Origin of the sequence: Rhodococcoides corynebacterioides (assembly GCF_019834675.1) — a bacterium.
Classification (GTDB): domain Bacteria; phylum Actinomycetota; class Actinomycetes; order Mycobacteriales; family Mycobacteriaceae; genus Rhodococcoides; species Rhodococcoides corynebacterioides_A.
Window position 1 is genome coordinate 1 of record NZ_JABUBU010000007.1, and the last position, 111,094, is coordinate 111,094.

General features: G+C 71.0%; 115 protein-coding genes (1 of these 115 cut by a window edge). 31 read left to right on the forward strand and 84 right to left on the reverse strand.

Annotated features, from left to right (window positions below; all coding sequences use genetic code 11):
- Window positions 1-162: 162 nt before the first annotated feature.
- On the reverse strand, window positions 163-492 hold the full coding sequence (locus HQ603_RS10070) for a DUF4229 domain-containing protein (RefSeq protein ID WP_222684417.1): 330 nt from the start codon (window positions 490-492) through the stop codon (window positions 163-165).
- A gap of 169 nt (window positions 493-661) precedes the next feature.
- Here HQ603_RS10070 and HQ603_RS10075 point away from each other — a divergent pair, with 169 nt between their 5' ends.
- Both HQ603_RS10075 and HQ603_RS10080 read left to right on the forward strand, forming a co-directional pair.
- A complete protein-coding gene (locus HQ603_RS10075) occupies window positions 662-871 on the forward strand; it encodes a BldC family transcriptional regulator (protein ID WP_068099475.1) in 210 nt (69 codons plus the stop codon).
- Window positions 872-976: 105 nt separating this feature from the next.
- On the forward strand, window positions 977-1,198 hold the full coding sequence (locus tag HQ603_RS10080) for a hypothetical protein (RefSeq protein ID WP_222684418.1): 222 nt from the start codon (window positions 977-979) through the stop codon (window positions 1,196-1,198).
- 13 nt (window positions 1,199-1,211) lie between these two features.
- Here the strand turns inward: HQ603_RS10080 and HQ603_RS10085 are convergent, their stop codons facing one another.
- The 8 genes from HQ603_RS10085 to HQ603_RS10120 all read right to left on the reverse strand — a co-directional run bounded on the left by HQ603_RS10085 (window position 1,212) and on the right by HQ603_RS10120 (window position 8,901).
- The gene (locus tag HQ603_RS10085; protein ID WP_308126451.1) at window positions 1,212-2,156 is read right to left on the reverse strand and encodes a MinD/ParA family ATP-binding protein; all 945 of its coding nucleotides are present in this window, start codon (window positions 2,154-2,156) and stop codon (window positions 1,212-1,214) included.
- Between the two features lie 65 nt (window positions 2,157-2,221).
- Complete coding sequence (gene ccsB, locus HQ603_RS10090; protein ID WP_222684419.1) at window positions 2,222-3,208, reverse strand: c-type cytochrome biogenesis protein CcsB; 987 nt, start codon at window positions 3,206-3,208, stop codon at window positions 2,222-2,224.
- Between the two features lie 2 nt (window positions 3,209-3,210).
- Window positions 3,211-4,863, reverse strand: a complete 1,653-nt coding sequence (resB, locus tag HQ603_RS10095) for a cytochrome c biogenesis protein ResB (RefSeq protein WP_222684420.1) — start codon at window positions 4,861-4,863, stop codon at window positions 3,211-3,213.
- A gap of 41 nt (window positions 4,864-4,904) precedes the next feature.
- On the reverse strand, window positions 4,905-5,699 hold the full coding sequence (locus HQ603_RS10100; protein ID WP_222684421.1) for a cytochrome c biogenesis CcdA family protein: 795 nt from the start codon (window positions 5,697-5,699) through the stop codon (window positions 4,905-4,907).
- Window positions 5,699-6,313: a TlpA disulfide reductase family protein gene (locus HQ603_RS10105; protein ID WP_222684422.1), complete on the reverse strand. Its 615-nt coding sequence runs from the start codon at window positions 6,311-6,313 to the stop codon at window positions 5,699-5,701. Before HQ603_RS10105 ends, HQ603_RS10100 begins: the two co-directional genes overlap by 1 nt.
- The gene (locus HQ603_RS10110; RefSeq protein ID WP_308126457.1) at window positions 6,310-6,927 is read right to left on the reverse strand and encodes a histidine phosphatase family protein; all 618 of its coding nucleotides are present in this window, start codon (window positions 6,925-6,927) and stop codon (window positions 6,310-6,312) included. Before HQ603_RS10110 ends, HQ603_RS10105 begins: the two co-directional genes overlap by 4 nt.
- A gap of 92 nt (window positions 6,928-7,019) precedes the next feature.
- Entirely contained in the window at window positions 7,020-8,357 is a 1,338-nt protein-coding gene (gene hemL, locus HQ603_RS10115) for a glutamate-1-semialdehyde 2,1-aminomutase (RefSeq protein ID WP_371831037.1), read from the reverse strand.
- Between the two features lie 52 nt (window positions 8,358-8,409).
- Complete coding sequence (locus HQ603_RS10120; protein ID WP_222684425.1) at window positions 8,410-8,901, reverse strand: GNAT family N-acetyltransferase; 492 nt, start codon at window positions 8,899-8,901, stop codon at window positions 8,410-8,412.
- 61 nt (window positions 8,902-8,962) lie between these two features.
- Here HQ603_RS10120 and HQ603_RS10125 point away from each other — a divergent pair, with 61 nt between their 5' ends.
- Entirely contained in the window at window positions 8,963-10,936 is a 1,974-nt protein-coding gene (locus HQ603_RS10125) for an acyl-CoA dehydrogenase family protein (RefSeq protein WP_222684426.1), read from the forward strand.
- A gap of 31 nt (window positions 10,937-10,967) precedes the next feature.
- Here HQ603_RS10125 and HQ603_RS10130 read toward each other — a convergent pair whose 3' ends face one another.
- From HQ603_RS10130 to HQ603_RS10185, 12 genes are all read right to left on the reverse strand, one after another.
- Window positions 10,968-11,243, reverse strand: a complete 276-nt coding sequence (locus tag HQ603_RS10130; protein ID WP_068099465.1) for a metal-sensitive transcriptional regulator — start codon at window positions 11,241-11,243, stop codon at window positions 10,968-10,970.
- A gap of 38 nt (window positions 11,244-11,281) precedes the next feature.
- The gene (locus HQ603_RS10135) at window positions 11,282-11,617 is read right to left on the reverse strand and encodes a hypothetical protein (RefSeq protein WP_222684427.1); all 336 of its coding nucleotides are present in this window, start codon (window positions 11,615-11,617) and stop codon (window positions 11,282-11,284) included.
- The gene (locus tag HQ603_RS10140; protein ID WP_222684428.1) at window positions 11,614-12,084 is read right to left on the reverse strand and encodes a hypothetical protein; all 471 of its coding nucleotides are present in this window, start codon (window positions 12,082-12,084) and stop codon (window positions 11,614-11,616) included. Before HQ603_RS10140 ends, HQ603_RS10135 begins: the two co-directional genes overlap by 4 nt.
- A complete protein-coding gene (locus HQ603_RS10145; RefSeq protein ID WP_222684429.1) occupies window positions 12,081-12,563 on the reverse strand; it encodes a hypothetical protein in 483 nt (160 codons plus the stop codon). Before HQ603_RS10145 ends, HQ603_RS10140 begins: the two co-directional genes overlap by 4 nt.
- A gap of 346 nt (window positions 12,564-12,909) precedes the next feature.
- Window positions 12,910-13,059 (reverse strand): hypothetical protein, encoded by a 150-nt coding sequence (locus HQ603_RS10150; RefSeq protein WP_222684430.1) that lies wholly within the window; start codon window positions 13,057-13,059, stop codon window positions 12,910-12,912.
- Between the two features lie 86 nt (window positions 13,060-13,145).
- A complete protein-coding gene (locus HQ603_RS10155; RefSeq protein ID WP_222684431.1) occupies window positions 13,146-13,775 on the reverse strand; it encodes a DUF5336 domain-containing protein in 630 nt (209 codons plus the stop codon).
- Window positions 13,772-14,752, reverse strand: coding sequence for a porphobilinogen synthase (hemB, locus tag HQ603_RS10160; RefSeq protein ID WP_222684432.1), 981 nt, complete (start codon window positions 14,750-14,752; stop codon window positions 13,772-13,774). The genes HQ603_RS10155 and hemB overlap by 4 nt, the downstream gene beginning before the upstream one ends.
- A gap of 4 nt (window positions 14,753-14,756) precedes the next feature.
- Window positions 14,757-16,322: a uroporphyrinogen-III synthase gene (locus HQ603_RS10165; protein ID WP_222684433.1), complete on the reverse strand. Its 1,566-nt coding sequence runs from the start codon at window positions 16,320-16,322 to the stop codon at window positions 14,757-14,759.
- A gap of 36 nt (window positions 16,323-16,358) precedes the next feature.
- Window positions 16,359-17,369, reverse strand: a complete 1,011-nt coding sequence (gene hemC, locus HQ603_RS10170) for a hydroxymethylbilane synthase (protein ID WP_222684434.1) — start codon at window positions 17,367-17,369, stop codon at window positions 16,359-16,361.
- Window positions 17,366-18,754, reverse strand: coding sequence for a glutamyl-tRNA reductase (locus tag HQ603_RS10175; RefSeq protein WP_222684435.1), 1,389 nt, complete (start codon window positions 18,752-18,754; stop codon window positions 17,366-17,368). Before HQ603_RS10175 ends, hemC begins: the two co-directional genes overlap by 4 nt.
- Before the next feature lie 7 nt (window positions 18,755-18,761).
- Window positions 18,762-19,643 (reverse strand): redox-sensing transcriptional repressor Rex, encoded by an 882-nt coding sequence (locus HQ603_RS10180; protein WP_371831038.1) that lies wholly within the window; start codon window positions 19,641-19,643, stop codon window positions 18,762-18,764.
- A 236-nt stretch (window positions 19,644-19,879) separates the two neighbouring features.
- Window positions 19,880-20,152, reverse strand: coding sequence for a glutaredoxin family protein (locus HQ603_RS10185; RefSeq protein WP_222684436.1), 273 nt, complete (start codon window positions 20,150-20,152; stop codon window positions 19,880-19,882).
- A gap of 95 nt (window positions 20,153-20,247) precedes the next feature.
- Here HQ603_RS10185 and HQ603_RS10190 point away from each other — a divergent pair, with 95 nt between their 5' ends.
- Both HQ603_RS10190 and HQ603_RS10195 read left to right on the forward strand, forming a co-directional pair.
- Entirely contained in the window at window positions 20,248-21,261 is a 1,014-nt protein-coding gene (locus HQ603_RS10190) for an HAD family hydrolase (RefSeq protein WP_222684437.1), read from the forward strand.
- Entirely contained in the window at window positions 21,258-22,748 is a 1,491-nt protein-coding gene (locus tag HQ603_RS10195; protein WP_222684438.1) for a phytoene desaturase family protein, read from the forward strand. The genes HQ603_RS10190 and HQ603_RS10195 overlap by 4 nt, the downstream gene beginning before the upstream one ends.
- Here HQ603_RS10195 and HQ603_RS10200 read toward each other — a convergent pair.
- The 10 genes from HQ603_RS10200 to HQ603_RS10245 all read right to left on the reverse strand — a co-directional run bounded on the left by HQ603_RS10200 (window position 22,745) and on the right by HQ603_RS10245 (window position 30,896).
- A complete protein-coding gene (locus HQ603_RS10200) occupies window positions 22,745-23,269 on the reverse strand; it encodes a phenolic acid decarboxylase (RefSeq protein ID WP_222684439.1) in 525 nt (174 codons plus the stop codon). The two genes, HQ603_RS10195 and HQ603_RS10200, sit on opposite strands and share 4 nt — an antisense overlap.
- A complete protein-coding gene (locus HQ603_RS10205; protein ID WP_222684440.1) occupies window positions 23,266-24,333 on the reverse strand; it encodes a lysophospholipid acyltransferase family protein in 1,068 nt (355 codons plus the stop codon). Before HQ603_RS10205 ends, HQ603_RS10200 begins: the two co-directional genes overlap by 4 nt.
- Window positions 24,330-25,430, reverse strand: a complete 1,101-nt coding sequence (locus HQ603_RS10210) for an NAD-dependent epimerase/dehydratase family protein (RefSeq protein WP_222684441.1) — start codon at window positions 25,428-25,430, stop codon at window positions 24,330-24,332. Before HQ603_RS10210 ends, HQ603_RS10205 begins: the two co-directional genes overlap by 4 nt.
- A 217-nt stretch (window positions 25,431-25,647) precedes the next feature.
- Window positions 25,648-25,749, reverse strand: coding sequence for a 30S ribosomal protein bS22 (locus HQ603_RS10215; RefSeq protein WP_003402602.1), 102 nt, complete (start codon window positions 25,747-25,749; stop codon window positions 25,648-25,650).
- Between the two features lie 177 nt (window positions 25,750-25,926).
- Window positions 25,927-26,175, reverse strand: a complete 249-nt coding sequence (locus HQ603_RS10220; RefSeq protein WP_068099453.1) for a helix-turn-helix domain-containing protein — start codon at window positions 26,173-26,175, stop codon at window positions 25,927-25,929.
- Window positions 26,176-26,327: 152 nt separating this feature from the next.
- The gene (gene proC, locus HQ603_RS10225) at window positions 26,328-27,161 is read right to left on the reverse strand and encodes a pyrroline-5-carboxylate reductase (RefSeq protein WP_222684442.1); all 834 of its coding nucleotides are present in this window, start codon (window positions 27,159-27,161) and stop codon (window positions 26,328-26,330) included.
- Window positions 27,162-27,186: 25 nt separating this feature from the next.
- A complete protein-coding gene (locus HQ603_RS10230; RefSeq protein WP_222684443.1) occupies window positions 27,187-28,041 on the reverse strand; it encodes a thioesterase family protein in 855 nt (284 codons plus the stop codon).
- A gap of 26 nt (window positions 28,042-28,067) precedes the next feature.
- The gene (locus HQ603_RS10235) at window positions 28,068-28,961 is read right to left on the reverse strand and encodes a sugar phosphate isomerase/epimerase family protein (RefSeq protein ID WP_222684444.1); all 894 of its coding nucleotides are present in this window, start codon (window positions 28,959-28,961) and stop codon (window positions 28,068-28,070) included.
- Window positions 28,958-29,869: a Yip1 family protein gene (locus HQ603_RS10240; RefSeq protein WP_222684445.1), complete on the reverse strand. Its 912-nt coding sequence runs from the start codon at window positions 29,867-29,869 to the stop codon at window positions 28,958-28,960. The genes HQ603_RS10235 and HQ603_RS10240 overlap by 4 nt, the downstream gene beginning before the upstream one ends.
- Window positions 29,870-29,939: 70 nt before the next feature.
- The gene (locus HQ603_RS10245; protein ID WP_222684446.1) at window positions 29,940-30,896 is read right to left on the reverse strand and encodes a Ppx/GppA phosphatase family protein; all 957 of its coding nucleotides are present in this window, start codon (window positions 30,894-30,896) and stop codon (window positions 29,940-29,942) included.
- A 67-nt stretch (window positions 30,897-30,963) separates the two neighbouring features.
- Between HQ603_RS10245 and HQ603_RS10250 the strand changes: the two genes are divergently transcribed.
- Window positions 30,964-31,755 (forward strand): hypothetical protein, encoded by a 792-nt coding sequence (locus HQ603_RS10250; protein WP_222684529.1) that lies wholly within the window; start codon window positions 30,964-30,966, stop codon window positions 31,753-31,755.
- A 13-nt stretch (window positions 31,756-31,768) separates the two neighbouring features.
- Here the strand turns inward: HQ603_RS10250 and HQ603_RS10255 are convergent, their stop codons facing one another.
- From HQ603_RS10255 to HQ603_RS10290, 8 genes are all read right to left on the reverse strand, one after another.
- The gene (locus HQ603_RS10255; protein WP_222684447.1) at window positions 31,769-32,452 is read right to left on the reverse strand and encodes a response regulator transcription factor; all 684 of its coding nucleotides are present in this window, start codon (window positions 32,450-32,452) and stop codon (window positions 31,769-31,771) included.
- Window positions 32,453-32,468: 16 nt separating this feature from the next.
- Window positions 32,469-33,629 carry a sensor histidine kinase gene (locus tag HQ603_RS10260; protein WP_308126452.1) on the reverse strand — a complete coding sequence of 387 codons (1,161 nt, stop codon included), beginning with the start codon at window positions 33,627-33,629 and terminating at the stop codon, window positions 32,469-32,471.
- A 105-nt stretch (window positions 33,630-33,734) separates the two neighbouring features.
- Window positions 33,735-34,490 (reverse strand): phosphoglyceromutase, encoded by a 756-nt coding sequence (locus HQ603_RS10265; protein ID WP_222684448.1) that lies wholly within the window; start codon window positions 34,488-34,490, stop codon window positions 33,735-33,737.
- A 52-nt stretch (window positions 34,491-34,542) separates the two neighbouring features.
- Window positions 34,543-36,003, reverse strand: coding sequence for a carboxylesterase/lipase family protein (locus HQ603_RS10270; protein WP_222684449.1), 1,461 nt, complete (start codon window positions 36,001-36,003; stop codon window positions 34,543-34,545).
- Between the two features lie 42 nt (window positions 36,004-36,045).
- Entirely contained in the window at window positions 36,046-37,641 is a 1,596-nt protein-coding gene (locus HQ603_RS10275) for an AMP-binding protein (protein ID WP_222684450.1), read from the reverse strand.
- 151 nt (window positions 37,642-37,792) lie between these two features.
- Window positions 37,793-38,341: a YbjN domain-containing protein gene (locus tag HQ603_RS10280; protein ID WP_222684451.1), complete on the reverse strand. Its 549-nt coding sequence runs from the start codon at window positions 38,339-38,341 to the stop codon at window positions 37,793-37,795.
- A complete protein-coding gene (mshA, locus tag HQ603_RS10285) occupies window positions 38,338-39,684 on the reverse strand; it encodes a D-inositol-3-phosphate glycosyltransferase (protein ID WP_222684452.1) in 1,347 nt (448 codons plus the stop codon). The genes HQ603_RS10280 and mshA overlap by 4 nt, the downstream gene beginning before the upstream one ends.
- Before the next feature lie 80 nt (window positions 39,685-39,764).
- Window positions 39,765-40,595: an alpha/beta fold hydrolase gene (locus tag HQ603_RS10290; RefSeq protein WP_222684453.1), complete on the reverse strand. Its 831-nt coding sequence runs from the start codon at window positions 40,593-40,595 to the stop codon at window positions 39,765-39,767.
- Window positions 40,596-40,735: 140 nt separating this feature from the next.
- Here HQ603_RS10290 and HQ603_RS10295 point away from each other — a divergent pair, with 140 nt between their 5' ends.
- The gene (locus HQ603_RS10295) at window positions 40,736-41,956 is read left to right on the forward strand and encodes an alkane 1-monooxygenase (protein WP_222684454.1); all 1,221 of its coding nucleotides are present in this window, start codon (window positions 40,736-40,738) and stop codon (window positions 41,954-41,956) included.
- Window position 41,957: 1 nt separating this feature from the next.
- Here the strand turns inward: HQ603_RS10295 and HQ603_RS10300 are convergent, their stop codons facing one another.
- The gene (locus HQ603_RS10300) at window positions 41,958-43,268 is read right to left on the reverse strand and encodes an ROK family transcriptional regulator (RefSeq protein WP_222684455.1); all 1,311 of its coding nucleotides are present in this window, start codon (window positions 43,266-43,268) and stop codon (window positions 41,958-41,960) included.
- Between the two features lie 305 nt (window positions 43,269-43,573).
- On the opposite strand from HQ603_RS10300, the gene HQ603_RS10305 reads away from it, so the two are divergent.
- Together HQ603_RS10305 and HQ603_RS10310 are read left to right on the forward strand one after the other, a co-directional pair.
- Window positions 43,574-44,479, forward strand: a complete 906-nt coding sequence (locus tag HQ603_RS10305) for a TauD/TfdA dioxygenase family protein (protein WP_222684531.1) — start codon at window positions 43,574-43,576, stop codon at window positions 44,477-44,479.
- 20 nt (window positions 44,480-44,499) lie between these two features.
- Window positions 44,500-45,267 (forward strand): SDR family NAD(P)-dependent oxidoreductase, encoded by a 768-nt coding sequence (locus HQ603_RS10310; protein WP_222684456.1) that lies wholly within the window; start codon window positions 44,500-44,502, stop codon window positions 45,265-45,267.
- A gap of 6 nt (window positions 45,268-45,273) precedes the next feature.
- Here the strand turns inward: HQ603_RS10310 and HQ603_RS10315 are convergent, their stop codons facing one another.
- Window positions 45,274-46,467 carry a L,D-transpeptidase gene (locus HQ603_RS10315; protein ID WP_261773677.1) on the reverse strand — a complete coding sequence of 398 codons (1,194 nt, stop codon included), beginning with the start codon at window positions 46,465-46,467 and terminating at the stop codon, window positions 45,274-45,276.
- A 22-nt stretch (window positions 46,468-46,489) separates the two neighbouring features.
- Window positions 46,490-47,551: a UDP-N-acetylmuramate dehydrogenase gene (locus HQ603_RS10320; RefSeq protein ID WP_308126453.1), complete on the reverse strand. Its 1,062-nt coding sequence runs from the start codon at window positions 47,549-47,551 to the stop codon at window positions 46,490-46,492.
- Between the two features lie 88 nt (window positions 47,552-47,639).
- Between HQ603_RS10320 and HQ603_RS10325 the strand changes: the two genes are divergently transcribed.
- The gene (locus HQ603_RS10325; protein WP_222684457.1) at window positions 47,640-49,214 is read left to right on the forward strand and encodes a Rieske 2Fe-2S domain-containing protein; all 1,575 of its coding nucleotides are present in this window, start codon (window positions 47,640-47,642) and stop codon (window positions 49,212-49,214) included.
- On the opposite strand, the gene HQ603_RS10330 is transcribed toward HQ603_RS10325, so the two are convergent.
- The 4 genes from HQ603_RS10330 to HQ603_RS10345 are packed head-to-tail and all read right to left on the reverse strand — an operon-like array spanning window position 49,211 to window position 55,834.
- Window positions 49,211-50,851, reverse strand: a complete 1,641-nt coding sequence (locus HQ603_RS10330) for an ArnT family glycosyltransferase (RefSeq protein WP_222684534.1) — start codon at window positions 50,849-50,851, stop codon at window positions 49,211-49,213. The genes HQ603_RS10325 and HQ603_RS10330 overlap by 4 nt on opposite strands.
- Window positions 50,852-50,853: 2 nt before the next feature.
- Window positions 50,854-52,335, reverse strand: a complete 1,482-nt coding sequence (locus tag HQ603_RS10335; protein WP_222684458.1) for a glycosyltransferase — start codon at window positions 52,333-52,335, stop codon at window positions 50,854-50,856.
- The gene (locus HQ603_RS10340) at window positions 52,332-53,789 is read right to left on the reverse strand and encodes a hypothetical protein (RefSeq protein WP_222684459.1); all 1,458 of its coding nucleotides are present in this window, start codon (window positions 53,787-53,789) and stop codon (window positions 52,332-52,334) included. The genes HQ603_RS10335 and HQ603_RS10340 overlap by 4 nt, the downstream gene beginning before the upstream one ends.
- A complete protein-coding gene (locus HQ603_RS10345) occupies window positions 53,786-55,834 on the reverse strand; it encodes a hypothetical protein (RefSeq protein ID WP_222684460.1) in 2,049 nt (682 codons plus the stop codon). Before HQ603_RS10345 ends, HQ603_RS10340 begins: the two co-directional genes overlap by 4 nt.
- A gap of 431 nt (window positions 55,835-56,265) precedes the next feature.
- Here HQ603_RS10345 and HQ603_RS10350 point away from each other — a divergent pair, with 431 nt between their 5' ends.
- From HQ603_RS10350 to HQ603_RS10370, 5 genes are all read left to right on the forward strand, one after another.
- On the forward strand, window positions 56,266-57,309 hold the full coding sequence (locus HQ603_RS10350) for a beta-mannosidase (RefSeq protein ID WP_261773679.1): 1,044 nt from the start codon (window positions 56,266-56,268) through the stop codon (window positions 57,307-57,309).
- Between the two features lie 39 nt (window positions 57,310-57,348).
- A complete protein-coding gene (locus tag HQ603_RS10355; RefSeq protein WP_222684461.1) occupies window positions 57,349-57,867 on the forward strand; it encodes a DUF2505 domain-containing protein in 519 nt (172 codons plus the stop codon).
- A gap of 80 nt (window positions 57,868-57,947) precedes the next feature.
- Window positions 57,948-59,294: an HNH endonuclease gene (locus HQ603_RS10360; RefSeq protein ID WP_222684462.1), complete on the forward strand. Its 1,347-nt coding sequence runs from the start codon at window positions 57,948-57,950 to the stop codon at window positions 59,292-59,294.
- A 48-nt stretch (window positions 59,295-59,342) separates the two neighbouring features.
- Window positions 59,343-59,846 carry a DUF2505 domain-containing protein gene (locus HQ603_RS10365; protein WP_222684463.1) on the forward strand — a complete coding sequence of 168 codons (504 nt, stop codon included), beginning with the start codon at window positions 59,343-59,345 and terminating at the stop codon, window positions 59,844-59,846.
- A 3-nt stretch (window positions 59,847-59,849) separates the two neighbouring features.
- Window positions 59,850-60,632, forward strand: coding sequence for a class I SAM-dependent methyltransferase (locus tag HQ603_RS10370; protein ID WP_222684464.1), 783 nt, complete (start codon window positions 59,850-59,852; stop codon window positions 60,630-60,632).
- 27 nt (window positions 60,633-60,659) lie between these two features.
- Here the strand turns inward: HQ603_RS10370 and HQ603_RS10375 are convergent, their stop codons facing one another.
- A complete protein-coding gene (locus HQ603_RS10375; RefSeq protein WP_222684465.1) occupies window positions 60,660-61,238 on the reverse strand; it encodes a type IV toxin-antitoxin system AbiEi family antitoxin domain-containing protein in 579 nt (192 codons plus the stop codon).
- A gap of 122 nt (window positions 61,239-61,360) precedes the next feature.
- Between HQ603_RS10375 and HQ603_RS10380 the strand changes: the two genes are divergently transcribed.
- Window positions 61,361-62,110 (forward strand): LmeA family phospholipid-binding protein, encoded by a 750-nt coding sequence (locus HQ603_RS10380; protein ID WP_222684466.1) that lies wholly within the window; start codon window positions 61,361-61,363, stop codon window positions 62,108-62,110.
- On the opposite strand, the gene deoC is transcribed toward HQ603_RS10380, so the two are convergent.
- Window positions 62,100-62,780, reverse strand: a complete 681-nt coding sequence (deoC, locus tag HQ603_RS10385) for a deoxyribose-phosphate aldolase (protein ID WP_371831040.1) — start codon at window positions 62,778-62,780, stop codon at window positions 62,100-62,102. The genes HQ603_RS10380 and deoC overlap by 11 nt on opposite strands.
- 64 nt (window positions 62,781-62,844) lie before the next feature.
- Here deoC and purU point away from each other — a divergent pair, with 64 nt between their 5' ends.
- The gene (gene purU / locus HQ603_RS10390) at window positions 62,845-63,717 is read left to right on the forward strand and encodes a formyltetrahydrofolate deformylase (RefSeq protein WP_222684468.1); all 873 of its coding nucleotides are present in this window, start codon (window positions 62,845-62,847) and stop codon (window positions 63,715-63,717) included.
- Here the strand turns inward: purU and HQ603_RS10395 are convergent.
- Window positions 63,714-64,736 carry an alpha/beta fold hydrolase gene (locus HQ603_RS10395; RefSeq protein ID WP_222684469.1) on the reverse strand — a complete coding sequence of 341 codons (1,023 nt, stop codon included), beginning with the start codon at window positions 64,734-64,736 and terminating at the stop codon, window positions 63,714-63,716. The two genes, purU and HQ603_RS10395, sit on opposite strands and share 4 nt — an antisense overlap.
- Window positions 64,737-64,751: 15 nt before the next feature.
- Window positions 64,752-65,738, reverse strand: a complete 987-nt coding sequence (locus HQ603_RS10400) for a HAMP domain-containing protein (RefSeq protein WP_222684470.1) — start codon at window positions 65,736-65,738, stop codon at window positions 64,752-64,754.
- Between the two features lie 93 nt (window positions 65,739-65,831).
- On the opposite strand from HQ603_RS10400, the gene HQ603_RS10405 reads away from it, so the two are divergent.
- The gene (locus HQ603_RS10405; protein ID WP_222684471.1) at window positions 65,832-67,076 is read left to right on the forward strand and encodes an Nramp family divalent metal transporter; all 1,245 of its coding nucleotides are present in this window, start codon (window positions 65,832-65,834) and stop codon (window positions 67,074-67,076) included.
- A gap of 1 nt (window position 67,077) precedes the next feature.
- On the opposite strand, the gene HQ603_RS10410 is transcribed toward HQ603_RS10405, so the two are convergent.
- From HQ603_RS10410 to HQ603_RS10425, 4 genes are all read right to left on the reverse strand, one after another.
- The gene (locus HQ603_RS10410) at window positions 67,078-67,371 is read right to left on the reverse strand and encodes a DUF2516 family protein (RefSeq protein ID WP_222684472.1); all 294 of its coding nucleotides are present in this window, start codon (window positions 67,369-67,371) and stop codon (window positions 67,078-67,080) included.
- 75 nt (window positions 67,372-67,446) lie between these two features.
- Window positions 67,447-68,265 carry a heparin-binding hemagglutinin gene (locus HQ603_RS10415; protein ID WP_222684473.1) on the reverse strand — a complete coding sequence of 273 codons (819 nt, stop codon included), beginning with the start codon at window positions 68,263-68,265 and terminating at the stop codon, window positions 67,447-67,449.
- A 1-nt stretch (window position 68,266) separates the two neighbouring features.
- Complete coding sequence (locus tag HQ603_RS10420; RefSeq protein ID WP_222684474.1) at window positions 68,267-68,752, reverse strand: helix-turn-helix domain-containing protein; 486 nt, start codon at window positions 68,750-68,752, stop codon at window positions 68,267-68,269.
- Between the two features lie 129 nt (window positions 68,753-68,881).
- Window positions 68,882-70,138, reverse strand: a complete 1,257-nt coding sequence (locus HQ603_RS10425; protein WP_222684536.1) for a DUF445 domain-containing protein — start codon at window positions 70,136-70,138, stop codon at window positions 68,882-68,884.
- Between the two features lie 139 nt (window positions 70,139-70,277).
- Here HQ603_RS10425 and HQ603_RS10430 point away from each other — a divergent pair, with 139 nt between their 5' ends.
- Window positions 70,278-71,018, forward strand: a complete 741-nt coding sequence (locus tag HQ603_RS10430; RefSeq protein ID WP_222684475.1) for a TetR/AcrR family transcriptional regulator — start codon at window positions 70,278-70,280, stop codon at window positions 71,016-71,018.
- Window positions 71,019-71,024: 6 nt separating this feature from the next.
- Here the strand turns inward: HQ603_RS10430 and HQ603_RS10435 are convergent, their stop codons facing one another.
- Window positions 71,025-71,249, reverse strand: coding sequence for a hypothetical protein (locus tag HQ603_RS10435; protein WP_222684476.1), 225 nt, complete (start codon window positions 71,247-71,249; stop codon window positions 71,025-71,027).
- Window positions 71,246-71,512 (reverse strand): hypothetical protein, encoded by a 267-nt coding sequence (locus HQ603_RS10440; RefSeq protein WP_222684477.1) that lies wholly within the window; start codon window positions 71,510-71,512, stop codon window positions 71,246-71,248. The genes HQ603_RS10435 and HQ603_RS10440 overlap by 4 nt, the downstream gene beginning before the upstream one ends.
- 152 nt (window positions 71,513-71,664) lie before the next feature.
- Here HQ603_RS10440 and HQ603_RS10445 point away from each other — a divergent pair, with 152 nt between their 5' ends.
- Entirely contained in the window at window positions 71,665-72,237 is a 573-nt protein-coding gene (locus HQ603_RS10445) for a type 1 glutamine amidotransferase domain-containing protein (RefSeq protein ID WP_222684478.1), read from the forward strand.
- Window position 72,238: 1 nt separating this feature from the next.
- Here the strand turns inward: HQ603_RS10445 and HQ603_RS10450 are convergent, their stop codons facing one another.
- From HQ603_RS10450 to HQ603_RS10465, 4 genes are all read right to left on the reverse strand, one after another.
- Window positions 72,239-72,706, reverse strand: coding sequence for a PPOX class F420-dependent oxidoreductase (locus HQ603_RS10450; RefSeq protein ID WP_222684479.1), 468 nt, complete (start codon window positions 72,704-72,706; stop codon window positions 72,239-72,241).
- The gene (locus HQ603_RS10455; RefSeq protein ID WP_222684480.1) at window positions 72,696-74,921 is read right to left on the reverse strand and encodes a putative bifunctional diguanylate cyclase/phosphodiesterase; all 2,226 of its coding nucleotides are present in this window, start codon (window positions 74,919-74,921) and stop codon (window positions 72,696-72,698) included. The genes HQ603_RS10450 and HQ603_RS10455 overlap by 11 nt, the downstream gene beginning before the upstream one ends.
- Before the next feature lie 90 nt (window positions 74,922-75,011).
- Window positions 75,012-76,073: a PHP domain-containing protein gene (locus tag HQ603_RS10460; protein WP_222684481.1), complete on the reverse strand. Its 1,062-nt coding sequence runs from the start codon at window positions 76,071-76,073 to the stop codon at window positions 75,012-75,014.
- A gap of 88 nt (window positions 76,074-76,161) precedes the next feature.
- On the reverse strand, window positions 76,162-76,536 hold the full coding sequence (locus HQ603_RS10465) for an STAS domain-containing protein (protein WP_222684482.1): 375 nt from the start codon (window positions 76,534-76,536) through the stop codon (window positions 76,162-76,164).
- Between the two features lie 453 nt (window positions 76,537-76,989).
- Between HQ603_RS10465 and HQ603_RS10470 the strand changes: the two genes are divergently transcribed.
- From HQ603_RS10470 to HQ603_RS10480, 3 genes are read left to right on the forward strand one after another with little or no spacing between them, the layout of a single operon-like run.
- Window positions 76,990-77,418, forward strand: coding sequence for an ATP-binding protein (locus tag HQ603_RS10470; protein WP_222684483.1), 429 nt, complete (start codon window positions 76,990-76,992; stop codon window positions 77,416-77,418).
- On the forward strand, window positions 77,415-78,206 hold the full coding sequence (locus tag HQ603_RS10475; protein ID WP_222684484.1) for a SigB/SigF/SigG family RNA polymerase sigma factor: 792 nt from the start codon (window positions 77,415-77,417) through the stop codon (window positions 78,204-78,206). The genes HQ603_RS10470 and HQ603_RS10475 overlap by 4 nt, the downstream gene beginning before the upstream one ends.
- 29 nt (window positions 78,207-78,235) lie before the next feature.
- Window positions 78,236-79,090, forward strand: coding sequence for a PPK2 family polyphosphate kinase (locus HQ603_RS10480; RefSeq protein WP_222684485.1), 855 nt, complete (start codon window positions 78,236-78,238; stop codon window positions 79,088-79,090).
- A gap of 50 nt (window positions 79,091-79,140) precedes the next feature.
- On the opposite strand, the gene HQ603_RS10485 is transcribed toward HQ603_RS10480, so the two are convergent.
- Entirely contained in the window at window positions 79,141-80,181 is a 1,041-nt protein-coding gene (locus HQ603_RS10485; RefSeq protein WP_222684486.1) for an NAD(P)-dependent alcohol dehydrogenase, read from the reverse strand.
- 136 nt (window positions 80,182-80,317) lie between these two features.
- Window positions 80,318-80,575: a hypothetical protein gene (locus HQ603_RS10490; protein ID WP_222684487.1), complete on the reverse strand. Its 258-nt coding sequence runs from the start codon at window positions 80,573-80,575 to the stop codon at window positions 80,318-80,320.
- 34 nt (window positions 80,576-80,609) lie between these two features.
- Between HQ603_RS10490 and HQ603_RS10495 the strand changes: the two genes are divergently transcribed.
- A complete protein-coding gene (locus HQ603_RS10495) occupies window positions 80,610-81,386 on the forward strand; it encodes a class I SAM-dependent methyltransferase (protein WP_261773666.1) in 777 nt (258 codons plus the stop codon).
- A gap of 10 nt (window positions 81,387-81,396) precedes the next feature.
- On the opposite strand, the gene HQ603_RS10500 is transcribed toward HQ603_RS10495, so the two are convergent.
- The 11 genes from HQ603_RS10500 to aceA form a co-directional block, all read right to left on the reverse strand.
- Entirely contained in the window at window positions 81,397-82,080 is a 684-nt protein-coding gene (locus tag HQ603_RS10500) for a hypothetical protein (RefSeq protein WP_222684488.1), read from the reverse strand.
- 55 nt (window positions 82,081-82,135) lie between these two features.
- The gene (locus tag HQ603_RS10505; protein ID WP_222684489.1) at window positions 82,136-83,083 is read right to left on the reverse strand and encodes an MlaD family protein; all 948 of its coding nucleotides are present in this window, start codon (window positions 83,081-83,083) and stop codon (window positions 82,136-82,138) included.
- Window positions 83,080-84,135 carry an MlaD family protein gene (locus HQ603_RS10510; protein ID WP_222684490.1) on the reverse strand — a complete coding sequence of 352 codons (1,056 nt, stop codon included), beginning with the start codon at window positions 84,133-84,135 and terminating at the stop codon, window positions 83,080-83,082. Before HQ603_RS10510 ends, HQ603_RS10505 begins: the two co-directional genes overlap by 4 nt.
- Window positions 84,132-85,190, reverse strand: coding sequence for an MCE family protein (locus HQ603_RS10515; RefSeq protein ID WP_222684491.1), 1,059 nt, complete (start codon window positions 85,188-85,190; stop codon window positions 84,132-84,134). The genes HQ603_RS10510 and HQ603_RS10515 overlap by 4 nt, the downstream gene beginning before the upstream one ends.
- Window position 85,191: 1 nt before the next feature.
- Window positions 85,192-86,172 carry an MCE family protein gene (locus HQ603_RS10520; RefSeq protein ID WP_222684492.1) on the reverse strand — a complete coding sequence of 327 codons (981 nt, stop codon included), beginning with the start codon at window positions 86,170-86,172 and terminating at the stop codon, window positions 85,192-85,194.
- On the reverse strand, window positions 86,169-87,218 hold the full coding sequence (locus HQ603_RS10525) for an MlaD family protein (protein ID WP_308126455.1): 1,050 nt from the start codon (window positions 87,216-87,218) through the stop codon (window positions 86,169-86,171). Before HQ603_RS10525 ends, HQ603_RS10520 begins: the two co-directional genes overlap by 4 nt.
- The gene (locus HQ603_RS10530; RefSeq protein WP_222684493.1) at window positions 87,215-88,261 is read right to left on the reverse strand and encodes an MlaD family protein; all 1,047 of its coding nucleotides are present in this window, start codon (window positions 88,259-88,261) and stop codon (window positions 87,215-87,217) included. Before HQ603_RS10530 ends, HQ603_RS10525 begins: the two co-directional genes overlap by 4 nt.
- Window positions 88,262-88,265: 4 nt before the next feature.
- Entirely contained in the window at window positions 88,266-89,135 is an 870-nt protein-coding gene (locus HQ603_RS10535; protein WP_371831039.1) for an MlaE family ABC transporter permease, read from the reverse strand.
- Window positions 89,136-89,139: 4 nt separating this feature from the next.
- Window positions 89,140-89,901 (reverse strand): MlaE family ABC transporter permease, encoded by a 762-nt coding sequence (locus HQ603_RS10540; protein WP_222684495.1) that lies wholly within the window; start codon window positions 89,899-89,901, stop codon window positions 89,140-89,142.
- 251 nt (window positions 89,902-90,152) lie between these two features.
- Window positions 90,153-91,037 (reverse strand): 3-hydroxybutyryl-CoA dehydrogenase, encoded by an 885-nt coding sequence (locus HQ603_RS10545; RefSeq protein ID WP_222684496.1) that lies wholly within the window; start codon window positions 91,035-91,037, stop codon window positions 90,153-90,155.
- A 159-nt stretch (window positions 91,038-91,196) separates the two neighbouring features.
- Window positions 91,197-92,486 (reverse strand): isocitrate lyase, encoded by a 1,290-nt coding sequence (gene aceA, locus HQ603_RS10550; RefSeq protein ID WP_222684497.1) that lies wholly within the window; start codon window positions 92,484-92,486, stop codon window positions 91,197-91,199.
- Window positions 92,487-92,872: 386 nt separating this feature from the next.
- Here aceA and ramB point away from each other — a divergent pair, with 386 nt between their 5' ends.
- Complete coding sequence (ramB, locus tag HQ603_RS10555) at window positions 92,873-94,291, forward strand: acetate metabolism transcriptional regulator RamB (RefSeq protein WP_222684498.1); 1,419 nt, start codon at window positions 92,873-92,875, stop codon at window positions 94,289-94,291.
- Window positions 94,292-94,317: 26 nt separating this feature from the next.
- Window positions 94,318-94,857, forward strand: coding sequence for a carboxymuconolactone decarboxylase family protein (locus HQ603_RS10560; protein ID WP_222684499.1), 540 nt, complete (start codon window positions 94,318-94,320; stop codon window positions 94,855-94,857).
- Between the two features lie 56 nt (window positions 94,858-94,913).
- On the opposite strand, the gene lpdA is transcribed toward HQ603_RS10560, so the two are convergent.
- Together lpdA and HQ603_RS10570 are read right to left on the reverse strand one after the other, a co-directional pair.
- The gene (gene lpdA, locus HQ603_RS10565; protein ID WP_222684500.1) at window positions 94,914-96,317 is read right to left on the reverse strand and encodes a dihydrolipoyl dehydrogenase; all 1,404 of its coding nucleotides are present in this window, start codon (window positions 96,315-96,317) and stop codon (window positions 94,914-94,916) included.
- Window positions 96,318-96,424: 107 nt separating this feature from the next.
- Window positions 96,425-97,273 carry an aldo/keto reductase gene (locus tag HQ603_RS10570; protein ID WP_222684501.1) on the reverse strand — a complete coding sequence of 283 codons (849 nt, stop codon included), beginning with the start codon at window positions 97,271-97,273 and terminating at the stop codon, window positions 96,425-96,427.
- Window positions 97,274-97,373: 100 nt separating this feature from the next.
- Here HQ603_RS10570 and HQ603_RS10575 point away from each other — a divergent pair, with 100 nt between their 5' ends.
- Window positions 97,374-97,811 (forward strand): nitroreductase/quinone reductase family protein, encoded by a 438-nt coding sequence (locus tag HQ603_RS10575; protein ID WP_222678031.1) that lies wholly within the window; start codon window positions 97,374-97,376, stop codon window positions 97,809-97,811.
- Between the two features lie 3 nt (window positions 97,812-97,814).
- On the opposite strand, the gene HQ603_RS10580 is transcribed toward HQ603_RS10575, so the two are convergent.
- Entirely contained in the window at window positions 97,815-98,771 is a 957-nt protein-coding gene (locus tag HQ603_RS10580; RefSeq protein WP_222684502.1) for a dipeptidase, read from the reverse strand.
- Between the two features lie 92 nt (window positions 98,772-98,863).
- A complete protein-coding gene (locus HQ603_RS10585) occupies window positions 98,864-99,499 on the reverse strand; it encodes a hypothetical protein (RefSeq protein WP_222684503.1) in 636 nt (211 codons plus the stop codon).
- A 148-nt stretch (window positions 99,500-99,647) separates the two neighbouring features.
- Here HQ603_RS10585 and HQ603_RS10590 point away from each other — a divergent pair, with 148 nt between their 5' ends.
- Complete coding sequence (locus tag HQ603_RS10590) at window positions 99,648-101,720, forward strand: prolyl oligopeptidase family serine peptidase (protein ID WP_222684504.1); 2,073 nt, start codon at window positions 99,648-99,650, stop codon at window positions 101,718-101,720.
- A 31-nt stretch (window positions 101,721-101,751) separates the two neighbouring features.
- On the opposite strand, the gene ppk2 is transcribed toward HQ603_RS10590, so the two are convergent.
- The 3 genes from ppk2 to HQ603_RS10605 form a co-directional block, all read right to left on the reverse strand.
- The gene (gene ppk2 / locus HQ603_RS10595) at window positions 101,752-102,558 is read right to left on the reverse strand and encodes a polyphosphate kinase 2 (RefSeq protein ID WP_371828488.1); all 807 of its coding nucleotides are present in this window, start codon (window positions 102,556-102,558) and stop codon (window positions 101,752-101,754) included.
- Window positions 102,559-102,764: 206 nt separating this feature from the next.
- The gene (locus tag HQ603_RS10600) at window positions 102,765-102,914 is read right to left on the reverse strand and encodes a hypothetical protein (RefSeq protein WP_222684506.1); all 150 of its coding nucleotides are present in this window, start codon (window positions 102,912-102,914) and stop codon (window positions 102,765-102,767) included.
- 183 nt (window positions 102,915-103,097) lie between these two features.
- Window positions 103,098-104,525 (reverse strand): glucose-6-phosphate dehydrogenase, encoded by a 1,428-nt coding sequence (locus HQ603_RS10605; RefSeq protein ID WP_222684507.1) that lies wholly within the window; start codon window positions 104,523-104,525, stop codon window positions 103,098-103,100.
- Between the two features lie 62 nt (window positions 104,526-104,587).
- Between HQ603_RS10605 and HQ603_RS10610 the strand changes: the two genes are divergently transcribed.
- Complete coding sequence (locus HQ603_RS10610) at window positions 104,588-105,190, forward strand: hypothetical protein (protein ID WP_222684508.1); 603 nt, start codon at window positions 104,588-104,590, stop codon at window positions 105,188-105,190.
- Between the two features lie 183 nt (window positions 105,191-105,373).
- Entirely contained in the window at window positions 105,374-107,284 is a 1,911-nt protein-coding gene (htpG, locus tag HQ603_RS10615) for a molecular chaperone HtpG (RefSeq protein ID WP_222684509.1), read from the forward strand.
- A 19-nt stretch (window positions 107,285-107,303) separates the two neighbouring features.
- Here the strand turns inward: htpG and HQ603_RS10620 are convergent, their stop codons facing one another.
- From HQ603_RS10620 to HQ603_RS10635, 4 genes are all read right to left on the reverse strand, one after another.
- Window positions 107,304-108,551, reverse strand: coding sequence for a hypothetical protein (locus HQ603_RS10620; protein WP_222684510.1), 1,248 nt, complete (start codon window positions 108,549-108,551; stop codon window positions 107,304-107,306).
- Window positions 108,548-109,228 (reverse strand): ABC transporter ATP-binding protein, encoded by a 681-nt coding sequence (locus tag HQ603_RS10625; protein ID WP_222684511.1) that lies wholly within the window; start codon window positions 109,226-109,228, stop codon window positions 108,548-108,550. Before HQ603_RS10625 ends, HQ603_RS10620 begins: the two co-directional genes overlap by 4 nt.
- On the reverse strand, window positions 109,225-109,566 hold the full coding sequence (locus HQ603_RS10630) for a hypothetical protein (RefSeq protein ID WP_222684512.1): 342 nt from the start codon (window positions 109,564-109,566) through the stop codon (window positions 109,225-109,227). Before HQ603_RS10630 ends, HQ603_RS10625 begins: the two co-directional genes overlap by 4 nt.
- 100 nt (window positions 109,567-109,666) lie before the next feature.
- The gene (locus tag HQ603_RS10635; protein ID WP_222684513.1) at window positions 109,667-110,038 is read right to left on the reverse strand and encodes a hypothetical protein; all 372 of its coding nucleotides are present in this window, start codon (window positions 110,036-110,038) and stop codon (window positions 109,667-109,669) included.
- A gap of 154 nt (window positions 110,039-110,192) precedes the next feature.
- Here HQ603_RS10635 and HQ603_RS10640 point away from each other — a divergent pair, with 154 nt between their 5' ends.
- On the forward strand, window positions 110,193-111,094 hold the 5' portion of the coding sequence (locus HQ603_RS10640) for a flavin monoamine oxidase family protein (RefSeq protein WP_222684514.1). It continues 397 nt past the right edge of the window; 902 of the gene's 1,299 nt are visible here — the first part of the coding sequence; its start codon is at window positions 110,193-110,195; its stop codon lies beyond the right edge, outside the window.

Sequence of the window (111,094 nt, forward strand, 5' to 3'; positions counted from 1 at the left end):
CACCCGCCCCGCCCCCCGCACCGAGCAGAAACACGCCCGCCGACGGCAGGAACGCAACCGCAACCGACTCCGCAACGCCGTGAACGGCGTCGCCCCACCCAAGGCGGAGGACACTCCACCGCCGTTCTGACAGGCGCCGGACGCCGCGGCGAGCGGGGGCGATCAGCCCTGCTCGCCCCGGAGCCGAGCGTGGAGGTCGGCGCGGGCGCGACGACGGTCGTCGTCGACGGCCGCGATGTCCAGGTTGACCTTGCGCCGCAGGTTCTTGAACAGGACGAGCGAGAGCGGGAACGCCACGACGAGCGCGAACACCAGCGCCACGATGAGCGGGAAGTCGACACCGACCAGGGCGGCCACCCCGAGGATCACGGCCGTGACCACCGCGACGAGTCCGAGCCGGGCGACGGTGTACAGCGCCAGGTCACGGGCCAGGCGGCTCTTCGGCGATCCCGCGGCGGGGGGAGTCGAATCGGGCTGTTCGGGCGCGGTCATGGTGCCCAGATTACCGGTCCGGGCGGGTGCCCGAGTGATCCGATTTGTCCATTACCTCCCCTTTACCAACACGAGAACAGTCGAGTACCCGGGGGTTCCGGTGTCACCATGGCGTCGACACCGCGGGCACGGACGCCCGCGGCACGCGACGCACGAAGGAGCGACCACGATGAGCGCACCGGCTTACTTCCCCACCCAGGAGAACCTGCTGACCCCGGGTCAGGTGGCGGCGCTCTTCCACGTCGACCCCAAGACCGTCACGCGCTGGGCGCACGCCGGCCGACTGGGCTCGCTCCGCACGCCGGGCGGCCACCGTCGCTTCCGCGAGTCCGAGGTCATGAACCTCCTCACCTCGCTCACCACCGAGGCCCACGCCTGACCGGAGCGTCGTTCCCTCGCCCCGCGTGAATTCTCAGCATCTCGAGAGGTTCACGCGGGTGCCACCTGTCGGTCACGCGACTACTCTCGGTCGTGGAGGTGCGTGATGATCTACGTGTTGGCTCTGATCGGACTCGTGGTCGTGGCCGTGCTTCTCTGGAAATCGTTCGGCCCCGAGACCGGGGCACCCAGAGGACGCGTGACCGGACCCGACGACGACCCGGAATTCCTGTGGCGCATGGGCCGCGACGCCGCTCGCGACCGTCGCCGGGGCACCGATCGCCCGGAGGCAGGGACCACCGGGACCGACCGTCCCGAGACCGACTGAGCCCCGAGACCGACTAGCGCGTGACCGCCGGGAAGCCGGCGGCCACCGCGGCAGCCGTTTCGAGCAGAGCCACGCGGGTGGCCGGCGCCAGCACGTCGAGGTTCACCACCGACCCTTCGGCGAGGTGCGTGTCGTAGGGCAGTACGCGCACCGCGCGGCACCGTTGCCCGAAGTGATCGACGATGCTCGACACGTCCACCGTCTTGCTCTCCGGCCGCGCCAGGTCCACGACGGTGACGGCTTGTTCCACCAGGGGCCCGTAGCCGTGGGCGTCCAACCAGTCGAGGGTTGCCGAGGCGCTGCGCGCACCGTCCACCGACCCCGACGCCACCAGCACGATCGAATCCGCGTGATGCAGTACTCCGCGCATCGCGCTGTGCAGCAATCCCGTTCCGCAGTCGGTGACCACGATGTTGTAGAAGCGCTCCAGCACACTGAGCACGCTCTCGTAGTCCCGCGCGTCGAACGCCTCGGACAGCGTCGGATCCGTGGAGGACGCCAGCACCTCGAGCCGGTGCGCGTTCTGGGACGTGAACGCCCGCACACCGCTGTAGGACTCGATGGAATGCGTGTACTGCAGCAGATCCCGCACGGTGCGGTCGGTCTCCACCGGCACCCGCGTGGACAGCGTTCCGCTGTCGGGGTTCGCGTCCACCGCGATCACCCGGTCGCCCCGCACCGACGCGAACGTCGACCCCAGGGCGGCCGAGACCGTCGTCTTCCCGACGCCACCCTTCAGCGAGAGCACCGCCACCCGGTGACAGCCCCGCAGCGTGCTGTCGACCTGCCGTTCGAGGGCCAGCCGGCGCTGTTCGCGCGCACTGTTGCCGACGTTGACGCGACCCCCCGTCGCGTCGAACAGCGTGCGACGCCACCCGCCGGTGGGCGGCGGCGCGACCGGGCGCAACAACCGTGACGTCGTCAGCTCGTGGGCCTGGCCCGTCGGTCCGTCGGTCACGCGGCTCCTCCCCCAGCCGATCCCGACCGTCCCGGCGTCACGCCGAGCGGTCGGGTCCGGTCACCTCAGGTCAGGCCCGCGTACGAGTGCAGGCCGGACACCACCATGTTGATGATGAACAGATTGAACAGCATGGCCACGAACCCGGCGACGTTGATCCACGCGGCACGGGTGTTGCGCCACCCCGACGTGGCCCGTGCGTGCAGGTACGCGGCGTAGACGACCCAGGCGATGAAGGACACTGTCTCCTTGGGGTCCCACCCCCAGAAGCGTCCCCACGCCGCCTCGGCCCAGATGGCGCCGAGGATCACGCCGGCGCCGAACAGCGGGAAGCCGATGATGGTGGTCTTGTAGGCCAGGCGGTCGAGCGTCTGCGCTGCGGGGAGACGACGCGCGAACCGTGCCAGCGCGCCGGAATTCCCGGCGGACTCGGTCCCGGTGAACCGCATCTTCAGCAGGAACAGCAACGACGCCACACCGGCGACCAGGAAGATGCCGCTGCCGACGGAAACGATGGTGACGTGGATCGGCAGCCAGTAGGACCGCAGCGCCGGGACCACGGGCGCGGCGTCCGCGTAGAGCACCGTCGCCGCGAGGAACATCAGGACCATCACCGGAACGACGACGAACACCTGGGTGTGGCGCTGCCCGCGCAGGGCGATCAGGCCCGTCGCGACCGCGGCGGCGCACGCCATGGTGACGAACTCGTACATGTTGCCCAGCGGGAATCGGTCGGTCGCCAGCCCGCGCAACACGATCGAGGTGACCGTGAGGATCAGACCGAGGACGACGAGGGCGTGGCCCATGCCGCCGTACTTCTCCGACTTCGGACGCGACGGGGTCGGAGCGATGCGGCCGGGCACGTTCGCCGCGATGGGCGCGGCGGAACGGGCGGTGTCACCGGCCGCGACCAGCTCGCGCTTGCGGTCGTCGGCGGCGACGGTCCGAGTCGCGAACTGCGCCATCAGGAACACCGAGGCGAGAACGAACACTCCGAACGCGGACCGGAACGACCAGTCGCTGAACTGCGCCAGCGTGTCGTCGATCGGCATGACTACTCCTTCTTCGCGGTGGGTGAGGGCGAATCGGCATCGAGCAGGCGCTCGGCGAGACGGTCGAACTCGTCACCCCATCCGGCCTGATCGGTACGCGCCAGGCCACCCAGTTCTACTACGGTACGTCGTGGATCGTCCGCCGGGTAGACACGCACCCAGATGCGGCGACGCTTGATCACCAGCGAGACCACCAGACCGGCCATCATGGTCAGCGCCGTCACCAGCACCCAGGTCTGCGCCGGGTCGTGGCTGACCTGCAGGTTGACGAACTCCTCGGCCCCGTCGAACCGCACCTGCGTGCCGTCCGCGAGGGTGGTCGACTCGCCCGGCGTGAGGTTCACCCGGTCCTGCTTGACCAGCCGTCCCTGCTCGACCAGCACCTGGCTGAGCGAGAACAACGACTGCGGGTTGCCGGTGTCGAGACCGGTGTCGCCCTGGTAGATGTCGACGGCCACGGCCGGGTCGTTCGGCGCCGGGAAGCTCGAGGACAGCAACGTGCCGTGGAACGACGCCGTGGGGGCGAACAGCCCCTCGATGGCGATCTGGTTCTTCCGCCGCTCGGTGCTGTCGGGGTAGAGCCCGCCGGGCGGATCGAAGCGGTGCACACCCGACGACAGGAACGTGGTGGCGTCGGTCGGCTCCCACTGCACGGTCTCGGTGCGCGTCTCGCCGTTGGGGAACGTCACGGTGAACGTCGGGGCGTAGCCGTGGCCCTGCAGGTAGACCCGGTCGCCCGCGACGCGCAGCGGATGGTTGACCTGCAGCACGTCGTCACGCCAGGTGTCGGTGACCAGGTCCGCGCCGGACTGGTACTCGATGTTGGACGTGAACTGCTCGGCCTGGCCGTTCTCGAGGTAGTCGGCGCGGAAGTCCTTCACTCGCACGCATAGCGGGGTCAGTCCGGTGCCGTCGATGAGGTTGCCGGCCCGGAACGAGTCGAACTGTGCGGGCGAGGTGGTGCAGATGCCGGGCCCGTCGTTGGCGATGACGACGACGTTGCCCTCGTAGCTGAACAACTTGCCCGCCGCGATCGCCACCAGCAGACCGACCAGCGACAGGTGGAAGACCAGGTTGCCCGCTTCCCGCAGGTACCCCTTCTCCGTCGACAGCGTCAGCGCCCCCGTCGGCCGCGTCGGTCCCGCTGCCTCCTCGCGCCGCGCCGTGCGCCAGCCGCGCATGCGCTCGGCGACGCGGTCGAGCACCTCGGCCGGGGTGCCGTCGACCTCGACGGTGCGGTGGTGCGGCAGACGCGCCAGGTTGCGCGGCGTGGCGACGGGCGGGGTGCGCAGCGCGCGGGCGTGCTCGACGCAGCGCGGCAGGATGCAGCCCACCAGCGAGACGAACAGCAGGACGTAGACCGCGGTGAACCAGAAGCTGCCGAACACGTCGAACAGCTCGACCCGGTCCATGAGCGGCCCGAGGGTCGGGCGATCGGCGATGTACTGATCGACCTTCCCGGCGTTGAGGCTGCGCTGCGGCAGGAGGGCGCCGGGGATCGCGGCCAGCGCCAGGAGGAACAGCAACACCAGCGCGGTGCGCATGGACGTCAATCCGCGCCAGGTGTTGCGGACCGCGGCCACCGCACGGCCGCCGACGGACTGCCGCGGCGGGCGCGGCTCGGCGGCGGGACGGGACTCGGTGTCTGTACTCATCTCGACTTCTCGACTGTGGTGGGTGGATCGGGTGGGTGGGCTCAGATGGGCAGGGTGGTGCCGGTGACGACGCCGTCGCGAACCCAGCTGACGAAGACGTCCCACGCCCCCGTCACCAGGGCGACGCCGACGGCGACCAGCGTGACGCCGCCGATGACCTGGACCGTGCGGGCGTTCCGACGCAGCCAGCCGACGCCGCGCAGGGCGCTGACCGACCCGAACGCGAGGATCACGAACGGCAGACCCAGGCCCAGGCAGTACGCGACGATCAACACGACGCCGCGCGCAGCGGTGGACCCCTCGGTGCCCGCGGTGAGGGAGATGACGCCGGCGAGCGTCGGGCCGAGGCACGGCGTCCACCCGAGCGCGAAGACCCCACCGAGCAGCGGCGCTCCGGCGATGCTGCCGATGCGGCGCGGCTCGAGGCGAGTGTCGCGCTGCAGGGCCGGGACGAGCCCGAGGAAGACCAGACCCATCGCGATCGTGACGACACCGCCGATGCGTTGCAGCAGTTCACGATTGACCGCGAGGGCCGAGATCAACCCGAACACCGACGCGGTGGCGAGGACGAACACCACGGTGAACCCGAGGACGAACAGGCCCGCCGCACCGGCGACGCGTGCCCGGCTGCGGACCGCCGTCGTCGTCGACCGTGCCTCCGACGCGGTGACGGCCGGGGCGTCCGCGCCGACGATGCCGGCGAGGTAGGAGAGGTAGCCGGGCACGAGCGGGACGACACAGGGCGACGCGAAGGACACCAGCCCGGCGAGCACGCAGGCTCCCAGCGCGAGCAGCAGCGGCCCGGAGGCCGCGGCGGACTGGAACGCCTCACCCATCACTCGCTCCCGTCGGCCGGTTCCGCGGCGATGCGCTCGACGACGGGCTGCAGGTCACCCGCGAGCAGTTCGGTGAGGAAGATGGCGGCGACGCGGTGCTCCCGGTCGAGCACGATCGTGGTGGGGACGACGGTGGTGGGGTAGTTCGCGCCGAGCGCAAGGAGGCTGCGGAAGCTGGGGTCGTAGATCGACGGGTACCCGACGCCGTTGTCGACGACGAAGTCCTGCGCCTTGTCCTTCTGCAGGTCACGGACGTTGATGCCGAGGAACTGCACGCCCTGATCGCGGGTGGCCTCGTAGACCTGTTCGAGGTCGTCGGCCTCGCCGCGGCACGGACCGCACCACTGCCCCCAGATGTTGATCACCACCACCTGGTCGGTGAAGTCGGAGAGGGCGGTGGTCTTCCCCTCCTCCATGAGGTCCGGGCCCTGCAGGTCCCCGACGGTGCCGCGGTCGGCCGGAGGGTCGTAGAAGATCGAGGTCTGCCCGCCCGGCGAGACGAACTCGAACGTGCCGCCCTGTGCCACGGCGTCGCTGCCCGTGGCGCAGCCGGTGGCGACCACCGCGAGCGACCCGGCCGTCAGCACCGACGCCAGAACACGGGCCGCTCTCATGCGCCGGTCTGCCGAGGATCGGACCCGCCCGCCGGCTCCGAGTAGACGATGTCGACGAGGGTGTCGCCCTCGTAGACGAGCGAGGTGAGCGAGGCCAGGCCGCACTGACGGTGGCGCGGGTCGTGCCAGAGCCGGTCGCCCTGCAGGAAACGGCGCAGCGTCCACACGGGCAACTGGTGGCTCACGCACACCGCCTCGTGCCCGACGGCGGCGACGCGGGCCGCGTTGACGGCGGCCAGCATGCGATGCGCGATCTGCAGGTACGGCTCGCCCCACGACGGCGTGAACGGATCGCGCAGCTTCCACCAGTGCCGCGGGCGGCGCAGCGCGCCGTCGCCGACCGCCACCTTCAGTCCCTCGAACTCGTTCCCGGCCTCGATGAGGTTCTCGTCGGTCTCGATGGTGAGCCCGAACGCCGACGCGAGGGGCGCGGCCGTCTCCTGCGCGCGCTGCAGCGGCGACGCGACCACGTGGGTGACGTCGTGACCGGCGAGCGCGTCGGCGACCTTCCGGGCCTGGGCCTGCCCGTTCTGCGACAGCCGGAAGTTCGGCAGGCGGCCGTAGAGGATGCCGCCGGGGTTGTGGACCTCGCCGTGCCGCAGCACGTGGACGATGGTCCGCGTGTCGGCGTGCGGGTGGACTCCGGCGGTGTCGGGGACCGGGTTGCTCGAGACGGGGTTGCTCGAGGCAGGAGTGGTGGGGTCGGTCACGATGTCGGCTCCGTTGCGTGGGCCGCCGCTCGCGCGGCGTGCGGGGCGGCGTCGGCGATGATGTCGAACGCGCGGTCGTCGAGGGCGGCCGAGACGAACCACGCCTCGAACGCGCTGGGCGGCGGGTACACCCCGCGCGCGAGCAGCGCGTGGAAGAACGCCGGGAACCGCCAGGTCTGCGCGGCCTTGGCGCCCGCGTAGTCGATCACCTCGTCCTCGGTGAAGAAGACGCTGACCATGTTGGCGGCGTACTGCACGCGGTGCGGGACGCCCTCCGCGGTGAGCGCGTCGCCGAGGATGGTGCCGAGTCGCGTGGCGTTGGCGTCGAGGGCGGCGTAGACACCCGCGTCGGCGTGCCGCAGCGTCGTCAGGCCCGCCGCGACGGCGACCGGATTTCCGGACAGGGTGCCGGCCTGGTAGACCGGGCCCGCCGGCGCGAGGTAGCGCATGACGTCGGCGCGCCCACCGAACGCGGCGGCGGGCAGCCCGCCGCTCATGACCTTCCCGAACGTGTAGAGATCGCCGGCGACGCCGTCGACGCCGAACCAGCCCGACGCGCTGACGCGGAAGCCCGTCATGACCTCGTCGACGATCAGCAGCGCGCCGCCGTCCGTCGTCACTCGCTTCAGGCCCTCGTTGAACCCGGGCCGCGGCGCGATCGCGCCCATGTTGCCCGCGGCGGCCTCGGTGATGACGCAGGCGATCTCGCCGGGGTACTCGGCGAAGACGCGCTCGACGGCGGAGAGGTCGTTGTAGGGGACGACGATCGTGTCGGCCGCCTGCGCGCCGGTCACCCCGGGCGTCGTCGGCAGACCGAGCGTCGCGACGCCCGACCCGGCGTCGGCGAGGAGCGCGTCGACGTGCCCGTGGTAGCACCCGGCGAACTTCACGATCTTGGTGCGGCCGGTGAACCCGCGCGCCAGACGCACGGCGCTCATGGTGGCCTCTGTGCCCGAATTCACCAGGCGGACCTCGTCCACAGGGTCGACTCGGCGCACGATCTCCTCGGCCAGCTCGATCTCACCGAGGGTCGGCGCACCGAACGACAGGCCCGTCGCCGCCGCCTTCTGCACGGCCTCGACGACGGCCGGATGTGCGTGCCCCAGAATCATCGGACCCCAGGAGGAGATGAGGTCGACGTACTCGGTGCCGTCGGCGTCGCGGAGGGTGTATCCGCTGGCCTCGGCCATGAAGCGGGGGGTTCCGCCGACCGAGTGGAAGGCCCGGACGGGCGAGTTCACCCCACCCGGAATCACGGCGGACGCGCGCGCGAAGAGTGCGGCGGAGCGGGCGGTGGACGGGTCGGTGTCGGATCCGCTCGAAGTGCTCACCACTCCAGTGTTTCACAGCAGACGGAGTGCTCCCCCGCCCGAACGAGCGGTCTACTCACTCCAGTAGTAGTTGCATCCACGTCAGATCGAGCCAGCGGCCGAACTTGACCCCCACCTGCGGCATCACCCCCACGACAGCGAAGCCGAACTTCTTGTGCAGCGCGATCGACGTGGAGTTGGTCGACTCGATTCCCGCGACCATCGCGTGCAGCCCGTCGGTACGGGCGCGCGCGATCAATTCGGCCATCAACGCGGTCGCGACGCCCCGGCGCAGGAAGCCGTCCGCGACGTACACCGAGTTCTCCACGGTGAGCCGGTAGCCGGACTTGGGTCGGTACTGCCCGTAGGAGGCGTAGCCGGCGACCCGGCCGTCGATCTCGGCGGTGAGCACCGCCATCCCCGCGTCGCGACGCCCGGCGAGCCACGCCTCCCGCTCGGCGAGGTCGACGAGCTCCTCGTCCCAGATGGCCGTCGTGTCCGCGATGGCGGCGTTGTGAACGAAGAGGATCTCGGGAAGGTCGGCCCGGACGGTGTCACGAATCAGCACCCGGCGAAGGCTAGTGCGCGGACTCACTCGCAGGGCGCCGAGGTTTTGGTTACCGTCGAGTATGACCACCACCGAATCCGCCGACACACTGGCGAAGCACCTGCGTAGGACGCTCGACGGCCGCTGGCGCGATGTGCGCGAGCAGACGCGTGAGCAGCTCTCCCGGCACGAGTTCGCGCCGCACTACACGCCCAACACCGCGATCGCCCGCACCAAGGCGACCGAGCAGCTGCGCATCCTCGCGGCGGCGGGTGCGGCGGAGTCCGGGTTCGCGAAATCCGTCGGCGGCACCGGCGACATCGGCGCCGCGGTCACCATGATCGAGATGCTCGCGATGTCGGACCTCTCGCTGATGGTCAAGGCGGGCGTGCAGTGGGGCCTGTTCGGCGGCGCCATCGAGAACCTCGGGACGCAGCGCCATCACGACGAGTTCATCAAGCCGCTGATCGACCTCGAGACGTTCGGCTGCTTCGCCATGACCGAGACCGGGCACGGCAGCGACGTCCAGTCCATCGGCACCACCGCGACGTACGACCGGGACACGAAGGAATTCGTGATCAACACCCCGGACAAGTCCTGTCGCAAGGACTACATCGGCGGCGCGGCCGAGGCGGCCAAGTACGCCACCGTGTTCGCTCAGCTGATCACCGCCGGCCCCGGCGAGGAGCCGGAGAGCAAGGGCGTGCACTGCTTCGTGGTGCAGATCCGCGACGAGAACTTCGGCGAGGACATGCCCGGCGTCACCACGTACGACATCGGCTACAAGGGCGGCCTGCCCGGCGTGGACAACGGACGCATCGCGTTCGACCACGTCCGCATCCCCCGGACGGCCATGCTGAACAAGATCGCCGACGTCGCCGAGGACGGCAGCTACTCCTCGGACATCGACAACCCCAACCGGCGGTTCTTCACCATGCTCGGCACCCTCATCCGCGGGCGCATCACGGTCGGCGGTTCGGCGGGTGCCGCCGCTCGTGTCGCGCTCACCATCGCCACGCAGTACGCGTTGCAGCGCAAGCAGTTCAGCGCGCCGGGCACCGACGAGGAAGTCACGATCATGGACTACCTGGTGCACCAGCGGCGTCTGCTGCCGCTGATCGCCAAGTCCTACGCCCTGCAGTTCGCGCAGAACGAGCTGGTGTCGAAGATGCACGACATCCAGAGCGCCGAGGATCCCGACGCCGACGAGCAGCGCGAACTCGAGGGCCGCGCCGCCGGCCTCAAGGCCGCCAACACCTGGCACGCCACCCGCGCCATCCAGGAGTCGCGCGAGGCCTGCGGCGGCGCCGGCTACCTCGCCGAGAACCGCCTCATCGCGCTCAAGGCCGACTCGGACGTGTTCACCACCTTCGAGGGCGACAACGTAGTGCTGACCCAGCTCGTCGCCAAGGAGCTGCTCACCGCCTACGCCCACGAGGTGCGGTCCTTCGGGGCGGCCGACTGGGTGCGGTTCGCCGCCGAGACCGTCGGCGACGTGGTGAAGAAGCGCACCGCGGCCGCGCCGATCATCCAGACCCTCGTCGACAGCCGGCAGGACAACGAGGAGGAGGGCTCGCTGTTCAACCGCGGCACCCAGATCGCGATGTTCGAGGACCGCGAGGAGTACCTCATCTCCACCGCGGCCCGCCGCCTGAACGGCCTGTCCAAGAAGATGAGTCAGTTCGACGCGTTCAACACGGTGCAGGACCACATCCTCCACGCGGCCACGGCGCACGTCGATCGCGTGATCCTCGAGGCGTTCGTCGCCGGAATCGACAACTGCGAGGACGACGACGCCAAGGAGCTGCTCGGCCAGGTGTGCGACCTCTACGCGCTGTCGGTGCTCGACGCCGACAAGGCGTGGTTCATCGAGCACCGGTACATCTCCACCGAGCGGTCGAAGGCCATCACCCGCGGCATCAACGAGCGCTGCCGCACCCTGCGTCCGCACGCGCAGACGTTGATCGACGGGTTCGGCATCCCGGAGAACCTGCTCGGCGCCGCCATGCTCGCCGACGACGAGCCGGGTGAGGTGAAGGAGTCCGTGAAGGCCTGATCTTCCCGGCCTGATCCTCCCGGCCTGATCGTCAGGAGCGAACGAGCCGCGCAATGGCATCGGACGCTTCCTTGACCTTGGCCTCCGCCTCGGGCCCACCCTCGCGGGCTGCGTCGACCACGCAGCCCGCGAGGTGGGCGTCGAGCAGTTTCAGCGAGACCGACTGCAGCGCCTTGGTCACCGCGGAGACCTGGGTGAGCACGTCGATGCAGTAGCGGTCGTCCGCCACCATCCGCGAGATGCCCGCCACCTGACCCTCGATGCGGCGCAGTCGCTTGAGAAGATCGTCCTGGTCGAAGCTGCTCATGCGACGAGGGTACCCCCTGGGGGTATTTCCGCGTCGGGCTACGCGCGGCGTCGCAGTCGCAGCAGCAGGTGGACCCCCACGGCCGCGGCGATCACCGCACCGGCCACCCACGGGCCGGAGAACTGCGTCAGCGTCCACGTGAACGTCGTCGACCCGCCCGCCTCGGCGGGAAGCGTGACGACCTCCGAGGTGGGAGTCGACGTCACGCCCCGCTGCCACAGCAGGAGAGCCGCGACGAACGCGACCAGAGCCAGTGCCGCGTGCACGGCCGCACTGCCGCCACGGCGCGTCACGGCCGCACTGCCTCCACGGCGCGTCACGGCCGCACTGCCGCCACGGCGCGTCACGGCCGCACTGCCGCCACGGCGCGTCACGGCCGCACCACGCGCAGCAGGTGCTCCCGCAACGCCTCGTCGTCCTTCGCCCACGCCTGCACCACTCCCTGACCGCGCAGGCGCAGCCCCACCGCCGTGCGACCCCGCGGCACCCCGCTGAGCTCGCCCAGGACGCGTGCGCTCTGCCACTTCTCGAGGGTGTTGCCGTTGGCGGCGTAGTTCGGCTCCGGGTACACCTCGGCGATGTCCGCCACGGCGACGTTCTCGGTGCCCTGCGTCAGTTCGTCGGCGGTGAGGATCACCGTCACGTGGCGACGGGCGGCGACGATCTGCACGGCCGTGAACCCCATGAGGACGACGGCGATCACCGCGAGGGCGACCCAGTGCACCACCGGGCCCGTGGTCAGCTCCACGATCAGGGCGACCACGCAGAAGATCGGCCCCCAGGCCAGGGCCCGCCAGCGTGCGCCCCACTCCACGAACAGCACGTCCTCGGGGGCGGTCACGGCGCGTCGTCCTCTCCCGCGGCAGGGGTGAACCAGGGCGCCACGGACGGCCGGTAGACCAGCAGGGAGCCGACCACGAACGTCAGGGCACCGACGGTGGCGAGCAGCGGCACGACGGCGAACCCGATGAGCACCGAGCCGAGCAGGAAGAGCGCCGCGAGCGCCGACAGCACCATCAGGGCGCGGCGGAAGCGGGCGTCGCCGCGGCGGCAGGTGGGACCGGCGAGGAACCCGACGCCGGCGCCGACCGCCACGAACAACGCACCCACCGTGCGGAGGATCGTGATCACGCCGTCGGCGTCGGACGCGTCACCGCCGCCGTCGAGGATCTGCGTGCGCAGGGTCGAGACGGGGAACGTCAGGGAGAGCAGGCCCAGCAGGACGACGGCGACCGCGCCGACGACCCAGGCGACGAGCGCCACGGTCACGAGAGTGGGGCGGCCGGTCGGAGCGGCGGGGAGTTCGGCAGGCGTGCTCACGCCCACCATCCTGCCGAACGGCGACTCACCCCAGGACGGCAGGCAGGAACACGGAGGCGGCCATGAGGATGCCGGTCACCACCACCACGAGGAGCAACCACAGTTCACGGCGCCCGCTGCGGCAGGGGACGGTGTGCATGCGGTGTGGGTGCGAGTGGTGTGGGTGCGAGTGCCCGGAGCTCACGCTGCGGCGGTTCTCGATGTTCGCGGTCAACGTGCGTCCTCCCCCGGCTCGACCGTGCGTGTGACACCTGTCACGGTACACCCGGGTCCGCGCGTCGCACAATCGGCGTCGGCGCAGGTCGGGGGCGGGTTCCGGGGGTCGAGACGACGCGAACGGCGTGCGTCAGGCCGCGGCGAATCCGCTGGCCACCACCAGGATCACCACCACCACGGCGGACGAGAGCAGCAGCAGCGCGAAGATCTCCGCCGCCCAGCGCCGTCGCTCGCCGGACCCCCGGCCGAGCTCCCCGCGCCCGTACTCGAGTTGTGCCATGACTACCTCCGCCGATGCCGGATCCGACCCGAGCTCAGCGTAACGCCACAGGTGTAACTCGAGTCACATCCGTTGCAGGCGTGTCGTCAGGCGCGTCGACGCAGGAAGTACTCCGTCGACTCGCGCCGGTGCATCAGGTACACCGCACCCGCGGCGGCGACGGCCTGGAGGATGCCCAGGATCGTCGTCACGACGGCCGTGGCGCCGGAGACGCCGCCGAGGCCGAACAGGGACGGCAGCGTGGTCACCACGACCACCACGCCGATCGCCGTCAACACCGCTCGCGCCCACAGCTTTCCGGCGCGCATCTTGCGCACGACCAGCCAGACCAGCGCGGTGATCGCCGCCGCGAACAGCAGCGCGAATCCCATCGCCACGGTGAGCACGGTGTCCGCGGTCTCCGGCGGCAGGGCCAGCGACGGGTCCTGCGCGGTGACGTCGGCCATCAGGGCGTCGACGAACACGTCGCGGTCGGACCAGATGGACCACAGTCCGACGAGCATCGACGCCACCCCGAGACCGATGACCACGATCCACAGGTGGCGGGAGGTCTCGATGTCGACGGGAGCGGGGTCGTGCTGCGGGGGCGGTGCGGGCTGCATCGCACTCGGCGGCAGGCCCTCCGGGTGCCAGTTCCCCTGCGGCTGCGGGTTCCCGCCCGGCGGCCGACCTTCCGGATGCCAGGGCGGCGGGCCGAACGGCGGATCGTCGGTCATCGCGCCAGCCGTTCCGCGACCTCGGTGGCCCAGTAGGTGAGCACGATGTCGGCACCCGCGCGGCGGATGCCCAGGATCGACTCGTCGATGGCGGCCTCCCGGTCGATCCAGCCGCGCTCGGCGGCGGCGGTGATCATCGCGTACTCCCCCGAGATCTGATACGCCGCCACGGGAACCGGCGAGGCGTCCGCGACCTCGCGCAGCACGTCGAGGTAGCTCATGGCGGGTTTGACCATCACCATGTCGGCGCCCTCGGCGACGTCGAGGTCCAACTCGCGCAACGACTCCCGGCGGTTGGCCGCGTCCTGCTGGTAGGTGCGGCGATCGCCGCGCAGCGTGGAGCCGACGGCCTCGCGGAACGGGCCGTAGAAGGCGGAGGCGTACTTGGCGGTGTAGGCCAGCTGGCTCACGTCGGCGAACCCGGCGGTGTCGAGCCCTTGCCGGATCGCGCCGATCTGGCCGTCCATCATCCCGCTCGGTCCCAGCACGTGCGCGCCCGACTCCGCCTGTGCCACCGCCATGTCCACGTACCGCACCAGGGTCGCGTCGTTGTCGACGCTGCCGTCGGCGGCGAGGACGCCGCAGTGTCCGTGGTCGGTGAACTCGTCGAGGCACGTGTCCGCCATGATCACGGTGCCGTCCCCGAATTCGTCACGCAGGCGCCGCAATCCGCGGTTGAGGATGCCGTCGGGATCGGAGGCCTGCGTGCCCTCGCCGTCCTTGTCCTCGGGCTTCGGCACGCCGAAGAGCATCAGGCCGCCGACGCCCGCCCGCACCGCGCGCTCGCCGGCCTCGGCCAGCGAGTCCAGCGTGTGCTGGTGGACGCCGGGCATCGACGAGATCTCCCGCGGGGCGTCGATACCGTCGGCGACGAACATCGGCAGCACCAGATGCCGTGGCTCGAGCGAGGTCTCGGCCACCAGCCGCCGCACCGCGGGAGTGCGGCGGAGGCGACGGGGACGATCGATGGGGAACATCGGCTCAGCGCCGCCGCGACTTCTTGCGCGGCGGAGGCAGCGCACCCTCGGCGCGCAGCCGCGCCGCGTGCTCGGCCAGCGCCTCGACCAGCGGACCGATCTGCGCCGTCTCCGGCTGCACGTCGACGCGCAGACCGAACTCGACGGCCGTCTCGGCGGTCTTCGGTCCGATGCAGGCGACCAGCGTGCGGGCGTGCGGCTTGCCGGCGATGCCGACGAGGTTGCGCACCGTCGAGCTCGACGTGAAGCAGACCGCGTCGAACCCGCCGGTCTTGATCATCTCGCGGGTCTCCGCGGCGGGCGGTGCCGCGCGGACGGTGCGGTAGGCGGTGACGTCGTCGATCTCCCAGCCGCGCTCGCGCAGCCCCTCCGCCAGCGTCTCCGTCGCGATGTCCGCACGCGGCAACAGGACTCGGTTGACCGGGTCGAACACCTCGTCGTACGGCGGGAAGTCCTCGAGCAGCCCCAGCGAGCTCTGCTCACCGGAGGGCACCAGCTCGGGATTGATGCCGAACGAGCGGACCTTGTCCGCCGTGGCCTCGCCGACGCAGGCGATCTTCACGCCGGAGAACGCGCGGGCGTCCAGACCGAACTCGGCGAACTTCTCCCACACGGCACGCACCGCGTTGGTGGAGGTGAACACCACCCACTGGTAGCGACCGTCGACCAGGCCCTTGACCGAGCGCTCCATCTGCGCCGGGCTGCGGGGCGGCTCGACGGCGATGGTCGGCACCTCGATGGGGATGGCGCCGTGGGTGACCAGTCGATCGCTCATCTCCGCGGCCTGGTCCTTGGTGCGCGGCACCAGCACGGTCCAGCCGTACAGGGCGCGAGACTCCCACCAGGACATCTTGTTCCGCTGCGAGACCACCTTGCCGACCGTGACCACCAGCGAGCCGACCAGCTCGGAACCGGCGTCGTTGAGGGTGGCCAGGGTCGCCTCGACGGTGCGTTGCTGACGGGTCGTGCCGCGCACGGTGATCGCCACCGGAGTCTGCGGCGCGAGGCCGTGTTCGACCAGGGCACTGGCGGTCTCGGCGAGGTGACCGGCGGTGGCGTGGAGCACCAGCGGACCCGGCGCGGCCGCGAGCGACGCCCAGTTGACGTCGCCGCGCACGTCGGCCTCGGTGTGTTCGGAGCCCAGCGCCATACCCGCGTAGCTCGGCACGGCGGAGCCGGCGGGCAGGCCGGGGACCACCTCGAACTGCACCGAGGTACGCGCCACGGCGGTGACCTCCGCGATGACCGAGTCGGTCGTCAGCGGATCACCGGAGACCAACCGCACCACGTCGTGGCCGTTCTTCGCCTCGGCCACCAGGGTTTTCGCGACCTCGGCCGGTTCGCCCAGCGCCGGACGCACGTCCACGCCGGTGTCGCCGTTCTCGTCGGCCGGTCGACGCACGGCCGACCCCACCATCGCGACGACGCCCTTGTCGACGTCGGGGTCGGTGAACGCCAGCTCGGCCACGGCGAGCGCCTCGCGGGCTCGCACGGTCAGCAGTGCCGGGTCGCCGGGCCCGGATCCCACGAACAGGATCCGACCCGGGGTGTTCTTGCGGACTCGGCTCATCGTTGGTTCTCCAGTGCGTTGTTGCGGTAGCGGGGATCAGGCATTGCCGCTCCCGGTGGTCGTGCTCGCCGCGGTCGGCGACGATGCGGGTTCGGTGACCTCGACGAGGTCGCGGGCGCCGAGGTCCAACAACTCTCGGGCGACGGACCGCCCGAGGGCCTCGGCGTCCGCCACGGCGCCGACGGCCGACGCGCGGACGACGTCCGACCCGTCGACGGCCGCGGCGCAGCCACGGACCGACAGTTCCTCGATCACCCGGCCGTCGTCGTCGAGCGAGTCGACCACCTCGGCGATCGCCCCGACCGGCGCGGTGCATCCGGCCTCGAGCTCGGCGAGCAGCGCGCGTTCGGCCGTCACGGCGGCGCGGGCCGTCGCGTCGTCGAGTTCGGCGAGGACGGCGGCGAGATCGGCGTCGTCGCTGCGACATTCGACCGCCAGCGCACCCTGCGCGGGTGCCGGCAGGAACTGCACGGGCTCGAGTGCCTCGGTGACCACGTCCAGGCGGTCGATCCGGGCCAGTCCCGCGCGGGCGACGACGACGGCGTCGAGCTCGCCCGAAGCGACCTTGCCGATGCGGGTGTCGAGGTTGCCGCGCAACGGCTGGACGTCGAGACCCAGTCCGAGAGCACGCAACTGGGCGATCCGGCGCGGGGCGGACGTACCGACGGTGGCGCCGGGCGGCAGGGCGCCGAGCACCAGGCCGTCGCGGGCGACGAGCGCATCGCGCGGATCCTCGCGTGCGGGGATGGCGGCCACGGTGAACCGCGGGTCCTGCGCCGTCGGCAGATCCTTGTACGAATGGACGGCGACGTCGATGGTGTTGTCGGCCAGCGCTTCTCGGAGCGCCGCGGTGAACACGCCGACGCCGATCTGCTGGACCGGTGCGGCCGACTTGTCGCCCGCGGTGGCCACCACGACCAGCTCGGTCTCGACGCCGGCCGCGGTGATCGCGGCGCGCACGGTCTCCGCCTGCGTGGTGGCGAGCAGACTGCCTCGCGTCCCGACGCGGATCACGCGCTTGTCCAGCGCGGCTGCGGTGGCGGTCATTCGGTCACCTCACGGGAGACGGTGAAGTCGTCGGCCAGGGCGGCACCGGGGTTGTCGGTGTCGACGGCGGCGACCTCCATCGGCGACGCCACGGCCTGGACGGTGGACGGCGAGAGCTCGAACAGCTCCCGCAGCGCCTCGGCGTAGGAGTCCCCGCCGGGCGTGGTCGCGAGCTGCTTGACCCGCACCGTGGGCGCGTGGAGCAGCTTGTCGACGACCCGGCGGACGGTGCGCGCCACCTCGTCACGCTGCGGGTCGGCCAGACCGGGCAGCCGCGAATCGAGGCGCAGGAGTTCGGCTTCGACCACCTCGGCCGCACGCTGCCGCAGCGCGGTCACCGTGGGGGTGACCTCGGCGAGACGCTGGCCGGAGAGGTAGGCGGCGAGTTCGCGCGCCACGATGTCGCGGGCGGCGCGCTCGTCGGACGCCGCGGCGCCGGCGGCGGGATCGTGCTGCAGCGTCGCCATGTCCAGCACGGTCACACCGGGCAGTCCGGCGACGGCGGGCTCGACGTCGCGCGGCAGGCCGAGGTCGCAGACGACCAGCGGGCGGGCGGCGGTGTCGCGGCGGGCGAGCGCATGGTGCACGTCGGCGATGGTGACGACGGCGCCCACCGCGCCGGTACAGGTGACCAGCACGTCGGCGTCGGCGACGGCCTCGGCGAGGTCGTCGAGCGTGACCGCCGACGCCTCGACCCCGGCCTCGGCGGCCGTGGCGGCCAGCCGGGCGCCGCGATCCGCGGTGCGGTTGGCCACGGTGACGGCGCCGATACCGCTGCGGACCAGGTGCGCGACGGACAACCCGCCCATGGCCCCGGCCCCGAGCACCACGGCGCGGCGGCCGGCGAGGGACCCGAAGACGTCGGCGGCGCGGTCGAGCGCGACCGACACCACCGACGCGCCGGCCTTGTCGATGCCCGTCTCCGAGTGGACCTTCTTGCCCACGCGCAGGGCCTGCTGGGCGAGTTCGTGGAGCGTGCGACCCGACGCCTGCTGCGCGTCCGACGCGGCGTAGGCCGCGCGGATCTGACCGAGGATCTGCTGCTCGCCGACCACCATGGAATCCAGCCCGCCGGCGACGGCGAACAGGTGCTCGGCGGCGGCCTCGCTGTAGCGGACGTAGGCGTGCTTGGTGAGCTCGGCGAGATCGAGGCCGGAGTGCTCCGACAGGAGGGCGCCGAGGTCGGTCAGCGCGCCGTGGAAGGCGTCGACCACCGCGTAGACCTCCACGCGGTTGCAGGTCGAGACGATCATGACCTCGGAGACGTGCGACGAGGCCATGATCCGATCGGTGAGCTTCGGGCGGTCGGTGTCGCCCACGGCGACACGTTCGAGCACCGACACGGGAGCGCTGCGATGCGAGATCCCGAGAAGGAGAACACTCACGGAAAGATCACCGATCCGTTCTGCTGTGCGCCCCGACCGGAACTCGGTCGGGATCGACTGGGGTGGCTGTGAGGATCGAGGCGTCCCGGCAGGTGGCGCGGACGGGTCGAGCGCGCTGCGCCTTGTGGGCGTTGGCGAACGAGAGGATCTGCAGTTCGACGGCGAGGTCCACGCGGCGCAGGTCGACGTGCGGCGGGGTCACCGGGTCGATCGAGGCGAAGGACAGGATGCACTCGATGCCGGCGTCGACGAGCGCGTCGACGGCCGACTGAGCGGCCGCGTCGGGCGTGGCGACGACGCCGACCGTCGCGCCGAGGTCGATGGCGGCGGACACGAGCTCGTCGACGTGGCGCACGGTGAGGTCGGTGTACCCGTCCGCGGCGGTACCGACGGCGACGGTCCGGCCGACGAGGTCCGGAGCGACGTCGAACAGTCCGACCACCGTGAAGCCGCGGCGCGCGAACCCGTCGTACCCGACGAGGGCGGATCCCAGATTGCCCAGGCCGACGAGCACGACGCGGTGGCCGCGGTCGAGGCCCAGCGCGAGTTCGATGCGGGCCCGCAGCCGCGCGACGTCGTACCCGACACCGCGCACGCCCATCGGGCCGAGGAAGGAGAGGTCCTTGCGGAGCGTGGCCGATCCGACGCCGGAGGCGACGGCGAGATCCTCGCTCGAGACCACCAGGATGCGGCGTTCGGCGACCGACGCGAGCACCCGGAGGTAGTCGGCCAGACGGGTGACCGTAGCCTTGGGAATCATCGGGGCCTCGGTCACGACGGCAGCCTCGAGAACCGGGCCGGCAGCGGGAGCGTCGTGCTGCTGACGGCGGACACCGGTCGCGGTGACCCGCGCGGTCTCGGCGCCGGGCTTCCGGCGGTCAGCGGTCACGTCGATGACTCCTCGTCCGATCGCGCGCGCTCGTGAGCGCACCGATCCACACGCACGGTGTTGGAGCAGGCCGGTGGGCACGAGCGATCCCCGTGGTCACCGCTCGCGCCGAGAGGTCACCGACCCCTTGACTCGTGATCCACGGTAACCGCTCGTGAAGGTATGAACAAAGTCGCGGACGCGTGTGCTAGGGTGCCGCCCCCCCTCGGGCGGCCGTTCGGGGGCTCCGACCCGCGTCAGGCGCCCGGATCGGCGGCCAGATCGCGCCGCAGGCGCGGGACGTCGACCTCCCAGTAACTGTGTTCGCGCCCGTCGAGAAGCACCACCGGCAGCCGGTCTCCGTACTCCGCCCGCAGGTCAGGGTCCTGCGCGGCCACCTCGTCGACGTCCACCGAGTCCAGCGCTACCGCGAACTCGGCGCAGAGCGGCCGCAGCACCGCCATCGCGCCGTCGCACGCGCCGCATCCCGCACGTGTCAGCAATGTCACCGTCCGTCGACCGTTCGTCATGGGCCCATTCTCTCGCGCGCGGGTCCACCGCGACTACGCTGGTCACGTCCCGGCAGTGGTCGGCCGCGGACGGGGTCCACGAGGGGGAGGTGAGCATGGCCGATCAGGACGAGCCCGAGATTCTCGACGGGTCCCGCGACCGTCGCCGGGTCGACCCGGCGAGCGCCCGCGCTCAGGTGGCCCGCCGCATCCGCAATCCCTTCGGCCCGACGGCCGCGCAGATCCGCGCCACCCTCGCCGGCGAGGCCAGTGCCGACGCCGCCATCGCCCTGCAGGCCGAGGCGAAGGACGCCGCCGCCCGCGACGGGGACACGGGCGGTGACGATCCGAGCCCGGTCCCGCGCGACCTCACCGCCGCGGCCTTCTTCGACGTCGACAACACGATGGTGCAGGGCGCGTCGATCATCCACTTCGCCCGCGGCCTCGCGGCCCGCAAGTACATCACCACCAAGGACATCACCCAGTTCGCCTGGCAGCAGGTGAAGTTCCGGGTGAGCGGCAAGGAGAACCTGGGCGACGTCGACACCGGCCGCGCCAAGGCCCTGTCCTTCGTCGAGGGCCGCTCGACCGCGGAGATCGTGCGACTCGGCGAGGAGATCTACGACGAGATCATCGCCGACCGCATCTGGGCCGGAACCCGTGCGCTCGCGCAGATGCATCTCGACGCCGGCCAGCAGGTGTGGCTGGTGACGGCCACCCCGGTGGAGCTGGCGTCGATCATCGCCTCCCGCCTCGGCTTCACCGGCGCCCTGGGCACCGTCGCCGAGAGCGAGAACGGCGTGTTCACCGGCCGCCTCGTCGGCGACATCCTGCACGGCCGCGGCAAGGCCCACGCCGTGCGCACCCTCGCCGTCCGCGAGGGCCTGGACCTGCGCCGCTGCACCGCGTACTCCGATTCCCACAACGACGTGCCGATGCTCTCGTTGGTCGGCACGGCCGTTGCCGTCAATCCCGACGCCGACCTGCGCGAGCTGGCGAAGAACCGCGGCTGGGAGGTGCGGGACTTCCGCACCGGACGCAAGGCCGCCAAGATCGGCGTGCCGACGGCCCTCGCGCTGGGCGCGGTGGGCGGGGGCGTCGCGGCGGTCCTGGGGCGCAAACAGTCGTGACGCGCGCCGTCGTCGTCGGCGCGGGCGTGGGCGGTCTCGCCGCCGCGGCGCGCCTGTCCCACGGTGGATACGACGTCACCGTGCTGGAACAGTCCGAAGACCTCGGCGGCAAGCTCGGCATCGTCGCCCGCGACGGATACGTTTTCGACACCGGTCCGTCGCTGGTCACCATGCCGCACGTGCTGCGCGCGGTGTTCGACGACACCGGCGGCCCCGCCGACCTCCCCCTCGACCGTCTCTCCGTCGCGTGCCGGTATCGGTTTCCCGACGGCGTGGTGCTGGACATGCCGGGCCACGCCGAGCGGATCCCGGCCGCGCTGGACGACGCGCTCGGCGCGGGGGCGGGCGCGCAGTGGAGCGCGTTCTCCGCACGGGCGGAACGCATCTGGGACGCGACGCACGCGGCGTTCCTCGAGTCCTCGATCGGCCCGCGGGAGCTCCTGACGTTGAGCCGACGGGTCGGTGACCTGCGCACCATCGCCCCGTGGTCGAGTCTGCGCGGACTCGGCGCCCGGTACCTGAGCGACCCGCGGCTCGCCATGATGCTGGACCGCTACGCCACCTACACCGGCTCGGATCCGCGGCGCGCCCCCGCGGCGCTGGCCACCGTGCCGCACGTCGAGCAGCGGTGGGGGTCCTGGCACGTGCCCGGCGGACTGCACCGGATCGCCGACGCGCTCGCCGACCGAGCGCGTCTGTGCGGCACCGACATTCGGACCGGCGTCACCGTCACCGGCATCGCCACCGAGCACGGTCGGGTGCGCGGGGTCCACACCACCGACGGCACCGTGGACGCGGACGTCGTGGTGGCCAACGCGGACGCCGAGCAGGTCTACCGCGATCTGCTCCCGGCCTCCCGGCGCACCGCGGTCACGCGCCGCCGGCTCGCCGCCACCACCCCGAGCCTGTCCGGCTTCGTGCTGCTGCTCGCGCTGCGCGGCCGCGACGCCGACACTCCGCACCACCGCATCCTCTTCCCGGACCGCTACGACGACGAGTTCGACGCGGTGTTCGGAACCCGTTCGCGCGCAGCGCATCCCGCTGCCGACCCCACCGTCTACGTCAGCGCGCCGAACGATCCGGCGCTGCGCCCGAACGACGACTCCGACGCCTGGTTCGTCCTGGTCAACGCGGCCCGCCACGGCCGCGGATCCCGGTCGCTGGTCGACTGGGACGAGCCCGGTCTCGCGGACCGCTACGCCGACCGGATCCTGGCGATCATGGCGGCGCGCGGGGTCGACGTGCGCGACCGCGTGGTGTGGCGGGAGATCGTCTCCCCCGCGGACCTCCAGCGACGCACCATGACCCCCGGCGGCTCCATCTACGGCACGTCGTCCAACGGCGCACTCGCCGCATTCCTGCGGCCCGCCAACCGCTCTCCCGTGGCGGGCCTGTTCCTGGTGGGCGGCTCGTCCCACCCGGGCGGCGGACTGCCGTTGGTGACGCTGTCGGCCGAGATCGTCGACCGGATGGTGCGGTCGGGCTAGTTCGTGCGGTCGGCGAAGCCGGCGGGCAGATCGCCGGGGGCCGTGTCGATCACGGTCTCGTCGTTCTCGCCGACGTGCTCGAACAGCGTGATGTGCGCGAACTCGGGCACCACGTAGATCGGGTAGGTGGGGCCGGCGTCCCGGTAGCGGCGCATCTCGTCGAGGTGGTCGTTCTGGTACAGGACTGTCTTGTCCCCGTCGAGTTCGATCCAGTGCGGGAAGAAGATCGTGCCGTGCAGCACTCGCTGCTCGGGCATCACGGTGACGACGACGCTGGTTCCCGTGGGCTCCGTCCACGACACCTTGTAGACGCCGGGCGCCAGGGCGACCAGGTCGACCTCCTGGTCCCGCACCCAGCGACCTCCGACGTGACCGGAGTGGATGCGGTAGTCGATGGTGGTCGCGTTCTTGACGTACATCTCGTACTGCCAGCCGTTGGCGTACGTGTAGATCATCCGGTGGCCGACCAGACCCGAGAGGTCCTGCGGCGGAACGGGATCGGAGACCGACGTCGGCCTCATCCGAGGAACACCCCACGCCGGCGGGTCAGCAGCCGGTACAGCGTCTGCTGGATGGTCTCGCGCACGTGGTCGGTCACCTCGAACAGCTCCATCGGGTCGTCCGCCGCGGCCGGCGAGAACCGGTCGGTGCGGATGGGTTCGCCGAACTCGATGTGCCACTTGGACGGCAGCGGGATCAACCCGAGCGGACCGAAGTGCGGGAACAGCGGAGTCACCGGGAAGTACGGCAGCCCGAGCACCCGCGCGAGCGTCGTGAGATCGCCGATCTTGGGATAGATCTCCTCCGACCCCACGATCGAACACGGGATGATCGGCGTCTGCGTCCGCAGGGCCGCCGAGACGAACCCCCCACGGCCGAAGCGCTGCAACTTGTACCGCTCGCTGAACGGCTTGCCGATCCCCTTGAACCCCTCCGGGAACACCGCGACCACCTCGCCGCCGCGCAGCAGACGCTCGGCGTCGGGCTGGCAGGCCAGGGTGTGCCCGGCACGCCGCGCGACGGTGCCCACCAGCGGCGTCTCGAACGCGAGATCCGCCGCCAACATGCGCAGCGCACGCTTCTGCGGATGGTGGTCGCGCATGGCCACCGACGCCATGAGGCCGTCGATCGGGATGACGCCGGCGTGGTTGGACACCACCAACGCACCGCCCGTCGCGGGCACGTTCTCGATCCCCCGGACCTCGACCCGGAACCACTTGTCGAACAGCGGGCGCAGCGCGGGCAGCCACACGTTGTCCGCGAAGTGCGGGTCGTAGCCGAACTCGTCCACCTCGTAGTCGCCGGACAGCCGGGTGCGCAGGAAGTCGGCACCGCCGGACACGCGCTCGGCCACCGCGCGGCGCAGCGCGTCGAGGGCGGACGACGTCCGGTCCACCGCCGCGTCCGGCACCCGGTCGGCGGGCACCAACGGAGTCGGCACGTCCACCCGCGGCCCGACGACGGGCGTGTCGGTGTAGGCCGACGGGTGCCGGCCACGGACGTCCTCCGGCGTGCTTCCCGACGCGGTGCGCCGGGGGCGCGTCGCGGACCCGTGCAGCGGAATCACCTTCGCCACCCCGCTCACCGCCCCGCCGCCACGGACCGCATCGGCTCCCGCCGCGCGGCGTCGGCGCCGAGGAACGCGAGCACTCGCGCCTCGGCCGCGTCGATCCATTCCCGTCGCACCACCGGGGTCAGCGCGACCCCGCGCACGAAGTCGTCGAACGCCTGCATCGTCGTCCATCTCGGGGTGAAGCCCAGCACGGTCTTCATGCGCGTCGTGTCCACCCCGCATCCGAAGTTGAAGTAGTCCAGTTGTTCCTCCGAGAAGCCGCGCATCAGCGACCCCATCACCGCCTTGCCCGTGGTGCGGAACAGGGCGGGCGGAACGGGCAGCTCGATGCGCCCGGCGCGCCGGATGGCCTGCGACAGCATGACGATGCCGTCGGCCGCCACGTTGACCGTGCCCGCCGGCCCGCAGATCGTGGCCCGCTCGAGCGCCGCGAGTGCGTCCTCCTCGTGGAGGAGTTGCATCCGCGCGTCCCGCCCCAACACGGACGGGGTGAGCGGTGAGGTCAGGTACCGCGAGACGGCGCCGTTGAGTCGCGGGCCGATCATCGGTGCGTTGCGCAGAATGGTCACATCGACGTCGGGCCGACGGCGACCGAGGCCGCGGGCGTAGCCCTCCGTCTCCACCGCGTCGCGGGCGAAGCCGCCGCGCAACCGCGTCTTCGACCCCATCTCCTCGGTGAACTGGGCGGGATCCTTGGCGCTGCAGCCGTACACGGCGGTGGACGAGCGCAGCACCACGTGCCGCACCGACGGCGACTTCTGGCACACGGCGAACAGCTGCATCGCACCGAGGACGTTGAGGTCCTTCATCACCGTGCGGCCACCGCCGCCGGGCGGGCGGGAGATGAGCGAGGCGTGCACGACGGTGTCGACCTCGCTGTTGCGGATCACCTTGCCGATGAGCGGGTTCCGGATGTCGGCGCGCACGAACTCGGCGCGGCCCATCCGGCGGATCATGTCCTTGGTCGGCGCGACCGCGTCCACCGCGATGACCCGCTCGACCGACGGATTCTGGGCGAGCCGGGCCGTCAGATAACCGCCCAGGAAACGGCTGGCTCCGGTGACGAGAACGACCCGCGGCGCCTCGGATGCGCGGACGTCATCGCTCACCGCACCTCACCCCGACTCCCTGGTTCCACCGCATCGACCGTCGCGACCCATCGTGTCACGGGTCGCCGATCCGCGCTGTGGACTCGGCCACAGACCTGCCCCGGACCGGCCCCGGACCGGCCCGAGACCCGGCCCTGCACTCCGCCGCAGAGACAACACTGCCCGTGCACCGGTGAGGTGCACGGGCAGCAGCAGCGCGGCGATCAGCGCGGCAGAATCACTTACCGAGTTTCCTGCGCTGAACGCGCGTGCGGCGCAGGAGCTTGCGGTGCTTCTTCTTCGACATGCGCTTGCGGCGCTTCTTGATCACTGAACCCATGCGGGTGTCCTCGCGTTCTTCTGGTCGTTTCGGTCGGCAGCGTGTGCTGCTGCGCACGGCGGGGCGGCGCACCGCAAGGGTGCGCACAACGGCGCAGGGGCTATCCGCACGCGCGTGTGCTGCCCCATCATAAACCGGCCGGCGACGACAGACCGCATCGGGTCCGCCGACGCCGTGCTAGCCGGCGTCGAAGTAGGAGGTCTCCAAGTAGTCGTGCACCGCCTTCGCGTGCACTCGGAACGAGCGGCCCACCCGAACGGCCGGCAACTCGCCACCGTGCACCAACCGGTACACGGTCATCTTGGAGACCCTCATCAGCGATGCCACTTCGGCCACCGTGAGGAACTGCGTGCCGGCCACGGCCGGTCCTCCGTCGTGCGACGAGTTCTTCGAACCCGACCCGGACGGCTTGTCCACTGATTCCATGAAATTCACATACCTCCGGCACGTCCGCGCCGCCGGCTTCCCCTCCGGCGGAACAGACACGCACGTGCTGCGACCGAGCTTAGCGGGACACCTGTGACTTCTGCGACGGGTGGGGGTGGATTTCGTCCGAACATGCGACCGGTGTCACTCGATCACCCGATCAGCGGCGTCCCGTCCGCCGGGATTCCGAGCGCGACGCTGCGTGCCTTCGCCGCCTCCACGGCGTCGAGAACCGCCGCGCGGAACCCGCGTCGTTCCAGTTCGGCGAGGGCGGCCGCCGTCGTCCCGCCCGGCGAGGTGACGCCGGCCCGCAGCTCGGTCGCCGACTCGTCGGACCGATCGAGCATCGCGGCCGACCCCACCATCGTCTGCGTCACCAACGTCGTGGCGGTCTCGCGTGTCAGGCCCAGCCCGACCGCCGCGTCCACCATGGCCTCGGCCATGAGGAAGAAGTAGGCGGGTCCGGAGCCGGACACCGCGGTGACCGCGTCGATCTTGTCCTCGGCGACCACGGCGGTGCGGCCGACGGTGCCGAGCAGCTTGCGGACGGTCTCGATGTGCTCGGAGCGCGCGTGCCGTCCCGGGGCCAGCACGCTCATGGCCTCGCCGACGAGCATGGGGGTGTTGGGCATGACCCGCACGATAGGGATGCCCGCGGGCAGCTTGGGTTCGAACCGCGACGCCGGGACTCCCGCGGCCATCGACACGACGATCTGCTCGCGCTCGCCGTTCAGCTCGGCCTTGGACATCTGCGTGACGACGGAGTCCACGTCGTCCGGCTTCACGGCCACGACGATGACGTCGGCACCCTCCACCGCGTCGACGACGCTGGTGGCGCGAATGCCGAACTGCGCGGCGACCGCCTCCGCGCGGGCCGGATGCTTCTCGGCCAGCACGACCGATCCCGTCGGCAAGCCTCCCTCGATCAGCCCGGCGATCAACGCCTCACCGATTCGGCCGCCACCGATCACCGCGATTCTCGTCATGGGTGACAGGTTCTCACGGGGCCGATCACCCCTGCGGCAGCGGCACCATCGCCAGCTGGCGGCTCTGGACGACCACGGCGCCGGTCTCGTCGACGACGGTGTGGTCCTCCTCGAACCATGTCCCGCCCAACACGGTCGACGTGGACTTCACGCGCAGCCAGCCCGGCACCGGGGTGCGGCGCAGATACGTCGTCAACTGCACGGTGGGCGCCCAGCCGAAGAAACCGCGGTTCATCGTCACCGGCGGGCAGATGTCCCCGGTCATGATCGCGAAGAGGGCGGCGGTGGCGGGATCGTTCTCGTCGCCGGGCCGCGGCCGCACCCACATCCGGATCTCCGCGGACCCCTGCGCGCCCGTGAGGAAGTGGGCGGCCGACGGGTCGAGGCGCATGTCGCACCCGGTGGCGACGTGCACCACGTCGGCCATGGGGTGGCCGGGCACGATCCGCGCGGCACCGCCCGGCGGCAGCGGAGCCATGTCGAGGACCGTCGCGAGGGCGCCGTCGTGTTCCTGGTGCACGGGCGCGCCCGTGTCCGGCGTGCCGAGGGTGACGACGCTCCGCACCGCGGGCCGGTCCCCCTGGCTCAGGACGGCGTCGACGTGCACGACGCGCCGCCCGCGTTTGCGGATCGTCGTCGTCACCGACACCGGGCCGGGATCGGGCGCGGCGAGGTAGCTCGCGCTCACCGCGAGCGGCGCGAGCACGGCCGGATCGTCGTCGCCGGCGAGGCGCTGGGCCGCCGCGGCGCCGCACATCGCCATCATCGCGCCGCCGTGCACCTTGGGGCCGATGGTCCACGTCGGGTCGATCGACCCCGTGAACACGTCGGTGTCGACGCGGTCGAGCGTGGTGAGGTCGCGGAAGGGTGCGTCGGTCACGGGGTGGGAGGTCACGGGGTGGTAGGTCACGGGGTCCTCGGCTGGGCGGGCCGCTCGGGGCGGGCGAGGTGGGTGCGGGCGAACTCGAGCGAGCGCCGGAGCGCCGTGGCGCGCTCGGCGGCGGTGCGGGCGCTTTGGGTGTTGATCTCCACCACCGCCTGGCCGTCGAAGCCGCGCTCGGCGACGCGGCGCAGCACCTGGGCGACGGGCTGGGTGCCGTCGCCGGGCACCAGGTGCTCGTCGACGGACGCACCGCGGCCGTCGGCGAGGTGGAAGTGGGTGAGCCCGCGACCCATGCGGTCGGCGAGGTCGACGGCGTCGAGTCCCGACGTCGCGGTGTGCGAGAAGTCCAGCGTGTAGTGCGCGAAGCCGACATCCGTCGGGTCGTACGACGGCGCGAAGGCGGACAGCCCGAGCCCCGGCCGACCGCCGCGGCGTTCGAGCCGCCGCGCCGAACCGGTCACCGCGCCGAAGAGCCGGTCGGCGCGCAGGGGGAACATGTTCTCCACGGCCACCACCACCCCGTCGGACGCCGCTTCGAGTTCCGCCGTCTGATCGGCGAACCCCTCGACGTAGGCCCGCTGCCACCGGAACGGCGGGTGGACCACCACGGTGCGAGCGCCCAGCGCCTCGGCGGCGTGCACGGTCTTCGCGAGCTTCGCCACCGGATCCGAGCCCCACACCCGCTGGGTGATGAGCAGGCACGGCGCATGCACGGCCAGCACCGGCACGCCGTAGGTGCGCGAGAGCCGGCGGATCGCCGCCGGGTCCTGACTGATCGGCTCCGCCCACACCATCAACTCGACGCCGTCGTACCCCAGTTCGGCGGCGAACCGGAACGCGGACTCCGTGTTCTGCGGATAGACCGACGCCGTGGAGAGGCCGACCGGCACCGCCGGCGAACCCGTCGGCACCGTCATGTGGACAACATGAAGGCCAGCGGCCCCAGCGTCACGAACACACCCACCACCACCGCCAGCAGGATCGAGACGATGTCGTCGGTGCGGCGCAGCACGCGGACCACGGCCACCAGGCCGACGATCACGAAGAACGCCAGCACCAGGGCGACCCACGGCAACATCTCCCACAGCCGCTCGAAGCCCTTGAACAGCAGCGCGCCCAGCACGATCGCGACGACGCCCTGCCCCAGCAGCGACAGCCACTGACGCACCGGGCCGCGGGAACTCGCCGGGGCCGGGGTCTCGTCGGACGGCGAGGACTCGGGTCGGGCGGCCTCGAGGGTGTCGGTCTCGGCCTCGGTGTCGGTATCGGTATCGGTGTCGGTCTCGGTATCGGTGCGGCCGTCGACCTCCACGCGATCGAGCACCGTCGTCTCGGGCTCGGCAGCCGCGTCGGGCTCGGGTGCCTTCTCCGGCTCGGTCGTCTCGGGCTCGGGTGCAGTCTCGGGTGCCGTGTCGGGCTCGGCCGTCTCGGGCCGCTCGACCGACTCACGCAGTCGGTCCTGCGCGGCGCTGGGGGCACCGGAGAACAGCGCCGGCTCCTCGCGGGGGACGAAGGCGGGGGTGGGACGTCGCCGGGTTCGGGTCTCGGGCTCGGGCTCGGCGGCAGCCGGAGTCTCCTCGGCAACCACGGCCTCGTCGGCGGCCACGGCCTCGTCGGCCACCGGCGTCTCGTCGGGAGCCCCGTCCTCGTCGGCCGGAGTCTCGTCGCGGATGACCGGGATCTCGCCGGTCAGTTCGGCGACCGAGATGCCGCCGGCCATGCCGCGTCGGCGTCGACCGCCGGTGCCGACGGTCGCGCCGTTGCGGGCGAGCAGTTCCGCCACCGACACCTGGCCGGTGGTGCCGCCTGTGTTGTCGTCGGTCATCTCGCGCCCTGTCTCACTCGTGTTCTCTCGTCCATTCTGTCGAGTCGCCGGGTCGGCATCACGTCCGCCGTCACGTCGCGATGGTCGGCACGACGTCGCCGAACGACTCGGTGTCGAGCTTGCGCAGGATCAATCCCTCACGCAGCGCCCACGGGCAGATCTCGAGGGTGTCGAGGGACAGGGCGCGCATGGCCGCCTCGGCCACCAGCGCACCCGCCACCATCTGCCGCGACCGGTCGGCACTGACCCCTTCGAGCTCCGCGCGGTCTGAGGCCGTCATGCGCGAGATGAAGGAGATCACCTGACGCAACCCGTCCGCGGTGAGCGTGCGCTTGACCCGCGGACCGGCCGCCGAGGGCGCCGCTCCGGTCAGCCTGGCCAACGAACGGAAGGTCTTCGACGTTCCCACGGCGCGGTCCGGTCGCCCCGGCGCGAGGACGGTGCGGGCCGGTTCGACCAGTTCGGCGTCGAGCCAGTCGCGCAGCACGGCCACCCGCCGCTTGCCCGGCGGGTCCTCGTCCAGCCAGTCGCGGGTGAGGCGGCCGGCTCCGAGTTGGAGGGACAGCGCGACGTCGGGGTTCTCGTCGATCCCCGAGCTGAGTTCGAGGGAGCCGCCGCCGATGTCGAGGTCGAGGATGCGGCCGGCCGACCACCCGAACCAGCGGCGCACCGCGAGGAAGGTGAGCCGGGACTCGTCCTCCCCGGCGAGAACCTGCAGGTCCACGCCGGTCTCGTCGCGCACGCGACCGAGGACGTCGTCGGAGTTGCGGGCGTCGCGCACCGCGGACGTCGCGAAGGCCATGAGTTCGCCGCAGCCGGACGAGCGGGCGATTCCGGCGAAGTCCGCGACGGTGCGCACGAGCCGGTCGGCGCCCTCGTCGGTGATGTCCCCGGCGTCGTCGGTGTTCTCCGCCAGGCGCAGCGCAGCCTTGGTGGAGCTCATCGGTGTCGGGTGACCACCGCGGTGGGCGTCGACCACGAGGAGATGAACGGTGTTGCTTCCGACGTCGAGCACCCCTAGCCGCACATCGAACACCGTACTGGGTCTAGCGTCGTGGCCTGTGACACGTGCTCCGAAGGACGTTCTGGAACCGGTGGCGACGGCCAAACTCGACCCGGCACCCGAGGTCCCGCTGGACTTCCCGCGCGAGTGGGTGGAGTTCACCGATCCGACCGACCCCGCCCACCTGGTGCGCGTCGACATGACGTGGCTGCTCTCGCGCTGGACCTGCGTGTTCGGCACTCCGGCCTGCCAGGGCACGGTGGCCGGTCGGCCGGACGACGGCTGCTGCTCGCACGGCGCGTTCCTCTCCGACGACGACGACCGGGCCAAGCTGGATCGGTCCGTCGAGATGCTGACGCCGGACGACTGGCAGTTCTTCGACAAAGGGCACGGCAAGAAGGGCTACACCGAGGTCGACGACCTCGAGGGCGAGCAGGCGGTGCGCACCCGGAAGTACAAGGACGCGTGCATCTTCCTCAACCGGCCGGGGTTCGCCGGCGGCATCGGCTGCGCCCTGCACCGCATGGCCCTGCGGACCGGCGTCGAGCCGCTCACCGTCAAGCCCGACGTGTGCTGGCAGCTGCCTGTGCGGCGCACCCAGGACTGGGTGACCCGGCCCGACGGCGTCGAGATCCTGCAGACCGTGGTCGGGGAGTACGACCGGCGCGGCTGGGGCGAGGGCGGGGCCGACCTGTCCTGGTACTGCTCCGGATCGCCCGACGCGCACGTCGGCGAGCGGCCCGTGTGGGAGTCCTACGCGCCGGAACTCACCGAGCTGCTCGGCATCGACGTCTACACCGAGCTCGCGGCGCTGTGCCGTCGGCGGGCGGGGCTGGGGCTGATCGCCGTGCACCCCGCGACCCGCGAGGCCTCGCGCACCTGACGCTGCGGGCGCCTCACTCCTCGAGCTTGTACCCCAGCCCGCGCACGGTGACCAGGTGCACCGGCTTGGCCGGATCGGCCTCGATCTTCGACCGCAGCCGCTTGACGTGCACGTCGAGCGTCTTGGTGTCGCCGACGTAGTCCGCGCCCCACACCCGGTCGATCAACTGTCCGCGGGTGAGCACGCGGCCCGAGTTGCGCAGCAGGTACTCGAGCAGGTCGAATTCCTTGAGCGGCAGGGTGACGGTCTCGCCGTTCACCATCACCACGTGCCGCTCGACGTCCATCCGGACCGGGCCGGCGGAGAGCACCGACGTGTCGTCGACGTCCTCGGTGTCGGCGCCGCGGCGCAGCACCGCCCGGATCCGCGCGATCAGCTCGCGGGACGAGTACGGCTTGGTGACGTAGTCGTCGGCGCCGAGCTCGAGGCCGACCACCTTGTCGATCTCGCTGTCGCGGGCGGTGACCATGATGACCGGCACGCCGGAGCGGCTGCGCAGGTGCTTGCAGACGTCGGTGCCGCTCATTCCCGGCAGCATGAGGTCCAGCAGGACGATGTCCGCCCCGGAGCGGTCGAACTCGGCCAGCGCGGACGGCCCGTCGCCGACCACCGTCGCCTCGAAACCCTCCTTGCGCAGCAGGAAGGCCAACGGGTCGGCCAACGATTCCTCGTCCTCGACGATCAGCACACTCGTCACGGGATGTCCTTTGCGGTCATGACGGTTCTCCGTCGTCTTCGATGTGAGCGGGAATCAGCAGGGTGAAGGTGGACCCGGTGCCGGGCTTGCTCCACAGCTCGATGCGGCCGTTGTGGTTGGCGGTGACGTGCTTGACGATCGCGAGCCCCAACCCGGTGCCACCGGTCGCGCGCGAGCGGGCCTTGTCGACGCGGAAGAAGCGCTCGAACACGCGCTCCTGGTGCTCCTTCGCGATGCCGATGCCGCGGTCGGTCACGGCGAGCGCCACCATGCGCTGCCCGTCGACGTCGCGTTGCGATCGGGTGACGGTGACCGGCGCGCCCTGCGGGGAGTAGGCGATGGCGTTCTCCACCAGGTTCGACAGCGCCGTCACCAGCAGCGTCTGGTCGCCGAGGACCTCGAGTCCGCTGGGGTGGTCGGTGCTGACCGTGATGCCGGCGGCCTGCGCCTTCAGCTCGGACCGGGCGAGGGCGTTGCGCACGACGGTGTCGACGTCGACGACGTCGAGGTCGGGCAGTTTCTCCGCGCCCTGCAGTCGGGACAGCGAGATGAGTTCGCTGACCATGTTGCCCAGGCGCGTGGACTCGTCGAGCATCCGTTCGCCGAAGTGGTGCACCGACGCCGGATCGTCCGCCGATTCGAGCAGCGCCTCGGCCAGCAGACCGATGGCGCCGACGGGGGTCTTGAGCTCGTGACTGACGTTGGCGACGAAATCGCGGCGCGTCGCCTCCATGCGGACCTGCTCGGAATCGTCGTCGGCGAACAGGACGACGAACCGGCGGTCCTCCCGGCTGAGCAGCTGAGCGGTGCCGCGCACCGCGATGCCCGGCCGTCCCCGCTGGTCGAGGACCGTGAGGTCGACCTCGACGTCCTCCCCCGTCTCGAGAACGCGGGTCGCGGCCTTCCACGCACGCTCGTCCAGCGCGCGGGCGCGCACCAGACCCAACTCCTCGGCGCGCGGGTTGAACAGGACGACGTCGTGGAACTGGTCGACCACGGCGATGCCGCTCTGGGCGGCGAGCACGATCAGGTCCAGCACCTGCGACATCGTGAGCCCGTTGTCGCGCTTCTGCCGCTGCGCCCGCAGGGAGGCGAGATACGGCAGCAGCACCCCACCGACCAGGTAGCCACCGAACGCCGCCGCGGCGACGAGGACGACGACGGTCGGGGTGTTCACGGACGAATCGTACGGCGGCCGGAACGGGCGTCGTCGCACGGTGGGCCGGGTTTTCCCGACGTCACACGGCGTCCGACACCCGTTCGCGCCCCGTTCACGTCCGCGCTACTTTCCGCCCTGGTTCGCCACCGCGGCCGCACCGGCGGCGGCCGCCTCCGGGTCGAGATAGACGCCACCGGGCGTCGTCGGGACGAGCTTGTCACCGGACTCGGTGAGGTCGTATCGCAGCGGGATACCGGTGGGGATGTTGAGCGCGGCGATGTCGGCGTCGGAGATCCCGTCGAGGTACTTCACCAACGCGCGCAGCGAGTTGCCGTGCGCCGCAACCATGACCGTGCGACCCGCGCGCAGCTCGGGGACGATGGTCTCCTCGTAGTACGGCACGAACCGGTCGACGACGTCCTTCAGGCACTCCGTGAGCGGCACCGTCTCGAGGTCGGCGTAGCGGGGATCGGCGTCCTGGCTGTACTCGCTGCCGGCCTCGATGGGCGGGGGCGGGGTGTCGTAGCTGCGGCGCCACAGCATGAACTGCTCGTCGCCGAACTTCTCTTTGGTCTCCGCCTTGTTCAGCCCCTGCAGCGCGCCGTAGTGGCGCTCGTTGAGACGCCAGTCCCGGATCACGGGAATCCAGTGCCGATCCGCCGCGTCGAGCGCGAGGTTCGCGGTGCTGATCGCACGGCGCAGCAGCGAGGTGTACAGCACGTCGGGCAGCACCCCGGCGTCCTTCAGCAGCTCGCCGGCTCGCCGCCCCTCGGCCTCGCCCTTCTCGGTCAGGCGCACGTCCTGCCACCCGGTGAACTGGTTGGACGCGTTCCATTCGCTCTCGCCGTGGCGCAGAAGGATCAGAGTTCCGATGCTCATGGGGTCAGTTTCTCACGACCGCCGCGCCGCCACGTCGTACGCACGGGAGCGGTCACCGGACGCCGTCCCACACCTCCCGCGTCGCCGCGCGGGGATCGTCGACCGTCGTGCCGGGGAACATCCGCACCGTCCGCTGCGCGCCGTAGCGCCCCCAGCCGGGGTTGCCGGTACGGACGAAGTCGACCCACGCGCGATGCATCTCGTCGGCCAGCGCCTGCGGCGGCGTGGGCCCGGTGATGCGGGCGGTCTCCGGCTTGTCCAGCACGTCGAACACGAAAGGCAGCTCCAGCGCGTGGCAGGCCCCGAGATTCCCGTCGAACAGCGGTGAGCGCCAGGTGAACTCGTACACGTGCGCCGGGTGGGCCTCCGCGATCCGCACGGCCGGCATCCGAAAGAACCAGTCCGTCATGATCGCGATCATCAGCTCACCCGGCGACGCGTCGGGCAGCTGCGCGCGGTAGACGTCCAGGGCCGCGGGATCGAGCCGGTACCCCGCGAGGATCGCCGCCAGGTAGTCCTCGGTGATGTGCGGGACGATGCCCGCCGGCACCAGGAAGAACGCGTGCTCCTCGCTGGTGGTGCCGATCAGGATCTCCACGTCCGCACCGGCGCCGTCCGCGATGCGCGAGTACGGCTCCGCCGGCACCACGTCGCCGTCGACGTAGGGCTGGAACGCCATCATCTTCAGCGCCAGCTCGCCCCACGCACCCGACGCCGCCTCCGCCGCCACTCGGTCCGACAGCGACCGTTGCGCGTCCAGCAGCGCGTCCACGGGGACGGACCCGAACCCGTCGACCGTGGGATCCACCGACAGCGACGACGCGAGCGCCGCCGCCACCCGGGTCGCGGTCTCCTCGGCGATCACGTTGTGTCCGCCGCCGCTCTGCAGGATCGCCCGGCGGAACAGGCCGTCGGCGCGGGGCATCGCGAGCAGCGTGGCGACGCTCATCGCCCCCGCCGACTCGCCCGCCACCGTCACCTGAGCCGGGTCGCCGCCGTACGCCGCGATGTGGTCGCGCACCCACTCGAGCGCCGCCACCTGATCGAGCAGACCACGGTTGGCCGGTGCACCCTCGATCCGCGCGAACCCGTCGACACCGAGGCGGTAGTTGATCACCACCGCCACCACCCCGTCGCGGGCGAACGCCGACCCGTCGTAGGCCGGCACGGCGTTGCTGCCGTTGACGAAGGCCCCGCCGTGGATCCACACGTACACCGGCGCCGACCCGGCGACGTCCGGGGTGTACACGGCGACGTTCAGACAGTCGTCACCCTCGACCACCGGCTCGCTGAGGATCTCGCTGGTCGGCGGCCGATACCCCACCTTGGGCACCGTGGCGCCGTGGTCGAGCGCGTCGCGCACCCCGTCCCACGACGGCGGCGCCGTGGGAGCCCGGAACCTGTTCGGCCCGAACGGCGCCGCCGCGTAGGGCACCCCGAGAAACGCGGTGACACCGTTCTCGGTGCGTCCGCGCACCTGGCCCTGGGGTGTGTCGATCGTGGTCGTGTCCATGGCTCATTACTACCGTGCCGCCGGCGACCTCGGGGGCGAACGTCAGACGGTCTCGGCGGCCCGCAGGTCCTTGCGCAGAATCTTGCCGGAGGCCGACTTGGGCACCGTGTCGATGAACTGCACGCGGCGAACCTTCTTGTGCGGCGCGACCTTCTCGGCGACGAAGGAGATGACGTCGTCCTCGGTGAGCGACGCGCCCTGCTGCAGCACGACGAACGCCTTGGGCACCTCCTCACCCTCCTCGTCGAGCACGCCGATGACGGCGGCGTCGGCGATGTCGGGGTGGGTGAGCAGCAGCGACTCGAGCTCGGCCGGGGGGACCTGGTAGCCCTTGTACTTGATGAGCTCCTTGAGGCGGTCGACGATGCTGACGTTGCCGTTGCCGTCCACGACGGCGATGTCGCCCGTGTGCAGGTAGCCGTCGGAGTCGAGGGTGTCGGCGGTGGCCTGCTCGTTGCGCAGGTAGCCGACCATGACGTTGGGTCCCTTGATCCACAGCTCGCCCGGCGCGCTCACCTCGGAGGATCCGGCCGCCGGGTAGGCGACCTCCTCTCCGGTGGCGGGATCGACGATCTTGTTCTCCGAGTTGGCCACGGCCGCACCGCAACTGCTCAGCGGGACGTCGTCGCCCTCGAACGGGATGGCGTGCGAGACGGGGCTGAGCTCGCTCATGCCGTAGCCCTGGCGGACCTTGGTGTGCAGTCGCTGCGCGACGGCGTTGCCGAGGTTCTCGTCGAGGGCGGCGGCGCCGGAGAAGACGCAGCGGACGCTGGAGATGTCGTACTGCTCCACCAGCGGGTGCTTCGCCAGCGCGACGGCCACCGGCGGGGCGATGAAGAGGAAGGTGATCTTCTTCTCGGTGGTCAGGCGCAGGAACATCTCGAGGTCGAACTTCGGCATGGTGACCAGCGTCGCGCGGACCTTCAGGCCGAGGTTGAGCAGCACCGTCATGCCGTAGATGTGGAAGAACGGCAGCACGGCGAGCAGGACGTCGTCGCGGCCGGCGCCCATGCGCGGCTGGACCTGCGAGACGTTGGCGACGAGGTTGCGATGGGTCAGCATCACACCCTTCGGCCGTCCGGTGGTGCCCGAGGAGTACGGCAGCACGGCCAGGTGGGTGGCGGGATCGAAGCTCACCTCGGGGGCCGCGTTGCCTTCGGTCAGCAAGTCTTTCAGCGACTCGTGACCCTCGGCGCCGTCGAGCACGACGATCCGGTCGGCGGCGAGGCCGACCTGCTCGGCGGCGGCCTTCGCCTGCGGCAGCAGCGGGGAGACCGTGAACAGCATCGTGGCCTCGGAGTCGGTGAGCTGCTTGGCGATGTCGTCGGCCGTGTAGAGCGCGTTCACCGTGGTGGCGACGGCGCCGGCGCGCAGGATGCCGTGGAAGACCGACGCGAAGGCGGGCACGTTGGGCGAGTGCAGCGCGACGACGTCCCCGACGGTCACGCCGCGGGCGGCGAGGGCGCCGGCCACGAGATCGATGTGGGTGACGAGGGTGCGGTAGTCGGTGACCGCGCCCGACGGTCCGTCGATCAGCGCGGGACGGGACAGGTCGTCCTCGGTCAGGTCACCGAAGAGGAACTCGTGGACGCTCTTCTCGGGGATCTCGACGTCGGGATACGGGCTGCGGAAACTCATGGATCTCCTCGAAACGGCGCGGCTACGGGCGGAGCTCAGCTTACTGTGTACTCCGGTCACACCAACTCGGGATTGCACCCGTGTCGGTGACTGGTGTCACGTCCGCAGAGTAGCCGAGCCATGTCCGATTCGGACGGCGATCCGTGCGCGGTCAGCGCGGACTCGGCCAGCCCCCGGTCGATTCCGGCGGCTCCACCAGGTGACGGAACGCCTCGAGGTTGCGCAGCGACTCGCCCCGCGAGACGCGCCACTCCCATTCGCGGCGAATCGACGCGGCGAACCCGAGCTCGAGCAGGACGTTGAAGTCGCCGTCGGCGGCCTCGAGCACCTGGCCGAGGACGCGGTCGATCTCCTCGCCCGTCACGGCGTGCGTGGACAGGCGGCCCACCAGGTAGATGTCGCCGATCTTGTCGATCGTGTAGTGCACGCCGTACAGCCGCCGGTTGCGCCGCAGCAGGTAGCGGTACACGCCCTCGAAGTTCTCGTCGGGCTTGCGGCAGACGAACGCCTCGATCCGCACCCCGTGATTGCCGACGGTCAGCAGCGTCGTCGTCTTCAGCTTGCGCTCACCGGGCAGCTCGACGACGAACTCTCCCGACGACGCGCGGCTGTGCTCCAACTCGCGGTCCGCGAGCACCTCGGCGATCAGCGCCGCCGTCCGCTCGATACCGTTGGTCCGGTCGCTCGTGTCCTCGCTCATCGCGCTCCCACCGATCCCGTTCGCCGCATCCTCCACAACCCGCGCGGGCGGCGGGGGGAGAACTCTCCGGTCGGCCGGTCCACGCCGCCGGTGCGGCCGAACCGCCACGCCGCGCGCTCGTACGTCTCGAGCAGCCCGTCCGCGGTGTGGTCCCACGAGAAGTTCCGTGCGTGCCGTGAGGCATTCGACGCCATCCGCCCCCGCAGATCGTCGTCGCGCAGGACCGAGTCCAGCGCGTCCGCCCACCGCTCGGGGTCGTGTCCGTCGACCAGCACCCCGGTCTCCCCCGACCGCACGGCCGTGCCCAGGCCGCCCACGTCCGCGGCGACGACGGGCACTCCGCACGCCTGCGCCTCGATCGCGACGAGCCCGAACGACTCCGAATAGCTGGGCACCGCAACCAGATCCGACGCGCGATAGACGTCGGCGAGACGCTCGGGCGGCTGCGGCGGCAGGAAGGTCACGCGGTGCGCGATGCCGAGGGACCGGGTGAGGTCGATCAGCGAATCGGGCCGCTCCAGACCGGTTCCCGACGGTCCCCCGACGACGAGCACGCGCAGCGGCCGTCCCGGATCGCGGCCGGCGAGCACGGCCGCGGCGGCGACCAGGACGTCGGGCGCCTTGAGCGGTTGGATGCGACCGACGAACGTCACGACGGTCTCGTCCTGCGCCAGCCCGAGGCTCGCGCGGGCGGAGCCGCGGTCGCCGGGCGAGAACATCGTGAGATCGGCTCCGGGAGCGACGATGTCGACGGTGTCCTCGCTCGCGCCGTAGGCGTCGACCAGTGCCTGCTTCTCGTCGGCGGTGTTGGCGGTCAGGCGATCCGCCTCGGCGACCACCTGCCGCTCGCCGATCTCGCGCGCCGCGGGTTCGGGACGGTCCCCGGCCGCGACCGAGCGGTTCTTCACCGCGGCGAGCGTGTGGGCGGTGTGCACCAACGGAACTCGCCAGCGGTCGCGCGCCAGCCACCCCACCTGACCGGACAGCCAGTAGTGGGAGTGGATCATGTCGTAGTACCCCGGATCGTGCCGCGCCTCCTCGCGCAGGACGCCCGCGGCGAACGCGCACAGCTGCGTCGGCAGGTCGTTCTTGTCCAGGCCCTCGAACGGTCCCGCCGCGATGGTGCGGACCAGGACGCCGTCGGCCGCCTCGACCACCGGCTCGTCGCGGGACGACGTCGCCCGCGTGAAGATCTCCACCTCCACGCCCCGCGCGGCCATCGCCTTCGCGGTGGCCAGGACGTAGACGTTCATGCCGCCCGCGTCCCCGGTTCCCGGCTGCGCCAGGGGAGACGTGTGCAGCGACAGCACGGCTACCCGGTCGGGACTGCGTCGGCGGACCACCGTTCCAGTGTGCCCTGTCCGGTTCCGGTGGGCGCCTCGGGTTCGGGCGGGGCCCGCCGACGTTCCCCGGCCGACGCTCCCTAGGGACGGCCGAGCGCGTCGGTGAACACCGTCGTCTCGGCGAGGAACCGGGCCGGGTCCGCGACGAACGGTCCGTGGTCGGTGCCCTCCCACCACGACGTCGTGGCGTCTGGAACGAGCGACGCGGTGTGTCGACCCGCGGCGACGTCGACGACGGTGTCCGCCGTGCCGTGCAGCACCAGCGTCGGCACGTCGAGGGCGCGCAGGGTGGCGTCGTGGTCGACCTCGCGCGCGAACACGGCGGACCGGACCCGCGGACGGGTGGCGAGCGAGGTGCCGAACAGGGCCTGGGTGGCGACGCCGCTCGCGTCGGGACCGGTCAGGGCGGTGCCGAAGCTGCCGAGGGCGCGGATGGCCACGCGGGCGTCCTCGCTCATGACGCCGGGGATGGCGGCCCGCATGGCCGACCCGACCGTGCCGCCCGGCTTGCCGCGGCCGATCGAGGTGATGGCGCCGACGAACACGACGCCGGCGACGGCGGCGGTGCCGTGGACCGAGAGGTAGTCGCACAGCACGAGTCCGCCGTAGGACCACCCGAGCAGCACCGCGCCGGAGACGACCCCCTCCTGCTGCAGGACCGCGTGCAGGTCGCCGGCCCACAGCGCGCTGTCGTCGTATCCGCTCTCGGGGGCGCCGGAGTAGCCGTGTCCGCGCAGGTCGACGGCGATCACGCGGTAGCGCGCGGCGAGGTCGGCGAGGAGCTCGTCACCCCAGCAGGCGGAGTTCTGCGCCCACCCGTGCACCAGCACCAGCGGCCGTGCGGTCGGATCCCCCGACACTCGATACACCAGCGACGTGCCGTCGCGCCCGAACGCTTCCCGTATGGCCATGCCACCAACCTAGGGGCCGCCGATTGTGGGATGTCAGGAAGCCCGGCCGGGCGGGTCGACGGGTGACCGGCGCGTCGTAACGTCGCCTGCTGCACACGACCATCCGTGCACACGAACACCCGCAGGGGGGGCCGACGTCCATGACCGAGGTGCAGCGTTCCATCTCACCGAAGACCGGCGAGTGGCGCGATCTCAATCGGTACTACTGGCCGTGGGCGCTCATCGCCCCCATGCTGCCGGCCATCTCGGTGGGCCTGGTCTACGGGCTGCAGTGGTGGGCGCCGGACGTCTCGCAGGCGGCGTGGTGGTCCGGCCCGATCTTCCTGTACGTGATCGTGCCGATCGCGGACCGCCTGGTGGTGCCGTTCGACGAGAACCCGCCCGAGGATCTGGTGGAGTCGCTCGAGGCCGACTTCTGGTACCGCGGCTGCGTCTACGCCTACATCCCGATGCAGTTCTTCGGGGTGATCTTCTCGAGCTACCTGCTCACCGCGGACAACCTGACCTGGCTCGGCCTCGAGGACGGGCTGCCACTGGTGTCGAAGATCGGCCTGGCCCTGACGGTCGGCCTGGTCGGCGGCATCGGCATCAACACCGCCCACGAGCTGGGGCACAAGCGCGTCGACTACGAGCGTTGGCTCTCGCGCATCGTCCTGTCGCAGACGTTCTACGGCCACTTCTACGTCGAGCACAACCGCGGCCACCACGTGCGGGTGGCCACGCCCGAGGATCCGGCGTCGTCGCGCCTCGGCGAGACCCTGTGGCGCTTCTACCCGCGCTCGATCGTCGGCGGCTTCCGCTCCGGGTGGATGCTGGAGAAGGAGCGCCTCGCTCGGGAGGGCACGCGCACGATCTCGTGGTCGAATCAGAACCTCACCGCGTGGCTCATGAGCGCGGCGTTGTGGGCGGCCCTGTGCGCGATCTTCGGACTCGACCTGCTGCCGTTCCTCGTGCTGCAGGCGGTGTACGGCATCTCGCTGCTCGAGTCGGTGAACTACCTCGAGCACTACGGGTTGCTGCGCCGGACCAAGGAGAACGGCCGCTACGAGCGGTGCACCCCGGAGCACAGCTGGAACAGCGACTACGCCGTCTCGGACATCTTCCTCTACCACCTGCAGCGCCACAGCGACCACCACGCCAACCCCACCCGCCGCTACCAGGTGCTGCGCAGCATGCCCGAGTCCCCGCAGCTCCCGGCCGGCTACGCGCCGCTGATCCTGGTGGCGTACTTCCCGCCGCTGTGGCGGGCGCTGATGGACCGCCGGGTGGTGGCGCACTACGACGGCGACGTCACCCGGGCCAGCATCCAGCCCGGCAAGCGGGAGAAGTACCTGCGCGCCTTCCCGCCCGCCGGGGCCTGAGTCAGGCGCCCGCCCCGATCTTGCGCATCGTCCCCACCGGATCGGCGTAGATCGGCCCCAGCGACACCGCGGCGGCGGCGTAGTCCTGCACGCGCTTGCCGAAAGCGGTGACCCGGATCGAGCCCGTCGACCCCGTCGTCGATCCCGGCGTGACCAGGGCGCTGTGCCGAGCGAACGACGCCTCCACCCGCTCCATCGCGGGCGGGTACGCCGTGAACGCCTGACCGCCCACCTGCACGCTGTCGGGGTTGAGGACGTCGTGCACCAGGGCCAGCGCCCGGCCCAGTGCGTCGGCGCGCGCGTCGAGCAGCTGCTGCGCCGCCGCCACGCCGGTGCGGGCCGCGAGGTAGACCGCGGCGATGGACCGTTCCGACGGCGGGAGGACGCCGTCCCGGTGGGCCGCGGCGACGACCGCGCGGTCGCTGACCGTCGCGTCGAGGCATCCCGTGCGGCCGCAGTCGCACGCCGCCGACGAGCCCGTGGGCAGGTGCGCGATCGACCCCGGACCGCCCGACGGCGTGTGGACCCGCCCGTCGATGCTGATGGCGAGACCGCTGGTCTCGCGGGCGTAGAAGTACAGGGACGTGCCGCTGTTGCGGGCGGGGCCGGCCGCCCCGCCGAGCAGCAACTCCGACGCCGCCATGGCCTCGACGTGGGGGGCGACGGACACGACGCTGCCGAGCCGCTCGCCGAAGGCCGCGCCGACGGGCGCCGCGGTCCAGCCGAGCCGCGGGTGGTCGACGGTGCCGGTCCGTGTGTCCACCCGGCCGCCGATCGCCACGCCCACGAGCAGGATGCGCCGACGATGCCACCGCCCGACGAACGCCGCGGCACTGTCGGCGAGCGAGCGCAGGGCGCCCGGGGCCGCGCCGGTGGGCGTCGGCACCTCGACCCCGCCGAGCACCACGCCGCGCAGGTCGACGGCGACGATGCGGGTGGTCGTGGCGCCGATGTGGATGCCGAGAGTGCACTGGCCCTCGTGGTCGACCTCGACGGGGATGCGCGGGCGGCCGACGGCACCGGCGGTGGACAGGTCCGCTCGCTCCCGGAGCAGACCGGCCCCGATCAGGGCGGTGACGTGGCGGTTGACGGTGGCCGTGGAGATGCCGGTGTCACCGACGACGACGTCGCGGGCCACCGGCCCACGGCGGACGACGGATCGCAGGACGACGGCGGCCGGCGCGTCGGACACGCGCATCTCGGGCGCGATGATGCGGGCCGGGCTGCGGCGCAGCGGGCGGGCGGCGACGGCGGCGCCGGAACGGGTGCGGAGCGACGCCGTGGAACGGGCGTGCACGGTCGGAACGGACATGTATTCCTCGTCGATACGGGAGTCGGACGGGCTGACAGGCCGGTCCGAGACCGGCCACCGATGGCCGATCCGTACGCGAGGGGCGTGCGGTCAGGCCGAGAAGCCGCCGCGACAACACAGTTCACGAGCGAGGGGCAGACGGGAGCCCAGCGCCGCGGTCACGTACGTGACCCGGGGAGCGGAGGTCCGAGGGGCTGCCATGAGGCCGAAAGTAGCACCCGAACCGGCGGCCTGCAGCACGGGCGGTTGCGCTCGAGGTGATTCCAACCGTCGACAGCCCCGCGGTGCGCGCCGATCATCACGCCATGGAGATCGTGAAGCTCGGCGCGAACATCGGTGCACGTATCGACGGTGTGACCGTCTCCGGCGACCTGCCCGACGACGTCGTCGACGCGGTGTACGACGCGCTGCTCGAGCACGAGGTCGTGTTCTTCCGTGACCAACATCACGTCACCGAGCAGGTGCAGTACGCGTTCGCCGAGCGCCTCGGCGTGCCGACGACGCCCCACCCGACGGTGCGCTCGCGCGGCACGCGCACCCTCGCCATCGACTCCACGTACGACAAGGCGAACAGCTGGCACACCGACGTGACCTTCGTCGACCGGATCCCCAAGGCGTCGATCCTGCGGCCGGTCGCGCTCCCGCCCTACGGCGGCACCACCACGTGGGCGTCGACCACCGCGGCCTACGAGCAGCTGCCGCCGGCGCTGGCGGCCCTGGCCGACTCGCTGTGGGCCGTGCACACCAATGTCTTCGACTACGCCGCCACCGCCGCGGAGCACGCGATCTCCGCCGAGGCCGCGCGGTACCGCCAGGAATTCCGCAGCGAGTACTTCGAGGTCGCGCACCCGGTGGTGCGCGTGCACCCCGAGACCGGCAAGCGGTCCATCGTGCTCGGGCACTTCGCCAAGTCCTTCGAGGGGCTGTCCTCGCACGAATTCCACGCCGTGTTCGACCTGCTCCAGGACCGCGTCACCCGGCTCGAGAACACCGTGCGGTGGTCGTGGGAGCTCGGCGACCTCGCCATCTGGGACAACCGCTCCACCCAGCACTACGCCGTGGCGGACTACGACGACCGGTACCGCCGCCTCGAGCGCATCACCCTCGCCGGCGACGTCCCGGTGTCGGTGCACGGCGAGTACTCCCGCGTCGCTGCGGGCGACGCGTCGGCCTACAGCAGCCTGCCGGGGCCGAACCGGCTCGCCGGCTGAGCCGTCCTACGCTGGAATCCATGACCGCACCGGACTCGACCACCCCCGACTCGACCACCCCCACCGCCGTCGTCACCGGCGCCAGTTCCGGCATCGGCGAGGCCACGGCCCGCAAGCTCGCGGCGGACGGCTACCACGTCGTCGTCGGCGCCCGGCGCGTCGATCGGCTCGAGACGCTGGCGCGCGAGATCGGCGGCACCGCCCTCGCGTTGGACGTGACCGACGACGATTCCGTCGCCGCGTTCGCCTCGGTCCTGCCGCGCGTCGACGTGCTGGTCAACAACGCGGGCGGCGCCAAGGGCCTCGCGCCGGTGGCCGACGCGGACCTCGACGACTGGCGCTGGATGTGGGAGACCAACGTGCTGGGCACGCTCCGGACGACGCGCGCTCTGCTGCCGAAGCTGATCGAGTCGGGCAACGGGCTCATCGTCTCGATCACGTCGATCGCGGCGTTCGAGACCTACGACAACGGCGCCGGCTACACCTCCGCGAAGCACGCCCAGGGCGTGCTGCACCGCACTCTGCGCGGCGAATTGCTGGGGCAGCCGGTACGGCTGACCGAGATCGCGCCGGGCGCCGTCGAGACGGAGTTCTCGCTGGTGCGCTTCGACGGCGACGCCGAGCGCGCCGCCAAGGTCTACGAGGGCATCGACCCGCTGGTCGCCGCGGACATCGCCGAGATCATCGGCTTCGTCGCGTCGCGGCCGTCGCACGTCGATCTCGACACGATCGTCGTGCGGCCGCGCGACCAGGCGTCGAGCGGGCGCTTCGCGCGTCGGGAGTCCTGAGACCGGTCAGGCCAGCGCGCTCCACGACTGCCAGGTGGACCAGTCCACCGCCCAATCGTAGATGTCGCCGTCGGCCGCCGACAGGTCGATCCGCGTGCCGCTGACCTCCACGGGGTCGCCGTACATCGCCATCTGGAAGTACGTCTGCGCGTCCTCCGTCGAGAGGTTGATGCAGCCGTTGGTGACGTTCGACGAGCCCTGCACGCCGGTGGTCAGCGGGTTCGCGTGGATGAACTCGCCGTTGTTGGAGATGCGGGTGGCCCAGCGTTCCCGCACGTTCTCGTAGTACGGCGGGTTGGACATGAGGAAGTCCTCGTACTTCTCGGTGACCACGTGGATGCCGCTGCGGGTGACGTTGCGGTCCTCGTTGCCCTGGCCGTAGCTCACCGGGATGTCCATGACGGTCTCGCCGTCGCGGACCACCTGCATGCGGTGGCTGGTCGCGTCGGCGACGACGCGCTGGTTGCGGCCGATGGAGAAGTCGAGCGTGACGTCGGACTCGCCGTAGGCGCCGTCGCCGTACGCCAGCCCGTACAGCTTGGCGTCGACGTGCACGGCGGTGCCGGGCGCCCAGTAGTTCTGCGGGCGCCAGTGCAGGCGCGAGCCCTGCTCGTCCGGCAGCCAGGCCCACGATCCGACGGTCGGCGGCGTCGTGGTCACCGTGATCGCCTTCTCGACGGCGGCCTTGTCGGTGACGACGTCGTCGAACGTCAGGATGATCGGCGCCGCGACGCCGACGGTCTGACCGTCGCCGATGTTGGTGGCGACGGACGTGACCGACGACGGATCCACGGTGGTCACCGTGCCCTCGACCGGCACCGTCTTGCCGTCGGTCCCGACGGCGGAGCCGGACCAGGTGTAGCGCGCGCCGTAGCCGAGGGGCTCCCCGACGGTGAACGTGGTGGACGACGGATCGAGCGAGCCGGCCACCGCGCGCCCGTCGGCGGTGGTGAGGGCGACGCCCTGCAGCGTGCCGTCCGTGACGGACACCGAGATCGGCGCCGTCGGCGCGACGTCCGTGGCGGCGGGTCCGGGGGTGTACGTCACCTGCGCGACGGGAGCGGCCTCGGTGGTCGGTGCCGCCGCCTGTCCGCCGCCGGACGATCCCCCCACCGTGCATCCCGCCACCAGCGCGACGACGGCGAGCAGAGCCGTGATCACCAGAGCGAGCGAGAAACGAATCCTGTTCACTCGGACCAGGATACCGCCGGGTACGACACGCTCAGTCCAGCGAGCAGTTGACCAGACGGCATTCCGGGGTGAGCGTGATGCCGTACTTCTCCCGCACCCCGGCACGCACGTGCGAGGCGAGCGCGACGACGTCGGCGGCCGTGGCGTCGCCCCGATTGGTGATCGCGAGGACGTGCCGGGTGGACAGCGTCGCGGTCCCGCGACCGAAGTCCGCGCCGTAGCCCCGGTGGAACCCGGCGTGCTCGATCAGCCACGCCGCGCTCAGCTTGATGCCCTTCGGGTCCGTGAACTGCGGCGATCCGAGCGCCTCGGCGGGGACGGACTCCACGATGGGGTTGAGGAAGAAGGATCCGACGCTCCAGGAATCCTGCTCGGCGACGTTCCAGACCATGCCGCGGTCGGTGCGCAGAGCCAGAACGGCGTCGCGGACCTCGCTGGCGGAGACGCTGTCGCCGATCCGCACGCCGAGTCGCTCGGCGAGGGCCGCGTACCGCACGGGCGCGGACATCTCGCTGCGGCGGAACCGGAACGTGACATCCACCACGACGTAGCGGTCGGTGTACTTGAAGGCCGACGAGCGGTGCGATCCGAAGCCGCAGCGTGCGTTGTCCCAGACCTCGACCTCGCCGGTCTGCCGGTCGAGGACGGTCACCGTCTCGAGCCACTCCGACGTCGACGTTCCGTAGGCGCCGACGTCCTGCACCGGGGTTCCGCCGGCCGTGCCGGGAATGCCGGACAGTGCCTCGGGACCGGCCAGACCGTGGTCGAGGGCCGTGCGGACCACCAGATCCCACTCGACCCCGGCGTCGACGCGAATCCGCGTGTCGTCGACCTCGAGGCCCGTCGTCGCGATCCGCACGACGGTGCCGTCGAAACCCTCGTCGCCGACCAGCAGGTTCGACCCGCCGCCGAGCAGCAGCATCGGCGTGCCCGCCGCGTCGGCCTCCCGCACCGCACGCACCAGGTCGGCGGACGTGGTGGTGGTCACGAGGTGCCCGATGGGGCCGCCGACGCGAATGGTGGTGAGGTCCCGGAAGCACACGGGGTCTCCGGTGCTCGGGCCCGTCTCGAGGGGTGCGGTACTGCTGGTCACCGGTGAGACGGTACCCGGCTGGTCGGGAGCATCGCACCGTCGCGCCTACCATGGAGGGGATTCAGCGTCAGCTCTTCGGGAGGATCACGTGCAGGTCACCAGCGTCGGACACGCCGGGTTCCACATCACGACAACGGCCGGAACCATTCTGTGCGATCCGTGGGTGAACCCTGCCTACTTCACGTCGTGGTTCCCGTTTCCGGACAATTCGCAGCTCGACTGGGACACCCTCGGCGACTGCGACTACCTCTACGTCTCGCACCTGCACAAGGACCACTTCGATCCGAAGCATCTCGCGGCGCACGTGAACAAGGACGCCGTGGTCCTGCTCCCCGACTACCCGGTGCCGGACCTCAAGACCGAACTCGAGAAGCTCGGCTTCCACACCTTCGTCGAGACCACCGACTCGGTGAAGCAGACGGTGTCCGGGCCGAAGGGTGACCTCGACGTCATGATCGTGGCGCTGCGGGCGCCCGCCGACGGGCCCATCGGCGATTCCGGCCTCATCGTGAGCGACGGCGAGACCGTCGCGTTCAACATGAACGACGCGCGCCCGGTGGACCTGGACATGATCACCGAGGCCTTCGGCCACGTCGACGTCCACATGCTGCAGTACTCCGGCGCCATCTGGTACCCGATGGTCTACGACATGCCCCAGCGCGCCAAGGATGCCTTCGGCACCCAGAAGCGGCAGCGGCAGATGGACCGGTGTCGGCAGTACATCGAGCAGGTCGGCGCCACCTGGGTCATCCCGTCCGCCGGCCCGCCCTGCTTCCTCGACGACGAGCTGCGCGGCCTCAACGACGTCTACGACGACCCGGCCAACATCTTCCCCGACCAGATGGTCTTCCTCGATCAGATGCGCAAGCACGGACACGAGAAGGGCCTGCTGATGATGCCCGGCACCACCGCCGACTTCACCGGGTCCGAGCTGAACGAGCTGGTCCACCCGCTGCCCACCGACCAGGTCGAGGCCATCTTCACCACCGGCAAGGCCGACTACATCGAGGCCTACGCGCAGCGTCAGGCCGACGTGATCGCCGCCGAAAAGGCCGCCTGGGCACCCGCCGAGGGCGAGCCGCTGCTCGGCCCGCTGCGCGAGCTGTTCGAGCCGATCATGGCCCAGACCGACCAGATCTGCGACGGCATCGGCTACCCCGTGGAGCTGAATCTGCGGGGTGCGGACCGGGTGGTGCTCGACTTCCCCAAGCGCATCGTGCGCGAGCCCATCCAGAACGAGAAGTTCCGCTACTCCTTCGAGATTCCCGCCGAACTGGTGCGCACGGTCGTGCGCGACGACGAGCCGGACTGGGTCAACTCGATCTTCCTGTCCACCCGGTTCCAGGCCAAGCGTGTCGGCGGCTACAACGAGTTCCTCTACACGTTCTTCAAGTGCCTCACCGACGAGCGCATCGCCTACGCCGACGGCTGGTTCGCCGAGGCGCACGACGATTCGGCCACCATCGTCAAGGACGGCTGGGAGATCCAGCGTCGGTGCCCGCACCTCAAGGCGGATCTGGGCAAGTTCGGCGTGATCAGCGACAACGGGCGAGGCAAGACCCTGACCTGCAACCTGCACGGCTGGGACTGGAACCTCGAGACGGGGAAGTGCCTGACCTCCAAGGGTCACGAGCTGCGGTCGCGGAAGGTCGAGCAGAACTAGTTCGGCGGGGGCTGGTTCGACAGCACCCGGTACACGCGCCACGTCGGTTGATCGGCGCCGTCGTTGGGCACCTCGAGTTCGAGGCGCCCCACCTCGGAGCCGTTCTCCCACACCGTCGGGTAGCGCCGGTTGAGGGCGTCGGATTCGCCGCGCCCGGTGTTGGGGACCGTGAGCATCAACTGCACGCCTGCCTCGGCGGGATCGTTGAGCACCGTGGTGAAGTCCTCGTCCGAGGGCACCACGAACTGCCGGGGCCGCTGCGACGCCACGACCACGGCGAACCCGAACACGGTGTCGGTGAGCACGGACCCGTCGGGCAGGTCGCGGGCGTCGAGGTAGTCCGCGAGGGCGCGTTCGGTGGAGAACGACGCGATGATCCGCTCGGCCTCGTCCGGCGGATCGCGGTCGAGCAGATGCCCGACGGCGTACTGCTGCGGCGACAAGGACGGCTGCAGCAGGACCGCGGTCGTGACCGGCAACGACGCCACCGACAGGGCCACCGTTCCGGCGGCGACCACGCGGCGGAACCGGGTGCGATCGCGGGGTGACGCGGGTCCGATACGGTCGCGCGCGAACGCCCCGGGCCGTCGCGTCGGGACGGCGCCGCGGGCCGAGAGCACCTGCGCGCAGGCCACCGTCGCCAGCGGGATCGCCGCGACGAAGAAGCGCAGGAACCCGAACGTCGATCCGGCGACATACGTGATCGCCTGGAAGGCGAGGACGGACCCGAACAGCGCCGGCCCCACCAGGAACTCGGCGTCCCGGCGCCGCCACGACAGGCCCGCGACGCTCGGAACCAGCAACGGAATCGCCGGGCCCAGGGCGAGCACCGCGGTCAGGACGTAGGCGGTGTTGCCCAGCGGGTCGCCGCTGGGTCCGCCGGACTGCTCGAGAATCGCCGCGTTGCCGTACGCGGAGGAGAACTGGGCGAACGCCTGGCCGGTGATCAGCCAACTCGTCGCCGCCCACACCAGGAACGCGATCAGGCCGGGCCCGGCGACCAGGACGGCGTCGAGGACGGCGCGGCGCACCGTTGTCCCCCGGTGCGCCCACCCTCGTCGCAGCAGGGTGACGCCGAAGACCAGGCCGGCGGCCGCCGCGACCGCCGCGACGGCGTCGTACCGGGTCAGGTAGGCGAAAGCGAGTGCGATGCCGGCCAGCAGCAGATCGTGCACGTCGTCCGTCGAGATCCACCGCACCAGACGGCGCACCGTCCAGACGAGGAAGAACAGGAAGATCGCCTCGCTCATGCCGTTGGCGGCGTAGAGGACGATCATCGGGTTGATCGCGAACACCGCGGTGAGCGCGGCGGTCTGCACCCGGCCGAGTCCGCGATCGCGGCAGATGCCGCGAATCTGGACCACCGCACCGGCCATGAACAGGGCCGAGACGACGACGGCCGACAGGTTCCAGCGGGTGATGGCCGGGACCACCTCGGCGAACGCCACCAGCGGCAGCTGCAGCAACGCGGTGAGCGGGGTGAACACGAACCCGATGGCCGAGACGTGCGGATCGCGGCTGTGCAGGACGGCCTGCGCCGCGTAGGTGCGGCTGAGGGCGTCGCCCATCAGCCACCCGAACCGCACCGCCAGGACCGCCCCCACCGCGAGGTACGCCGCCGACAGCGCGGCGAACAACCTCACGTCGGATCCCCGTTCGAGGTCGGGGCCACCGGGGCCGACAGGCCATGGAAGGTCTTCTCCCAGTACGACGGGTTGCGCAGCAGCTGCCAGCATCCCTTGAGGGCTGCGACGCTCATCATCACCCAGTACAGCGGCATCGTCAGGCTCGGGACCAGCAGGTACGCGTTGCCGCTCTCCCGGCACGCGACCAGGTACATGTACACGGTGGCGACGTTGCCGACGATCATCGACACCAGCGAGAAGTAGTAGATGTACGGCGGGAACAGCTCGGCGATCGTCGACGGCTGACCGAGGAGCCAGGCCGCCGACAGCGACCAGAACGCCATGTTGATGCACGCCGTGATCGGAGTGCCGGCGAGCAGCAACGTGAACCGGTACGTCCCCACCGGGCCCAGCGCGCGCCAGGTCCGGGCGGGCCGACGCATGTGCACCAGCCACGTCTGCAGGTAGCCCTTGTACCACCGGGAACGCTGGCGCACCCAGTTGATGGGGTCGCTGTTCGCCTCCTCGAGGGTGGTCGAGTCGAGCACCGCCGTCGAGTATCCGGACGCGGCGATGCGCACCCCCAGGTCGGCGTCCTCGGTCACGTTGAACCCGTCCCAGGCGCCCACCTCCGCGATGACGTCGGCGCGAAGGTGGTTCGACGTGCCGCCCAGCGGAATCGGCGACCTGCTCTTCATCAGTCCCGGCAGCAGATAGCCGAACCACAGCGCGTAGTCCGCCGTGAACCACCCGGTCAGCAGGTTCTGGGCTCCGTTGTGGAAAGCCAACTTCGCCTGCACGCACGCCACCGTCGACGGCAGCCGGGAGAACGCGACGACCACTCGCCGCAGCTGCAGCGGATCCGGCTGGTCCTCGGCGTCGTAGATCGTCACGAGGTCGCCGGTGGCGAAGTGCAGGCCGTAGTTGCACGCCTTCGGCTTGGTCCGCGGGTCCGCGGCCGGCACCAGCAGCACCTCGACCACCTCGCTCAGCCCGGCGCGCCGTGCCGCCTCGATGGTGACGTCGTCGTCCTCCTCGAGCAGCAGCAGCACCTGCAGCTTGTCGGCGGGATACCGCAACGCGGACATGGCGGCGATGAGGTCGCCGACCACTTCCGGCTCGTCGTAGGCCGGGACCAGGATCGTGTAGGGGGGCAGGTCGGCGTCGGGCACCGCGAGCGCGTCCTCGTCCGAGACCGTGACGATCGCCGACGCGTCCAACCCCCGCGAGAACAGGAGGATCCGGTCGGCCATCGTCGCCAGGTAGCCCACCGTGCAGACGACGGTGATCACCGTGAGCGACGCGACCGGAGCCAGGACCAGCGCCGCGGCCGTCACCGCGACGACCACGAGCAGCACCGTGCGCTGCCACGGGACGAACGCCACCGCCGCGGACGCGAGCGGGTCGCGTCGGGCCAGGCCGTCGATCGCGTCGGCCAGCGCGGCCGCACGGAACTCGGGCGTCTCCGTCCCCACCCGCGGCGGTGTCCCGCTCACGAGGCGTCCCCGACGACGGGCGGCCACTGTGCGGCCACCAGCGACCGCCCCACGCTCTCGAGCAGGTCGCGGTCGTCGTAGTCCGGACGATCGTCGCCGACCACGGTGTTGCCGCGCAGGAACACCGCGACCAGCGCCGACATGTTCGACGCCATCGACGGTTCCGGTTCGGGGAATCGCGCCGTCGGTTCGTGGTCGTCGACGGCGATGACGGTCACGCGTTGGTAGATCCCGTCGCGCACCCAGTCGAAGACCAGCTTGGTCCAGGTGAGCAGCAGACCGTCGTCGACCGACGTGTACAGCGAGCCCGTCACGCCGCGGCCCAGATCGACGGCGAGGGACGGACTGGTGCGCGTGCTGGACAGGCGGTACAGCGTGCGCTCGGGGTAGACACCCAGGCTCGCGCCGTTGGTGGTGCCGAGCGTGTCGACGACGACGGTCCGCGGACGCCCCTTGTCGTCCCACGCCGGGTCGACGACGGCGGCCTGCCACTCCTGCCGGACGAGGGTGGCGCCCTGACCGAAGAACGACCGCACCCACGGATAGGAGCGGGACTCGATCTCCCGCCACCCGACGGGCACGGCGAGCGACGCCGTCCGACCGGGCGGGCCCGGCGTGGTCGGCGGGCCGACGACGGCGGGCAGGGGCAGTGCGAACAGCACACCCGCGGCGACCACGACGAGGGCGGCCGCTGCGCGCACCGACTTCGCCGACGGAGGCTGCACGGGCCGGCTCAGGACGCGCTTGGACCGGCCCCGCCGAGCACGCAGGTAGAACACGGTGCCCGTGACGGCTGCGGCGCCCACCGTGGGGATCGCCTGCAGCCAGACGATGTGGATCGTCGGATCGACCGCCAGGACGACCCACAGGACGGCGGCGCCGACGGACACCGTCACCACGGCGCCGGCCAGTCCTCGCCGCGTGGTCCGACCGACGGCGATGCCCCCGGCCGACCCCGCGACCAGCACGAGCACGAGGCCGTAGGCGAAGCGGCTGCCACCCAGCGCCACGGCGATCGTGCGGTACAGCACGGGCGAGAGCGCGACCACCAGAACCAGCAACGGCCAGAAACGCCCGACGGGCCGCAGGCCGAACAGCAGGATCGCCGCGCCGACCGCGAAGATCCCCGCGGCGGCGACGTCGATGTGCAGCAGGGCGTACTGGTCCGCGTAGCGCGGCAACCACAACGCCTGGACCGCCAGCGCGGCCAGGACCGCCAGCCCGCCCACGATGACGTCCGTCTGCCGATCGTGGATGGGCAGCTCACCCGACCGTCGTCGGGCGATGCCCTGACCCGCGACCACGGCGAGCACCGGGACGACGACGAGGTAGCCGCTCACCGCGCCGCCGCGCGCCTCCTCCACCACCCGTGACCACGTCGGCCAGAACGCCGCCACCACCGCGACGACCAGCAGCGCCCACCGGCCGACGAGGGTGCGGACCGCCGGGCTCACGGCCCGTCGGTCGAGGTCGGCGCGTCGTCCGGTCGACCGTGGCTCCGGACGTAGACCAGGGCCGCGGCGATCAGCCCGACGACCAGCGCGATCCCGCCGATCACCAGGACCGACCAGACGGCGGTGGGGGCCGTGGAGCCGCTCGCCACGGCGGCCGGCGCTGCGGACTCGCGCACGGACGACAACGACACCGGCTCGCGGGCCGCGGTCCCGAACAGCACGTCCCCGCGCAGGCCGTCCCACCGTCGTGCGTCGTCCGTCAACCACGCGAGCAGGCCGTCCAGCTGCGTCGACGCCGTCGACGTCGCCACCACCACCGAACGATCGTTCTGCCGCAGAGCCTGGAGCGAGGCGAACGGCGCGCTGCTGTCGACGGTCACCCGCGCGTCCCCGTCCTCACCCGACAACGTCAGCACCGTCGTGCCCGTCGTTCCCAGCGGGAGTCGAAGATCCTCGGCCGCGGGACCGAACGCCGCCAGACCGTCGGGCGCCACCACCACCGCCGGTTCGGAGGACCCAGCGACGTCGTCGAACGGCACCACCGTGGGGATCAGGGGACGCGCCGACAGGCGCTGCAGACCCGTCAGCACCGTGATCGCGCGCGCCGTGTTCGCGAACGTCTGCTGCGCGAGGGCGACGTCCACGGCCGGCATCAGCGACTGCGGCACGGACGCGAACCCCCGAGTGTCCGGCGTGCCGCCCGACGTCGTCACCGTCGTCCCGGAGTCGATCGTGAGCGTCAACGCGCCGCCGGTGCTGCACGCGTCGCCGTTGCCCGTGGTGCGCAGGGTGACGTCCACCGACGTCACCCGCTCGACGGAGTCGGCCGGGACGTCGACCCACGTGTCGACGACGCCCGACGAGTCCGCCGCGCGCACGTCCAGGTCACGCTCGCCCACCGCGACGTGGATGCTGCCGGCGACACCCGTCGAGAGCGGCGTGTACGTGCCGAGCACGTGGACCCGCATGGCCGACCCGGCACGCCCGAGGCGGGTCTGATCCACCGGAATCGTGACCGTGACCTCACCCGATCCGCGCTGGGTCACCGGGCCGAGCCCCATGTCACCCAGCGTCATGGCGTCGGCGGTCAGCACCGGGGGAACGGTCAGCGAGTCCGCGGAGACCCGATCGGCGACGGCCAGCTCGGCGGCCTCGCCCCCGACCAGAGCGATCTGGTCGAGGAGCGCCGGCCCGTCGCCGGACACGACCAGGGCGGGCGGCACGGCGGGGTCCGACGCCGGTTCGAGGCGGAGTCCGGCGTCCGCGCCCGGGGCGACGACGACGGTGCGGTCGAACGGCCCGTCCGAGGGCGCGCCGACGCGGTCGCTCGCGCGGCGGACCACGGTGCGCACGGGTTGCGAGCCGTACCGGTCGACCACCGCGGCCGCGAGCGTCAGCGCGGCGGTCGCCTGATCCGCCGTCGGCTCGTCCGGGAGGACGAGCGTCGCCGTACGCAGCACGGGAGGGAGGAAGTCGGCGACCGTCGTCGGCGACGCCGGTGCGCCGGCGTAGTCCACGACGGGGTCCTGCAGCCGGACGGTCGAGGAGTCACGCGAGTTCAGACAGCTGCCCGTCGTCGGCACGATCGTCGTGGCCAGCTCCAGCGTCACCGACTCCCCGGTGACGGGGACACCGGTAAGGGGCACGGCGACCGGGACGGTCGGTGCTCCCCCGCCGAGATCGACGCGACCGACGAACCGATCGTCGTGGGTGACGTCCAACCAGCCCCGCTCGATCCCGGCGGGCACCTCGAGCGCGCCGCGCAGCGCGACCGGCGTGGTCCCGTCGGGAACGGGCAGGGTGACCGACGCCCGGCCGCGCTGTCCCGTCAGCGCCACCGACCCGCCGAGCCCCATCTCTCCGAAGGCGAGCGGAACGGAGGCGGGTTCCTGTTCGGTGGAGTCCTGTTCGGTGGAGTCCTGTGCGGCGGAGTCCTGCGTGGTGAAGTCCTGCGTGGTGAAGTCCTGGGCAGCGGCCGTCGGGGGCACGACGGTCAGCGCCGCGAGGGGCACGACCGCGGCCGCCAGGGCCGTCGCCATACTCACGGCCGGGCTACGGCGGGGACGTACGGACACACGCATCGGTGCGCCTCTGCTTTCTTGTGACAACGACCGCGAACGGTGCCCCCGCACGACGCGAATGCCTGCACATCCTAGAAGCAAACGGTCGTTTCTGCGTGCCTTGTCACGACCGCGGCCTCGTTGGACTGTGTAGTCACACCAACCTCGGTCGGTAATCCCGCGTTCCCAGCGTCGGAATCCGGAAAGAAACGTCCTTCCGAAACGGTCGCCGACACCGTTTGCCGAGCCGTTTCGGTGTCGTCGACCATTCCCGCGACAATGGCGTCACGGCCGTCGCCGTCGAGGAATACTGAGTCGTCGTGACGTGGACGAGGGCGGTACCAGCAGGCCGGAGGCCGGTCGGTCACATTCTCGTCGCCCTGCTCGCCACGGTCGGCCTGGTCGTCGCCGGGTGCATGCACGACGCGCCCACGACAGCAGCCGCCCCGGCCGCATCGCGAGTCGACGCCACGGCGACCGGGCTCACCCTCGACGGGCGACCCTGGTTCCCCACGGGCGTGAACGCGTACCAGCTGGCCACGGACTGGTCCGTCAATCTCGGCTGCGGCGCCATGGTGGACCTCGACGAGTACTTCTCGTCCCTACCGCCGCATTCCCTCACCCGGTTCGACGCGTTCCAGTCGCTGGCCGTCGACCGCACGACCGGCACGCTGAACTTCGCCGCCGTGGACGCGGTCTTCGACGCGGCCCGCGCACACGACCAGCTCGTCGTGCCGGTCCTCACCGCCCAGGACGGCGCCTGCGAGGACGAGGCGTTCAAGGATCGCCAGTGGTACGTCGACGGGTGGCGCACGGTCGCGGCGTCGGCGGCTGTGGTCTCGTTCGAGGACTGGATCCGGATCGCCGTCGAGCGGTGGCGGGACGAACCCGCCCTCGCCGCATGGGAGACGGTCGGCGAACCCGAGACGTCGGTGTGCGGATCGACCTGCGACTGGTTCGACCGCAGCTGCCCCGCCGACGCCGCAGCCGTCCTGCGGGCGTTCACCGACGCGACCGGTGCGCTGGTGCGGTCGCTGGACGCCCGCACGCTCGTGACCGCCGGCCTGACCGGTGGCGGTCAGTGCGGGACGCAGGGAGACGAATACGGGCTGATCGCCGCGTCCCCCTACGTCGACGTTCTGCAGTATCACGACTACGGCGCCGACGGCGTGGCGTTGCCCGGGGATCGGTGGAACGGCCTGGCTCGAAGGTTCGAGCAGGCGGCGCAGGCCGGGAAGCCCCTTCTGGTGGCCGAGATCGGGCAGGCCGCGGGGTCCTGCCTCGATCCGGCCGACAGGGCCGCGGACATCGACGCCAAGGTCACCGGTCAGCGCGACGCCGGCTCGGCCGGATTCCTGCTGTGGGCGTTCGTTCCCGACCCCAGGCCGACCGAGTGCACCTTCGACATCGGATACGACGACCCGCTCTGGTCGGTGATCGCCGCACACGGGTCGGGCTGACCGCGCCGCCGACGGACCGGCACGCGCTAATCTCACCGAATGCCACGCAAGTTCGACCACACCGTCCCGTCCCCGCTCTCCGCCGCACAGGTGCACGCCGCGCTGACCACCGAGGGGTACTGGCAGGCCCGGCTGGACGCGATCGGTGGGCCGAAGGCGACGCTCGACGAGGTGGTCGTGAACGGCGACACCCCCGAGACGCGCACCGTGCAGGCCACCATGACGCAGGCCATCGCCGAGGAGTTCCTTCCCAGCGCGCTCACCAGCATCCGTTCCGGTGACCTCGTCATCCGCCGCGTCGAGTCCTGGGGATCGCTGGACGCGCAGGGATCGGCGGGCCGATTCGAGGCCAAGGTCGAGGGCGCCCCGGCGACCATCACTGGGACTCTGACGCTGCGCTCCACGGGATCGGGATGCACCATGACCGCGACGGGAGCCGCCGAGGTCAAGGTCCCCCTCATCGGCGGCAAGATCGAATCCGCGGTGATCGAGCACATCCTCGCGCTGATCGACGCCGAGCAGGAGTTCACCGACACCTGGGCTCCCGAGCACACCTGAGCGGTCGGGCCGTCGCGGCCCGGGCTTTCTGTCGTACCCCTGTGTCATGGTGCCGGTGACACGAGATCGGGGGGATTCACGTGGACGACGAATCATGCGGTGACGGGTTGTCGCCGAACGACATTCGACGGTTCCTGACACACATCGCCGCCATCGCGGTGAGTAGTACGAAGGCCGAGGGCGGGGTCGACGACGACGGGGCCGCCGCAGCAGTCGCGGTCGAGACCATCACCGCGTTGGAGGAGCTGAAAGCCGCCGCCGCGGGGGCGCAAGCAGTCCTCACCACTCAGGTGGCCGACACCATCCGACGAAGGCGGCGCGACGCCGGGCGACCCGCCGCCCGCTGGAACACCGGCATCGCCACCCAGATCGGGCTCGCCCGGAAGGACTCACCGCACCGCGGCAACACCCACCTCGGCCTCGCCCGCGCCCTCACCGCCGAGATGCCCCACACCCTCGGTCAGCTGCGCCGCGGGGACCTCTCCGAGTGGCGCGCAACGATCCTGGTGCGCGAAACCGCCTGCCTCACCGCCGAGGACCGCCGCCTCGTCGACGACCGCCTCTGCGCCGACCCCGCTGTCCTCACCGGCACAGGCGACAGCACCGTCGCGGCGATGGCCGCACGCCTGGCCGCCGAACTCGACGCCGCCGCCGTCGCCCGCCGCAAGGCCCGCGCCGACCAACACCGCCGCGTCACCGTCCGCCCCGCCCCGGACTTCATGGGCCACCTCGGCGCCCTGCTGCCGATGGACCGCGCCGTCTGCGTCTGGGCGACCCTGCGCCGGGACGCCGACACCCTCATCGCCACCGGCGACGCCGACGGCCGCACCCGCGATCAGATCATGGCGGACCTGCTGGTCGAGCGGACCATCGGACTCGCCCACCCCCTGAGCCCGCCGGTGGCGGTGCAGGTCGTCATCTCCGACCAGAGTCTCCTCGCCGGCAGCGACATCCCCGCCGAGGTGCCCGGGTACGGGCCGATCCCCGCCGCCGCAGCACGACAGTGGATCCACGACGCCGTGACCTCCGACACCGCGGTGACCCTCCGGAAGCTCTACGCCCGACCCACCGACGGACACCTCACCGCCGTGGAGTCCGTCGCCCGGTGCTTCCCCACCGGCCTGGCCCGGCTGATCGACCTGCGCGACCGCACCTGCCGCACCCCCTGGTGCGACGCCCCCATCCGCCACCACGACCACATCACCCCGCACGAGGACGGCGGACCCACCACCGCCGACAACGGCCTCGGACTGTGCGCCGCCTGCAACCTCGCCAAGCAGGGTGACGGCTGGGCCACCACCCGCACCGACGACACCGGCGCCCACGCAGACGTCCACACCGTGGAGTTCCGCACCCCCACCGGCCACACCTACCGGTCGAGACCCCCGGCGCAACCGCTGCCGATGCCGCATCGGAAAGCCGGATGACCAGCACTGATTTCCCGCGCCCGGGCGCCACCGGTAGCCTTGCCGCTCATGGCACGTCGCATGAACTACTCCGCACGTCTCCCGTTCACCACCGAGCAGGTGTACGGCGCGTTGACCACGCGGAGCTACTGGGACGCGATCGTCGAGGAGTTGCGCAAGTACTCGGAGAACGAGATGACGGCGTTCACGGTGTCCGACACCGGCATCGACGTCACGATGCGCCACATCATTCCGCGCCACACGCTGCCGGACGTCGCGCAGACTGTGATGAAGAAGGACATGGTCATCACGCGCAACATCCACCACGACGCCTACGGCGAGACCACGTCGGGGAAGTACGACGCGTCGATCCCCGCCGGGCCGGGGTCGCTCACCGGCGTGACCGAGCTGTTCCCGACGGAGACCGGGTCGACCCTGCGCACCACCAGCGAGGCCAAGGTCTACATCCCGTTCGTCGGCGGCAAGCTCGAGCAGCTCATGTTGGTCAACCTGCGGGACCTGTGGAGCGGCGAAGCCGAGGTCACGCACGACTGGCTGAAGAAGAACGCCTGACCCGTGCCCGCTGCCGGGTCGGGTCCGGAGGGTGTCGTCACCCGCGGCACCACCAACATCAACCGGCTCCGGCGCAGCGACCGCCGGCTGGTCCACCATCCCGACGTCAGGGCCCTGCTGCGCTCGGCCGAGCGTCCGCTGGTGGTCGATCTGGGCTACGGGGCCAGTCCGGTCACCACGCTCGAACTCGCTCGACGGGTCCGCACAGTCCGGCCGGACGTGGACGTCGTCGGGCTCGAAATCGATCCGGGTCGGGTGGTGCCGGACCGTGACGGCGTGCGCTTTCGACGCGGGGGTTTCGAGCTCGCCGGCCTGCGTCCGCACCTGGTCCGCGCGTTCAACGTGCTGCGGCAGTACCCCGAACACGCGGTGGCCGACGCCTGGGCGCGGGTGACGTCGTCGCTGGCGGAGGGCGGGATCCTGATCGACGGCACGTGCGACGAGCTGGGCCGACGCGCCACGTGGGTGACCGTCTCCGCGGAGGGGCCACGGTCACTGACCCTCGCGTGGGACCCGTTCGACCTGTCGCGCCCGTCCGACATCGCGGAGCGGTTGCCGAAGGCCCTGATCCACCGCAACGTGTCCGGTGAGCGCATCCACGACGTGCTGCGTCGGGCCGACCGAGCGTGGGACGTCGCGGCTCCCCTCGCCGTGTACGGCCCGCGCGTGCGGTGGCGTCACGCCGCGGACATGCTGCGTCAGGAGGGTCTGCCCGTGCGGCCGATCCGCCGACGGCTCCGGGACAACGTGCTCGAGATCCCCTGGTCGGCCGTCGCACCGAGGTGACGCCGACACCCGGACACGCCGCCGGCCCTACCGCCGCAGCGACGCCTCCACCCGATCGCGCACGCGGTCGCCGTCGCTCTCGGCCCGCCGGCGCAGGGTCCCCGGATCGAGCCGGCCGAGCATCAGTCCGTCGGCGACCACCTCGTCGAGCGTGAACTGGGAGATGCCGCCCGCCGCGAGGTCCAGCACGGTGCGCGTCGGGGTGGTCATGCGGAAGGTGCCGGTGAACTCGATGTCGTCGCCGCGGAGTCGCCCGCGGTGCAGGGCCAGTCGCTGATCGTGCGGGCCCGCCGTTCCCGCGACGCGCACGTGGACGAACTGCGGGTGCAGGCTGCCCATGCCGTGCAGCTCGGACGCGCTCTGGTGGGAGATGACGGCCGTCGAGCCCAGCCAGGCGCACCACTTCGAGAACTCCTCGAAGGCGTGCCGCGGCCAGTCCGCGACCCGCAACAGGTCGGCTTCGACGACGGTCCAGAGGCCGTCGCCGACGCGCGCGGCGATGTCGGTGGAGCGGTATCCGGCGTCGAGGGCCTGGGCGCGGGTGAAGTACCCGTCCTGCTCCGTCACGAGGCAGTCGAGCCGCTCCACCACGTCGTCTCCGGACATGACACCAGACTACCCGTGCTGTGTCGCCAATCACAGTACGGGGGCCGCCGCGATGTGACCGTGTCACGCCCCGACGGGCGCCGGACTCGGTCCACAGAGTTACCTCACAGATGTCCCGCACAATGGTCGCCATGACGACTACTGCGCCCCGGCGACGGTCCCGCCTTCCGTTGATCGCCGCCGTGGTGGTGATCGCCCTGGTCGCCGCTCTGATCGGCGGCGAGGTCTACGCCCGCAACCGCGTGAGCCAGTGCCTCGCGACGCAGTTCCAGAACGATCTGGGCTCGAAGGTGGACGTCGACCTCGGCTGGCAGCCGGTGCTGCTCTCGCTGGTGACCAAGTCCTTCTCGTCGGTCGACATCTCGAGCGACGACAGCCGCTTCGGACCGGCGCAGGACATGCAGGTCCGCGCCACCGTGAACGACGTGGACCTCGAGACGTCCGAGACCTCCGGCGGCACCATCGGCTCGTCCGATGCCGACGTCACGTGGTCCACGGACGGCATCCTCGCCACGCTGCAGCAGCAGGGCATCGGCGGCGTGGTCTCCGGGGTCACCGCCGATCCGGGTGCCGGGACGCTGCGATTCGACATCGTCGGGGGCCTCGCGGCGCTGACCGTCGAGCCGGTGGTCGCCGGGGACCGGATCGAGGTGCGCACGGTCGACGCCTCGATCCTCGGGTTCGGCATCCCGACCGATCTCGCGGACAGCGTCGTCGGGGTGCTCACCGACAGCCTGACCACGTTCCCGCTGGGCATGACGCCGGACACCCTGACCGTCACCGACAGCGGGATCGACCTGACGCTCTCCGGCGGGCAGTACCAGATTCCGCCGGCGCAGGCGGACAGCGGCGAGCAAGCGCTCAGCTGCTGATCGGAAAGCCCTCCAGCACGGCGCGCGTCCCGGACAGACCCAGCCGGGTCGCCCCGGCCTCGATCATCGCGCGGGCGGTGTCCGCGTCGCGGATCCCGCCGGACGCCTTCACACCGAGCCGACCTCCGACGGTCTGCGCCATGAGTTCGACCGCACGCACCGACGCGCCGCCCGCCGGATGGAAGCCGGTGGAGGTCTTGACGAAGTTCGCGCCGCCCCGCTCGGCGGCGCGGCAGCATTCGACGACGGCGGTCTCGCCCTGCGGCGACGCGAGCAGCGCGGCCGACTCGATGATGACCTTGAGGACGGCGGTGTCGCCCATGGCCTCGCGCACGGTGATCACGTCGGCGAGGACGGCGTTCCAGTCACCCGCGACGGCGGCGCCGACGTCGATGACCATGTCCACCTCGGCCGCGCCCTGCTGCACCGCCAGCCGCGCCTCGGACCCCTTGATCAGCGAGTGGTGCTTGCCGGACGGGAAGCCCGCCACGACGGCGACCAGCAGATCACCGGTGTTCCGCAGGGGCAGCATCGACGGGGACACGCACACCGCCAGCACTCCGAGGTCGGTGGCCTCCGCCACCAGCGCCCGCACGTCGGCGTCGGTGGCCTCGGGCTTGAGCAGGGTGTGATCGACCAGGCGGGCGACGGCGTCGCGGGTGAACTCCATGCCCGTCATGCTCGCACGTGACCGGTGCGCGGCCACCCTCGTCACCGGTGAGAGACTGTCGGGCATGTCGCACGCCCCCCGCTACGTCGTCACCCTCGGCTGTCCCGATCGCACCGGCATCGTCGCGCGCATCGCGACGTTCCTCGCGGACCTCGGCGGGTCGATCGTGGAGGCCGCGTATCACGCCGACGCGGACAGCGGCTGGTTCTTCACCCGGCAGGCCGTGGACGCCGCGTCGATCGACATCGGGGTCGACGAGCTGCGGGAGCGGTTCGCCGCCGTCGCCGCCGAGATCGGGCCGGAGACCGAGTGGGCGGTGCACGACTCGTCGGTGCGCAAGCGCGTGGTGCTGCTGGTGAGCAAGGAAGGCCACTGCCTGCACGATCTGCTCGGCCGCGCTGCCGGCGGTGAGCTGCCCGCGACCATCGACGCGGTGATCGGTAATCACCCGGACCTCGAGGCCGTGACCCGCGCCCACGGCACGCCGTTCCACCACGTGCCGTTCCCCAGCGATCCCGCCGAGCGCGGACCGTCGTTCGCGCAGCTGCGCGAGCTGGTGGACTCCTACGATCCCGACGCCGTGGTGCTCGCGCGGTTCATGCAGGTCCTCCCGGAGGAGCTGTGCGATCACTGGGCGGGCCGGGCGCTGAACATCCACCACAGCTTCCTGCCGTCGTTCGTCGGTGCGCGGCCCTACCACCAGGCGTTCGCCCGCGGCGTGAAGCTCATCGGCGCGACCTGCCACTACGTGACGGCGGAACTCGACGCGGGCCCGATCGTGGAGCAGGACGTCATCCGCGTCGACCACGCCGACGCCGTGTCGGACATGGTTCGTCAGGGCCGGGACATCGAGAAGCTGGTGCTCGCGCGGGGGCTGCGCTGGCACCTCGAGGATCGCGTGCTGGTGCACGGCCGCAAGACCGTGGTGTTCAGCTAGCGGTCGGCCAACCGGGCCAGCGCGGCGTCGAACTCGGCGATCGCCTCGACCGACGCCATGTGCCCGACGCCGGGCAGTTCGATCAGCTGGTCCAGCACGTGCGCCCGGTCGAGTTGCTCGGCGAGGCGTCGCGAGTGGACCGGCGGCGTGAGTCGGTCCTCGGTACCCACCACGACGACGGTGGGCACGTCGATGTTGGTCACCGCGTCCCGGATCTCGACGGTGGTGAGGACCGCTCCCCACATGCCGCGCGTCCGCGGCGCGCACTCGCGCACGACGCGTTCGCAGAACGCGACCTGCGCCGGGGTGGACCGCGCGCCCATCGTGGCGTAGCGCAGTGCCCGCGTCGACAGGCGCGTGGCCGGCAGCGGCAGGGCCGACCCCATGACGGACGCGGCCAGGCGGGCGGGGACCTGCGGGACCCCGGGCGGCAGGGGAACGACGGTGGTCTCGCGGACCAGCGAGTCGCTCGCGGTGTCCGCCAACAGGATTCCCTTGGCCCGCTCCCGCACCTGGGTGGGGTAGCGGGACGCCCACGACATGACGGAGATGCCGCCCATGCTGTGCCCGGCGACGACGGCGGGGGCGCCGGGACGCACCGTCGCCGCGAGGACCGCGGCGAGATCGTCGCCCAGGACGTCGGGATGCAGCGGCCGGGAGCCGACCTCGCTGCGCCCGTGGCCACGCTGGTCGTAGACGACGACGCGGTACCGGTCGGCCAGGTCGTTGATCTGCGGCGCCCAGAAGTCCGCGGAGCAGGTCCACCCGTGGCTGAGGACGATGGGGGTGGCGTCGGGATCGCCGTACTCGAGCACGCGGAGTCGGGCGCCGTCGTCGGTCACGACGTCGACCGTGCGCGCCTCGGCGTCGGGCGTCCGCAGCAGCCGGTCGGTCTCGCCGTGGCGGGCCGACGGCAGCGCCGGTGACGACGTCCGTCGTCGGCGCAGCACCGCCGCACCGACGGCGACGACCGCCAGAGCCGGCACGACCCGGGCAACGGACCTCTTCTCCGTGGTCATGGCTGTAACCCTAGGTCACGTCTTTCGCTCGTTCTCGCCCACGTCGTGTCCGGCGGCTCGCCGCGCGCTGTCGACCAGCGCGTTGACGGTGGCCGTCAGCTCGTCGATCCGGGCCACCGCGTCCTGGTGCAGCGCGGTGGCGTCCGGCGCGCGGTCGGCCCGGTCCAGATCCGCGCGCAGGTCGTCCAGGGGTTGGCGCAGATCTTCGCCCGCCGCGAGGACGAGGTCCTTCTGCGCCCGGTTCGACGCGTCGACCGCCGCCATCATGGCGTTGAAGCGCACGGCCAGCGCGGCGAGTTCGCGGTCGCCCGCGACGGCGACCGGGGCGAGATCCGCCGTGGTCACCACCCGCTCGAACGCCAGTCGCAGCCGTCGTACCGGCCGGAGCCCGGTGGTGAGGACGGCGGCGGTCAGCACGTAGGCGATCAGCCACACCGCCGCGGTGAAGACGACGAGCGCGATGTCGAGTCGGCGCAGTTGCGAGCGGAGCGTGTCGAGCGAGGTGGCCACCATGACCACGCTGTTCTCGGCCTGCTCGGAACCGCCGTCGGCGTCACCATCGGCACGCGCCGTCACGTAGCCGACGATCCACCCGCCGTCGTCGACGAAGCCGACGGTGTCCGTCGCGCGGGCGGCGAGGGTGCGGGCCAGGTCCGACGGGCCGCCGTCGGGGGCGAGGAACGGGCCGTGCCCGGCCACCGGATACGAGGTGATCAGGGCGCCGTCGGTGTAGACGGCGTCGACGGGCACGCTGCCGTCCATCGGTCGGAAGAGGGTGGTCGCCGCGGCCACCCGCTGTCCGGTGGCGGAGGCGGTGACGATGCCGGTGATGCGCGCCGTCAGTTCGGTCTGGACCCGGGAGGTGAGGAGGTGATCGGCGGCGACGTGGGTACACAGCGAGAAGCCGGCGAGCAGCACGATCGTCGTGAGCCCGATCTGCACGCGCAGTCGGTGGACCAGCGACCACCGGGCCGTGTCCGGCCACCACCACCGCCGCCTCATGGTCGCAGTGTCCTGCGCACACCTGAGATCAGCCTGAGTCCAAATTCTTCGGGTCACCGAACTCTGGTGTCCGGCCTCCCCTACACTGACGCCATGACCGACCGTGTCGCGCTCCGCGCCGTTCCCCGACGCACCCGCCCGGTGGCGCTGCTCGGTCCGGCGTTCGTCGCCGCGATCGCCTACGTCGACCCGGGCAACGTCGCGGCCAACCTCACGGCCGGCGCGCGCTACGGCTACCTGCTGGTGTGGGTGCTCGTCGCGGCCAACGCGATGGCGGTGCTCGTGCAGTACCTCTCGGCCAAGCTCGGCCTGGTCTCGGGCCGGTCCCTTCCCGAGGTGCTCGGCGACCGTATGCGCCCCGCGACCCGCCGCGCGTTCTGGGTGCAGGCCGAGGCCGTCGCCGTCGCCACCGACGTCGCCGAGGTGATCGGCGGCGCCATCGCCCTGAACCTGCTCTTCGGGCTGCCGCTGCCCGTCGGCGGTCTCGTCACGGGCGTGGTGTCGATGATCGTGCTGGCCGTGCAGTCCCGCCGCGGCCAACGGACGTTCGAGTTCGTGGTGATCGGCATGCTGGCCGTCATCACCGTCGGCTTCCTCACCGGACTGTTCTTCACCGACCTCGATCCCGCCGGCATCGCGGGCGGCGTGATCCCCGGCTTCGACGGCAGCGACTCGGTCCTCCTCGCGGCGAGCATGCTGGGCGCGACGGTCATGCCGCACGCGATCTACCTGCACTCGGCGCTGGCCCGCGACCGCCACGGCGTCGAGACGGACCCGGTGAAACTGGACCGCCTGCTGCGCGCGACCAAGTTCGACGTGACGTTCGCGCTCCTCGTCGCGGGCACGGTCAACATCGGCATGCTGCTGCTCGCGGCGTCGTCGTTGCTCGGTCGCGAGGGCACGGACACCATCGACGGCGCCCACGCGGCGATCGAGAGCACCCTCGGGACCGGCGTCGCCGCGGTGTTCGCCGTGGGACTGCTGGCGTCCGGACTGGCGTCGACGGCCGTCGGGTGCGCCGCCGGCGCGGAGATCATGAAGGGGCTGCTGCGCAAGCGCATCCCGATCCAGCTCCGCCGAGTCATCACGCTGATCCCGGCGCTGATCGTGCTCGGGGTGGGCGTCGATCCCACGCTCGCCCTGGTGCTCAGTCAGGTGGTGCTGAGCATGTGCATCCCGTTCGCCCTGATCCCGCTGGTCCGACTGACGTCGAACCGCGCGGTCATGGGTGAGCGGGTCAACTCCCGCACCACGGTGGCACTGGCGACGCTGGCCACGAGTGCGATCGTGGCGCTCAACGTGGCGCTGCTGTGGTTGACCGTGACCGGCCGAGCCTGACCTACCAGCGCGGGCCGCGCTGGATGTCGTCGACCTTCGGCCGCACGTCCACCAGGTACACACCCATCGCGACGACGGCGATGATGCCGATGAAGTTGATGACGGGGACCACCAGGAGCACGAGCAGGGCGATGACGAGGATCGCGATCCACCCCTGCTTGCTCAGCTTGTCCGCGGCGGTGAAGGCGTCCCCGCGCTGACGGACGGCGTGGAACAGCGAGAACGCGACACCGAACAGCGCGATGAGCTGCAGGACGTACTCGATGGCGCTGGTCGCGCTGGTGGCGAGGGGCATACGTCCGATTCTAGAGCGAGCACGGCCCCCGCGCACCAACGGTGCGCGGGGGCCGGAACGGACCGGACGAGCCGATCAGCTGGTGCTCTTCTTGGCCGGGGTGGCCTTCTTTGCGGGGGTCTTCTTCGCCGGGGTGCTCGACTTCGCGGCCGGGGTGGTCTTCTTGGCCGGGGTCTTCTTGATGGGCGAGTTCGCGTCGTTGCGCGTCTTGCCCTCGACCGTGCCGGCGGCGCCGGAGACCTTGTCCGAGGCCTTCTGGCCGGCCGTCTTGGCCTTGTCGCCGGCCTCGTCGAGGTTCTCGCTCAGCTCGTCGGCGCCCTCCTTCAGGGCCTCTGCGGCCTCGTCGGCACCTTCCTGGACGCGCGACGACGCGCGGCCGGCCAGCGAGGCGGCACGCTCACCCACGGCGCGGGTCTGCGACGCGACGGTGCCGAGGGTGTCCTCGGTGAGGTCGACGGCGTCGTTGGCGGCCTTGTTGGCCCGCTCGAGACCCTCCTCGACGTGCGGGTTCTTGCGGATGCGCTCGACGGTCTCCTCGCCGCGCTCCGCGAGAGCGGTGTAGAGGTCGGACGCGACCTTGAGGTAGGCCTCCGCGACCTTGCGCAGCTCCTCCGGGGTGAAGCGCTCGCGCAGCTCGGCGATCTCCTCGGGCAGCTCCTGCGGCAGCGTCTCGAGGCGGCTCCGCAGCGTCTCGACGCTCTCGGTCACGTCCTCCTGCAGGTCCGCGAGGCGGGCGCGGGCGGTGTCGACGCGGTCGTTCACGTCGGCCTGCGTGCTCTCGGCGCGGTCGCGCACCTGGGCCACGACGTCGGCCACGGCCTGCACCACGGCGTCGCCGGCGCCGACGGCGGCGTACAGCGGGGTCTTGACGTTGTCGAACTTGGGATCGGTCATGTCACTCTCCTGTGGTCGTTGGGGACTTCGGTGTCGTGTCGCTCGGTGTCGGGGCGTGCTGTGGCGTCTCGCCTTCGGCGGCGTTGTCGCTGTTCTCGCGTCGGAAGGAGTAGTAGATCTCCAGCAGCACATGTTTCTGCCGTTCGGTGATGGATTCGTCGCCGTGAACGGCGTCGACGACGGGGCTGTGCGGCCGTTCCTCGAGCAGGCCGGCGCGCACGTACAGGACCTCCGATGACACCCGAAGACCCTTCGCGATCGAGGCCAGTACCTCGGCGGACGGTTTGCGCAGTCCGCGTTCGATCTGGCTCAGATACGGATTGCTCACACCGGCCGTCTGGGCGAGTTGACGCAGGGAGACCTGTGCCGACTCGCGCTGCGACCGGATGAAGCTGCCGATGTCCGACGTCGCGGTGCTGACGACGCGGGCCGCCAGATCACCGGGGGACGACTGCGCGGCGTCGCGCTCCGAGTCGGTGTCCGCCATGCCTCCACCTCCCCTGTGGAACCCTGCTCGACTGCTCTCGATCGTGCGAACACCACGATAACGACGCGTGCTAGCAAGAGCAAGCACTCTGCTAGCAGTGACAACATGACGCCGATCACACCGCGCGCGTCAGTGTCCGAACAGCAGATCCGACACCGTGTAGATAGCCAACCCCGCGAGCGACCCCACGACGGTGCCGTTGATGCGGATGAACTGCAGATCGCGCCCCACCTGCAGTTCGATCTTGCGCGACGCCTCGTCCGCGTCCCACCGCGCGACGGTGTCGGTGATGACCGTCGTGATCTCGTCGGTGTAGTTCTCGACGATGTAGCGGACTCCCGCGAGCAACCAGCCGTCGACCTTCTCCCGGACGGCGGTGTCGTCGCGCAGGCGCAGTCCGAACTTCTGCACGTTCTGCGCGATCGTGGCCCGCAGCGTGCTGGACGGATCGTCCACGGAGTCGACGATGAGCCGCTTGGCCACCTTCCACGACGCCGCCGCCAGCCCGGTGACCTCGTCGCGGCCCATGATCTCGGACTTCACGGCCTCCGCCTTGGCGATGGTCTCCGGGTCGTGCTGCAGGTCGTTCGCGAAGTCGACGAGGAACTTGTCCGCCGCGAGGCGCAGCTCGTGCTGCGGGTTCGAGCGCACCTTCCACGTGAAGTCGACCAGCTCGCGGTGGATGCGCTCGCCGAGCAGGACGTCGACGAACTTCGGTGACCACGACGGCGAGTCCCGGCTGACGATCCGGTCGATCGTCGGCAGGCTGTTCTGCGCCCACTCGTGCGCACGCTCGGCCAGCAGGTCGATGAGCGGCTTCTGCCGGTTCTCCTCGAGCAGCGAGGTCAGGACCCGACCGATCGGCGGGCCCCACTGGGGGTCGCCGAGCCGCTTGACGATGGTGTTGTCGATGACCTGCTGGATGTCCTCGTCGTCGAGCACGTCGAGCACGCCGCGCAGGACGGTGGCCGTCTCCTCGGCGACACGGTCGGCGTTCCTGCGCTCCGCCAGCCAGGTTCCGAGTCGGAGCGGCACCCGCGCGGCCTGCACCTTCTGCGAGACCACGTCGACGGCGAGGAAGTTGGTGCCCACGAACGAGCCGAGGCTCGCGCCCAGCTGGTCCTTCTTGCGCTTGATGATCGCGGTGTGCGGGATGGGCAGGGCGAGGGGGTGGCGGAACAGGGCGGTCACCGCGAACCAGTCCGCGAGGGCGCCCACCATGCCGGCCTCCGACGCGGCGCGGACGTATCCCACCCAGTCGCCGGCGCCGCGGCTCTCCTGCCAGCGGCACCAGAGGTAGACGATCGTGGCGAAGACGAGGAAGCCGGTGGCGACGCCCTTCATCTTCCGGAGGTCACGTCGTTTGACGTCCTCGTCGAAGCTCATCAGTTGCACCGGCCCATTCTGCCCGTCGGTCGGGCACTAAACTGGACCGGCGAGCCCGACCAGGGCCGTGAGCGTCGAGCACGTGCGCCGATCCCGACCGGATCGCTCAGCGCGCCGGATCGGGACGGAGCAATCACGCGTGGCGAGCAGATCGGGGCCGAGGAACGCGGCCGGTGAACGGAACGACGGCGGCGAGACCGCGTCGGTCGACGGCGCCGGCAAGCCCGACGGCCGGAAGCGGCGCTGGCGCGAACACAAGATCGCCCGACGCGAGGAGCTGGTCGACGGCACGCTGGCCGCCATCCGGGCGCGGGGGCGGTCGATCGGCATGGACGAGATCGCCACGGAGATCGGCATCTCGAAAACCGTGCTGTACCGGTACTTCACCGACAAGAACGACCTGACCAACGCCACCCTCGAGCGGTACGTCGAGACCACGCTCGCCCCGCGCATCTACGAGGCCATCGCCGTCGACGTGGACGAGTACAACCTGACCCGACGCGTCGTCACGGCGTACGTCGAGACCGTCGCCGAGGATCCCGAGGTCTACCTGTACGCGATGAGCACCAGCTCGGGCCCCAACCGGGACGTGGTGGCCGAGTCCGAGCGGATGATCGCCGAGTTGCTCTCCACCGTGCTCGGGGAGCGACTGCGCCGGATGGACATGGATTCCGGCGGGTCGCTCCCCTGGGCGTACGGCATCGTCGGTGGCGTGCAGCTGGCGACGCACTGGTGGATCTCGAACCGCTCGATGTCCGCGACGGATCTCATCGACTATCTGACGATGATGGTGTGGGGCGGCATCCACGGCGTCGCCGAGGCCGGCGGATCACCCGCCCGCTTCAATTCGGTCGACCACCCGCTGGTCGACGGGACCTGAGGTACGTCAGTCCCGCTCGTAGCCGTCGTCGTCCAGCGGCACGTCGCGCTGCTGCTCGACGTAGTCGGCGTCCGGGACGTCGAGACCGGGCAACGACGCCGGGACGACGGTGTCGTCGGTGTCGTCGTCGACGGTCAGGTCACGCTGCTGCTCGAGAGCGTCCTCGAGGGGCAGTTCGGTGCGATCGGTGGGCTGGGTCTCGGTGGGCTGGGTCTCGGCGGGCTGGGTCATCGTCTCGCTCCTCTCCCTGATCCGGTCCGGTCGGTCGGCACGGTGACGGCGACGACGCCGGCCGTGCCGATCATGAGCACTCCCACGAGTGCCCCGAGCGCGAGCGAACTCAGGGCGGCCGCGACGAACATCGCCATGCCGCCGCACAGCGCCAGCAGCACCACGAGGCCGGCGCCGGCGTGCTCGAACAGGCAGAGGGTCTCGGCCGTCTCCGAACTCGTCGCTCGGGCCGACGATTCTACCGTCGGGGGCACTGTGGTCATGCGTTGTCCTCACTCACGATCGACGTTCGTGTTCTCCGTACCCGACCCCGGCGCGACTCAACCCGGACACGGCCCGCGTGGAGCGCGACGGGGAGGTGGCGTCGGTCACCGTCGCCGTTTCTGCCCCGGGTCGGCTGGGTAGTTCTCCGGCCATGACCGAATCCCCTTCCCTCACCGGCCGCACCGTCGCCTTCCTCGCCACCGACGGCGTGGAGCAGGCCGAACTCACCGATCCGCGGACGGCGCTCGAGGACGCCGGCGCCACCACCGTGTTGATCTCGCTGACCCACGGCGAGATCCAGGCGTACGAGTCCGACGTGAACCCCGCGGACACCTTCGCCGTCGACGCGGTGGTCGCCGACGCCTCGATCGACGACTACGACGCCCTGGTCCTGCCGGGCGGCACCACCAATCCCGACGCCCTGCGGACCGACGCCGACGCCGTCGCGTTCGTCCGGGACTTCGTCACCAGCGGCCGGCCGGTCGGCGTGATCTGCCACGGGCCGTGGACGCTCGTCGAGGCCGACGTCGTCCGGGGCCGCACCCTGACGTCCTACCCGAGCGTGCGCACCGACATCCGCAACGCCGGCGGCACCGTCGTCGACGAGGAGGTCGTGGTGGACGGCAACCTCATCTCCAGCCGGAACCCGGGCGATCTGCCGGCGTTCGGGAAGGCCCTGGTCACCGCGGTGGCCGAGGCGGAGGCCCGGCCGACCGGCGCGTAGGTCAGGACTCCTCGGTGGGGGCCGGGAAACCCCCGGTCGCCACCGGGCCCCAGGTATCGATGGAGATGCGCAGGATCGACTTGCCCTGCGTCCGCATCGCCTCGCGGTACTCGTCCCAGTCGGGATGCTCCCCGGCGATGGACCGGTAGTAGTCGACCAGCGGCTCCACCGAATCGGGCAGGTCGAGCACCTCGGCGGTGCCGTCGATCTGCACGTAGGGGCCGTCCCAGTCGTCGGAGTGCACGCACAGCGTCACCCGCGACGTGTGGCGGATGTTCACCGTCTTCGCCCGCTGGGGGTACGTGGAGATCACGATGCGGCCGGCGTCGTCGAGACCGCAGGTGACCGGGGAGATCTGCAGGCCGCCGGACCGACGGTGGGTCACCAGGGTGGCCCGATGCCGCTCGGCCACGAACCGATGCAGGGTCTCGAGGTCGACGCGCTCGGCGGTCGCGTACTTACGTGCCATGCTCCGAGCTTAGAGGGGGCGCGGCCGGCGGGGCGAGCCGTCCGCCGCGCTCCACCAGGTCGGCGACGGCGCTCGCGTCGGTCGGTCGGCCGAGCAGGAACCCCTGCGCGCGTCGGCATCCGCAGCGCAGCAACCTGGCCATCTGCTCCGGCGTCTCCACGCCCTCCCCGATCACGTCGAGACCGAACGCGTCGGCGACGGACACCACCGCACCGATGACCGCCTCGGACCGGTGTTCCGGCAGACCGGCGACGAACGAGCGGTCGATCTTCACGCCGTCGAGCAGCGGGAAGCGGGTGACCGAGCCCAGCGACGACTGCCCGACGCCGAAGTCGTCCAGCAGGATGCGGATGCCGCGCTCGTGCAGTCCCAGCAGCGTCGACCGGACGGTGTCGCTGTCCTCGAGCCAGACGGACTCGGTGATCTCGATCCCGAACGTGGCCGGGGCGAGCCCGGCGTCGGCCAGCGCGTCGTCCACCGTCGCGAGGAACCCCGGCATCCGCAGCTGAAGGGGGCTGACGTTCACCCGCAGATCGATCGACGGGGGTGTGTCGAGCCCGGTCCGCGCGAGCAGGCTTTGCCACTGCGCGGCGTCGAGGCACGCGCGCCGCAGCACCCGCTCGCCCAGCGCGGCGATCAGCCCGGCCTGTTCCGCGGCCGGGACGAACTCGTCGGGGCCCAGCGGCCCGAGCGTCGGGGACGTCCAGCGCGCCAGCGCCTCCACCCCCACCAGCACACCGGCCTCGATGTCGAAGACCGGTTGGTAGACCACCGTCAGGGCGTCCGAGTCGATGGCGGTCCGCAGTTCGGTCGCGATCGCCCACCGCCGCCGCAGGGCGCCGCCGGCCGCCGAATCGAAGACCTCGAGGCGGCCGGGTCCGCCGCGCTTCGCGGCCCGGACCGCGACGTCCGCCTCCCGGACCAGGTCGGCCGCGGTGCGGTGGCCGTGCCCCACCGCCACCCCCGCGCAGGCGGTGACGACGGTGTCCCGTCCCTCCACCCGGATCGGCGCCGCGAAGGCGGCGAGGATGGTCGCCGCCAGTTCCGTCGCCTCGAAGGTGCTGGTCAGGCCGGCGCGGACGACGGCGAACTCGTCGGCCCCCAGCCGGGCCACCACGTCGCCGCGTCGCGCGACGCCGCTGAGGACGGGTGCCACGGCCGCCAGCAGGGCGTCGCCCGTCCCGAAGCCGAACGTCTCGTTGACGGTCCGGAACCCGTCGAGGTCGATCAGGACCACCGCGGTCAGGCGGCCGTCCACGCGCCCCGCGGCCAGGGCGTCGTCGAGTCGCCGATACGCGGACGTGCGGTTGTCCAGCGACGTGACGGGGTCGACCAGGCTGCGATGGCGCAGCCGGTGCTCGAGGTCGGTGCGGTGCACGGCCGCGCCGAGCACGTCGGCGAGCAGGATCAACGCCGTCAGCGCGTCCGGCGTCACCACGCCCACCGACTCGCGGTACACGGCCAGCACACCCCAGTCGTCGGGTGTCCCGGGCACCGGGACCGCGGCCGCGCTGAGCAGCCCGAACTGCTGCATCTCCGAGGTGTCGAACCGCGTCTCGCGCCGGCTGTCGACGCAGACGACGGGACCGCCCTCGCGCATCGCGTACCCGGCGATCCCACTGGACCGGACCTGGACGCCCTCGAGTTCGCCGCTGGTCCGCCCGGTCGCGCCCAGCACCGACATCGACCGGCCGTCCGGGGTCGGCCGCAGGATCAGCACGTGCTCGGCGTCGAAGAGCGGCGGCACGGTCTCGAGAATCGCGTTGGCCAGGTGGTCCGCACTGCCGGTGACGGCGATGCGGTGCAGCGCGGACATCACCTGATGCCGGTCGGTGCGCCGGCGCACGTCGACGGGAACGTCACGCAGGTCGACGTCGTCGGGCGGACTCGGGGGCGGCGCCGGACGGCGGGACACCACGACCATCGCGACGTCCGATCCGGGTCCGGCGTCGACCATCCAGGCCGACGCCACCAGCTCCCCCGCCACCTCGTCCGGGTCGCTGACGGCGCCGGACCAGAATCCCGTCCGGCGTACCGCGTCGACGATGCCGGCGAGGACGGGCGGCACGACGTCGGCCGCGGCCGCGAGGGATTCGCGTGCGGAGAGGTTCGCGTAGCGCAGGGTCCCGTTCTCCACCAGCATCACGCCGTTGGCGACCCCGTCGGCGACGGCGGCCACGGCGGCGACGAGCGCGGCGGTGTCGGACGGACCCATCACCCCACCTCCGACCCGACCGCGATCCGATCACCCGATACTCTCACTCCCACCGGACCGCGCGTGCGGTATCGGCGGAGGAAACCCTGATCACGACGGTTCCGCGGTCCAGGCGAGCAGACGATCCACCGGCCAGGTGGTGACGATGCGGTCCGGGGGAATCCCGACGGCCGCGGCGCGGGCGCAGCCGAGCCCGAGCCAGTCGAGTTGGCCGGGTGCGTGCGCGTCGGTGTCGATCGCGAAGAGGCAGCCGATCTCGAGGGCGAGTGCCATGAGTCGATCCGGCGGATCCTGCCGTTCGGGCCGACTGTTGATCTCCACCGCGGTACCGGAGTCCCGGCACGCCTCGAACACCGCCCGCGCGTCGAACGTCGATTCGGGGCGGGTGCCGCGCCCACCCTCGACCAGCCGTCCCGTGCAGTGCCCGAGGACGTCGACCGCCGGGTCCGTCACCGCCGCGATCATGCGGGCGGTCATGGTGGCGCTGTCCGCGCGGAGCTGGGAATGCACGCTGGCCACCACGACGTCGAGGCTGTCCAGCAGGTCCCGCTCCTGGTCGAGCCCGCCGTCGGCCAGGATGTCGACCTCGATGCCCGTGAGGATGCGCAGGGCCGGCCCGCCGTCGGCCGCGAACTCGTCCGCGAGGTCCGCGAGCAGGTCGAGCTGGTCCCGCAGCCGCTCCGGCGAGAGCCCGTTGGCGACGGTCAGACGGGGCGAGTGGTCGGTCAGCGCCCAGTACTCCCGGCCCAGACGGCGCGCGGTGGCGGCCATCTCGGCGGGTGGACTGCCGCCGTCCGACCAGTCCGAATGGGTGTGCAGGTCACCGCGGACCGCGTCGGCGAGCTCGACGGCCGCCGCGGAGAACTCGCCCCCGGAGTGCGGACCGATGGGCTCGGCGTCGGCGCGCAGCTGGGCGAGGTAGGCCGGGACCTCGCCGGCGGCGGCCTCCGCCGCCACGGCGGCGGTCTTGGGGCCGATCCCGCGCAACGACGTCCAGTCCCCGCGTCGGGCGAGGTCGGCGCGTCGCTCGACGCTCAACGCCGCGAGGACGTCGGCGGCGTTCCGGTAGGCCTTGACCCGCCGGGTCTCGGCGCGCGCACGTTCGAGCCAGAACGCCACTTCCCGCAGCGCCGCAACCGGATCCGGAGTCATGATCGGCCGAGAATACGCCCGTGCCCCGACCGAACGTGTCGGTCGGGGCACGGGCGTCTCACGTCGTGAGGGCCGGTCACGGCGGGTGCTACCCGCGCACGTCCACGACGCGCGCGGTCGGCTGCCACCGTGCCGCCACCATGACGCGGGCGACCGCGTCACCGATTCGGACGGTGAGGACGGACCCGCGCTCGGCGCAGGCGGCGTCGAGGGCGGCGACGACGGTCAGAGCGGCGGTGCCGAAGAACTCGACACCGGTGAGATCGAGGACGACGTCGCCCGTCCGGCCGCGGCCGAGGGCCTCGCGGAACACGTCCGCGTTCGACAGATCGATACTGCCGGCGACCGTGCAGGTGGTGATGTCGCCCGCAACGTGGACGGTGATGCCGCCGTCGTCGGTGACGAGTGTGGTGCTCGAGGTGGTGCTCGAGGTGGTGTCTGTTGCCAGGGTCGAAACGGTCATGAGTGACTCCAAGTGCCGATCGAGCTGCTGAGCACTGGTCTGCGGGTGCCGCCCGGAGTGAACTGCGTGCGCTGTATGGATCGAGCAGGTACGCGGTTCCGGCGGGAACGTCCGGCCGCGAGAGATGGCGGGGGGACGGAGAAGAACGGGGATACGGCAACCATCGACGGTGCTTCGTACGTCGGCTGCTGACTCAACCTGCGTTCGAACCTACGCCGTTGCGGACCGGTTGCCAACCGGTTCGTCGGACCCGATCCAGTCTCGGCCGATCGGGCGCGACGGGTTTCCCCGGCCCGCCTCGCGGGTAGCCTCTCGCGATCGATCGGAGCCGCGCGTACGTCGCGCGGCGTCCGGTGACACCCGCTGACGTGCCGTCGGCCGCTCAGCGATACGTTTGCAGGCGAGCGTCCGACGCCGACCGGAAGCGCCGAGGACCAGAAAGCGGGAAACCCCATGACACGGGCCATCACCACGGACCCCGACTCCGCCGGGTCGGCATCGACCATCGAGCTCGGCGTCCTCGCCGACCCCGGCCAGCTGTCCGTCACCCGTGCCGTCGCCGCCGCTCTCGCGGCGCAGGAGGACTTCGACCTCGACAGCATCGCGGACATCCGGCTGGCGATCGACGAGTCGTGCAGTCGGCTCATCGTGCGCGCCACCCCGGGCGCTCGCCTGGTCTGCGCGTTCACGCCCGGACCCGACGTCCTCGAGGTCGCCGTCACCACCACCACCGAGCCCGGCGCCGACCTCGACGCCAGCGGTTTCGGGTGGCACGTGCTGAACGCGTTGACCGATACCGTGTCCACCTCGCAGACCGAGCACGACGGCGTCGTCTCCACCACCATCGAATTCACCAAGCGCAAGCACGGCCTGGACGAGTGACGACCAGCGAACGCAAGAGCAAGTCCCGGCGGTCGGCCGACGAGTACGCCGACGTCGCGGCGAAGTTCACGGCTATCGGAGAACTGCCGGAGGGCGACCCGCAGCGGCGGGTCCTGCGGGATCAGCTCGTCACGCGCTGCCTGCCGCTCGCCGAGCACATCGCCCGCCGCTTCGACGGCCGCGGCGAGGCGCACGACGACCTGGTGCAGGTCGCGCGCGTCGGGCTCGTCAACGCCGTCGACCGGTTCGACGTGGAGCGCGGCTCGGACTTCGTCTCCTTCGCGGTTCCCACCATCATGGGTGAGGTCCGCCGCCACTTCCGCGACGCCGGGTGGGCCGTGCGGGTGCCCCGCCGGATGAAGGAGCTGCATCTGCAGCTCTCGCGTGCCGTGGCGGATCTGTCCCAGACGCAGGGTCGGTCCCCGACCGTCTCCGAACTCGCCGAGTACCTGGATCTGGACCGAGACGAGGTCGCGATGGGCCTCACCGCCGGCAACGCTTACCAGACCCTGTCGGTGGACAGCGCGTCGAGCGGCAGCGACTCCGAAGGACTCTCCCTCGCGGACACCCTGGGTGACTACGACAAGGAGATGGAGAACGTCGAGAACCACGAGGCGCTCCGTCCCCTGCTCGAGAAGCTCCCCGAGCGCGAGCGAAACGTGTTGCTGCTCCGCTTCTTCGGCAACATGACGCAGACGCAGATCGCGGACAAGATGGGCATCTCGCAGATGCACGTGTCGCGGTTGCTGGCGCGCACGCTGGCGCAACTGCGCGAAGAGCTGCACTAGCCCGGTATCCGGGCCCTACAGTTCTGGCCATGAGTTCGCGCAGCGGGTGGTCGGGGTCGGCGACGGAGATCCTGCGGGTCGATCCCGACGTCTCGTTCGGCGACGTCGACACCTACGCCAAGCCGGGGTTCGACGGCTCGAAGTCGGACGGCAAGGCGTGGCTCGACGCGCGCGCCGCCGACCTGCTGGAGCTGCAGGAGAAGCTGTACGCCAACGGACGCTCCGGCGACCGGCGATCGGTGCTGCTCGTGCTGCAGGGAATGGACACGTCCGGCAAGGGCGGCATCGTCAAACACGTTCTGGGACAGGTGGAACCGCAGGGCGTCGACCACACCTCGTTCGCCGCCCCCACCGAGGAGGAGCGGGCGCATCCGTTCCTGTGGCGCGTCGAGAAGGCGCTGCCGCGCGCGGGACAGATCGGCGTGTTCGACCGCTCGCACTACGAGGACGTGCTGATCGTCCGGGTGCACGACATGGTGCCGCGCGAGGTGTGGGAAGCCCGCTACGACGAGATCAACGCCTTCGAGAAGCGCGTGGTGGAGTCCGGCACCACGCTGATCAAGGTCGCGCTGGCGCTGTCGAAGGACGAGCAGCGGGACCGACTCGCCCGGCGGCTCCGGCGGCCGGACAAGTACTGGAAGTTCGACCCGTCGGACGTCACCGAGCGGGGCTGGTGGAACGACTACATGGCGGCCTACGACGCGGTCCTCCAGCGGACCTCGACGGAGTACGCGCCGTGGCACGTGGTGCCGTGCGACCGTAAGTGGTACAGCCGGGTCGCGATCACCGAGCTGCTCGTCGAAGCCCTGCACGGGTTCGAGCTGGACTGGCCCGCAGCGGATTTCGACGTCGAGGAGCAGCGCCGCCGGCTGCAGGAGAGCTGACGGCGCTGCTCGACGGAGTCTGGATCAGAGAGTCGCGGTGTCGACGGCGATCAGAGAGTCGCGGTGTCGATGACGAAGCGGTAGCGCACGTCCGACTTCACGACGCGGTCGTACGCCTCGTTGATCTTCTCGGCCGGGATGACCTCGATCTCGGCGCCGATGTGGTGCTCGGCGCAGAAGTCGAGCATCTCCTGGGTCTCGGCGATGCCGCCGACCATCGACCCGGCGAACGAGCGACGGTTGGCCAGCAGGTTGAACGCCGGCACCTCGAGGGGCTTCTCCGGCACACCGAGCTCGACGAGGGTGCCGTTGCGGGCGAGCAGCCCGAGGTAGTCGCCCATCGGCAGGTTGGCCGACACGGTGTTGAGGATCAGGTCGAACTTCCCGCGCAGGTCCTTCAGCGCGGTGGTGTCCTTGGTGGCGTAGTACTCGTCGGCCCCGAGGCGCTTGCCGTCCTCCTCCTTGCTCAGCGTCTGGCTGAGCACGGTGACGTGGGCGCCGAGGGCGTGGGCGATCTTGACGCCGATGTGGCCCAGGCCGCCCATGCCGATGATGGCGACCTTCTTGTCCGGCCCCGCACCCCAGTGCTTGAGCGGGGAGTACAGGGTGATGCCGGCGCACAGCAGCGGCGCGGCGACGTCGAGGTCCACGCCCTCGGGGATCCCGAGGACGAAGCGCTCGGTCACGACGATCTGCGTGGAGTAGCCGCCGTGGGTGAACTCGCCCTCGTAGGTCTCCGAGTTGTAGGTCTGGACGACGCCCTTGGTGCAGTACTGCTCGTCGCCGTCCCGGCACGCCTCGCACTCGCCGCAGGAATCGACGAAGCAGCCGACGCCGACGCGGTCGCCGACCTTGCGGGTGGTGACCTCGGAGCCGACCTCGGCGACGATGCCGGCGATCTCGTGGCCCGGCACGACGGGATACGTGGTGCCGCCCCACTCGTTGCGCGCGGTGTGGATGTCGGAGTGGCAGATGCCGGCGAATTTGACGTCGATCAGGACGTCGTGCGGGCCGAGTTCGCGACGCTCGATCGTGGTCTTCTCGAGCGGCGCGTCGGGAGCGGTGGCCTGATATGCGGTAGCTGTGGACATGTCGTCATGCGTACCCGTGCATCGTTGACTGGTAAACAACATCCGACCCGGGCCACACCACGATGTCCGTGTCGTCCGAAAGCTCCCGCGTGTCGCCGCGGACTCGGGTGAGCGTCCGCGGTGTCGGTGAGGGGCCTCAGCCGGTGACGGCGCGGTACCCCAGGAAGCCGACGTACGCGGCGAGGCCCACCAACCCGATCTTCCGCGTCGCCGGGATCGCGATCGCCGTCCCGATCGCCAGCTCCGACGCGCCGTTGCGGTACGTCCACGTCCGCGTGTCGTCGGGGAAGACCGGCTCGGTGATGGGCCGGAACGCGTCGGGGGCGACGAAGTGCGCTGCGCCCGTCGCCGCCAGCACGACGCCGGCGACAGTGGGAACGGTGATGGATGCCATGGCCGAACTGTAGTACCCGACCTACCGTGGTCCCATGGCCGACGCGCGCGCTGTGGACCGCACCCGATCACTCCTCCGTCCCGGCACCCCGAGCACCCTTCGTGACGACGGCGTTCTCGACGTTCGCCGACCCGACCCCGGTCCGGCGCCGTCCCGCGCGGCCCAGCGGCTCATGCGCTTCGGCCCGCTCGCGACGATCTACGAGCGGGCGTGGCGTCCCCTGTTCCGCCTCTGGATGGGCCTCGGCGGACCGACCGTCGAGACCGAACGCACTCTCGCCGTCCGCGACCTCGGCCTGGTCGACCCGGACACCCGGGTGGTGCTCGACGTCGCCTGCGGACCCGGCGGTTTCACCCGGTACCTCGCCGACGCGCTCGTCGACGCCGGCCGGGACGACGCCCTGGTCATCGGACTCGACGCCTCCGAGCCCATGCTCGCCCGCGCCGCCGCCGACACCGACCGGCCCGACCACGTCGCGTACGTCCTCGGCGACGCGCGCGACCTGCCGTTCGAGGACGGCTCCGTCGACGCCGTCTGCTGCTACGCCGCGCTGTACCTCGTCCCGGAACCGCTGCGCGTGCTCGCCGAGCTCGTGCGGGTGCTGCGCCCCGGCGGACGCATCGCTCTGATGACCACCGTGCGCCGCGGCCCCGACCCGGTCGGCAGCGTCATGGCCGCCGCCGTCCGCCCCAGCGGACTCGAGGTCTTCGACCCGGACACCTTCACCGACGCGCTCGACCGCGCCGGCTTCGCGTTCGTCGAGCAGCGCATTCACGGCGCGGCGCAGTTCGTGACCGGCAGGAAAGTCTGACGATCCGCGGCTACGCCGCTCCGGTATCCGCGCCGTAGTCCGACACCAACCACCGATCCCCGTCCTTCTCGACGGTCACGGTCAGCAGGGTGGGCACGGCGCCGGGCTCCGGCTGCTGCAGGTTCTGCGTGGTCTGCGTGGCGAACACCTTGACCGTGTAGACGCCACCGTCCTGCGCCGTCACCGTCGCCGCGTTCACGGCGCCCGAGGCCACCACCTGCGAGTCCGTCATGATCTGCGTCAGCACCTCGCGCACCCCGTCGAACCGCTCGCGCAGTGCGTCCGTGGTGCCCTCCTCGACGCCCGCGAAGAAGCCGTCGATGTTCGTGTGGTCGTAGGTCAGGGACCGCTCGGTGTATCCGCGGGCGACGTCCACCGCTGCCGCGCGGTCGGCGTCGGCCGCCCGCTCCGCGTCCAATGCCCCCGCCGCGGAGCGCCACTGCCACACCGCGAGCCCGGCCGCGAGCACGGCCAGCACGGCGACGACGGCGAGGAGAACCGTCGTCCGGCGGCCGGAGCGAGCGGTCCCGCCCCGGTCGGCGTTCCCGTCGGCCGGCGCGTCGGATGCGGCGGGGGCGTCGGTCGCGGCCGTGCCCGTCGTGGTCGTCGCGCCCTGGTCGACGAAGTCGAATTCGTCGAGGTCCGACTCGGGGCGGCCGGAATCGGTGTGGTTCTTGTCGAGCTCGGTACTCATGAACGTCCTTTCGGTCCGGGCGGAATCGGCCCGGAGCTGATCGGGGCGGGGTCGGTCAGTTCGGCGGCAGGGTGACGGAGACGCGAGCGGGTCCACCACGGGGGAAGACCTGCTCGAGCATGGTCACGAGGGCACCCGCGTCGACCCGCAGCGGGCGGATAGGGCGGGTCACCGGGCGCAGGACCGTCGCGATGAACCCGAGGTCCGGGGACACCTGGCTGAGGTACTCGTCGATCTTGGGTACGAGCCGGCCGAGTTCGCCGTCCCACACCGTCTCGCCGACGTACGAGTAGTCCTGGTAGGACCCGATGAGATGTTCGAGGGCGTTGCCGGACAGGCGCAGCTCCGGCACGGTGTCCGCGAGCCGCGGGCCGAGGGAGTCGGCGTACGCGTTCTCGCCGAGCACCTGCAGGTTGTAGTAGAGCTGGCGGACCACATCCTTCTTGTCCTGGAGGGTCAGCGACAGCAGGCGCAACACCTCGACGACGTTGTCGATCTCCGGTTCGCGGCCTCGGGTCGCGGTGTCGACGGTGTCGACGATGCCGCCGAGGGCCCGCGTGTCGATCTCCGCGGTCAGCGCCTCGGCCACCGCGAGGGTGTCGCTCACGCTCGGGGACACCACCACGTTGTCGGAGTCGACCGTGTCGCCGTCGGACAGGAACGGCCCCGACGCGGTGCGCGGCCGGAAGTCGAGGAACTGCTCGCCGGCGGCGGAGAGGTTGGAAACCCGCACCTCGGTGTCCCGCGGGATCGGGTCGGCGGCGTCCACCCGGACCACCGCCTCGAGCCCGTCCCGCCCGACGTCGATGCGCTCGACCCGCCCGATCTCGGCGCCCCGCAGGGTCACCTGCGACGTGTCGATCAACCCGCCGGAGGTGGTGAGCGGGACGGTGAGGGTCAGGTGGTCGCGCCGCGGATCCATGTCCAGCACGCCGAGCGCGAGGTAGGCCACGCCCAGCACGGCCACCACCACCAGCGCGCCCACGGACAGGAGTGTCTTCATCGCACGAATCCGATCCCGCGGAGCACCGCGATCATCTCGTTCGCCCGGTCCACCGGTGCCTGTCCGGGTGCGGGCGGGCCGGACACCGACGTGACCCGGACGTCGGGCGTCGTGGAGAAGAACGGCACCAGACGATCCCGCAGCAGCGCGTCCATTCGCGACGCCAGCATCGGCGCCGTCAGGTCGGCCGTGGCGAGCGTGCGCACCATCGGCTGCAGCGTGGCGACGACGTCCCGCAGGTCGCCGTACACCGGGTTGATGACGTCGCCGATGTTCCGGGACATGTACCCGAGGTCGATCAGGGCGTCGACGACGACCAACAGGGCGTCGGCGAGGCCGCCGACGCGTTCGGGGCCGGTGGTCAGCACCGTGTCGAGCGTGTCGGTGCGGGCGGCGAACGAGCCGAACACCGCTTCCGCGGCGCCGAGGATGCGGTCGAGCTCGTCGTCGTTCGTGGCCAGGTCGGTCAGCGCCTGCCGGGCCTTCTCGTTGATCAGATCGACCGTCTCGGGCGCGGGGATCGCGCGGTTGAACCGGTCGATCGAGCGCTGGAAGTCGACGATGTGTCCGCCGGCCACCACCTCGGACAGGCCGCGCAGGACGTCCTCGACGTTGTCCGCCGGGTCCGTCCGCTCGAGCGGGATGGTGTCCCCGTCCTGCAGGGCCCCGCCCTGCGGTGCGTCCGGCGCGGGCCGCTGCAGCGAGACGTAGATCTCGCCGAGGATGGTCCCCTGCCGCAGCTCGGCGCGGGTCGCCGCGGGCAGCTCGACGGTCCGGTCGATGTCGACGGCGGCGACGGCCGTGGTGCCGACGAGCGTCACCGAGTCCAGCAACCCGACGTCCACCCCGTCGAGCACCACCTTGGCACGGTCGGGCAGATTGAGAACCGAGGAGAACTCGATGTTCACCCGGTACGTCGGGCCGGGGACGTAGCTCCCGGGCAGCGGCAGGTCGGCGATCGACGCGCCGCACCCGGCGACGGAGACCGCCGTCGCCGCGGCGACCGCGGCGGCGAGCGCGCGCATCCACGGTCGGGTCGTGTGCCGCCTCATCGGGTGCCCGCCGTACCGAGGACCATCGGGACCAGATCGACGGCGACGGAGTTGCCCCCGGCCGGCTCGACCTTCGGCGGAACGTACGTCAGCCGCGCGGCGCCGGTCGCCGGATCGGTGAGCGACGCGGTCTGCTCGGCGGCCTTGGGCACGCGCGAGAGGATGCTCGCGATGTCGCCGACCTTGCTCACCACGATCGCGACGATCGGAACGAGCACGTCGAGAACCTGGTAGAGCTTGGGCGCGAACTTCGGCAGTGTGCGTTCGAGGATCGGCAGGAACTCGACGGTGAGGTCGATGCCCTGCGCGAACCGCTCCGAGAACTCGCCGGCGGCGCCGAGTCCCTGCTTCAGGTTCTCCACGAGCCTGGTGATCTCGGGCCACCGGTCGACCAACGTGGTGGTCAGCAGGTCGATGTTGTCCATCATCCGCCGCACCTGGGTGTCCTTGTTCGCCGGATTGCCGACGAGCGCGGAGATCTGCGACAGCGCCGTCCCCAGCTCGTCGCCGCTGCCGTCGAGCGCGGCGTCGAGGGACCGGAGCGTGTCGCCGAGCAGCTGTTCCTCCGGCGGGCGGGGCGAGACCGGATCGGTGGTGGACGTGGTCCCGAGCAGCTCGGCACCCAGGTCGTTCACCGCGGTGAGCGTGTCGCTGATCCCCAGCGGAGTGCGGGTCCGCTCCAGCGGGATGCACTCGCCGCGGTCGAAGCGAACGCCGTCGCGGTAGGGCGTCGTCAGTTCGAGCCGGCGGTCGGTGACGATCGAGTCCGACAGCGTCACCGCGCCGACGTCCGCGGGCAGCGCGAGCGTCTCGTCGACCGCCATGGTGACGCGGACGTGGTCGCCGCGCGGTTCGATGCGGCTCACCTCGCCGACCGGGATCCCGAGCAGCGTCACGTTGTTGCCCTCGTAGAGACCCACCGAGTCGGCCATGTCCGCGCACATCTCGGTGCGCGAGGTCGACACGAGCTTCGCGGCGGACGACGCGGCGGTGCCGGCGCCGACGACCAGGACGGCCGCCAGACCGACGACGACGGCCTTGCGTGGTGCTGCCACCTCAGCAGCTCCTTCCCGGAACGGGCACGCACAGGGCGGTGCCGGTGACGACGTCGTCCCCGCGATCGACGACGGCGCCGGCGCCGGTCGCGAAGATCTCCGCCATGGAGTCGGAGAACTCCCGGCCGGCGACGATGGCGTCGTCGAGCGTGACGGTCTGCTCGCGCAGGGTGGCGGCGAGCGATTCGAGTTCCTCGATGGTGGGCCCGAGGCCTTCCTCGAGCGCGACGATCGGCCGGTGCAGCAGGTTGAACAGGCGGTAGAGCTTGTCGGCCGCGGCGGCGACGTCGGCCCGCTTGGCGCCGAGCTTCGAGGTGATGATGCCGATCTGCTGCAGCAGTCCGAGCAGCACCTCGCGGTCGGTCGCCAGCGCGCCGAGGTACTCGTCGGCGACGTTCAGGCTGCGGTCCAGATCGTCCTGGCGGTCCGCGACGGCCGCGGTCAGCGAGGTGAGGTTGTCGGTGATCCGACGGATCGACTCGGGCTGCGACTGCACGGCGCGGTCCAGCTCGACCACGTTCTCCCGCAACGTCTTTCCGTTCAGATCGCGCAGGATGGGAGTGGCGGCCTCCACCGTGTCGGAGAGCGAGAAGGGCACGGTGGTGTGCTCGACCGGGATTCGCCCTTCCGGCAGCTCGCCCGTTCCGCCGGGACGCAGCGCGAAGTAGTGTCCGCCGACCGGGGTGAGCAGCCGAACGCCCATCGACGTCGCGTCGCCGAGCTCGATGTCCTCGCGCACCTCGAAGGCGACCTCGACGTGGTCGTCGCGCAACTGCATGCCGGTGACGGTGCCGACGGAGATGCCGGCGATCCGCACGTCGTCACCGGCGTGCGCGCCGCCGGTGTTCTCGAACGCCGCGGTGTACGTCCGGTGGCCCAGCGGCAGGACGTAGAGGACGACGGCCGCCGCCACGGCGAGCACCACCACCACGACGCCGACGATGCCCCAGACGGTCTGGGTGCCCGCACGGACCGAGCTCATCTGCACACCACCAATCGCTGGTTGCCGAGCACGACCGACCCGATGCCCGGGATGTCGGACCGACCCGACGAGCACGCGTACACCTCGCCCGCGCCGCCGGACGCCTGGCCCTCCTGGCCGCCGGACTGCAGCGACCGGTCGACGCCGCGCAGCAGGCTGGGGACCATCGCGAGCAGGTCCACGATCTGCTGGGCGCCGGGAACGAGTCGCTTGAACGCGGCGTCCACGGGGCCGTACTCGGAGTCGTAGGTGTCGCGCAGGGCCTCGCCGAGGTTCAGGAACGGGCCCTGACCGGCGTTGATGTCGTCGAGGTTGGCGATCAGCTCGTCCGCCTGGTTGCCGAAGGTGGACACCACGCGATCGAGTTCGGCGAACAGTCGGCCGAGCTGCTCGGACCGCTGGCCGACCACCCCGGAGATGGCGCCGAGGTTGCGGATCAGCAGCACGATGATCTGTTCGCGCTGCTGGGCGTAGGTGGTCAGACCGTCGAGGTCGCGCAGGACGGGACCGAGGCCGGCGCCGTCGCCCTGCACCAGATCGAGCACGTTCTGGGTGAAGCGGTTGACCTGCTCGGTGTCGATGGTCTCGAAGATCGGCTGGAACCCGTCGAAGAGCGTGGTGATGTCGAACGACGGCACCGTGCGCTCGTCGGCGAACGAGGATCCCGACGTCAGCGGCGTGCCCGCGGCCTCGTCCTGGATCAGCTCGAGGTACCGCTGACCGAGGAGATTCTGGTAGCGCACCGCGGCCTTCGTGGTGGTGGTGACGGGGCGGTCGCCGTCCACCTCGAACGTCACCTTCGCGCGGTCGCCGTCGAGGTCGATCCCGGTCACCGTGCCGACCAGCACGCCGGACAGGCGCACGTCGTCCCCGGTGTAGAGACCGGACACGTCGTCGAAGCGGGCGTCGAAGCGCGCTCGGTCGTCGCCGCCGCCGGCCACCAGAGCGTTCCCGATGAGCACCAGGCAGAGAATCGCCACCACGGCGAACACGGCCAGCTTGACCACGGTCGCGACGGGAAATCCCACGGCGGAGGACCGGCTCACGGGGTGCCTCCCGCGCGCTGGAGGAACGCCTCCACCGGACCGGCCATGGCCGGCATGGAGGTCACGATCACCTGCAGTTGCAGCTGGGTCCGTCCGTCGACCGTCGGGAACGCGTCCTCGATGCCCTGCAGGACGTTCGGCACACGCTGGTAGGCGGGCGCGAGTGTGCCCGCGGACAGCGCGACCGGGATCAGCACGTCGAGAGTGGTGTCCAGCAGCGGTTTCAGGTGCGGATTGTTGTCTCGCAACAGATCTCCCAGGGGAACGCTCAGCCCGGACCCGAGTCCGGACATCGCCTTGATCGCGCGGTCCCGGTTGGCCGGGTCCTCGAAGTACTCGCTGGACGCCACCACCTGGGACACCACGTCGACGATGGGGCCGATGGACTCGCGCAGACCGTCGCCGAGCTCGGCGCCGCGGACGAGCTTCCAGGACAGCGGTGCGCGCTGCGTCTCGGCCATCATCTGCGCGGTGTCGAAGAAGGGCTTCAACCCGTCACCGAAGTTGGTGGACACCCGCGACATCAGGTCGAGCACGCGGTCGGTGTTGTCGGCATCGAGCACGTCGGTCAGGTCGGCGAGCCGCCGGAACACGCCGGTGACGGTGGCGGTCTCGCTGTCGTCGCCGAGTTCGACGGTGGCGTCCTCTTCGAGGGGCGCGCCGCGCCCCTCGGAGAACAGCTCGATCACCGTCGCGCCGAACACGGTGGCCGAGGAGAACCGTGCGGTGATGTCGTCGGTGAGCACCTCCGCGACGGCCGGCTCGAGGTGGGCGTGCACGCGCTGTCGACCGAAGCCGACCGGCTCGATCTCGTCGACGCGACCGACGGGCAGGCCGCGGTACTTGACGTCGGAGCCGACGGCGAGACCGTCGCCGACGCTCGCGCTGTCGAAGGTCACGTCGAACCGCGACTCGAACTCGCCGCGGGCGTAGGACGTCAGCACCACGCCGACCAGGAGCAACACCACCGCCACGGCGAGGCCGCGTATGCGGAGCGTGCGGGGTCCGGCGGACCGCTTGGAGAGATCGTCGAAGACTGCCATGGCGCTACCCCGAGATCCTGATGCCGACGTCGGCGCCCCAGATGACCACCGTCATGATCATGTCGAGCACGACGATGACGATGAGCGAGGCACGAATGGCCCGTCCCGATGCTCGCCCGACGCCCTCGGGACCGCCGGTGGCGTAGTAGCCCTGGTAACCGTGGATCAGGATCACCGCGGCGACGAACACGGTGGCCTTGAGCAGGGACCAGCCGAGGTCGGACAGGCTGAGGAACGTCGAGAAGTAGTGGTCGTACGTCCCGGACGACTGATTGCCGAACAGCCCCACGACCAGGGCGCACGAGACGTAGCCGAGCACCAGGGTGAGCAGGTAGAGCGGCACGATGGTCAGCACGCCGGCGATGACGCGAGTGGTCACCACGAACGGGATCGACCGGATGCCGACCACCTCGAGCGCGTCGATCTCCTCCGAGATGCGCATGGCGCCGATCTCGGCGGTCATGCGGCACCCGGCCTGCGAGGCGAAGCCGATGGCGGCGATCATGGGCGCCAGCTCGCGGGTGCTGGCGTACGCGGAGATGAAGCCGGTGAGCGGGCCCATGCCGACGAGGTTCAGCGCGTTGTACCCCTCGATGCCGATGGACGATCCGACGGCGATGCCGAGGATGACCAGCACCGAGACCGTGCCGCCGCCGACCACCAGGTTGCCGCTGCCCCAGGTGATGTCGGTGAGCACGAGCATGGTCTGACGGCGGTACGCGCGCAGGGTGTGCGGCACCGCGGCGAGCACCTGCAGCACGAAGGTGAGCTGGTGGCCGAGGTGCTCGGCGGCGGAGAGCGGCAGACGCCCCAGGCGCCGACCCGCGCGGGCGAGGCCGGCGGTGCCCGGCGGCGAATAGCGTGCGACGGTCACGTGCTCACCCCAGCCGCTGCGGAAGGAACATGGACACCAACTGCGTGGCCAGGACGTTGACGACGAAGGCCGCGATGACACCGACGACGACGGACGCATTGACCGCGTTGGCGACGCCGCGGGGACCGGCGGTGGCCTCGAAGCCACGTTGGCAGGCGACGAGGACCACGATGACGCCGAAGATCTCCGCCTTCACCAGGGCGACGACGAGGTCGGTGGCGGATGCGAAGGACGCGAACGAGGCGAGGTAGCTGCCCGGCGTGCCGCCCTGGAACCCGACGTTGACCACGTAGCCGGACACGAGGCCCATGAAGATCACCAGCGAGCACAGCAGGGGCGCGACCACGATCATCGCGGCCAGCCGGGGACTGGCGAGACGGCGAACGGGGTCGATGCCCATGACCCGCATGGCGTCGATCTCCTCGCGCACCGTGCGGGCGCCGAGGTCGGCGGCGATGGCGGATCCGGCGGCGCCGCCGAGGAGCAGCGCGGTGACGATCGGGGCGCCCTGGCGGATGACGCCGAGACCCCCGGCCGCGCCCGAGATGGAGGTGGCTCCGATCTGCGAGGTGAGGCTGCCGACCTGGACGGAGACGATGACGCCGAACGGGATGGACACCAGGACGGCGGGGAGCACGGTCACGGTGACCATGAACCACGCCTGGTCCAGCGCTTCCCGCCACGCGAACCGCAGCGCGACCAGATCACGCGCGAGGTAGCCGAACGCCGCGGCCGTGAGGTCGGCGAACCGTCCGAACGTGCGCATGCTCGTCGCGACGCGCGAGCGCGAGCGTGCGTTGCTGCCGACGATGACGACCCCCCGTTGCTCGTTCCGCTCCCCCGCGGCTGTGTGAACGGGAGAAAACTAGCCGGACGAAACAGGATCGAGGTCGGTTTCGGAACGGTTCGGTGACGGGATACAGCCGACGGCCCGACCCCCCGGGACATCCCACCGAGTCGGTGAAGGTCGGGGTGTCGGGCCGTCGGGACGCGCGTCGAGGGGCCGATCGCGGCCGGTCAGGACACGATGCGTCCGTTCTCGTACGTGTAGAAGCCCTGACCGCTCTTCTTGCCCAACAGACCGCCCTCGACCATGCGCAGGAGCAACGGCGGCGCCGCGTACAGCGGCTCCTTGTACTCCTCGTACATCGAGTCGGCGATGGACTTGACCGTGTCGAGCCCGATGAGGTCGGACAGCGCCAGCGGTCCCATGGGGTGGGCCAGGCCGAGGACGGTCGCCTTGTCGATGTCCTCGGTGGTGGCGAACCCGGACTCCACCATGCGGACGGCGGACAGTAGGTACGGCACCAGCAGGGCGTTGACGACGAAGCCCGATCGGTCCGACGCGCGGACCACCTGCTTGCCCAGGACGTCGGCCGCGAAGCGTTCGGCGCGCTCGATCACCGCGTCCGACGTGCGGAGCGACGGGATCAGCTCGACCAGCGGCAGCACCGGCACGGGATTGAAGAAGTGCAGGCCGACGACCCGCTCGGGCCGGGTGGTGGCCGTGGCGATTCGCGTGATGGGCAGCGACGACGTGTTGGAGGCCAGCACGGCGTCGTCGTCGGTGACGACGCGGTCGAGTTCGGCGAAGATCTCGGTCTTGATGCGCTCGTTCTCGAGGACGGCCTCGACGACGATCTGCCGGTCGGCGAAGTCGGCGAGGTCGGTGGTGAAGCGCAGGCAGTCGGCGGCCTGGTCGCGTTCGCGCTCGGTGATCTTGCCGCTGGAGACGCCGCGGTCGAGGGACTTGCGGATGCGGGCTCGGCCGGCGTCGGCGAGCTCGGCGGTCTTCTCGAACACGAGGACGTCGACGCGGGCGCGAGCACACACCTCGGCGATACCGGCGCCCATCTGCCCGGCGCCGACGATGCCGACGCGCTCGATCTTCTCGCTGGACACGAAATCTCCTTCACGGTGCACGGTCCCCGCGCGACGGCGAGGTGGGGGTGACTCTGGTCGGGAACGGGCGAAGCCCACGGGTACGAGACAGGCGGCCCGCAACGGATGTCGCGGACCGCCTGACTGGTGTGAAGAAACCTCGGAGAGGCGGGGCTGCTCCTAGTGGAACTGGCCCTCTTCGGTGCTGCCCTTGAGGGCGGCGGTGGAGGTGTTGGGGTCGACCGTGGTGGCGATGCGGTCGAAGTAGCCCGCACCGACCTCGCGCTGGTGCTTGATGGCGGTGAAGCCACGCTCGGCGGCGGCCTTGAACTCGCGCTCCTGCAGGTCGACGAAGGCGGTCATGCCCTCGCGGGCGTAGCCGTGGGCCAGGTCGAACATGCCGTAGTTGAGCGAGTGGAAGCCGGCGAGGGTGATGAACTGGAACTTGAAGCCCATGGCGCCGAGCTCACGCTGGAACTTGGCGATGGTCGCGTCGTCCAGGTGCGCCTTCCAGTTGAAGGAGGGCGAGCAGTTGTAGGCGAGGAGCTGGTCCGGGAACTCGGCGCGCACCGACTCGGCGAACTTCTTGGCGACCTCGAGGTCCGGCACGCCGGTCTCCATCCAGATGAGGTCGGCGAAGGGGGCGTAGGCCTTGGCGCGGGCGATGCAGGGCTCGATGCCGTTCTTGACGCCGAAGAAGCCCTCGGCCGTGCGGGTGCCGTCGAGGAACTCGCGGTCGCGCTCGTCGACGTCGGAGGTGATGAGCGTGGCGGCCTCGGCGTCGGTGCGGGCGATGATGACCGAGGGGACGTCCGCGACGTCGGACGCGAGGCGCGCCGAGGTCAGGGTGCGGATGTGCTGCTGCGTCGGGATGAGCACCTTGCCACCGAGGTGGCCGCACTTCTTCTCCGAGGCGAGCTGGTCCTCCCAGTGCACGCCGGCGGCGCCGGCGGCGATCATGGCCTTCTGCAGCTCGTAGGCGTTGAGCGCGCCACCGAAGCCGGCCTCGGCGTCGGCGACGATGGGGGCGAGCCAGTTGCTCACCGAGGTGTCGCCCTCGATCTTGGCGATCTCGTCGGCGCGGAGCAGCGCGTTGTTGATGCGGCGCACGACGGACGGCACGGAGTTGGCCGGGTAGAGGCTTTGGTCCGGGTAGGTGTGGCCGGAGAGGTTGGCGTCACCGGCGACCTGCCAGCCGGAGAGGTAGATGGCCTTGAGGCCGGCGCGCACCTGCTGCACGGCCATGTTGCCGGTGAGGGCGCCGAGGGAGTTGATGTAGTCCTCGTTGTTCACGAGGTCCCAGAGGATTTCCGAGCCGCGACGCGCGAGGGTCGCCTCCTCGACGACCGATCCCTGGAGGTCGCTGACCTGCTGGGCGGTGTAGTTGCGCTCCACACCCTTCCAGCGGGGGTTGGTGTCCCAATCCTTCTGGATCTCTTCGGTGGTCCTGGGGGTACCGGTGGTCGACATCGACTGCTCCGTCTCTTCGGTTTCGTCCGCCGACGGCACGTGCCTCGGACCCGGGGGTCTTCGCAGGCTTGTCAGGCGGATCGGATGTACTCGACCACGATGGCACAGCCGAAAAACGGTGTCTACCTGCTGCGACTGTAAAGTTCGGTTAAGCAGTACGCGCATACTGCGAATGTTGCGAAGATCGGGACGGCGAACCCTGCCGCGCCCTACTCGTCGGTAACCGCATCGCCGCACGTCGGGAACGAAATGCACGAAAGTCCACGAGGCGCCGCGGTGCCGCGCGCCGCCGCCGAGAACGCACCCGACGGCACCGCGCACTGTGACCGACGTCACCGTACGTTCGTACTGTTTGTCCGCGTCGGCGCGGCTTCTAGGCTCGGTCCATGGCCCGGACGTACGTCGGCGCGCGGTTGCGCCAGCTTCGCCTCGAGCGCGGACTGTCCCAGTCCGCCCTCGCCGCGCGCCTCGACATCTCCGCGAGCTACCTCAACCAGATCGAGCACGACGTCCGTCCCCTGTCCGCCGCCGTCCTCACCCGCATCACGACGGCATTCGGCGTCGACACCACGTTCTTCTCCACCCAGGACGACACCCGGCTGATCGCCGAGCTGCGCGAGGTCACGCTCGATCAGGACGTGGCGGTCCCGACGGACGTCGACGAGTTGGCGGCGTTCGTCTCCGCGCACCCCGGCCTCGCGCGGGCGATGGTGGACATGCACAGCCGCTACCGCAACACCTCGGCGCAGCTGGCCGCCGCCACCGAGGACCGCTTCGCCGACGGCAGCGGCAGCGGCGCGATCTCCAAGCCGCACGAGGAGGTGCGGGACTATTTCTACCGGCGGCAGAACTATCTCGACGAGCTCGACACGGCCGCCGAGGACCTGGCCAACCGTCTGCGCTTCCACCGCGCCGACATCGCCGCCGAGATCGCCAAGCGGCTGCGGAATTTGTACGACGTCCACATCGTCGAGCGCATCGACCTCGGCGAGGGCGTGCTGCACCGCTTCGATCCCCGCACCCGCCTGCTCCAGATCTCGCCGCGATTGTCCGGCGGGCAGAAGGTCTTTCGCTTCGCCGCCGAGCTCGCCTACCTCGAGAACGGCGATCTGATTCGGCGGCTGGTCGACGAGGGCAACTTCTCCGGCGAGGAGTCCCGCGCGCTCGCCAGCCTGGGCCTGGCCAACTACTTCGCCGCGGCGACGGTGTTGCCCTACACCAGGTTCCACGAGGTGGCCGAGGACTTCCGGTACGACATCGAGCGGCTGTCGGCCTACTACGCGGTGAGCTACGAGACGGTGTGCCACCGACTGTCGACGTTGCAGCGCCCGTCGCTGCGCGGCGTGCCGTTCTCCTTCGTCCGCGTCGACCGGGCCGGCAACATGTCGAAACGCCAGTCCGCCACCGGGTTCCATTTCTCCTCGAGCGGCGGCACGTGCCCGCTGTGGAACGTCTACGAGACCTTCGCCTACCCCGGCCGCATCATGACGCAGATCGCCGAGATGCCCGACGGGCGTCGTTACCTGTGGATCGCCCGCACGGTGGAACGGCGCGCGGCGCGGTACGGCGAGCCCGGCAAGACCTTCGCGATCGGCCTCGGCTGCGAGCTGCGGCACGCGTCGCGACTGGTCTACGCGGAGGGCCTCGATCTCGACACCGCGCGCGGCGCCACCCCGATCGGCGCGGGCTGCCGGGTGTGCGAACGCGCGCACTGTCCGCAACGCGCGTTCCCGCCGCTGGGCAAGGCGCTCGACATCGACGCCCACCGCAGTTCGGTGTCCCCGTACGTTCTCCGGGACCGGTGACGCGCGCGGTCCGTTACGGTTCGCCCATGACCGGTCGCATCCCCGCTGGCACCCTGTCCTCGCTCCGCCCGATCAACTACGTCGTCGCGCGCATCGCGAGTCGCGTGGTGGGGGCGCCGGACATGCATCTGTTCTCCACGCTCGGGCAGACCCGCGGACTGTTCCGGGCGTGGCTGCTCTACAGCGCCCGGCTGATGCCCTTCGGCACGCTCGCGCGGCGTGACGCGGAGACGGTGATCCTCCGGGTGGCCGCCGTCCGCGAGTGCGGGTACGAGCAGGACCATCACCGCCGGCTCGGGCGGCGGGCCGGCCTCACCGCCGCGGAGGTCGCGGCGCTCGAGGACACCGGCGCCGGACCACAGGAGGACCTCGACGCGCGAGCACGGGACCTCGTGGCCGCCGTCGACGAGCTGCTGGCCGATCGAGACCTCACCGACGCCACGTGGACGCAACTCGGGGAGCACCTGACCGACCGTCAGCGCATCGAGTTCGTGCTGCTCGTGACGCAGTACGACGGCCTGGCCACGACGATCGGCACCCTGCGCATCCCCCGCGACTACGCGTAGCAGAAACGAGAACACCCCGGCCGCTCGTGAGCGGCCGGGATGTTCTCATCGACGGATCAGAAGTTGATCATGTGCCCGGCGAGACCGTGGATGGCCTCCTGCAGGGCTTCGCTGAGCGTCGGGTGCGTGTGCACGTTGCGGGCCAGCTCGGTGGCGGTGAGGTCCCACTTCTGCGCGAGGGTGAGCTCGGGCAGCAGCTCGGAGACGTCGGGGCCGATGAGGTGGCCGCCGAGCAGTTCGCCGTGCTGCGTGTCCGCGATGAGCTTGACGAAGCCCGTCGGGTCGCCGAGGCCGTGCGCCTTGCCGTTGGCCGTCATGGGGAACGTGGCGACCTTGATGTCGTGGCCCGCGTCCTTGGCCTGAGCCTCGGTCAGACCGAAGCTGGCCACCTGCGGCTGGCAGAACGTCGCGCGCGGCATGAAGCGGTAGTCGTCGATCGGCAGCGTCTCGGCTCCGCCGATGGTCTCGGCGGCGACGACGCCCTGCGCCTCGGCGACGTGCGCCAACTGCAGCTTGGCGGTGACGTCACCGATCGCGTAGATGTGCGGGACGTTGGTGCGCATCACCGAGTCGATCGCGATGGCGCCGCGGTCGGTGAGCTCGACGCCGGTCTTGTCGAGCCCGAAGCCCTCGACGCGGGGAGCGAAGCCCACGGACTGCATGACCTTGTCCACGGTGACCGTCTCGGTCTCGCCGGACTTGTTGTTCTTGATCGCGACGGTGACCTTGCTGCCGTCGTCGTCGATGCTCTGCACGGCGGCGCCGGTCATGATCTTCACGCCGAGCTTCTTGTACTGCTTGGCGATCTCCTTCGAGACGTCCTCGTCCTCGTTGGGGAGAGCGCGGTCGAGGAACTCGACGATGGTGACGTCCACGCCGTAGTTCTTCAGGACGTAGCCGAACTCCATGCCGATGGCGCCGGCGCCCACGATGAGGATCGACCCGGGCAGATCCTTGGTCATGATCTGCTCTTCGTAGGTGACGACGTTCTCGCTCAGCGAGGTGCCGGGCAGCAGCTTGGTGGTGCTGCCGGTGGAGATGATCGCGTTGTCGAACGTGACCGTCTCGGTGCCGCCCTTGCTCATCTCGACCGAGATGGTGTTGGCGTCGGTGAACGAGCCCTTCCCGTCGAACTGGTCGATCTTGTTCTTCTTCATCAGGAAGTGAATGCCCTTGACGCGGCCGTCCGCGACCTTGCGGCTGCGATCGTAGGCAGCGCCGAAGTCGAACGACACGTCACCGGAGATGCCGAACTGCTTGGCCTCCTTGGTGAACAGGTGCGCCAGTTCGGCGTTGCGCAGCAGAGCCTTGGACGGGATGCATCCCACGTTGAGGCACACCCCGCCCCAGTACTTCTGCTCGACGATGGCGGTTTTCAGGCCCAGCTGCGCCGCGCGGATGGCAGCGACGTATCCACCGGGACCGGCTCCGAGGACGACGACGTCATAGTGTGAGGTCACGGTGCCTCACCTTAGTCCCGTTGCCTCCGCCACACGAGGCGCGGTCCGTGAACCGGGCTTTTCGTGCTTAGTGTTCGTTCCGGCCAGGCCGGTCGTGTCGGTGTCGCTCAGTCCGGGATCATGTCGAACGTGTCGGGGTTGGGGCCGGTGCGGCCGTCCTCGCCCTTGTCGAGCGCGGTGATGTCCTGCATCTGCCGGTCGTCGAGGGTGAAGTCGAAGATGTCGAAGTTGGCCTCGACCCGCTCGCGGGTGACCGACTTGGGGAAGACGATGTCCCCGCGCTGGATGTGCCAGCGCAGCGTGACCTGGGCGGTGGACTTGCCGACGTCCTGCGCGATGCGCTCGAGCTCGGGGTCGTCGAGCACCTTGCCCTGCGCGATCGGCGACCACGCCTCGGTGGCGATGCCGTGCTCGGAGCCGTAGGCGCGCACCTGCTCGTTGACGAAGTACGGGTGCACCTCGATCTGGTTGACGGCCGGCACGGTGTCGGTCTCGGCGGCCAGCTTCTCGAGGTGGGGCACCTGGAAGTTGGAGACGCCGATGCTGCGGGCCCGGCCGTCGCGCTGGAACTCCTCGAGCACCTTCCACGTGGAGACGTAGTCGCCGTCGTAGCGGGTGGGCAGCGGCCAGTGGATGAGGAACAGGTCGACGTAGTCGGTGCCGAGCTTCTCGAGCGTCTCGTCGAAGGAACGCCGCGCGTCGTCGGGCCGGTGGAAGCCGTTGTTCAGCTTGCTGGTGATCCACACCTGGTCGCGGTCGACGCCGGAATCGCGCACGCCCTGGCCGGTCTCGGCCTCGTTGCCGTACATCTGGGCGGTGTCGAGGTGCCGGTAGCCGACCTCGATGGCGGTGCGGACGGCGTCGGCCGTCTTCTCGGGTTCGATCTGGAAGACCCCGAAGCCCAGCTGCGGGATGCTGCGGCCGTCGTTCAGGGACACGGTGGGGACTGCACTCATGATCGTGGAAACTCCTCGTCTCGACTTGCGGTACTCCGCGGGTACCCCGTTGCCCTCCCGATCACGCCCGCGCCCCGGCCCGAGACGCGATGATGGGGCGATGACGGACTTCAACGAGCAGATCATCCGCGAGTTCCGCGAGAACGGCGGCCGGGTGTCCACCGCCGGATTCGGGGACAACCTGGTGGTGCTCCACTCGATCGGCGCCCGCAGCGGCGAGGTGCGACTGAACCCCCTGTTCGCCCTCCGCGAGGACGACGGGTGGCTGGTGGTGGGCTCGGCCGCGGGCTCTCCCAAGGATCCGGCGTGGGTGCACAACCTCCGCGCGCATCCGCGCATCGAGATGGAGGTACCGGAGGACGGGAGCGTGCGGACCGTCGAGGTCGACGTCACCGAGATCGACGCGGACGAGTCGGACCCGGCGGCGTGGTCGGCGCGGTGGGACCGCTTCACGGCCGCGTCGAGCGGATTCCTCGACTACCTGACCACCGCGGAGGGTCGGCGGTTCCCGATCTTCCGACTGACGCCGGCGTCCTGACGGCTAGACCCAGACCTCGCCCGCCACGCGCCGGAAGTTGCCGCCCGTCACCGCGTGGACGGCGTCGTCGTCCCACCCGCGGGCGCGCAGGACGTCCGGGATCGTCCGGGTGTCCTCCGGCGGAACCCACTGCAGCGGACCGTAGGCGGTGTACTCGGGTCCGAAGGCGTCCGGGTGCGCTGTCACCTCCGCGACGAAGTCCTCGTGGTCGAACGAGAAGTCCGAACCGAGGCCCACGTGGTCGATGCCGAGCAGGTCCACCCCGTACTCGACGTGGTCCGCCATCGCCTCGACCCGCGCGGCGCCGTCGTCGATCCCGTTGACGCCGAGGAAGATTCCGACGCCGTTGATGCCGACGACGCCTCCGGTCTCGGCGCACGCGCGAGCCTGCTCGTCGGTGATGTTGCGCGGATGTTCCCACAGCGCAGCGAAATTGGAGTGGCTGTAGATCATGGGTCGCTCGGTGACCGCGGCGATGTCCAGGCCGGTGCGGCGGGAGCAGTGGGACCCGTCGGCGGCCATGCCGGCCGCGTTCATCGCGCGCACCAGGTCGCGTCCGTAGGCGGTCAATCCGGTGTCGGTCGCGTCGAGACAGCCACAGCCCGCGGCGTTCTCGTGGTTGTAGGTCGGCAGCATCGACCGCACGCCGAGGCCCACGAAGTACGCGACGTTGCCCGGGTCACCGTCCAGCGGGGCCGAGTCCTCGAGGTCGAACGCCAGGCCCAGCATTCCGTCGGCCCAGGCCGCGTCCACGTCGTCGACCGTCCGGACGAGGCGGAATCGCGGGTCATCGTCCGCGCGGGCCGACCACCGCTCGATCAGGGCGGTGCTCGCCACACGATCCTGGGGCGAGTACCCGACGTTCACGGACAAGTACGCGCCGGTGCCGTACCGCGTGAGCGGAGCGATCTCCGCCTCGGGGTCGAGCGGCAGGCAGGTGTGCTGTTCCCACAGGCGCATGGTGGGTCAGCATGTCACGCGACAGGGCGGTGCCGCTGGGCGCGTCAGCGGCGGTGCCGCCCTGCGCGTCAGCGGCGGTGCCGCCCTCCGCGTCAGCGGCGGTGGTCCTTGTCGGCGCTCAGGGCGGCCCGGATCAGCTCGACGGGTGCGGGCCGTTCCACCGACGCGGTGGTGACGGCCAGGCCGTGCACCATCCAGTGGCGGGCGTGGATCGCGCGGGCCAGCCGGAGCCGTCCGCGCAGGTCGCCGACCGGCACGGCGGTGGCGCCGGTGGAGCGGACGGCGTCACCGGAGTAGATGCGCAGACCGGACCCCGGATCCGCGACGGGCGACCGCAGGACGGACGCCGCCACGCGGTCGGCGAGCAGACGCAGGCCGCGGCGACCGCGGCGGGTGCCGACGACCATGCCCACCCCGACACCGTCGGCGGTGGCGAGCAGGCGGGCGATGTCCGCGGCGCGCCAGTGGCGATCGGCGCCGGGATCGTCGACGACGACGATGCGGTCGAACCCGAGCACCTCGACGGTGGTCGCGCCGGTGACGGGACGCACCGTCGCCGCCGGGAGGACGGTGCGGACGGCGTCCTGGACGGCCTGGGAGCCGGCGCGGTCCGCGGCGACGCAGACCAGCGTGCCGGCGGTCGCGGGGTCGGCCGCCAGGGGCCGGGTGGTCATCCCGAACGGCCGGGGACGAGCGGTCTCGTGCTCGGTCTCGTGCGATACGGACATACGATCACCTTCGGTCGGCCCGTCCCGGTGGTTCGGCGGGCTACTACTGTTCCTACACCGCAAACCTACCATTTCCCCGTTTTGGGCGCCATTGTTCGATCAACGGACGGTTCTCGTCGACGACGGTGGCGGGACACAGCGGGGCACAATGGGGCCGGTGACGGACCCCTACCTCTGGCTCGAGGACGTGACCGGCGCCGATGCGCTCGAGCACGTGACCTCGCGCAACCGCCGGACCCTCGCCGAGTTCGCCGACGACGCCGAGTTCACCCACCTCGAGCAGCGCCTGCGCGACATTCTCGACACCGACGCGCGCATCCCGTACGTCCGGCGCCGGGGCCGCTCCCTCTACAACTTCTGGAAGGACGCGGCGCACCCGCGCGGGGTGTGGCGGCGCACCACCCTCGAGCAGTACCGGACGGACGATCCGGACTGGGACGTCCTGCTGGATCTCGACGCGCTCGCCGCCGCCGAGGACGAGAACTGGGTGTGGTCCGGCGCGCAGGTCCTCCGGCCCGGCTTCGACCGCGCCCTCGTCTCCCTGTCCCGCGGCGGCGCGGACGCCACGGTGATCCGCGAATTCGACCTGACCACACGGACGTTCGTCGATCCGTCCAGCGGGGGGTTCATCGTCCCCGAGGCCAAGACGGACATCGGGTGGATCGACACCGACACCGTCTACGTCGGCACCGACACGGGGCCGGGCAGCCTCACCACCTCCGGTTATCCGCGCCGGGCCCAGCGGTGGCGGCGCGGCACCCCGCTGCACGACGCGCCCGTCGTGGTCGAGGGTGACCCCGCCGACGTCGCCGTGTCGGTGGGATTCGACCCCACCGAGGGCTACTCCCGCAGCGTCGTCACGCGCGCGACCGGGTTCTTCGACAGCGAGGTCTCCGTCCTCGGACCCGACGACCGGCCGATCCGGATCGACGCCCCCACCGACGCGTCGATCTCCCTGCACCGGGAATGGCTGCTGATCCGCACCACCACCGCGTGGACCCTGGACGGGGTCGAGCACGCCGCCGGCACGCTCCTCGTCGCGCGGGTGGACGACTGGATCGCGGGAGATCGACGGGTGCGCACCGTGTTCCGGCCCGACGCGCACACCTCGCTCCACCAGGTGGCCTGGACCGAGAACCACCTGCTGCTGGTCGTGCTCGAGGACGTGCGCTCGGCGGTCGTCGTCGTCACGCTCGGCGGGGACGGTGCCGGAGGCGAGGAGGTGCGCACCGAGCGCCTCACCGGACTCCCCGAGAACGCGTCGGTGAGCATCGTCGGCACCGATCCCGACGACGGCGGCGACGAGTTCTTCCTCGACGTGGGCAACTACGTGACCCCGTCGACGCTGCTCCGCGGGACGGTGGGGGGACCGCTCGAGGTGCTGCGCCGCTCCCCCGCCTTCTTCGACGCGGACGGCCTCACCGTCGATCAGTTCTTCGCGACGTCCGAGGACGGCACCCGCATTCCGTACTTCGTCGTGCACCGGGCACGGTCCACGGACGGGGATGCGGACCAGCCCGGCCCGACGCTCCTCTACGCGTACGGCGGCTTCGAGGTCTCGCTCACGCCGTCGTACAGCGGCATCGTCGGCGCCGCCTGGCTCGAACGTGGCGGCACCTACGTCGTCGCCAATCTCCGCGGCGGCGGCGAGTACGGGCCGGCCTGGCACACCGACGTCCGGGTCGCCGGTCGGCACAAGGTGCACGAGGACTTCGCCGCCGTCGCACGGGATCTCGTCGACCGGGGCATCACCACCGCGGACCGGTTGGGGGCGCGCGGCGGCAGCAACGGCGGACTGCTCATGGGCATCGCGCTGACGAAGTACCCGGAGTTGTTCGGCGCCATCGTCTGTCAGGTCCCGCTGCTGGACATGAAGCGCTACCACCTGCTGCTGGCGGGCGCGTCGTGGATGGCCGAGTACGGCGACCCCGATGATCCCGACGACTGGGCCGTCATCTCCGAGTACTCGCCGTACCAGAACGTCAGGCGCCCCGGCGAATCCGGCCCGCAGTACCCGCCGGTGCTCATCACCACGTCCACGCGGGACGACCGCGTGCACCCCGGTCACGCGCGCAAGATGGCGGCGCGGCTCGAGGAGTACGGCCACGACGTGTCGTACTACGAGAACATCGAAGGCGGCCACGGCGGCGCTGCCGACAACAAGCAGGTCGCCTTCACCTCGGCCCTCGCCTTCACCTTCCTGTGGCGGATGTTGACCTGATCGGTCCGCTGTATCCCCGTGCCGAACCCAGTCAGTCGGCGTCGGGATCGGCCGGGCCCACGATCGACGGGTCCGGCCGACCCACCACGTCGTGATCCTTGTTCGCGTAGTCGAATCGGGCCAGGACGTGGCGCATCGACTCGAGCCGGGCGCGCTTCTTGTCGTTGCTCTTCACCGTGATCCACGGTGCGTGGTCGGTGTGCGTCAGGCGGAACATGTCCTCCTTCGCCTGCGTGTACGCCTCCCACTTGTCCAGCGACGCCAGATCCATCGGGGAGAGCTTCCACTGCCGCACCGGGTCCACCTGGCGGATCGCGAAGCGGGTGCGCTGCTCGGACTGCGAGACGGAGAACCAGAACTTGGTGAGGTGGATGCCGTCGTCGACCAGCATCTTCTCGAACAGCGGCACCTGCGCGAGGAAGCGGTGGTACTCGTCGTCGGTGCAGAACCCCATCACGCGCTCGACGCCGGCGCGGTTGTACCAGGAGCGGTCGAACAGCACCAGCTCGCCGGCGGCGGGCAGGTGCGCGACGTAACGCTGGAAGTACCACTGCGTCGACTCGCGCGTCGACGGCTTCTCCAGCGCGACCACCCGCGATCCGCGCGGGTTGAGGTGCTCGGTGAACCGCTTGATGGTGCCGCCCTTGCCGGCGGCGTCGCGGCCCTCGAAGACGATGACGTGCCGACCCCCGGTGGCCTTGATCCAGTTCTGCAGCTTGAGCAGCTCGATCTGCAGCAGACGCTTCGTCCCGTCGTATTCGCTGCGGGGGAACCGATGGTCGTAGGGGTACCCCTCGCGCCACGTGTCGACGGCGCGGCCGTCCGGGGCCACCAGCACCGGATCGTCGTCGTCGTCGTCCGAGACGGACCAGCCGGACCCGTCCGGCGTGGCGGACGGGGCGAGAGCAGGGGGGAACGCCGGGCGATCGGTCACGCCCGGCACCGTACGAGCCGTCGGGAACCGGCCGGTGACGTCCGCGTGAACGACGTGAGCCCCGCCCGTCACGGGGCGGGGCTCGGTCGGACGTTCCGACGCGGTCGGGGTCAGGTCGGGTCGGCCTCGCTGCTTCCGCTGCCGGTGCCGGCGCCGTCGAACAGGCCGGAGAACAGGTCACCGATGCTGTCGAGGAAACTCTCGAAGATCGCGTCGAATCCGCCGGACAGGGTCTCGAGAAGAGTGTCGAGGAATTCCATCTGCCGTTCGTTCCTTTCTCGGAGGCGATCACCGCGCCGGATGCGGGCAACCTGTGAACACTCTCCGAATCAATCACGATCACCCGGCCGGCGGATGCCCTTTCGTCCGAAAAGTCACCATTCTCGGTGTGCGCCTCGTCCCGGTCGATCTCACCGTTTTTCGGGCTCGATCGGGTTCGGCGATCAGCTCGTCTCGTCGACCAGCCAGCCGCACGGGGTCGCCAGGTCCTTCGCCTCATCGGGGCCCATCGAACCCGGCTCGTACGGGCGAACGTCCGGTCGGGCGTTCAGCAGCGGGGCGGCGACGTCCCACACGCTCGCCAGGCCGTCGGGACGGGTGAACAGCGACCGGTCGCCGTCGAGCACGTCGAGGATGAGCCGCGAGTACGGGGAGAGCGGTTCCGCGTCCGACACCGTGGACAGGTCGAGCGACATGCGTCCGATGCCCAGGTCCTCGCCGGGGCCCGGCTCCTTCACCGTCATCGCGATGTCGACGCGGCCGTCGCCGGAGAGGTCGAACGACAGCACCGCGCCGTCCTCGGGGAGGTGCTTCACCGGTCCGTCGGGACGGCGGAACACCAGCGACACGCGTTGTGTGCTGGTGCCCAACATCTTTCCGGTACGGAGGACGAACGGCACGTCCCGCCACCGGTCGGTGTCCACCCACAGCCGGGCCGCGACGTAGGTGTCGGTGGTCGAATCGTCCGCGATGCCCTCGACATCGGTGTAGCCGCGGTACTGCCCGAGCACCACCTCGGCCGGATCCAGCGGACGGAACGCGGCGATCACCGACTCGCGCGCGGTCTGCAGATCCTCGGCGCCGAGGCTGAGCGGCGGCTCCATCGCCACCTCGGCCGCCACCTGGAACAGGTGGGTCACCAGCATGTCGAGGACGGCGCCGGTGGCGTCGTAGAACTCGGCGCGGTCGTCGATGTCCAGCGTCTCGGGGACGTCGATCTGCACCTGCTCGACGTGTTCGCGATTCCAGATGCCCTCGACCATGCCGTTGGCGAATCGCAGAATGTGCAGATTCTGGGTGTTCTCCTTGCCCAGGAAATGGTCGATCCGATAGACCTGCTTCTCGTCCAGCACGTCGTGCACCGCGGCGTCGAGTTTCTCGAAATTCTCCTGCGAGGTACCGAACGGCTTCTCGTAGACCACCCGCGCACCCTCGGCCAGACCGTGCTCGCCCAGCGCCGCGGTGTAATCCAGAAAGGTCGACGGCGGCAGCGCGATGTAATGGACCAGTTGCACGTCGCCGCCCAGTTCGTCCGTCACGTCGGACACCACCGACGGCAGATCGCCGGCGTCGTCCACGGAGAAACCGCGCCCGGCGAAGCGCACGCGCTCCGCGAAGTCCGACCACACCGACTCGTCGATCCGGTCGACGCCCTCCCCCGGACCGAACTCCTCGAGCGCGCCGCGGACGTGGGTGCGGAACTCGTCGTCGGTCTTGCGGCCACGCCCGTTGCCGATCAGCGCCCAGTCCTCCGGCAGCAACCCCTCCTGCGCCAGCTCGTAGAAGGCGGGCAGCACCATGCGTTTGGCGAGGTCGCCCGTGGCGCCGAAGAGAACGAAGACGGTCGGGGTGGTCGCACCGGAGTCAGCCATGCGCGGGGGATGCCCGGTTCCGCCGGAAACCGAACCTGCGTGTGGCCGATACCCTCGCTGCGGTGAGCAGACACGTCTTCGACGGCGACATCTCGGGCTTCGGCACGCAGAGCGGCACCCGCATCGTGGTGGGGCACTGGACGGCGTCGCCGCTCGGCGAGTTCACCGACGTCATGGTCGAGTTCGCCGACGGCGAGCGACTGCTGCTCGCCCCGTCCACCGAGGTTCGCGACTTCGTCACGGCCACCTACACGTTCGATCGTCACGAGATCGTCGACGTGGTGCACCGGCGGGTCGGCGATCGGGTGAGCGTCGAGGCCGGCGAGCTCGCGCTGGAGTTCACCGTGGGCTCGGTGACCCTGCTGGGTCGGCTGCTCGCCGTGATGCCCGACGCCGTCGTCACCGCACCGTGGTTCTGCACGATCAGCGACCCGATCGCCCGCGTCCTGCTGTCCGGCGTTCGCACCCGCGGCACCGCCGGCGGCGGACGGCGCGAGTACTACGGGGCACGCGGTCAGCACCGCATCGTGTCGGCGTCCGCCTCCTGGCGCGGGGACGACCTGGGCGGCCTCACCCGCGTCGAGCCGCCCGTGCGCTTCGGCTTCGGGTCGACTCCCGCGGCCCCCGGGGTGACGGCCGTGCGCACCACCGTCGTGGTGCGCTGAGCGAACCCGCCGGGCCCGACCGGGCGGGCGCGGATGCCCACAACTCGCTCGAATCGACGGGATCCCGTCCGCACGGGCGACCTGTGGGCAACCACGCCCGGCGCGCCGGAAGGCATCCGACCGGGCGCACTAGAATGTGCCGGTCAGACCCCGTCCACCCGGCATTCGATCAGGAGAAGATCCGTGACCGCGCACGTCGAAGAACTGCAGTTCCAGGCCGAGACCCGGCAGCTGTTGGACCTGATGATCCATTCGGTCTACTCCAACAAGGATTCGTTCCTCCGTGAGCTGGTGTCCAACTCGTCCGACGCGTTGGACAAGCTGCGGATCGAGGCGTTCCGCGACAAGGACCTCGGGGTCGACACCTCGGATCTGCACATCGACCTCGAGATCGACAAGGACGCCCGCACGCTGACCGTGCGGGACAACGGCATCGGCATGAGCCGGGACGAGGTGGTCGACCTCATCGGCACGCTCGCCAAGTCCGGCACCGCCGAGGTCCGCGCCAAGCTGAAGGAAGCCAAGGACGCCGCCGCGTCGGAGGAGCTGATCGGCCAGTTCGGCATCGGCTTCTACTCGACGTTCATGGTCGCCGACACCGTCACCCTCGTCACGCGCAAGGCGGGCGAGACGACGGCCACCAAGTGGGAGTCGTCGGGCGCCGGCACGTACACCATCGAGGAGGTCGAGGATGCCCCGCAGGGCACGTCGGTGACGCTCGCCCTCAAGCCGGCGGACGAGGAGGACCACCTCCACGACTACACGTCCGAGTGGAAGATCCGCGAGCTGGTCAAGCGGTACTCCGACTTCATCGCGTGGCCGATTCGCATGCAGGTCGAGAAGACCACCGGCGAGGGTGACGAGAAGACCACCACCCTCGAGGACGAGACGATCAACTCCATGAAGGCGCTGTGGACGCGCTCGAAGGACGATGTCTCCGCCGAGGAGTACACCGAGTTCTACCGCCACGTCAGCCACGCCTGGGACGAGCCGCTCGAGGTGATCCCGATGAAGGCGGAGGGCACGTTCGAATACCAGGCCCTGCTGTTCATCCCGACGCGGGCGCCGTTCGACCTGTTCATGCGCGAGTCGAAGATCGGCATCCAGCTCTACGTCAAGCGCGTCTTCATCATGGACGACTGCGAGGAACTGGTCCCCGAGTACCTGCGCTTCGTCAAGGGTGTGGTCGACGCGGCCGACCTGTCGCTCAACGTCTCCCGCGAGATCCTGCAGCAGGACAGGCAGATTCGCGCGATTCGTCGTCGTCTCACCAAGAAGGTCCTGTCGACGATCTCCGACCTGCAGGCCAACGAGCCCGAGAAGTACGCGACGCTGTGGTCGGAGTTCGGTCGCGCGCTCAAGGAGGGCCTGCTCTCCGATCCGGACAACGTGCAGACCATCCTGGGCCTGTCGTCCTTCGCCTCGACCCACAGCGACGAGACGCCGACGACGTTGGCGGACTACGTCTCTCGCATGAAGGACGGCCAGGACACCATCTACTACATGACGGGCGAGACCCGTCAGCAGGTGGAGAACTCCCCGCACATGGAGGCGTTCGCCGCCAAGGGTCTCGAGGTGCTGATCCTCACCGACCCGGTCGACGAGATGTGGACCGGCTCGGTGCCGGAGTTCGACGGCAAGGCCTTCCGCTCCATCGCGAAGGGCGCCGTCGATCTCGGCGACGACGAGAAGTCCGAGGAGCAGGACGCGAAGAAGGAGCAGTTCGCGGACCTCACCTCGTGGATGGCCGAGGCCCTCTCCGACGACGTCAAGGAGGTCCGTCTCTCGACGCGCCTGACCACGTCGCCGGCCTGCATCGTCGGTGACGACTTCTCCCTCAGCCCCACCCTGGAGAAGATGTACCGCGCGTCGGGCCAGCCGGTGCCGAAGACCAAGCGCATCCTCGAGATCAACCCCGACCATGCGCTCATCACCGCACTCGAGAAGGCGCACGCGGAGAGGAAGGACACCGATCAGCTCACCGAGACCGCTCGGTTGCTGTACGGCACAGCGCTTCTCGCCGAGGGCGGCGAGCTCGAGGATCCGGCGTCGTTCGCCAAGCTCCTCGCGGATCGGTTGACGCGCACGCTCTGATCGGCTCGGGGGGTGCGGCTCAGGCGACCGCCGCGTGCCAGGCCGCACCCCCGTCCCGCAGACGACGCGCGAGGGCCACCGTCGCCGTTGCCACCGCCACGCACGCGGTCGCGGCGATCGACCATCCCGTCGCGGCGGGTGCCGACGCCGTCGGTCCGAGCAGGACCGACGACACCACCGCCGTGACGATCAGATCCACGAGGATCGGGCGCGCCGCCGGCCCCCACGTGGTCGGCGCGCGCCATCCGGCACGCACGGCACATCCGAGGAAGACCGCGATCACGACGACGCCGCTGGGCACGCCGTCGGTGCGCCCGATCGTGATGGCGGCGGCCAGCGCGCACGGCGCGGCGAGCGTGACCGCCACGGCCGCGCGGGCCGTCAGGTAGCGCCGCAGACCGTCCGGCGCGGCGACGAGCGCGCCGACGGTGTCGGGGTGCGTCCACAGGCAGTGGGCGAGGCCCGTGGTCGCGAGCACCGCCGGGACGGCCAGCACCGAGACCAGGTCGGTCCCGGTGAGGGCGGCCGCCACGACGCCCGCCGCGGCCACGGCGGGCGGAAACACCTCGCCCCACTGCCGGGACCGGACCAGCTCGATCACGGCGGCGTGCGTCACGGGCATGCGCCCCCACCGCACCTCGGTGGGCGGGCCGGTCTCCTCGTCGCTCACACCGCCGAGCACCGCGTCGGTCCGGCGCACCGCGACGACGGCCGCGAGGGCCGCCGCGACCCCCGAGACCGCGATCGCGACCGTCGGCTCGACCCCCGCCGCGGCGGTGACGACTCCGGCACCGACCGCCAGGACGACGCGCGTCGCCCGGCCGGGAAGCACGGCCGCGACCGCCGTGACCGGTCGGATGGCGAACGCCGTGCCCGCGACCAGCGCGGGGAGCGGCGACCCGAGGGACACCGAGGTCCCGACGCCCGCACCCAGCACCGCCGCCGGCCCGATACCCACGCCGGCGCACAGTCGCGCCGCCGCCGAGCCCACGACGTACGCTCCGCCGGAGATCGGGACACCGCGAAGATGCTGGGGCAGAACCACGTTCGACGAGGGCGGAAGCGAGGACGCGGCGAGGCCCGACCACCACGGCCAACTCGCCACCGCCACGAGGGCCGGACCGAGCAGGCCCGCGGGGACGGTCGTCAGGGCCGTCGCCAGCGCGACCACCGCCGCGCAGCCGATCGCGACCGCCCGCATCCGCCCCGTCGGGACGCGGTGGGCGGACACCATCGCCGCGGCGGCGGTTCCCGTCGCGACCGTCATGTCGCGTCCGTCGGGTGCGGCGTGTCCGGTGTACCCGACCCGCGACGCGTCGCCGACGCGCCGAGGCGTACGACCGTCGTCGCGAGGTCGGCGGTGCGGTCGGCGCGGTGCGTACAGAGCACCACCGCGCCGCCCCGCCGCCGCACTCTCTCGATCTCCCCGGTGACGAGGTCCATCGAGTCGTCGTCGAGCGCCTCGAACGGCTCGTCCAGCACCACGAGGGCGGGGCGATGCTGCACGGCGGCCGCCACGCCCACCTTCTTGCGCTCCCCCGTCGAGAGGGCCGCGATCGGCGTGGCGGCGCACGGCCCGAGGCCGAGCACGTCCGGCGCCATCCGGACGGACCCGCGCAGACGAGCCAGCAGGTGCAGGAACTCCGTCACGGTCAGGGCACCGGGAGCCGCGAGTGTCGCTGCGGCGTACCCGACTCCGTTGCGCGGACCGCCCGGCACCTCGGTGACGGCGGGCCCGTACACGACGGCGCCCGGGTCGGACCGCCGCAGGCCCGCCACGGTCCGGAGCAGCGTGGACTTCCCGGCCCCGTTCGGCCCGGTGACGGCGACGACGTCGCCGGATCGCACCGTCAGGTCGAGTCCGCGGACCAGCGTGCGCGGACCGATGCGCAGGTCCAGATCCCGGACCGCGAGCAGCGTGGGCGCCGATCGGGGTGCCGTCATCGGCTCACCTCGCTCACGGCGGCCCGGACCGCCGCCACGCGGTCCGCGTAGGCGCGCCGCTCCCGATCCGTCCGGTACGGGGTCCAGGGATCGCGGCAGTGCACGGTGACGGTGACCCCGTCGGTCCCGTCGGTCCCGGCTCTCGCCGTCACCCCGATCGGGAACGACGACGCGACGAGGCGGACGCCGAGCAATCGGTACAGCGCGACGCTGCCGAGACGCAGCTCGATCACGCCGTCCCGAATCGCGGGACGGCGCCCGCGGGCCAGCGCGGCCAGACGATCGGCGACGTCGTCGATGCTGCCGCGGACCGACCAGGTGACGGGGTCGCAGTCCACCTGCGCGGCGCTCAGAAGCTCGTCCCGCGGCGACGCTGGTCGAGGCGTGCGCCCAGCGCACCCACCACGAACGGAACCACCACGGTCAGCACGATCTCCATCAGAACAGCCGTCCCAGTACTCCGCCGACAGCTCCGGCGACCAGACCACCCGTCGCCCCGGTGAGGGCGCCCGGCCCGCACCCGGCGCCGGCTGCCGCGGCACCGGTCACGCATCCTCCCACCGCGCCGGCCGCGGCGCCTTTCGATCCGCCGCTGGTGATCTGGGAGTACACGCCCGATCCGACGCAGCCGCCGTCGTCGTTGCTCACGAGGCATCCCGCCGCGTGCTCCGCCGGGAAGACCTGTGCGATCACCGGCGGAGTGGGCGTCTCGGCGGACGCCGTGCCCGCGGCGACCGAACTCCAGGCGCCGAGGGCCAGAACGGCGACGGTGAGACCACCGCCGATCGTCGATCGTCGTCGTGCCTGCATCGTTCCTCCTGTCGTCGTGATCTCGGCCGGCGCGGTGGTGCGCCCGGCGAACTCGACGCTACGAACGAAAGATGCTGTCGGACAATGACATGCATGCACATTCGGGTTTCCGCGACACGGACGCAACCGCCGACGGGTGCGGTAGGGTCCGGCCATGGGGACGCACGTCGTGGTGGTGGGGGCCGGCCTGTCGGGACTGACGGCGGCGCGCGAGCTGAGCCGACGGGGTGTCGGCGTGACGGTGCTGGAGGCGGCCGACCGGCTCGGCGGCAAGGTGCTGAGTCGGGACGTCGGCGGCGCGACGGTCGACCTCGGCGCGCACTGGATCGGCGGCTCGCAGGACGCCGTTCTCGCGCTCGCCGCGGAGCTCGGCATCGCGACGGCCGCGGAGCCGCTCCCGAGCCGGCGGGCCCGGCAGGTGTTCGCCACCGCGGACCGGGTCGTCCGGCACGCCGCCGAGCTGCCGATCCTGCCGCCGCGCGACCTGTTGGCCGTGGGCGTCGGCGTCGCCCGTCTCGCGCTGGCGGTGCGGCGCGGTGGTCCGAGCCCGCTCGCGACCGCCGAGGTGCTCACCGACCCCTGGTTCCGCACCCCGGTGGCCCGCGGTGTCGCGATCACGTTCTTCCGCTTGATCTTCGGGGCCGACCCGGACGAGGTACCGGCGCAGGCGGCACTCGAGTACCTCGCCGCCGCGGACGGGTTGCGGTCCATCGCCTCGGTGCGGAACGGGGCACAGGAACGGTTTTTCGTCGCCGGAACCGAGGCCCTCGTCGACGCGGTCGCCGCCGACGTGCGGGGCGAGGTGATCACGGGCGCCCCCGCCCGCCGGATCGCCCACGACGCGTCGGGAGTCATCGTCCACGCAGACGGGCACGCGGTGCGCGGGTCGCACGTGGTGCTCGCACTTCCGCTGCCCGAGGTTCCCGCGGTCGAGTTCGATCCGCCTCTGCCGGAGCCGATTCGGCGGCGGCTCGTCCACAGTCGCATGGGCGAGTACGCCAAGACCGTGGCGGTCTACGACCGCCCGTGGTGGCGCGACGCCGGACTCAGCGGGAC

What these genes read in the sequence shown, in the direction of transcription:
- HQ603_RS10070 (WP_222684417.1), bottom strand. Translation starts at nt 492, where the DNA reads ATGACCGCGCCCGAACAGCCCGATTCGACTCCCCCCGCCGCGGGATCG.
- HQ603_RS10075 (WP_068099475.1), top strand. Translation starts at nt 662, where the DNA reads ATGAGCGCACCGGCTTACTTCCCCACCCAGGAGAACCTGCTGACCCCG.
- HQ603_RS10080 (WP_222684418.1), top strand. Translation starts at nt 977, where the DNA reads ATGATCTACGTGTTGGCTCTGATCGGACTCGTGGTCGTGGCCGTGCTT.
- ccsB (WP_222684419.1), bottom strand. Translation starts at nt 3,208, where the DNA reads ATGCCGATCGACGACACGCTGGCGCAGTTCAGCGACTGGTCGTTCCGG.
- resB (WP_222684420.1), bottom strand. Translation starts at nt 4,863, where the DNA reads ATGAGTACAGACACCGAGTCCCGTCCCGCCGCCGAGCCGCGCCCGCCG.
- HQ603_RS10100 (WP_222684421.1), bottom strand. Translation starts at nt 5,699, where the DNA reads ATGGGTGAGGCGTTCCAGTCCGCCGCGGCCTCCGGGCCGCTGCTGCTC.
- HQ603_RS10105 (WP_222684422.1), bottom strand. Translation starts at nt 6,313, where the DNA reads ATGAGAGCGGCCCGTGTTCTGGCGTCGGTGCTGACGGCCGGGTCGCTC.
- HQ603_RS10125 (WP_222684426.1), top strand. Translation starts at nt 8,963, where the DNA reads ATGACCACCACCGAATCCGCCGACACACTGGCGAAGCACCTGCGTAGG.
- HQ603_RS10130 (WP_068099465.1), bottom strand. Translation starts at nt 11,243, where the DNA reads ATGAGCAGCTTCGACCAGGACGATCTTCTCAAGCGACTGCGCCGCATC.
- HQ603_RS10150 (WP_222684430.1), bottom strand. Translation starts at nt 13,059, where the DNA reads ATGGCACAACTCGAGTACGGGCGCGGGGAGCTCGGCCGGGGGTCCGGC.
- HQ603_RS10155 (WP_222684431.1), bottom strand. Translation starts at nt 13,775, where the DNA reads ATGACCGACGATCCGCCGTTCGGCCCGCCGCCCTGGCATCCGGAAGGT.
- hemB (WP_222684432.1), bottom strand. Translation starts at nt 14,752, where the DNA reads ATGTTCCCCATCGATCGTCCCCGTCGCCTCCGCCGCACTCCCGCGGTG.
- HQ603_RS10165 (WP_222684433.1), bottom strand. Translation starts at nt 16,322, where the DNA reads ATGAGCCGAGTCCGCAAGAACACCCCGGGTCGGATCCTGTTCGTGGGA.
- hemC (WP_222684434.1), bottom strand. Translation starts at nt 17,369, where the DNA reads ATGACCGCCACCGCAGCCGCGCTGGACAAGCGCGTGATCCGCGTCGGG.
- HQ603_RS10185 (WP_222684436.1), bottom strand. Translation starts at nt 20,152, where the DNA reads ATGACGAACGGTCGACGGACGGTGACATTGCTGACACGTGCGGGATGC.
- HQ603_RS10190 (WP_222684437.1), top strand. Translation starts at nt 20,248, where the DNA reads ATGGCCGATCAGGACGAGCCCGAGATTCTCGACGGGTCCCGCGACCGT.
- HQ603_RS10200 (WP_222684439.1), bottom strand. Translation starts at nt 23,269, where the DNA reads ATGAGGCCGACGTCGGTCTCCGATCCCGTTCCGCCGCAGGACCTCTCG.
- HQ603_RS10215 (WP_003402602.1), bottom strand. Translation starts at nt 25,749, where the DNA reads ATGGGTTCAGTGATCAAGAAGCGCCGCAAGCGCATGTCGAAGAAGAAG.
- HQ603_RS10220 (WP_068099453.1), bottom strand. Translation starts at nt 26,175, where the DNA reads ATGGAATCAGTGGACAAGCCGTCCGGGTCGGGTTCGAAGAACTCGTCG.
- proC (WP_222684442.1), bottom strand. Translation starts at nt 27,161, where the DNA reads ATGACGAGAATCGCGGTGATCGGTGGCGGCCGAATCGGTGAGGCGTTG.
- HQ603_RS10235 (WP_222684444.1), bottom strand. Translation starts at nt 28,961, where the DNA reads ATGACGGTGCCGACGGGTTCGCCGGCGGTGCCGGTCGGCCTCTCCACG.
- HQ603_RS10240 (WP_222684445.1), bottom strand. Translation starts at nt 29,869, where the DNA reads ATGACCGACGACAACACAGGCGGCACCACCGGCCAGGTGTCGGTGGCG.
- HQ603_RS10265 (WP_222684448.1), bottom strand. Translation starts at nt 34,490, where the DNA reads ATGAGCATCGGAACTCTGATCCTTCTGCGCCACGGCGAGAGCGAATGG.
- HQ603_RS10270 (WP_222684449.1), bottom strand. Translation starts at nt 36,003, where the DNA reads ATGGACACGACCACGATCGACACACCCCAGGGCCAGGTGCGCGGACGC.
- HQ603_RS10275 (WP_222684450.1), bottom strand. Translation starts at nt 37,641, where the DNA reads ATGAGTTTCCGCAGCCCGTATCCCGACGTCGAGATCCCCGAGAAGAGC.
- HQ603_RS10280 (WP_222684451.1), bottom strand. Translation starts at nt 38,341, where the DNA reads ATGAGCGAGGACACGAGCGACCGGACCAACGGTATCGAGCGGACGGCG.
- HQ603_RS10290 (WP_222684453.1), bottom strand. Translation starts at nt 40,595, where the DNA reads ATGGCCATACGGGAAGCGTTCGGGCGCGACGGCACGTCGCTGGTGTAT.
- HQ603_RS10295 (WP_222684454.1), top strand. Translation starts at nt 40,736, where the DNA reads ATGACCGAGGTGCAGCGTTCCATCTCACCGAAGACCGGCGAGTGGCGC.
- HQ603_RS10300 (WP_222684455.1), bottom strand. Translation starts at nt 43,268, where the DNA reads ATGTCCGTTCCGACCGTGCACGCCCGTTCCACGGCGTCGCTCCGCACC.
- HQ603_RS10305 (WP_222684531.1), top strand. Translation starts at nt 43,574, where the DNA reads ATGGAGATCGTGAAGCTCGGCGCGAACATCGGTGCACGTATCGACGGT.
- HQ603_RS10310 (WP_222684456.1), top strand. Translation starts at nt 44,500, where the DNA reads ATGACCGCACCGGACTCGACCACCCCCGACTCGACCACCCCCACCGCC.
- HQ603_RS10350 (WP_261773679.1), top strand. Translation starts at nt 56,266, where the DNA reads ATGCACGACGCGCCCACGACAGCAGCCGCCCCGGCCGCATCGCGAGTC.
- HQ603_RS10355 (WP_222684461.1), top strand. Translation starts at nt 57,349, where the DNA reads ATGCCACGCAAGTTCGACCACACCGTCCCGTCCCCGCTCTCCGCCGCA.
- HQ603_RS10365 (WP_222684463.1), top strand. Translation starts at nt 59,343, where the DNA reads ATGGCACGTCGCATGAACTACTCCGCACGTCTCCCGTTCACCACCGAG.
- HQ603_RS10375 (WP_222684465.1), bottom strand. Translation starts at nt 61,238, where the DNA reads ATGTCCGGAGACGACGTGGTGGAGCGGCTCGACTGCCTCGTGACGGAG.
- HQ603_RS10380 (WP_222684466.1), top strand. Translation starts at nt 61,361, where the DNA reads ATGGTCGCCATGACGACTACTGCGCCCCGGCGACGGTCCCGCCTTCCG.
- deoC (WP_371831040.1), bottom strand. Translation starts at nt 62,780, where the DNA reads ATGGAGTTCACCCGCGACGCCGTCGCCCGCCTGGTCGATCACACCCTG.
- purU (WP_222684468.1), top strand. Translation starts at nt 62,845, where the DNA reads ATGTCGCACGCCCCCCGCTACGTCGTCACCCTCGGCTGTCCCGATCGC.
- HQ603_RS10395 (WP_222684469.1), bottom strand. Translation starts at nt 64,736, where the DNA reads ATGACCACGGAGAAGAGGTCCGTTGCCCGGGTCGTGCCGGCTCTGGCG.
- HQ603_RS10400 (WP_222684470.1), bottom strand. Translation starts at nt 65,738, where the DNA reads ATGAGGCGGCGGTGGTGGTGGCCGGACACGGCCCGGTGGTCGCTGGTC.
- HQ603_RS10405 (WP_222684471.1), top strand. Translation starts at nt 65,832, where the DNA reads ATGACCGACCGTGTCGCGCTCCGCGCCGTTCCCCGACGCACCCGCCCG.
- HQ603_RS10410 (WP_222684472.1), bottom strand. Translation starts at nt 67,371, where the DNA reads ATGCCCCTCGCCACCAGCGCGACCAGCGCCATCGAGTACGTCCTGCAG.
- HQ603_RS10415 (WP_222684473.1), bottom strand. Translation starts at nt 68,265, where the DNA reads ATGACCGATCCCAAGTTCGACAACGTCAAGACCCCGCTGTACGCCGCC.
- HQ603_RS10420 (WP_222684474.1), bottom strand. Translation starts at nt 68,752, where the DNA reads ATGGCGGACACCGACTCGGAGCGCGACGCCGCGCAGTCGTCCCCCGGT.
- HQ603_RS10425 (WP_222684536.1), bottom strand. Translation starts at nt 70,138, where the DNA reads ATGAGCTTCGACGAGGACGTCAAACGACGTGACCTCCGGAAGATGAAG.
- HQ603_RS10435 (WP_222684476.1), bottom strand. Translation starts at nt 71,249, where the DNA reads ATGACCCAGCCCGCCGAGACCCAGCCCACCGAGACCCAGCCCACCGAT.
- HQ603_RS10440 (WP_222684477.1), bottom strand. Translation starts at nt 71,512, where the DNA reads ATGACCACAGTGCCCCCGACGGTAGAATCGTCGGCCCGAGCGACGAGT.
- HQ603_RS10445 (WP_222684478.1), top strand. Translation starts at nt 71,665, where the DNA reads ATGACCGAATCCCCTTCCCTCACCGGCCGCACCGTCGCCTTCCTCGCC.
- HQ603_RS10450 (WP_222684479.1), bottom strand. Translation starts at nt 72,706, where the DNA reads ATGGCACGTAAGTACGCGACCGCCGAGCGCGTCGACCTCGAGACCCTG.
- HQ603_RS10455 (WP_222684480.1), bottom strand. Translation starts at nt 74,921, where the DNA reads ATGGGTCCGTCCGACACCGCCGCGCTCGTCGCCGCCGTGGCCGCCGTC.
- HQ603_RS10460 (WP_222684481.1), bottom strand. Translation starts at nt 76,073, where the DNA reads ATGACTCCGGATCCGGTTGCGGCGCTGCGGGAAGTGGCGTTCTGGCTC.
- HQ603_RS10465 (WP_222684482.1), bottom strand. Translation starts at nt 76,536, where the DNA reads ATGACCGTTTCGACCCTGGCAACAGACACCACCTCGAGCACCACCTCG.
- HQ603_RS10470 (WP_222684483.1), top strand. Translation starts at nt 76,990, where the DNA reads ATGACACGGGCCATCACCACGGACCCCGACTCCGCCGGGTCGGCATCG.
- HQ603_RS10480 (WP_222684485.1), top strand. Translation starts at nt 78,236, where the DNA reads ATGAGTTCGCGCAGCGGGTGGTCGGGGTCGGCGACGGAGATCCTGCGG.
- HQ603_RS10485 (WP_222684486.1), bottom strand. Translation starts at nt 80,181, where the DNA reads ATGTCCACAGCTACCGCATATCAGGCCACCGCTCCCGACGCGCCGCTC.
- HQ603_RS10490 (WP_222684487.1), bottom strand. Translation starts at nt 80,575, where the DNA reads ATGGCATCCATCACCGTTCCCACTGTCGCCGGCGTCGTGCTGGCGGCG.
- HQ603_RS10495 (WP_261773666.1), top strand. Translation starts at nt 80,610, where the DNA reads ATGGCCGACGCGCGCGCTGTGGACCGCACCCGATCACTCCTCCGTCCC.
- HQ603_RS10500 (WP_222684488.1), bottom strand. Translation starts at nt 82,080, where the DNA reads ATGAGTACCGAGCTCGACAAGAACCACACCGATTCCGGCCGCCCCGAG.
- HQ603_RS10505 (WP_222684489.1), bottom strand. Translation starts at nt 83,083, where the DNA reads ATGAAGACACTCCTGTCCGTGGGCGCGCTGGTGGTGGTGGCCGTGCTG.
- HQ603_RS10510 (WP_222684490.1), bottom strand. Translation starts at nt 84,135, where the DNA reads ATGAGGCGGCACACGACCCGACCGTGGATGCGCGCGCTCGCCGCCGCG.
- HQ603_RS10520 (WP_222684492.1), bottom strand. Translation starts at nt 86,172, where the DNA reads ATGAGCTCGGTCCGTGCGGGCACCCAGACCGTCTGGGGCATCGTCGGC.
- HQ603_RS10530 (WP_222684493.1), bottom strand. Translation starts at nt 88,261, where the DNA reads ATGGCAGTCTTCGACGATCTCTCCAAGCGGTCCGCCGGACCCCGCACG.
- HQ603_RS10540 (WP_222684495.1), bottom strand. Translation starts at nt 89,901, where the DNA reads ATGCGCACGTTCGGACGGTTCGCCGACCTCACGGCCGCGGCGTTCGGC.
- aceA (WP_222684497.1), bottom strand. Translation starts at nt 92,486, where the DNA reads ATGTCGACCACCGGTACCCCCAGGACCACCGAAGAGATCCAGAAGGAT.
- ramB (WP_222684498.1), top strand. Translation starts at nt 92,873, where the DNA reads ATGGCCCGGACGTACGTCGGCGCGCGGTTGCGCCAGCTTCGCCTCGAG.
- HQ603_RS10560 (WP_222684499.1), top strand. Translation starts at nt 94,318, where the DNA reads ATGACCGGTCGCATCCCCGCTGGCACCCTGTCCTCGCTCCGCCCGATC.
- HQ603_RS10570 (WP_222684501.1), bottom strand. Translation starts at nt 97,273, where the DNA reads ATGAGTGCAGTCCCCACCGTGTCCCTGAACGACGGCCGCAGCATCCCG.
- HQ603_RS10575 (WP_222678031.1), top strand. Translation starts at nt 97,374, where the DNA reads ATGACGGACTTCAACGAGCAGATCATCCGCGAGTTCCGCGAGAACGGC.
- HQ603_RS10580 (WP_222684502.1), bottom strand. Translation starts at nt 98,771, where the DNA reads ATGCGCCTGTGGGAACAGCACACCTGCCTGCCGCTCGACCCCGAGGCG.
- HQ603_RS10585 (WP_222684503.1), bottom strand. Translation starts at nt 99,499, where the DNA reads ATGTCCGTATCGCACGAGACCGAGCACGAGACCGCTCGTCCCCGGCCG.
- HQ603_RS10590 (WP_222684504.1), top strand. Translation starts at nt 99,648, where the DNA reads ATGGGGCCGGTGACGGACCCCTACCTCTGGCTCGAGGACGTGACCGGC.
- HQ603_RS10600 (WP_222684506.1), bottom strand. Translation starts at nt 102,914, where the DNA reads ATGGAATTCCTCGACACTCTTCTCGAGACCCTGTCCGGCGGATTCGAC.
- HQ603_RS10605 (WP_222684507.1), bottom strand. Translation starts at nt 104,525, where the DNA reads ATGGCTGACTCCGGTGCGACCACCCCGACCGTCTTCGTTCTCTTCGGC.
- HQ603_RS10620 (WP_222684510.1), bottom strand. Translation starts at nt 108,551, where the DNA reads ATGACGGTCGCGACGGGAACCGCCGCCGCGGCGATGGTGTCCGCCCAC.
- HQ603_RS10625 (WP_222684511.1), bottom strand. Translation starts at nt 109,228, where the DNA reads ATGACGGCACCCCGATCGGCGCCCACGCTGCTCGCGGTCCGGGATCTG.
- HQ603_RS10635 (WP_222684513.1), bottom strand. Translation starts at nt 110,038, where the DNA reads ATGCAGGCACGACGACGATCGACGATCGGCGGTGGTCTCACCGTCGCC.